Origin of the sequence: Aerococcus sanguinicola, assembly GCF_008726925.1 — a bacterium.
GTDB lineage: Bacteria > Bacillota > Bacilli > Lactobacillales > Aerococcaceae > Aerococcus.
This window is the reverse complement of the sequence record NZ_VYWO01000001.1, coordinates 171970-287312: the sequence shown is the minus strand read 5'-3', so window position 1 is coordinate 287312 and position 115343 is coordinate 171970. Positions and strand designations below refer to the sequence as shown.

Annotated in this window: 110 protein-coding genes and 2 other RNA genes (1 of these 112 running past the window's edge); 18 read left to right on the top strand and 94 right to left on the bottom strand. The window is 48.5% G+C overall.

What is annotated here, in order from left to right:
- Positions 1-611 precede the first annotated feature (611 nt).
- Entirely contained in the window at positions 612-1505 is an 894-nt protein-coding gene (locus F6I03_RS01465; RefSeq protein ID WP_070430779.1) for a fructose bisphosphate aldolase, read from the top strand.
- 57 nt (positions 1506-1562) lie between these two features.
- Here F6I03_RS01465 and F6I03_RS01460 read toward each other — a convergent pair whose 3' ends face one another.
- The 6 genes from F6I03_RS01460 to parE form a co-directional block, all read right to left on the bottom strand.
- Positions 1563-3014, bottom strand: coding sequence for a TrkH family potassium uptake protein (locus tag F6I03_RS01460; RefSeq protein ID WP_070430780.1), 1452 nt, complete (start codon positions 3012-3014; stop codon positions 1563-1565).
- A 2-nt stretch (positions 3015-3016) separates the two neighbouring features.
- Positions 3017-4399: a Trk system potassium transporter TrkA gene (gene trkA / locus F6I03_RS01455; protein ID WP_083290548.1), complete on the bottom strand. Its 1383-nt coding sequence runs from the start codon at positions 4397-4399 to the stop codon at positions 3017-3019.
- Positions 4400-4470: 71 nt separating this feature from the next.
- Entirely contained in the window at positions 4471-5409 is a 939-nt protein-coding gene (locus tag F6I03_RS01450) for a manganese-dependent inorganic pyrophosphatase (protein ID WP_070430781.1), read from the bottom strand.
- Positions 5410-5470: 61 nt separating this feature from the next.
- A complete protein-coding gene (locus F6I03_RS01445) occupies positions 5471-6322 on the bottom strand; it encodes an aldo/keto reductase (protein WP_070430782.1) in 852 nt (283 codons plus the stop codon).
- 87 nt (positions 6323-6409) lie between these two features.
- Positions 6410-8875 (bottom strand): DNA topoisomerase IV subunit A, encoded by a 2466-nt coding sequence (gene parC, locus F6I03_RS01440; RefSeq protein ID WP_070430783.1) that lies wholly within the window; start codon positions 8873-8875, stop codon positions 6410-6412.
- 3 nt (positions 8876-8878) lie between these two features.
- Positions 8879-10933, bottom strand: coding sequence for a DNA topoisomerase IV subunit B (parE, locus tag F6I03_RS01435; RefSeq protein ID WP_070430784.1), 2055 nt, complete (start codon positions 10931-10933; stop codon positions 8879-8881).
- A gap of 192 nt (positions 10934-11125) precedes the next feature.
- Here parE and plsY point away from each other — a divergent pair, with 192 nt between their 5' ends.
- Complete coding sequence (plsY, locus tag F6I03_RS01430) at positions 11126-11731, top strand: glycerol-3-phosphate 1-O-acyltransferase PlsY (RefSeq protein WP_070430785.1); 606 nt, start codon at positions 11126-11128, stop codon at positions 11729-11731.
- A gap of 187 nt (positions 11732-11918) precedes the next feature.
- Here the strand turns inward: plsY and F6I03_RS01425 are convergent, their stop codons facing one another.
- From F6I03_RS01425 to F6I03_RS01325, 21 genes are all read right to left on the bottom strand, one after another.
- Entirely contained in the window at positions 11919-12737 is an 819-nt protein-coding gene (locus F6I03_RS01425) for a hypothetical protein (protein ID WP_070430786.1), read from the bottom strand.
- Positions 12738-12741: 4 nt separating this feature from the next.
- Positions 12742-13683, bottom strand: a complete 942-nt coding sequence (gene xerC, locus F6I03_RS01420; protein ID WP_070431004.1) for a tyrosine recombinase XerC — start codon at positions 13681-13683, stop codon at positions 12742-12744.
- A 150-nt stretch (positions 13684-13833) separates the two neighbouring features.
- Entirely contained in the window at positions 13834-15903 is a 2070-nt protein-coding gene (topA, locus tag F6I03_RS01415) for a type I DNA topoisomerase (protein ID WP_070430787.1), read from the bottom strand.
- 182 nt (positions 15904-16085) lie between these two features.
- On the bottom strand, positions 16086-16931 hold the full coding sequence (gene dprA, locus F6I03_RS01410) for a DNA-processing protein DprA (protein ID WP_070430788.1): 846 nt from the start codon (positions 16929-16931) through the stop codon (positions 16086-16088).
- A 60-nt stretch (positions 16932-16991) separates the two neighbouring features.
- Entirely contained in the window at positions 16992-17771 is a 780-nt protein-coding gene (locus F6I03_RS01405) for a ribonuclease HII (RefSeq protein ID WP_070430789.1), read from the bottom strand.
- Complete coding sequence (gene ylqF / locus F6I03_RS01400) at positions 17764-18642, bottom strand: ribosome biogenesis GTPase YlqF (RefSeq protein ID WP_070430790.1); 879 nt, start codon at positions 18640-18642, stop codon at positions 17764-17766. The genes F6I03_RS01405 and ylqF overlap by 8 nt, the downstream gene beginning before the upstream one ends.
- A gap of 224 nt (positions 18643-18866) precedes the next feature.
- Complete coding sequence (gene lepB / locus F6I03_RS01395; protein WP_070430791.1) at positions 18867-19415, bottom strand: signal peptidase I; 549 nt, start codon at positions 19413-19415, stop codon at positions 18867-18869.
- Positions 19416-19430: 15 nt separating this feature from the next.
- Complete coding sequence (locus F6I03_RS01390) at positions 19431-20927, bottom strand: S41 family peptidase (protein WP_070430792.1); 1497 nt, start codon at positions 20925-20927, stop codon at positions 19431-19433.
- Positions 20928-20940: 13 nt separating this feature from the next.
- Positions 20941-21168 (bottom strand): YozE family protein, encoded by a 228-nt coding sequence (locus F6I03_RS01385; protein WP_070430793.1) that lies wholly within the window; start codon positions 21166-21168, stop codon positions 20941-20943.
- Positions 21169-21179: 11 nt separating this feature from the next.
- Positions 21180-21800 carry a DUF2140 family protein gene (locus F6I03_RS01380; protein ID WP_070430794.1) on the bottom strand — a complete coding sequence of 207 codons (621 nt, stop codon included), beginning with the start codon at positions 21798-21800 and terminating at the stop codon, positions 21180-21182.
- 3 nt (positions 21801-21803) lie between these two features.
- The gene (locus F6I03_RS01375; protein WP_070430795.1) at positions 21804-22298 is read right to left on the bottom strand and encodes a dihydrofolate reductase; all 495 of its coding nucleotides are present in this window, start codon (positions 22296-22298) and stop codon (positions 21804-21806) included.
- A gap of 31 nt (positions 22299-22329) precedes the next feature.
- Positions 22330-23274 (bottom strand): thymidylate synthase, encoded by a 945-nt coding sequence (locus F6I03_RS01370; RefSeq protein ID WP_070430796.1) that lies wholly within the window; start codon positions 23272-23274, stop codon positions 22330-22332.
- An 11-nt stretch (positions 23275-23285) separates the two neighbouring features.
- Positions 23286-25193 carry a ribosomal protection-like ABC-F family protein gene (abc-f, locus tag F6I03_RS01365; protein ID WP_150983042.1) on the bottom strand — a complete coding sequence of 636 codons (1908 nt, stop codon included), beginning with the start codon at positions 25191-25193 and terminating at the stop codon, positions 23286-23288.
- 223 nt (positions 25194-25416) lie between these two features.
- The gene (gene nrdF / locus F6I03_RS01360) at positions 25417-26463 is read right to left on the bottom strand and encodes a class 1b ribonucleoside-diphosphate reductase subunit beta (RefSeq protein WP_191622019.1); all 1047 of its coding nucleotides are present in this window, start codon (positions 26461-26463) and stop codon (positions 25417-25419) included.
- Between the two features lie 110 nt (positions 26464-26573).
- Positions 26574-28751: a class 1b ribonucleoside-diphosphate reductase subunit alpha gene (gene nrdE, locus F6I03_RS01355; RefSeq protein WP_070430798.1), complete on the bottom strand. Its 2178-nt coding sequence runs from the start codon at positions 28749-28751 to the stop codon at positions 26574-26576.
- Positions 28717-29109: a class Ib ribonucleoside-diphosphate reductase assembly flavoprotein NrdI gene (gene nrdI, locus F6I03_RS01350; RefSeq protein ID WP_070430799.1), complete on the bottom strand. Its 393-nt coding sequence runs from the start codon at positions 29107-29109 to the stop codon at positions 28717-28719. Before nrdI ends, nrdE begins: the two co-directional genes overlap by 35 nt.
- A gap of 191 nt (positions 29110-29300) precedes the next feature.
- Positions 29301-29600, bottom strand: coding sequence for an ArsR/SmtB family transcription factor (locus tag F6I03_RS01345; protein WP_070430800.1), 300 nt, complete (start codon positions 29598-29600; stop codon positions 29301-29303).
- 76 nt (positions 29601-29676) lie between these two features.
- Entirely contained in the window at positions 29677-30543 is an 867-nt protein-coding gene (locus F6I03_RS01340) for an SIR2 family NAD-dependent protein deacylase (RefSeq protein WP_070430801.1), read from the bottom strand.
- Entirely contained in the window at positions 30536-31309 is a 774-nt protein-coding gene (locus F6I03_RS01335) for a protein-ADP-ribose hydrolase (protein WP_150983041.1), read from the bottom strand. Before F6I03_RS01335 ends, F6I03_RS01340 begins: the two co-directional genes overlap by 8 nt.
- Before the next feature lie 151 nt (positions 31310-31460).
- Positions 31461-31793, bottom strand: coding sequence for a glycine cleavage system protein H (locus F6I03_RS01330; protein WP_070430803.1), 333 nt, complete (start codon positions 31791-31793; stop codon positions 31461-31463).
- Positions 31794-31867: 74 nt separating this feature from the next.
- Positions 31868-32878 carry an LLM class flavin-dependent oxidoreductase gene (locus tag F6I03_RS01325; RefSeq protein WP_070430804.1) on the bottom strand — a complete coding sequence of 337 codons (1011 nt, stop codon included), beginning with the start codon at positions 32876-32878 and terminating at the stop codon, positions 31868-31870.
- Positions 32879-33101: 223 nt separating this feature from the next.
- Between F6I03_RS01325 and nth the strand changes: the two genes are divergently transcribed.
- Positions 33102-33740: an endonuclease III gene (nth, locus tag F6I03_RS01320; protein ID WP_070430805.1), complete on the top strand. Its 639-nt coding sequence runs from the start codon at positions 33102-33104 to the stop codon at positions 33738-33740.
- Between the two features lie 67 nt (positions 33741-33807).
- On the opposite strand, the gene F6I03_RS01315 is transcribed toward nth, so the two are convergent.
- Together F6I03_RS01315 and F6I03_RS01310 are read right to left on the bottom strand one after the other, a co-directional pair.
- Positions 33808-34296 (bottom strand): ComE operon protein 2, encoded by a 489-nt coding sequence (locus tag F6I03_RS01315; protein WP_070430806.1) that lies wholly within the window; start codon positions 34294-34296, stop codon positions 33808-33810.
- A gap of 25 nt (positions 34297-34321) precedes the next feature.
- Positions 34322-34606 carry a DUF503 domain-containing protein gene (locus F6I03_RS01310; protein ID WP_168160468.1) on the bottom strand — a complete coding sequence of 95 codons (285 nt, stop codon included), beginning with the start codon at positions 34604-34606 and terminating at the stop codon, positions 34322-34324.
- Positions 34607-34642: 36 nt separating this feature from the next.
- Here F6I03_RS01310 and F6I03_RS01305 point away from each other — a divergent pair, with 36 nt between their 5' ends.
- On the top strand, positions 34643-35206 hold the full coding sequence (locus F6I03_RS01305; RefSeq protein ID WP_070430808.1) for a 5-formyltetrahydrofolate cyclo-ligase: 564 nt from the start codon (positions 34643-34645) through the stop codon (positions 35204-35206).
- Here F6I03_RS01305 and F6I03_RS01300 read toward each other — a convergent pair.
- From F6I03_RS01300 to F6I03_RS01290, 3 genes are read right to left on the bottom strand one after another with little or no spacing between them, the layout of a single operon-like run.
- Positions 35203-35667, bottom strand: a complete 465-nt coding sequence (locus tag F6I03_RS01300) for an NUDIX hydrolase (protein WP_083290550.1) — start codon at positions 35665-35667, stop codon at positions 35203-35205. The genes F6I03_RS01305 and F6I03_RS01300 overlap by 4 nt on opposite strands.
- A 13-nt stretch (positions 35668-35680) precedes the next feature.
- Positions 35681-36169 (bottom strand): Cys-tRNA(Pro) deacylase, encoded by a 489-nt coding sequence (gene ybaK, locus F6I03_RS01295; RefSeq protein ID WP_070430809.1) that lies wholly within the window; start codon positions 36167-36169, stop codon positions 35681-35683.
- Entirely contained in the window at positions 36170-37036 is an 867-nt protein-coding gene (locus F6I03_RS01290; protein ID WP_070430810.1) for an NAD(P)H-hydrate dehydratase, read from the bottom strand.
- Between the two features lie 110 nt (positions 37037-37146).
- On the opposite strand from F6I03_RS01290, the gene nrdH reads away from it, so the two are divergent.
- Entirely contained in the window at positions 37147-37368 is a 222-nt protein-coding gene (gene nrdH / locus F6I03_RS01285) for a glutaredoxin-like protein NrdH (RefSeq protein ID WP_070430811.1), read from the top strand.
- An 88-nt stretch (positions 37369-37456) separates the two neighbouring features.
- On the opposite strand, the gene F6I03_RS01280 is transcribed toward nrdH, so the two are convergent.
- From F6I03_RS01280 to trpX, 3 genes are read right to left on the bottom strand one after another with little or no spacing between them, the layout of a single operon-like run.
- Positions 37457-38227, bottom strand: coding sequence for an ABC transporter ATP-binding protein (locus F6I03_RS01280; RefSeq protein WP_070430812.1), 771 nt, complete (start codon positions 38225-38227; stop codon positions 37457-37459).
- Positions 38228-38231: 4 nt separating this feature from the next.
- Positions 38232-39119, bottom strand: coding sequence for an ABC transporter permease (locus F6I03_RS01275; RefSeq protein WP_070430813.1), 888 nt, complete (start codon positions 39117-39119; stop codon positions 38232-38234).
- 2 nt (positions 39120-39121) lie between these two features.
- Positions 39122-40177, bottom strand: a complete 1056-nt coding sequence (gene trpX / locus F6I03_RS01270) for a tryptophan ABC transporter substrate-binding protein (protein ID WP_070430814.1) — start codon at positions 40175-40177, stop codon at positions 39122-39124.
- 409 nt (positions 40178-40586) lie between these two features.
- Here trpX and F6I03_RS01265 point away from each other — a divergent pair, with 409 nt between their 5' ends.
- Both F6I03_RS01265 and lexA read left to right on the top strand, forming a co-directional pair.
- Positions 40587-42260 carry an NFACT family protein gene (locus F6I03_RS01265; RefSeq protein ID WP_070430815.1) on the top strand — a complete coding sequence of 558 codons (1674 nt, stop codon included), beginning with the start codon at positions 40587-40589 and terminating at the stop codon, positions 42258-42260.
- 73 nt (positions 42261-42333) lie between these two features.
- The gene (gene lexA, locus F6I03_RS01260; RefSeq protein ID WP_070430816.1) at positions 42334-42945 is read left to right on the top strand and encodes a transcriptional repressor LexA; all 612 of its coding nucleotides are present in this window, start codon (positions 42334-42336) and stop codon (positions 42943-42945) included.
- A gap of 750 nt (positions 42946-43695) precedes the next feature.
- Here the strand turns inward: lexA and F6I03_RS01255 are convergent.
- From F6I03_RS01255 to rpsU, 13 genes are all read right to left on the bottom strand, one after another.
- Entirely contained in the window at positions 43696-44208 is a 513-nt protein-coding gene (locus F6I03_RS01255; RefSeq protein WP_070430836.1) for an adenine phosphoribosyltransferase, read from the bottom strand.
- A gap of 28 nt (positions 44209-44236) precedes the next feature.
- Positions 44237-46546, bottom strand: a complete 2310-nt coding sequence (gene recJ, locus F6I03_RS01250; protein ID WP_150983040.1) for a single-stranded-DNA-specific exonuclease RecJ — start codon at positions 46544-46546, stop codon at positions 44237-44239.
- A 15-nt stretch (positions 46547-46561) separates the two neighbouring features.
- Entirely contained in the window at positions 46562-47488 is a 927-nt protein-coding gene (gene rnz / locus F6I03_RS01245) for a ribonuclease Z (RefSeq protein ID WP_070430838.1), read from the bottom strand.
- Positions 47489-47617: 129 nt separating this feature from the next.
- A complete protein-coding gene (gene obgE / locus F6I03_RS01240; protein ID WP_070430839.1) occupies positions 47618-48955 on the bottom strand; it encodes a GTPase ObgE in 1338 nt (445 codons plus the stop codon).
- A 35-nt stretch (positions 48956-48990) separates the two neighbouring features.
- Positions 48991-51072 (bottom strand): glycine--tRNA ligase subunit beta, encoded by a 2082-nt coding sequence (glyS, locus tag F6I03_RS01235; RefSeq protein ID WP_070430840.1) that lies wholly within the window; start codon positions 51070-51072, stop codon positions 48991-48993.
- Positions 51065-51991 carry a glycine--tRNA ligase subunit alpha gene (gene glyQ, locus F6I03_RS01230; RefSeq protein WP_070430841.1) on the bottom strand — a complete coding sequence of 309 codons (927 nt, stop codon included), beginning with the start codon at positions 51989-51991 and terminating at the stop codon, positions 51065-51067. The genes glyS and glyQ overlap by 8 nt, the downstream gene beginning before the upstream one ends.
- 249 nt (positions 51992-52240) lie before the next feature.
- Positions 52241-53011 carry a DNA repair protein RecO gene (gene recO, locus F6I03_RS01225; protein WP_070430842.1) on the bottom strand — a complete coding sequence of 257 codons (771 nt, stop codon included), beginning with the start codon at positions 53009-53011 and terminating at the stop codon, positions 52241-52243.
- A gap of 17 nt (positions 53012-53028) precedes the next feature.
- The gene (gene era, locus F6I03_RS01220; RefSeq protein ID WP_070430843.1) at positions 53029-53946 is read right to left on the bottom strand and encodes a GTPase Era; all 918 of its coding nucleotides are present in this window, start codon (positions 53944-53946) and stop codon (positions 53029-53031) included.
- A gap of 17 nt (positions 53947-53963) precedes the next feature.
- Positions 53964-54353, bottom strand: coding sequence for a diacylglycerol kinase (locus F6I03_RS01215; protein ID WP_070430844.1), 390 nt, complete (start codon positions 54351-54353; stop codon positions 53964-53966).
- Positions 54331-54810, bottom strand: coding sequence for an rRNA maturation RNase YbeY (ybeY, locus tag F6I03_RS01210; RefSeq protein ID WP_070430845.1), 480 nt, complete (start codon positions 54808-54810; stop codon positions 54331-54333). The genes F6I03_RS01215 and ybeY overlap by 23 nt, the downstream gene beginning before the upstream one ends.
- A 27-nt stretch (positions 54811-54837) precedes the next feature.
- Entirely contained in the window at positions 54838-55785 is a 948-nt protein-coding gene (locus tag F6I03_RS01205) for a PhoH family protein (protein ID WP_070430846.1), read from the bottom strand.
- A gap of 162 nt (positions 55786-55947) precedes the next feature.
- Entirely contained in the window at positions 55948-56391 is a 444-nt protein-coding gene (locus tag F6I03_RS01200; protein ID WP_070430847.1) for a GatB/YqeY domain-containing protein, read from the bottom strand.
- A gap of 30 nt (positions 56392-56421) precedes the next feature.
- On the bottom strand, positions 56422-56595 hold the full coding sequence (gene rpsU, locus F6I03_RS01195) for a 30S ribosomal protein S21 (RefSeq protein WP_150983039.1): 174 nt from the start codon (positions 56593-56595) through the stop codon (positions 56422-56424).
- A gap of 210 nt (positions 56596-56805) precedes the next feature.
- Between rpsU and F6I03_RS01190 the strand changes: the two genes are divergently transcribed.
- Positions 56806-57771, top strand: coding sequence for a 2-keto-3-deoxygluconate permease (locus F6I03_RS01190; protein ID WP_070430848.1), 966 nt, complete (start codon positions 56806-56808; stop codon positions 57769-57771).
- A 66-nt stretch (positions 57772-57837) separates the two neighbouring features.
- Here the strand turns inward: F6I03_RS01190 and F6I03_RS01185 are convergent, their stop codons facing one another.
- The 3 genes from F6I03_RS01185 to F6I03_RS01180 all read right to left on the bottom strand — a co-directional run bounded on the left by F6I03_RS01185 (position 57838) and on the right by F6I03_RS01180 (position 60998).
- Entirely contained in the window at positions 57838-59988 is a 2151-nt protein-coding gene (locus tag F6I03_RS01185) for a beta-glucosidase (RefSeq protein WP_070430849.1), read from the bottom strand.
- A gap of 271 nt (positions 59989-60259) precedes the next feature.
- Positions 60260-60424 carry a hypothetical protein gene (locus F6I03_RS09705; protein ID WP_168160470.1) on the bottom strand — a complete coding sequence of 55 codons (165 nt, stop codon included), beginning with the start codon at positions 60422-60424 and terminating at the stop codon, positions 60260-60262.
- A gap of 139 nt (positions 60425-60563) precedes the next feature.
- Positions 60564-60998 (bottom strand): Fur family transcriptional regulator, encoded by a 435-nt coding sequence (locus F6I03_RS01180; protein WP_070430851.1) that lies wholly within the window; start codon positions 60996-60998, stop codon positions 60564-60566.
- 133 nt (positions 60999-61131) lie between these two features.
- Here F6I03_RS01180 and F6I03_RS01175 point away from each other — a divergent pair, with 133 nt between their 5' ends.
- Positions 61132-61962 carry a pyruvate, water dikinase regulatory protein gene (locus F6I03_RS01175; RefSeq protein WP_070430852.1) on the top strand — a complete coding sequence of 277 codons (831 nt, stop codon included), beginning with the start codon at positions 61132-61134 and terminating at the stop codon, positions 61960-61962.
- 111 nt (positions 61963-62073) lie between these two features.
- Here the strand turns inward: F6I03_RS01175 and F6I03_RS01170 are convergent, their stop codons facing one another.
- Genes F6I03_RS01170 through hisS form a run of 4 tightly spaced genes read right to left on the bottom strand, consistent with a single transcriptional unit; the run spans position 62074 to position 66839 of the window.
- A complete protein-coding gene (locus F6I03_RS01170) occupies positions 62074-62715 on the bottom strand; it encodes an RDD family protein (protein WP_070430853.1) in 642 nt (213 codons plus the stop codon).
- A 2-nt stretch (positions 62716-62717) separates the two neighbouring features.
- Positions 62718-63725 carry a signal peptide peptidase SppA gene (sppA, locus tag F6I03_RS01165; protein WP_070430854.1) on the bottom strand — a complete coding sequence of 336 codons (1008 nt, stop codon included), beginning with the start codon at positions 63723-63725 and terminating at the stop codon, positions 62718-62720.
- 37 nt (positions 63726-63762) lie between these two features.
- Complete coding sequence (gene aspS / locus F6I03_RS01160; RefSeq protein WP_070430855.1) at positions 63763-65532, bottom strand: aspartate--tRNA ligase; 1770 nt, start codon at positions 65530-65532, stop codon at positions 63763-63765.
- Between the two features lie 11 nt (positions 65533-65543).
- Positions 65544-66839, bottom strand: coding sequence for a histidine--tRNA ligase (gene hisS, locus F6I03_RS01155; RefSeq protein WP_070430856.1), 1296 nt, complete (start codon positions 66837-66839; stop codon positions 65544-65546).
- 474 nt (positions 66840-67313) lie between these two features.
- On the opposite strand from hisS, the gene F6I03_RS01150 reads away from it, so the two are divergent.
- Positions 67314-68735: an N-acetylmuramoyl-L-alanine amidase gene (locus F6I03_RS01150; RefSeq protein ID WP_070430857.1), complete on the top strand. Its 1422-nt coding sequence runs from the start codon at positions 67314-67316 to the stop codon at positions 68733-68735.
- A 152-nt stretch (positions 68736-68887) separates the two neighbouring features.
- Here F6I03_RS01150 and F6I03_RS01145 read toward each other — a convergent pair whose 3' ends face one another.
- From F6I03_RS01145 to F6I03_RS01135, 3 genes are all read right to left on the bottom strand, one after another.
- Positions 68888-69346, bottom strand: a complete 459-nt coding sequence (locus F6I03_RS01145) for a hypothetical protein (RefSeq protein WP_070430858.1) — start codon at positions 69344-69346, stop codon at positions 68888-68890.
- 33 nt (positions 69347-69379) lie between these two features.
- Positions 69380-70108: a pseudouridine synthase gene (locus tag F6I03_RS01140; RefSeq protein WP_070430859.1), complete on the bottom strand. Its 729-nt coding sequence runs from the start codon at positions 70106-70108 to the stop codon at positions 69380-69382.
- A 138-nt stretch (positions 70109-70246) separates the two neighbouring features.
- On the bottom strand, positions 70247-71929 hold the full coding sequence (locus F6I03_RS01135) for a formate--tetrahydrofolate ligase (protein ID WP_070430860.1): 1683 nt from the start codon (positions 71927-71929) through the stop codon (positions 70247-70249).
- 268 nt (positions 71930-72197) lie between these two features.
- On the opposite strand from F6I03_RS01135, the gene F6I03_RS01130 reads away from it, so the two are divergent.
- Genes F6I03_RS01130 through F6I03_RS01120 form a run of 3 tightly spaced genes read left to right on the top strand, consistent with a single transcriptional unit; the run spans position 72198 to position 74783 of the window.
- Positions 72198-73175 (top strand): aromatic acid exporter family protein, encoded by a 978-nt coding sequence (locus F6I03_RS01130; RefSeq protein ID WP_070430861.1) that lies wholly within the window; start codon positions 72198-72200, stop codon positions 73173-73175.
- Positions 73176-73190: 15 nt separating this feature from the next.
- The gene (locus F6I03_RS01125) at positions 73191-73742 is read left to right on the top strand and encodes a cysteine hydrolase family protein (RefSeq protein ID WP_070430862.1); all 552 of its coding nucleotides are present in this window, start codon (positions 73191-73193) and stop codon (positions 73740-73742) included.
- A 36-nt stretch (positions 73743-73778) separates the two neighbouring features.
- On the top strand, positions 73779-74783 hold the full coding sequence (locus F6I03_RS01120; RefSeq protein WP_070430863.1) for a biotin--[acetyl-CoA-carboxylase] ligase: 1005 nt from the start codon (positions 73779-73781) through the stop codon (positions 74781-74783).
- A 190-nt stretch (positions 74784-74973) separates the two neighbouring features.
- Here F6I03_RS01120 and F6I03_RS01115 read toward each other — a convergent pair whose 3' ends face one another.
- Complete coding sequence (locus tag F6I03_RS01115) at positions 74974-75795, bottom strand: ADP-ribosylglycohydrolase family protein (RefSeq protein WP_070430864.1); 822 nt, start codon at positions 75793-75795, stop codon at positions 74974-74976.
- A 75-nt stretch (positions 75796-75870) separates the two neighbouring features.
- Here F6I03_RS01115 and F6I03_RS01110 point away from each other — a divergent pair, with 75 nt between their 5' ends.
- Positions 75871-77019, top strand: a complete 1149-nt coding sequence (locus tag F6I03_RS01110) for a M20 family metallopeptidase (protein ID WP_150983038.1) — start codon at positions 75871-75873, stop codon at positions 77017-77019.
- Between the two features lie 114 nt (positions 77020-77133).
- Positions 77134-78093 (top strand): 2-keto-3-deoxygluconate permease, encoded by a 960-nt coding sequence (locus tag F6I03_RS01105; protein WP_070430866.1) that lies wholly within the window; start codon positions 77134-77136, stop codon positions 78091-78093.
- An 87-nt stretch (positions 78094-78180) separates the two neighbouring features.
- On the opposite strand, the gene dtd is transcribed toward F6I03_RS01105, so the two are convergent.
- The 4 genes from dtd to F6I03_RS01085 form a co-directional block, all read right to left on the bottom strand.
- A complete protein-coding gene (dtd, locus tag F6I03_RS01100) occupies positions 78181-78627 on the bottom strand; it encodes a D-aminoacyl-tRNA deacylase (protein ID WP_070626037.1) in 447 nt (148 codons plus the stop codon).
- A gap of 20 nt (positions 78628-78647) precedes the next feature.
- The gene (locus tag F6I03_RS01095) at positions 78648-80876 is read right to left on the bottom strand and encodes a RelA/SpoT family protein (RefSeq protein ID WP_150983037.1); all 2229 of its coding nucleotides are present in this window, start codon (positions 80874-80876) and stop codon (positions 78648-78650) included.
- Between the two features lie 133 nt (positions 80877-81009).
- Entirely contained in the window at positions 81010-81960 is a 951-nt protein-coding gene (prmA, locus tag F6I03_RS01090; protein ID WP_070430869.1) for a 50S ribosomal protein L11 methyltransferase, read from the bottom strand.
- Positions 81960-82454, bottom strand: coding sequence for a hypothetical protein (locus F6I03_RS01085; protein ID WP_070430870.1), 495 nt, complete (start codon positions 82452-82454; stop codon positions 81960-81962). The genes prmA and F6I03_RS01085 overlap by 1 nt, the downstream gene beginning before the upstream one ends.
- A gap of 184 nt (positions 82455-82638) precedes the next feature.
- Here F6I03_RS01085 and gpsB point away from each other — a divergent pair, with 184 nt between their 5' ends.
- The 3 genes from gpsB (at position 82639) to F6I03_RS01070 (ending at position 84710) form a co-directional block, all read left to right on the top strand.
- Complete coding sequence (gpsB, locus tag F6I03_RS01080; protein ID WP_070430871.1) at positions 82639-82998, top strand: cell division regulator GpsB; 360 nt, start codon at positions 82639-82641, stop codon at positions 82996-82998.
- Positions 82999-83039: 41 nt separating this feature from the next.
- Positions 83040-83389: RNase P RNA component class B (rnpB, locus tag F6I03_RS01075), an RNA gene on the top strand.
- A gap of 190 nt (positions 83390-83579) precedes the next feature.
- Positions 83580-84710 carry a THUMP domain-containing class I SAM-dependent RNA methyltransferase gene (locus tag F6I03_RS01070; RefSeq protein WP_070430872.1) on the top strand — a complete coding sequence of 377 codons (1131 nt, stop codon included), beginning with the start codon at positions 83580-83582 and terminating at the stop codon, positions 84708-84710.
- Position 84711: 1 nt separating this feature from the next.
- Here F6I03_RS01070 and F6I03_RS01065 read toward each other — a convergent pair whose 3' ends face one another.
- The 31 genes from F6I03_RS01065 to F6I03_RS00915 form a co-directional block, all read right to left on the bottom strand.
- On the bottom strand, positions 84712-85113 hold the full coding sequence (locus tag F6I03_RS01065) for a ribonuclease HI family protein (protein ID WP_070430873.1): 402 nt from the start codon (positions 85111-85113) through the stop codon (positions 84712-84714).
- Positions 85114-86016, bottom strand: coding sequence for a hypothetical protein (locus tag F6I03_RS01060; protein WP_070430874.1), 903 nt, complete (start codon positions 86014-86016; stop codon positions 85114-85116). It abuts the gene before it with no gap.
- 13 nt (positions 86017-86029) lie between these two features.
- Positions 86030-86842, bottom strand: a complete 813-nt coding sequence (gene accA, locus F6I03_RS01055; RefSeq protein WP_070430875.1) for a carboxyltransferase subunit alpha — start codon at positions 86840-86842, stop codon at positions 86030-86032.
- Between the two features lie 10 nt (positions 86843-86852).
- Positions 86853-87716 carry an acetyl-CoA carboxylase, carboxyltransferase subunit beta gene (accD, locus tag F6I03_RS01050; protein WP_070430876.1) on the bottom strand — a complete coding sequence of 288 codons (864 nt, stop codon included), beginning with the start codon at positions 87714-87716 and terminating at the stop codon, positions 86853-86855.
- A 14-nt stretch (positions 87717-87730) separates the two neighbouring features.
- A complete protein-coding gene (accC, locus tag F6I03_RS01045) occupies positions 87731-89101 on the bottom strand; it encodes an acetyl-CoA carboxylase biotin carboxylase subunit (protein ID WP_070430877.1) in 1371 nt (456 codons plus the stop codon).
- A 20-nt stretch (positions 89102-89121) separates the two neighbouring features.
- Positions 89122-89544, bottom strand: coding sequence for a 3-hydroxyacyl-ACP dehydratase FabZ (fabZ, locus tag F6I03_RS01040; RefSeq protein WP_070431008.1), 423 nt, complete (start codon positions 89542-89544; stop codon positions 89122-89124).
- A 50-nt stretch (positions 89545-89594) separates the two neighbouring features.
- Positions 89595-90074 (bottom strand): acetyl-CoA carboxylase biotin carboxyl carrier protein, encoded by a 480-nt coding sequence (gene accB, locus F6I03_RS01035; RefSeq protein WP_070430878.1) that lies wholly within the window; start codon positions 90072-90074, stop codon positions 89595-89597.
- Positions 90074-91315, bottom strand: a complete 1242-nt coding sequence (fabF, locus tag F6I03_RS01030) for a beta-ketoacyl-ACP synthase II (protein ID WP_070430879.1) — start codon at positions 91313-91315, stop codon at positions 90074-90076. Before fabF ends, accB begins: the two co-directional genes overlap by 1 nt.
- Before the next feature lie 9 nt (positions 91316-91324).
- On the bottom strand, positions 91325-92056 hold the full coding sequence (gene fabG / locus F6I03_RS01025) for a 3-oxoacyl-[acyl-carrier-protein] reductase (RefSeq protein ID WP_070430880.1): 732 nt from the start codon (positions 92054-92056) through the stop codon (positions 91325-91327).
- A 4-nt stretch (positions 92057-92060) separates the two neighbouring features.
- Entirely contained in the window at positions 92061-92996 is a 936-nt protein-coding gene (fabD, locus tag F6I03_RS01020; protein ID WP_070430881.1) for an ACP S-malonyltransferase, read from the bottom strand.
- Positions 92997-93086: 90 nt separating this feature from the next.
- Complete coding sequence (gene fabK, locus F6I03_RS01015) at positions 93087-94040, bottom strand: enoyl-[acyl-carrier-protein] reductase FabK (RefSeq protein ID WP_070430882.1); 954 nt, start codon at positions 94038-94040, stop codon at positions 93087-93089.
- A gap of 27 nt (positions 94041-94067) precedes the next feature.
- A complete protein-coding gene (locus F6I03_RS01010; RefSeq protein WP_070430883.1) occupies positions 94068-94295 on the bottom strand; it encodes an acyl carrier protein in 228 nt (75 codons plus the stop codon).
- Between the two features lie 248 nt (positions 94296-94543).
- The gene (locus F6I03_RS01005; protein WP_070430884.1) at positions 94544-94888 is read right to left on the bottom strand and encodes a DUF2187 family protein; all 345 of its coding nucleotides are present in this window, start codon (positions 94886-94888) and stop codon (positions 94544-94546) included.
- Positions 94889-95057: 169 nt separating this feature from the next.
- Positions 95058-95422: a transfer-messenger RNA gene (gene ssrA, locus F6I03_RS01000) on the bottom strand.
- 182 nt (positions 95423-95604) lie between these two features.
- Entirely contained in the window at positions 95605-96300 is a 696-nt protein-coding gene (locus F6I03_RS00995; RefSeq protein WP_070430885.1) for a histidine phosphatase family protein, read from the bottom strand.
- A gap of 19 nt (positions 96301-96319) precedes the next feature.
- The gene (locus F6I03_RS00990) at positions 96320-98311 is read right to left on the bottom strand and encodes a fructose-bisphosphatase class III (protein WP_070430886.1); all 1992 of its coding nucleotides are present in this window, start codon (positions 98309-98311) and stop codon (positions 96320-96322) included.
- Between the two features lie 213 nt (positions 98312-98524).
- Positions 98525-98989, bottom strand: coding sequence for an SsrA-binding protein SmpB (smpB, locus tag F6I03_RS00985; protein ID WP_070430887.1), 465 nt, complete (start codon positions 98987-98989; stop codon positions 98525-98527).
- A 12-nt stretch (positions 98990-99001) separates the two neighbouring features.
- Positions 99002-101371 carry a ribonuclease R gene (gene rnr / locus F6I03_RS00980; protein WP_150983036.1) on the bottom strand — a complete coding sequence of 790 codons (2370 nt, stop codon included), beginning with the start codon at positions 101369-101371 and terminating at the stop codon, positions 99002-99004.
- Entirely contained in the window at positions 101368-102132 is a 765-nt protein-coding gene (locus F6I03_RS00975; protein WP_168160471.1) for an alpha/beta hydrolase, read from the bottom strand. Before F6I03_RS00975 ends, rnr begins: the two co-directional genes overlap by 4 nt.
- A gap of 223 nt (positions 102133-102355) precedes the next feature.
- A complete protein-coding gene (secG, locus tag F6I03_RS00970) occupies positions 102356-102583 on the bottom strand; it encodes a preprotein translocase subunit SecG (protein ID WP_067976391.1) in 228 nt (75 codons plus the stop codon).
- Between the two features lie 111 nt (positions 102584-102694).
- Positions 102695-103897, bottom strand: a complete 1203-nt coding sequence (locus F6I03_RS00965) for an acetylornithine transaminase (RefSeq protein WP_070430889.1) — start codon at positions 103895-103897, stop codon at positions 102695-102697.
- Between the two features lie 13 nt (positions 103898-103910).
- Entirely contained in the window at positions 103911-105098 is a 1188-nt protein-coding gene (gene argJ, locus F6I03_RS00960) for a bifunctional glutamate N-acetyltransferase/amino-acid acetyltransferase ArgJ (RefSeq protein ID WP_070430890.1), read from the bottom strand.
- Between the two features lie 10 nt (positions 105099-105108).
- Entirely contained in the window at positions 105109-105984 is an 876-nt protein-coding gene (gene argB, locus F6I03_RS00955) for an acetylglutamate kinase (protein ID WP_070430891.1), read from the bottom strand.
- Between the two features lie 12 nt (positions 105985-105996).
- Positions 105997-107034, bottom strand: coding sequence for an N-acetyl-gamma-glutamyl-phosphate reductase (argC, locus tag F6I03_RS00950; protein WP_070430892.1), 1038 nt, complete (start codon positions 107032-107034; stop codon positions 105997-105999).
- The gene (gene argF / locus F6I03_RS00945; RefSeq protein ID WP_070430893.1) at positions 107027-108040 is read right to left on the bottom strand and encodes an ornithine carbamoyltransferase; all 1014 of its coding nucleotides are present in this window, start codon (positions 108038-108040) and stop codon (positions 107027-107029) included. The genes argC and argF overlap by 8 nt, the downstream gene beginning before the upstream one ends.
- Positions 108041-108730: 690 nt before the next feature.
- Positions 108731-110029 (bottom strand): phosphopyruvate hydratase, encoded by a 1299-nt coding sequence (eno, locus tag F6I03_RS00940; protein ID WP_070430894.1) that lies wholly within the window; start codon positions 110027-110029, stop codon positions 108731-108733.
- A gap of 30 nt (positions 110030-110059) precedes the next feature.
- A complete protein-coding gene (locus F6I03_RS00935; RefSeq protein WP_070430895.1) occupies positions 110060-110821 on the bottom strand; it encodes a triose-phosphate isomerase in 762 nt (253 codons plus the stop codon).
- 3 nt (positions 110822-110824) lie between these two features.
- On the bottom strand, positions 110825-112018 hold the full coding sequence (locus F6I03_RS00930; protein WP_070430896.1) for a phosphoglycerate kinase: 1194 nt from the start codon (positions 112016-112018) through the stop codon (positions 110825-110827).
- 82 nt (positions 112019-112100) lie between these two features.
- Positions 112101-113093: a type I glyceraldehyde-3-phosphate dehydrogenase gene (gene gap, locus F6I03_RS00925; protein ID WP_150983035.1), complete on the bottom strand. Its 993-nt coding sequence runs from the start codon at positions 113091-113093 to the stop codon at positions 112101-112103.
- A gap of 51 nt (positions 113094-113144) precedes the next feature.
- Entirely contained in the window at positions 113145-114188 is a 1044-nt protein-coding gene (locus F6I03_RS00920; protein ID WP_070430898.1) for a sugar-binding transcriptional regulator, read from the bottom strand.
- Between the two features lie 234 nt (positions 114189-114422).
- Positions 114423-115343, bottom strand: the 3' portion of a protein-coding gene (locus F6I03_RS00915; protein ID WP_210383785.1) for a Gfo/Idh/MocA family protein. 162 nt of this gene lie beyond the right edge of the window; only the last 921 of its 1083 coding nucleotides appear in the window; its start codon lies beyond the right edge, outside the window; its stop codon occupies positions 114423-114425.

The following is a 115343-nucleotide window of genomic DNA, read 5'->3' as shown; positions in this document are numbered from 1 at the left end:
TAGCACAGAAGGCCTATGAGAGGTCAAGCACTTAGCTCATCTAAGACGAAGGCTTGACCAGCTTGCAAAGCCTCCTAGAAATTGACTGAGCGTGTTATGGTGGCTTTTAGGCTAAGCTTTTAAGAAAAGGCTTGCAATGCCCAACATTTGAGAGAGAGTCAGTGACATGAAGTAAACAATTCAAATTTGAAGGATTTTTGCTTTAAATTCGAAATGACTTTGTGAAATGCTAAAAGAGAATTTTGGACCGACATGACCAGTGTCAGTGACTCAGCCATCGAAGCAGCTGGTCTTAAGGATTAAGGAACACTTGGAACAAGTAGCGCTAAGCTGGCAAAGAAAAAGAGACTGGGGCTATACAAGAGAGCTTAGCTAGAGGACTAAGAGTAATGATGAACAATTATTCATATATATATTCATAAATGAGCTTTTATTAGAAGTGACTCTTTTTCTCATATTTTAGTTAACATAATATATATTATGATAAGCAATGGGTATTTTAAAATAGGCCTTCCCTTTGAAGATAAGTTCATTTTTGTTATAATGATGCTGAGACGATTGGCACTTGTTTTTGTCTCAAATAGAATTTAAGTAAAGGAGTCTTATATACTATGAACCAAGAACAGTTTGACCGTGTAAAATCAGGAGACGGTTTTATCGCTGCTTTAGACCAAAGCGGTGGTTCAACTCCTAAGGCCTTAGCCGCTTATGGTGTTTCTGAGGACCAATACTCCAGTGAAGAAGAAATGTTTGATCTCGTTCATGAGATGCGGACCCGCATTATGACGGATGAAGCCTTTAATTCGGATAAGATTCTCGGTGCTATCCTATTTGAGCAAACGATGGATCGCCAAGTTGAAGGTAAATATACAGCCACTTACTTGGCTGATAAAGGCATTGTCCCCTTCCTTAAGATTGATAAGGGCCTTGCTGAAATTGAAAATGGCGTCCAAGTCATGAAGGATATCCCTAATCTTGACGACTTATTAGCCCGTGCCAATGAACGCGGTATCTTCGGTACCAAGGAACGTTCTAATATTCTAGAATTGAACCCTGAAGGCATTAAAAAGGTAGTCAGCCAACAATTTGACTTAGCTAAGCAAGTAATTGCAGCTGGTCTAGTGCCTATTGTTGAGCCAGAGGTCAATATCCATGCGGAAGATAAGGCTGAGATTGAGGAAGTGCTCAAACAAGAGATTCTCAAAGAACTTGACCAATTAGCGGACGACCAGGTGGTAATGCTTAAATTAACCCTGCCAAGCGTTAACAATGCTTACAAAGAATTAGTTGACCACCCTCAAGTCTTGAGTGTCGTTGCCCTATCCGGTGGCTATGCACTCGACGAAGCCAATGACAAGCTCCGCCAAAATGAAGGTGTGATTGCTAGCTTCTCCCGTGCCTTAACCAATGCCTTGCGCGCTAACCAATCAGACGAAGAATTCCACCAAGAACTCAAGACAGCCATCGATGCGATTTATGATGCATCGGTTAACAAAACCGTTTAAGCAGATAGTAGACTATGAAGAAAAACAGCTCAGGCCAAGGCTTGAGCTGTTTTTCTTTTAATATTTTTTCCATACCCTGGGTGTTAGGGTTAATAGGATCGGGTAGATTTCAAGCCGCCCCATCAGCATGGTCAGGCACATGATAAACTTGGCAAAAGGAGCAAGTTGGGCATAATCTTCCCCTGGCCCTAGTAGATCAAGGCCATAACCAATATTATTCAGGGTAGCAATCACTGCATTGAAGGCCCCACTGAAGCTCTGGGTGTAATGGCTTAGGATAAAGAGAACCAAGCAGAAAACAGCCAGGTAAGTCATTAGGTAGAAGGCAATGGAGCGTTGGGTGTCGTGGTTGACCCGCTTGCCATCGAATTTAATGGGTTGGACCCGGTTGGGCGCGAGGACCCGGCGGATTTCTTGTCGGATGGACTTGAAGAAGATGGCAATACGGACCATTTTCAAACCTGAAGTCGTCGACCCTGACATGGCCCCGGTAAACATAAGGAAGAGCAGCACGATATCTGTCGTTACCGGCCAATTAGCAATCGAAACATTGGTATAGGCTGTGGTTGAATTGACAGACACCACATTAAAGAAGGCATCTTTGAGGGCTTGGATGGGACTCTGGTAGAGGCCGTTAATATTAAGAAAGATAATCAAGCTGGCCAAGGCAATGATAGCCACATACCAGCGCAATTCTTCACTGCGGAGGACTTGCTTCCATTTGCCAACATAGAACAAGTAAAAGAAGTTAAAGCTCATGCCGAAGATGAACATGGCACAAGCCATCACCAAGTCGACATAATCGCTATTATAGTGGGCAATAGAATTGCTGTAGATATTAAAGCCCCCTGTTCCCGAGGCTCCCATGGCTAAGAGCGCCGCTTCAAACCAAGGCACTTGGCCTAGGCGGAGGAGGACCATAACGACGAGGGTCATAACTAAATAAATGCTGTAGAGAATATTTATTGAGCTGGAGACGCGGGACTCAACCTTACCAAAGACGGGGCCTGGTAGTTCAGCCCGCATGACGTAGACTCCCCTAGCCCCAAAATTCGGCAGGATGTATAAGATAAAGACCAACATCCCCATCCCACCAATCAGCAGCGTAAAGCTCCGCCAGAACATTAATGCTTCGGGGAGGATATGGAGGCTGGAACTGAGGACAGAGGCCCCTGTTGTGGTAAAGCCACTGACGGATTCAAAGAAGGCATCGATAAAGTTCCCTACTGACTGGCTCAAGTAAAAAGGTAAGGCGCCAAAGAAAGAATAGAGCAACCAGATTAAGCTGACCAGGGCAAAGCCTTCTCGCTGGTAGAAAATATCTGAATTCGGTTGGCGGTAGGACAAGGCAAAGCCTAAAAGTTCACAGAGGACAATGGTAAGGACAAAGGCCCAGATGACCCGGCCAGGATTCCCATAATAGAGCCCAACTAGAATCGAAGGCACCATCAAGAGCCCTAAGATCATAAGCAAACGACCGATAATGAAACGTAGAAAGGAAGTATTCATGGCTAGCTGCGTCCACCTCCTTCTAGGATATCATCTAAAGTAAAAATATCCCGGCAAGAGCTAAAGATTAAAACATCATCCCCTGCCTGGAGCTGGTCATCCCCAGATGGAATGTGGAGCTGATCCTGGCGCACAATCATACCCAAGAGCACATGGTCTTTGATAGCTAGATCTTTGATGGGCGCTTGGGTGACTCGGTCCCTTGCGCTCACCTGAAATTCCATAGCTTCTGCCATTTCTTTATCGACAGCCAGACGGGCATAGCCCAAGAGCGAGCTATTGTTCTCTGGTATGGCCCGCACATGGCGGATAATAGCATCCGAGACCGAGATGCGAGGAGAAACGATGACATCCAAGTTCTCCGCATTTAAGAGGCGAACGAGCTTGGGCCGGTTGACCTTGGTGATGTTCTTCTTCACCCCTTCTTCATGGGCGAAGAGGGACAGCATGAGGTTTTCTTCATCGGAATCGGTCATCGAAATCACGATATCGTGGCGGTTGAGCCGGTGCTCCCGCAAGAAGCGCTGGTCAGTCCCGTCGCCTAAAATAATCTCTGCTTGGTCGATTTCTTCAGCGAGGAGTTGGGCACGTTGGCGGTCTTTTTCAATTAATTTAATGTGGATACCACGCTTGGCTAATAAGGGGACCAGGTAGCGGTTGATCCGACTTCCGCCGATAATCATGACTGAGCGGTAATGGGTCCGCTCCTTGTGGCCAGCCATATAGGCCGACTGGCTGAGGACCTCATTGGTTGCAATAATGTGAATCTGATCGTCCTGGCGCAAGTAATCATCCCCGTGCGGAATAAAGACATGGTCGCCCCTCTCCACCAGGCAGATGACAATATCCGTTAATTTCTGTCGGACCTGGGCCACGGACCAGTTAAGAATAGGGCTCTGGGCTGTCAGCCGGATCTGTAGGAGCTTGATCCGGTCATAGTAGAATTTCTCCACATGGATAGCAGCCGGATAGTCTAAGACAGTAACAATCTCCTTGGCCGCTTCCTTATCCTGGTTGATGACATAGTTAATGCCCAAGTGCTCGCGGATGAAGTCTTCATGCGCTGTATATTCCCCTGAGCGCGAGCGGACAATCCGGTAGCGAGCGCCAATTTTTTCCGCGAGAACGGCCGAAATAATATTGACCTCATCGAGGTTGGTGACGCTGATAAAGACATCACAGCGGTCGACATTGGCTTCACGCAAGGTTTCCAAATTAGTGGCGCTGCCGCAGATGCCCTGGATATCTAAAACCTCAATGAGCTTATCAATGACCTGCTGGGACTGGTCAATCAGGGTGATCTCATGCCCCTCCTTGTTCAAGAGATAACACAATTCCTGGCCTAGTTCGCCCCCGCCAACTACCACAATTTCCATTTTCTTCATAACATAACCCCTAGTTAAAACGAGGCTGGAGTTTTGCTTCCAACCTCGTTTTTAATTATTCTATTTCTCTCCTAAGCTTCTTCGAAAGCTTCCGTTAATGGAGGTACAATTTGCTTTTTGCGAGAAACTAAGCCTGGCAAGGCAATTTGAGAGTCTGCGATCTTACCGTCAAAGGCCTTTTCAAAGTGTTCAACAAGGTCAACATTCGAAACGAGTAAGCCTTCGGAATCATTGGTCAAGATATTCGTTACCACTAAGAAGAAAGCATCGTAGCCTTTTTCTGCGGTTTCTTTCTGCATAACTTGGAGCATATCTTCCTTACGCTTGAGGACGTCATTGACGTCAACCACATTGACTTGTCCAATGCGAACAGAATGTCCGTTGAGTTCAAAGGACTTAGCGTCACCATCTGCAATTTCAAGGGCAGATTTTTCAGAAACATCAGCCCCTGCCCGTAACATGTCGAGGCCGTAAGCTTCCAGGTCAATTTCAGCGATTTCAGCTAGTTTGCCGGCTAATTGCTTGTCTTCTTCGGTACATGTTGGTGATTTTAAGAGCAAGGTATCTGAAATCAGACCAGAAAGCATTAAGCCTGCAATTTCCTTGGTCACTTCAACGCCATGAACTTGGTAGAGACCATAAATGACGGTTTGGGTACAACCAACAGGACGTGCTGTATAAGCCAAAGGTGCTGCGGTTTCGAAGTTCGCAATCCGGTGGTGGTCCACGACGGAATGAATTTGTACGTCACGGATATCTTCAGCAGATTGCTGGAACTCATTGTGGTCAACTAAGGCAACTAAGTCTGTTTCTCCTGCTACTTTTTTGACCACGCGTGGGGCATCAACAGAGAAGGCTTCTAAAGCAAACTGGGTCTCTGGGTTTAAGTCACCGAGCGCAATGGCTTCAGCTTCCTCCCCTAATTGATTCAACAAATGACTGTAAGTGATAGCGGATGTAATCGCATCTGTGTCTGGATTTTGGTGTCCAAAAACAAGAATTTTACTCACAAAATCTCCTCTTTTCTAAAAAACTTCTGCCTCTATTTTAGCACAAAAGCCTGGTTGGGGCTTAAAATTCTTCATAAACCGCTGGATTTTGTGCCCCTGTTCGTCCATTGGGATGGTCTAAACGAGCGATTTGCGCCATATCGTCAGCATCGAGTTCAAAGTCAAAAACCTTAAAGTTCTCTTCTAAACGGTCGGCATGGCTCGACTTAGGGATGGGCATGGTGCCAATCTGTAAGTGCCAGCGCAGGACGATCTGACCTGGGCTCTTATGGTGTTTCTTAGCGATGGCTTGGATAAGGTCCTGTTCTAAGATCGATTCGGACATCTTCTCAGAGCCCCGGCCAAGCGGACTCCAGGCCTGGGTCAAGATATCATGGTCCTGGTCGTAAGCAATCTGCTTAGCTTGCTGGAAGTAAGGATGGGTTTCTACCTGGTTCATGACGGGCACTTCCTGGGTCTCTTCAATCAAGCGGTCGATGTGGTCAGGCAAGAAATTGCTGACCCCGATAGCCTTAACATAGCCACGCTTCTTAGCTTCAATCAGAGCCTGCCAGGCTTCAACATAATGGCCTTGTTTGGGATTAGGCCAATGGATCAAGTAATAGTCATAGTAGTCCAATTGGGCCCGGTAGAGTGACTCTTCAATAGCTGTTAGGGCCAGGTCATAAGTATGGTAGCGACCCGGCAATTTACTCGCAACTTGAATCTGATCGCGTCCCAGACCGGACTCGCGGATGGCCTGGCCGACCGTGCCTTCGTTTTCATAATTATAAGCCGTATCTAAATAGCGGTAGCCCATTGCTAGTGCGGCCTTAATGCTGTCAACCCCAGCCCGACCTTTGAGCTTATAGGTTCCTAAACCGACTTGGGGAACTTGGTCCCCGTTATGTAAGGTATAGTATGGAATAGTCATTAAGCAACGCCTCCTCTAAAGCTGTTCAGCTTGTCAGTCTTTATAACCAGTATAACAGGCCAAAGTCGTTTTTGGAAAGTGAAAGGCCTAGTCCTTGCCTTCTAATTGGTCGAGGTTAATGAGCGGCGTCACGCGCATAAGTTCCCCTTCCTTCTTTTCATCGAGCAAGGCCTTGCCATTGGAATAGCGGTCCGCAATGGGGACCTCAACAGCGCGTATTTGCTTGAGCTGGCCATTAGCACAGTAGAGTTCAAATAAGTCTTGGGTTGTTTGGACGGCATGAGCTGCTAAGAGCCGATGAGCTTTGGTCTTCAGTTCCTTGAGAACCACCAGACCTCGTTTGGCCCGGCCAAGACTAGCAATTTCTTCCCAGCGTAAGCGTTTCGCATGACCTCTTTGGGTAAATAAGATCACTTGGGCTTGGTCATCCACCTGGTCTTGGTAGACTGCGTTAACCACCCGGTCTTTCTCTTTGAGATTAATCGACTTCACTCCTTTGGCCCGGAGCCCCACCTGGTTAATCTCATCAATACTGTAGCGGAGGCTGAAGCCAAATTCGGTAAAGATAATAATCTGGGCCTGGCTTTGGTCCGTCTGACCAGCAATTTGGTAGACATCCACGAGCTGGTCCCTATCGTCTGTTAGGGTCATAGCAATCGCTGAACGTTTCTTATAGCCGCGGAACTCTTTGAAGTCAGCTAATGGCGTTTGCTTAATCATGCCAGCCTGGCTAATAAGCAAAACATTGTCTTTGCTATCTTTAGAATATGGGAGAACTTTGATAATTTGTTCATCATTCGCAAAGTTAACTCTTTGCGATATATGTTCCCCCAGGTCCTTCCATTTGAGCTCTTGGAGTTCATGGACTGGCTGGAAAATATAATTCCCCTTGTTAGTAATAAAGATCAACTGGTCAAGAGTGGAATGTTCAGCCATGTATTGGACATGGTCCCCTTCTCTTAGACCTAGGTCTTCTAATTCAGAAGACCGGTAAGACCGCAAGCTGGTCTGCTTGACATAGCCGTAATTGCTGATAAGGACCATGACTTGCTCTTCAGGGATAAGGAGTTCCTTTTTAATCTTAATTTCACTGATCTCGTCTTGGATTTCACTCCGCCGCGGATTATTGTAAGCCTTTTTAATGGCTTTAAGTTCATTTTTGATGACCTTGAGCAAGACCTTGGGCTGGCTTAGGATGGTTTGGTAGGAGGCAATGGCTTCGTTTAAGCTCAGTTTTTCCTCTTGGAGGCTAGTGATATCCGTATTGGTTAGCCGGTAGAGTTGGAGGTTAACGATGGCTTCCGCTTGCTTATCGGTGAAGTCGAATTGAGCCATGATGTTTTGCTTAGCGTCTTTCTTGTCCTTGCTCTGACGAATCGTTTGGATGAGCTCATCGAGGATGCTGATGGCTTTAATTAAACCGTCCACGATATGCAAACGTTGGGAGGCCTTGTCTAAGTCGAATTGAGTCCGCCGTGTGACAATTTCTTGGCGGTGGCTGATATAGGCCGATAGGATATCCTTTAGGCCTACCTGTTGGGGACGCAGTTGGTTGATAGCGACCATATTGAAATTATAGTTAATCTGCAGGTTGGTGTTTTTATAGAAATACTGGAGGATGGCATGGGCATTGGCATCCTTCTTCAATTCAATGACGATGCGCAGGCCGTTGCGGTCACTTTCATCGCGGATTTCACTGATTCCCTCGATACTCTTGTTCAAGCGCAATTCATCCATCCGTTTGACCAGGTCGGACTTGTTGACCTCAAAAGGCAATTCATCGATGACAATCTGCTGGCGGCCAGAGCGCAAAGTTTCCATCTGGTGCTTGGACCGGACAACGACCTTGCCCCGCCCTGTCTCGTAGGCCTTACGGATCTCATCCTTACCCTGGATAATCCCTCCCGTTGGAAAATCAGGCCCAGGAAGAAATTCCATGAGCTTGTCCAAGCTGGCTTTGGGATGGTCGATCAAATAATTGGTTGCATCGATCACTTCGCCCAGGTTATGGGTAGGAATCTCAGTGGCATAGCCGGCTGAAATCCCTGCTGCTCCATTGACGAGCAGGTTGGGAAAGCCAGCAGGGAGGACCGTGGGTTCTTCTTCGGTATCATCAAAGTTGAGCATGGTTTCTACCGTCTGCTTGTCCAAGTCGGCCAAGAGTTCGTCGGCAATCTTGGAGAGACGGGCTTCCGTATAACGCATGGCAGCCGCTGGGTCCCCGTCCATGGAGCCGTTATTGCCGTGCATCTCAATGAGCACTTCCCGGTTCTTCCAGTCCTGGCTCATCCGCACCATCGCATCATAAACCGAGATATCGCCATGGGGATGGTAGTTCCCGATAACATTCCCCACAGTTTTGGCAGACTTCCTAAAATTATGACTGGAGGTATTGCCATCGACAAACATGGCATAAAGAATCCGCCGCTGGACGGGTTTCAGGCCATCGCGGATGTCCGGTAAGGCCCGGTCTTGGATAATATACTTGGAATAGCGACCAAAGCGGTCCCCCATTACATCTTCTAGAGATAATTCTTGAATATCAACTGTCATGCATTAAAACTCCTCATCATCAAATAGGCTCGTCTGGTCCGCTTCAAGACCAGAGGATTGGTCAGCCAACTGACTGGCTACTTCTTCTTCCATCTGGGGATCACTCTCTTGGCTAGCCGCCTCTAGGAGCTTGTCCTCTTCATCCATCGTAAAGGAGACATTACCTTCAATCCACTCCCGTCTTGGCGCAACCTTGTTCCCCATTAAGACAGAGACTCGCTTCTCAGCTAGGGATTGGTCATCTAGGGTGACGCGAATCAGGGTACGCGATTCAGGGTTCATCGTCGTTTCCCATAATTGGTCGGCATTCATCTCCCCTAGCCCCTTATAGCGTTGGAGGGTATAGCCCCGCCCCACTTCTTGGGTCACTTGGGAAAGTTCCTCATCCGTCCAAGCATAGCGGATCTTCTCCTTTTTGCCCTTGCCTTTAGACACCTTATAGAGCGGGGGCATGGCGAGGTAGACCTTGCCAGCTTCGATCAAGGGCCGCATGTAGCGATAGAAGAAGGTGAGCAGGAGGACTTGGATATGGGCGCCGTCCGTATCCGCATCCGTCATGATAATCACCTTATCATAATTGGCATCAGCCAGTTCAAATTCTACCCCGACCCCGGCGCCAATGGTATAAATAATGGTGTTTAACTCTTCGTTCTTTAAGATATCCTGCATACTGGCCTTCTCGGTGTTTAAGACCTTGCCGCGGAGGGGAAGGATGGCTTGGAACTTCCGGTCCCGTCCCTGCTTGGCAGAGCCTCCAGCTGAATCCCCTTCGACTAGGAAGAGTTCATTGCGCTTGGCATTCTTCCCTTGGGCTGGGGTCAACTTACCAGACAAGAGGGTATCGCGTTTGCGGCTCTTTTTACCTTTACGGCTCTCTTCCCGAGCCTTCCTAGCAGCATCCCGGGCTTCCCGGGCTTTGAGCGCCTTGCGGACCAAGTGCTGGGCAGATTCTCCATTCTCGAGCAGGTAGATGCCTAACTTCTCATTAACCATGGCTTCTACGCTAGACCGGGCTTGGGGGGTCCCTAACTTACTCTTGGTCTGTCCTTCAAATTGTAAGTATTCTTCCGGCACATGGATGGATAAGACAGCCGTGAAGCCTTCACGCACATCGCTTCCCTCCAGGTTCTTTTCTTTAGGTTTGAGCAGGTTGGTCTTCCGGGCATATTCATTGAAAGCCTTGGTGAGCCCCGTCTTGAGTCCTGACACATGGGTTCCCCCATCTGCTGTCCGTACATTATTGACAAAGGATAGGATGGTTTCCGAATAGCCATCATTGTATTGGAAGGCGAGCTCCATTTCAATCCCGGTTTCTGTCGCTGTATCTTCAAAGTAGACCGTCTCGTGGAGGACATCCTTATCCTCATTGAGGTATTTAACGAAGGCGACAATCCCGTCTTCATAGTGGTAGCTTTCTTCGAAGTCTTCTCTTTCATCTTTGAAATTAATCTTTAGATTTTTCATCAAAAAAGCTGACTCACGCAGGTGTTCTTGTAGGATTTTTCGATCGAATTGGGCCTTACCAAAGATCTTTTCATCGGGTTTAAAGTGAATTTGGGTACCGCTTGCCTTGGATTTGATCGTTTTTAGCTTGGGTTTGCCCGGCTTTCCTCCCTCCTTAAAGCTTTGCTGGTATTCTTTTTGATCACGGCGGACAGTGACTTCTAAAGACGAAGAGAGGGCGTTAACGACAGAAGAGCCAACCCCGTGCAAGCCGCCGGAAGTGGCATAGCCTCCCCCACCGAACTTCCCCCCTGCATGGAGGACGGTGAGGATTACTTCTACGGTGGGCCGGCCCGTCGCATGTTTGCCGATGGGCATGCCCCGGCCATTATCCTTAACCGTTACGGAATTGTCTGGATGGATGCAGACGTCAATTTCATCGCAGTAGCCTGCCAAGGCCTCATCGACAGAATTATCGACAATTTCATAGACCAAGTGGTGGAGGCCCCGGCTATCGGTTGACCCTACATACATCCCAGGACGTTTTCTGACAGCTTCCAAGCCCTCTAAGACCTGGATGGAACTTTCATCATATTGTGTTTGTTTTTTGGTCATCTTACGCATGTCCCCTTTAATCCAATTAATCTTATCGCGTCTCTAAAGACATCTTTTATCATCTTACTTGATTTTGACAAAATGCACAATGCTTCTTTCTTTTGAAGCTTAGCCTGGCCTGTTTTGATTTTTTTAAACCGCAGTGGGCGAATAGTGTTATAATAAAGGCATGTCAAAAAAGCAGGTGAAAAAATGTTATTCAATTTATTCTTTTTAATCTTTGCCTATTTACTCGGCTCCATCCCCTTCGGCCTTGTGATTGGTCGCGTCTTCTATAAGATCGACCTCCGTGATTACGGCTCGGGCAATATTGGGACGACCAATGCCTTTCGCGCTTTTGGCCGAAACGGTGGCCTACTGGTCTTTGTCTGTGATATGCTCAAGGCCGGCCTGGTCGTTTTAGCGGCCCAGGGCTTTGACGCCTTTACCTGGCACCCCCTGGTCTTTGGTATCGCGGTGATCCTTGGCCACAGCTATTCGATCTTCCTCCATTTCAAGGGGGGCAAGGCCGTAGCGTCCAGTTTCGGCATGGGACTCTTCTATGTGCCCTTGATTTCCCTTCTAGGGATTGGGGCTTTCTTTTTAGTCCTGTATTTCTTCCGTATGGTCAGCCTAGCCAGTATTTGCGGTGTCTTAACCGCCCTAATTCTCTCTTTAGTCTTCACTAGCGATCCTTTCCTTCAGCTCATCCTGGTTATTGTTAGTGTCTTAGTTATTATCAGGCATCGGACGAATATCGAACGCATAATGAAGGGTACAGAATCCAAAGTTCCCTTTGGCTTCCGAGCAAAAAAATAAAAAGAGAAGCGCTTTAAGCTTTCTACTAACTCAGGGTGCGAGCAAGAAGACCGACCGATGGAAGATCAGTCAAGGATCGCCCACCGGTCGGAAAAGAATCATTTAGCTGTTTAATCAGAGCCTTTTGGTAAACGACAACTAATTTGAAAAAGGGCTGGGGCTTTTGTCCCAGTCCCTTTTTGCGTGCTTAGCGCTCCTCTTCTTCCAAGGTTTGCTGGATGAGATGGAGGTTTTCTTCCGTATAAAGATCAATGAAGGTCCCCTTCGTTCCTAGAGACTGGGAAGAAAGGATATTAGCAGATTCCATCTTGCGAATCCCGTTGACAATAATGGACCGGGTCAGACCCTCTTTTTCCGCCAAGCGTGAGGCAGTAAAGCGGAAGCTTGGTTCAGTTTTGTCCTTTAATATCGTCCGCATAGCAGCTAATTCGGAGAAACTCAAGGAAGCCACAGCTTTCTTGGCCATCAAACGGTTCTTTTGCTGACGGTCCTCTTGCTGGTGGAGGAGGTTTTCAATTTCAATGGCTAGGATTGTTGCCACGTATTCCCCTAGGATCATATCGCCAGCGTCGAAGGCTTGTTTCTTGCGGGCTAGAATCAGATAACCCAGCCCCCGGCCATGGCCAATAATAGGGATAATCGTTGTCTTACCATTGGGAAAATTAGCGGCATATTCGTTAGCGAAAATGGTCCGCTCATCTTCAACTGGGATATTGGTTAGGGTAACGGTCAGTTCTTGTACCCGCTTCATGTAATTAGGGTCGAGCTGCTTTTCTTCCATCATTTGATGGGTTCGAGCACTGTTAATATCATCAAAAATGGACAAGTAGCCCAGCAATTGCCCCTCATAATTTAATAGGTAGGCATTAACAGCAAGGATTTCTGAAATTTCTTCCACCAAGCGTTGGAAAGGAAAGTCACTTCCCTTGTCTTCTGAAATAATTTCTTCCGTTTGAACGACACGTTTAACCTGGCGAATCTTATCTAATACGTCCTGAATATCCATATTCTTAATCCTCCTGAGATGATTTGTTTGAATTGTGCCCTTGACGCTGGGCTCGCGGATGAAAAGTCATATAATTCTGACGTAGGCTTTCCTTGGAAAGGTGGGTGTAGATTTGGGTAGTGGAGAGACTGGAATGGCCCAATAGTTCCTGGACCGTCCGGATGTCTGCCCCATGGTTCAATAAATGCGTTGCAAAGGAGTGGCGGAGCTTGTGGGGATGAATCGCTAACTGTGAAGCACTGCGCTTGACAATTTGTTTCAGAATATAAGCAATCCCCTCACGGCTCAAGCCCTGGCCTTTGTAGTTAACAAAGACGAGCTGGTGGTCTTCCCCAGCCTTAGCCATGAGTTCTTGGCGTCCCTCGGCCAGATAGCTTTTGAGCGCTTCTTGACAGGGACCTCCGAAAGGCACATACCGGTCCTTGCCTCCCTTACCGTGGAGGAGCACCAGCCGCGCATCCAGGTCGACCTGGTCTAAGCCCAGCTCAGCACATTCGCTGACCCGGGCGCCACTAGCATAGAGGAATTCCAAGAGGGCCCGGTCCCTTTGTTTAAGGGGATCCTGCCCCTGGACCGCTTCGAATAAGGCCAAGAGTTCCTCTTCATAGAAAAAGTCTGGTAGGTGCAAACCTTGCTTGGGCGAGCGGACATACTGGAAGGGATTGTCCTCTAACCAACCAGATTCTTGGAAAAAATTAAAAGCCGACCGCAGGCTACTCAAGCGCCTAGCAACGGATGATTTGGCCAGGTCCTGCTTTTGTAATTGGAATAAATAACGGCGGATATCTTGATAAGTCAAATCTTTTAAATCGTTTACATTTGTCTTAGAAAGAAAGGTCACGAATTCCTCTAGGTCATGTTGGTAGGCCAGGAAGGTTTCCTCACTGTATTGCCTTTCATTTTTAAGATAGCTGAGGAAGGCCTTTCCCTTGGCTGTCAAGTCGATTGCACTCACCTTCTTTTACCTAAACATTATAACATAAAAAAAGAGATAAAATCATCCAAAGTCGGAAATTGACTTTATCTCTTTGAATAAATTTTACAAGCTAGAGGATAGCGCGCTAACTAGTCGCTTAATTTAGCATTTATTGGAAGGCTAATTATCGCCCTTTTGCTCGCTTTCCTGGTAGTCGCATTGGCTACACTTCACTTGCTTGCTGCCTCGTTTCTTCTTCTCAACCAAGTAACTTTGGCAAACGGGACATTGACGGCCAATGGGCTTGTCCCAAGAAGCAAAGTCGCAGTCTGGATAACGGCTGCAGCCATAGAAGATGCGGTTCTTTTTCGATTTTCTTTCAATGACCTGCCCCTCCTGGCACTTAGGACACTCGACGCCAATTTCCTTGACGATGGCCTTGGTATTCCGACAGTCTGGGAAGTTGGAGCAGGCGTAGAATTTACCATAGCGACCGAGCTTAATGACCATAGGATGGCCACACTTTTCGCAATCGAAGCCCGCTGGTTCATCTTTGATGACAATTTTTTCAATCTTTTCTTCGGCGTTTTCTAAGTCCTTAGCAAAGGGTTGGTAGAAACGATCGATCACCTCTACCCACTCTTCCTTCCCCTCTTCAATCTTGTCTAGCTCATTTTCTAAGCCAGCCGTAAAGTTGACGTTGACAATGTCAGGGAAATAGCTAGCGACCAGTTGGTTAACGATTTCACCGAGCTCTGTCGGTTCAAAGCGCCGGGCTTCGATCTTGACATAGTAGCGTTTGATCAGGGTTTCAATGGTTGGTGAATAGGTGGACGGGCGCCCTACCCCATTCTCTTCCAAAGTCTGGATCAGGCTAGCTTCAGTATAGCGGGCTGGTGGTTGGGTGAAGTGTTGCTTAGGATCCAGGCTGACACTTTTCACCGTATCCCCATTGGCCAAGTCTGGCAGAGGATTGTCCTTTTCTTTCTTCTCAGCATAGACCTTTTGGTAACCTTCAAATTTAATTTGCGACCCTGTTGCCCGGAAGCTGACATCGCCTTGGACAATATCACAACCAACCGTGTCATAGATAGCTGGTGCCATTTGGCTAGCCATAAAGCGACACCAAATCAGGCTGTAGAGCTTGTATTGGTCCTTAGTGAGATAGGATTCAATTGATTGTGGGGTCCGGTCAGGGGCTGAGGGACGGATGGCTTCGTGGGCATCCTGGGCATTAGCATTTGTAGTCTTAGCCTGCCCCTTCTTGCCGAGGTATTCCTTGCCATAAGTAGCCGTGATGAAGTCACTGGCCCCTTCCTTAGCCACTTCAGCAATCCGGGTGGAGTCGGTACGCATGTAGGTGATAAGACCGACACTGCCCTTACCGATATTAATCCCTTCATAGAGCTGTTGGGCAATCATCATAGTCTTCCGCGTCCTAAATTTCAGGCGCTTAGAAGCCTCTTGCTGGAGCGAGGAGGTTGTGAAAGGTTTTTGCGGCTTTCTTTGCCGTTCTTTCTTCGTGAGATTAGCAATTGTGAACTCATCCGAGCTGATCTGGGCCATCAATTGGTCCACGTCGGCCTTGTTCTTAAGGTCGAGCTTCTTCCCCTTATACTTAGAGGCATTGGCCTTGAACTTTTCTCGGCCTTTTTTGAATTCACCATCGATCGACCAGTATTCTTCCGGTTTGAAGTTTCTAATTTCTTCTTCTCGCTCGATGATTAAATGAAGGGCTACTGATTGGACGCGGCCCGCTGATAGACCTTTTTTGACCTTGGACCAAAGAATTGGAGAGAGGCTATAGCCCACGAGACGGTCCAAAATGCGCCGGGCTTGTTGGGAATCAACTAGGTCCGTATCGATGGGCCGGGCGTGCTTAAAGGCTTCCTTGACGGCTTCCTTGGTAATCTCATTGTAGGTTACCCGAATCTTATCATTAGGATCCAGACCCAGGATATAGGCCAAGTGCCAGGCAATGGCCTCCCCTTCTCGGTCCGGGTCGGAAGCCAGGTAAATGTTTTCGGCTTTTTTTGCATATTTCTTTAATTCTTTAATAATGGGGCCCTTACCCCGGATTGTAATATAGTAAGGATCGTAATCATTTTCAATATCGATCCCCATCTTACTTTTTGGGAGGTCGCGCAAATGTCCCTTACTAGCGACGACTTTATAATTTCTACCTAAATATTTTTCAATGGTTTTCGCCTTGGTCGGTGATTCCACAATGACAAGGTTCTTATATGCCAAAAGAATAACTCCTTTCGAATTTACCCGACAGGATGAATAAGAAGATGCTGACAAAGATTGAATTGTCGGATAAGCTGTCAAATTGATTCTCATATTATGCCATTCAAGATTTTTTGTCAAATATAAAATGATAGGCAAAGAAAAAAATTGCTTAAATTGTCCTATATTATAGTAGAAATGATTCAAAGGAGGTGGCTGTATTCCTCTAGAATATCCTGGCTGGTCAAAATAAGTTTGGCCCCAGCTTGGATCAGCTCATTGGTCCCCCGCGATAAGGGTTGGGTGATGGGACCAGGTACAGCAAAGACATCCCGGTTAGCCTGCAAGGCATAATTGGCAGTAATCAAAGACCCACTCTTTTGCCCCGCCTCTACCACGAGGCAGGCAGCCGATAGACCGGCAATAATTTCATTCCGGTAAGGGAAGTGCCAGCGCTTAGCCCCTGCATGGTAGGGCAAGGGCGAGACCAGTAAATGGTCGCGTGCTATCTGGCCTTGTAAACTGGCATTCTGGTCAGGATAGACTTGTCCCAGGCCTGTCCCTATAACCGCAATGGTTTTCCCTTGCCTTTCTATTGCAATCTGGTGGGATAAGCAATCAATTCCATTTGCTAATCCGCTGACAATGACCAATTTCTCAACTAGAGGCGGGAGAAGTTTTTTTAAGGCTTCTTGGCCATATGTGGTCATTTTGCGGCTGCCGACGACGGATAGGGACAGCCGCTTAAATAAAGTGATATCCCCCTGGCAGAAAAGAACCAAGGCAGGCTTATGGGTCTCCAAGAGAGCTTTAGGATAAGCAGGGTCCCCCACAACTAGGGGGACAACGCCTTCTTTTTGGTAGACTTCTTGGAAGTAAGTCGGCGGGTACTGGGACAAGAAATCTTGCCACTGAGCATAAGCTTTGGAGGGAATTTTAATTTTTTGTTTTTGCGGGTCAACGAGTAAGCGATAGCGCTCACTATAAGGGACAAGGCCCGATTCGGTCAAATAAATCACTTGCTGGCGACGGCTTAGCTGGTTAAACATTTTATCAACTCCTTCATTCATATATAAACGAAGGCGCGCCAGTTTCATCAAATGATTTATTTATTTAATAAAATCTTTTACCGGGGCAAAGCTTCGGCGGTGGATGGGACATGGCCCATGCTCGGCTAAGGCTTCGAGGTGGGCCTTAGTCCCGTAACCAGCGTTCTGTTCGAAACCGTAGTGGGGATAGCGGGCCGCATAGTCGGCCATGAGCTGGTCCCGGTATTCCTTAGCATAGATCGAAGCCGCTGCGATGGAATAGATCTGTGCATCGCCCTTAATAATGGCCTCTTGAGGCTGGCTAATGCCAGGAATAGTTACCGCATCGACAAGGACATAGGAAGCTTTAACTTGAAGCTGGTTAACACAGGCCGCCATGGCTTCCTTAGTGGCTCGGAGGATGTTGATCGTATCAATGCGTTCAGCTGAGCTGAGGGCTAATTCGCAGGCTAGGGCATACTTGTCGATATCGGCAACTAAAGCCTGGCGCTTCTTATGGGAGAGCTGCTTGGAATCGTTAAAGTAAACGGCAGGCATGTCAGCCGGTAAAATAACCGCACAGGCTACCACTGGTCCTGCCAGGGGCCCCCGCCCTACTTCATCAACCCCAGCGATATAAGGATAGCCCTGGGAACGCAGCTGGCTCTCATAGCGTCTCAGAGCTTGAATAGCCTCCATTTCTTCCTGGGCTTGGTGCAGGCGTTTTTGGTAGGTCTTAAGCAGCTGTTGGACTCCCTTGCGTTCATCCTGGGCATAGGGCGCCAAGTCACTTGCCTGTAAATGGGCGCCCTTAGCTTGGAGGCGGTCCTTGATCATTTGGATGCTTTCGCGCTTAGTCATGGGACGCCCCTTCCTGGGCCAGCTGGTAGTCAGCGAGCCGATCAAGGGTTAGCCGGGTAATCGCTCCGTCTTGGAAGTCCTTGATTATTTTTTCCGATGCACGGTCATAATCCTCTAAGAAGCCCATCTTCTCCGTCAAGGTCATCAAGAGTTCGGGATAAGGCGGATGGACTTGGTCGGCTGCAATCGGATACTTAGCCTCGATGGCGCCAGGATAGTAGTCCATGAGGAAGGCTAGCGCATAGAGGGCGATGTCATCATTGTAGTAATGGGTCTGCTTGATTGCTGTGCAGAGAGCCAGCCGAGTTCCCACCTCGGGATCTTCAAACTTGGGCCATAGAATCCCCGGTGTATCTAATAATTCAAAGTCCTTATCAATGCGAATCCATTGCTGGCCCTTGGTCACACCAGGTTTGTTACCGACTTGCGCTTTTTTCTTCTGGGTGAATTGGTTAATAAAAGTGGATTTACCCACATTGGGAATGCCCACAATCATCAAACGAACTGCTTGATGCTTAACTCCCTTAGCCTGCCATTTTTCGCGCACAGGAGCTGTCCAGTCATACAAATTTTTCTTAAAGCGCTTCATTTCTTTGGGATTCTTACTATTTAGGGCGCAAGCCTGGCTGCCCTCCTCCTGGTTGAGCCAGTCGACCCAGGCCTGGGTTTCGGCTTTATCAGCCAAATCAGCCTTATTGAGCACAATAATCCGGGGCTTATCCTGGATTATCTGGTCAATCAAAGGATTTTTGCTGCTTTCGGGAACCCGGGCATCCCGGAGTTCAATCACATAGTCGACCTGGCTGAGATGGTTTTGAACCTCTTTTTTAGCCTTGGCCATGTGTCCCGGAAACCATTGAATATTTGCCATCTTCTACCACTCCTTTGTAGTTATCATTAAAAATGAGGCTGGGACAAAAGTTCCGGCCTCTTTATAAAATACGAATTATTCTTTAAAAACGTGCTCCAAAATTCAGCCCTGACATCCATAGTTCGCGGACAGTGGCTATAGCTGTTCGAAGCGAAGCGAGTTACAGATATAGTATGCGTTAGCTGATTCAGGGCTAACCGACTTTTGTCACACTCTGTTAAAATTTATTCTTGAATCTTTCCAAAGTCAGACAAGGGCCAGAATCTAAAGTTGGTTGTCCCCTCGACTTGGTCGCTGTGGACAAAGCCAAAGTAGCGACTGTCTTTAGAAACAGGTCGGTTATCCCCGAGGACAAAGTATTCCCCTTCAGGGACAGTGTTTTCATTGGTGAGTTCCTCTAAAGTGAAGTTTTGGGTCACCAATTGGCCAGGGTTAGCAGCCTTTAGGGGTTCCAGGTATTCCTCAGCAACGGCTTCACCATTGACATAAAGCTGGTTGTCCTGGTACTTGATGGTATCCCCTGCCTTACCGATCACCCGTTTGATATATTTTTCATTGGGAGCATCAGGGCCGGGAAAAACCACAATATCCCCGCGGTCTGGTTCCGACAAGCGGTAGGCAATGGCCATATCCCCATTATGAAGGGTCGGTGCCATGGAGTCGCCGGAGATATTAATCGGGAAGGCAACATATTTTTGCACCCCTAGGACTAAGACAACCGCAATGAGAATCGGGAGGATAAAAGAAATTACTTCATTAAAAAATCGTTTCATCAATTTGCCTTCTTTCTAAGCTTGCGCCAAGACGTCAATGGCCTTATCCAACTGGCTATCATTGGCTTTAATTTTCTCTTGCATCTTTTGGGTTAAACGAAGAGCAGTCTCTCCGTCCAGTTCACCTGTTACTTCTAAGCCCGCTTCTTCTTGGACGCTTTTAACGGCTTCAACCGTGTCTTGATCATAACGGCTAGTTACCTGGTCCTCACTTAAAAAGCCGAGGCTGTGGAGGATTTTTTGAATATTGAGGATGGCTTCAGATTGCTGGCCAGCTTTATAGTGCTGGCTCGTATCAATCAGGGTCAGCTTGGCATAGTCTGGTAGGGCTTGCTCAATATCTGGTTGGATGCCCTTTTCATTGATCCAAGTTCCATCTGGGGTCAACCATTTGGCTACAGTAACCTTCATCTTCCCCTCTTGGTCTACCGGAAAGACTGTTTGGACCGAGCCCTTGCCGTAGGAGTTCTGGCCTACAACGGGAACCTGACCGCTCTGTTGGAGGGCCCCGGCTAAGATTTCACTGGCGCTAGCAGAGCCTTCATCAATCAAAACAACAAGAGGGGCTTTAACTTTAAAATCTCCCAAGTCTTGGCTATTAGCTTTAAAGACTTGCTCTTCCCCCTGGTTATCTTCCACCCTTAAGATAGTTTGCCCATCTTCAAGGAAAATATTAGCAACTTTCAGAACTGAAGGTAAGAGGCCGCCGGGATTCCCCCGGACGTCTAAAACAAATTTTTTTGCTCCCTCTTGCTGCAAGTTTTTGAGGCTAGTGACCAATTCATCATAGGTCGTTTCAGAGAACTCAGAGATCTGGATATGACCGATATCGGGGGCTTGGTCCATCCGCTCAGCATGAACGGTTTCAATTGGGATTTCATCCCGTTTCACTTTGACTGTCTGTTCTTGGTCGCCTCGCTTAATTTTTAGTTCGACCTCTGTCCCCTTCTCGCCACGGATTAGCTTGACAGCTTCTTCCGTAGACAGGCCCTTGGTTGATTTGCCATCTACTTCTAAGATGATATCATTGGCTTGTAGGCCGGCTTTTTCAGCTGGAGAATCCTTGATCGGACTGATAATCGTCAACCAACCATTCTCTGTCGTGACCTGGGCCCCAATCCCTTCGAAACTGCCCTTGATGGTCTCATCTAAACTTTCAGCAGCATCTCCCGTTAGATAGGAGGTATAGGGATCATCAACGGCCTCTGCCATGCCCGCCATAGCGCCATTAAGGAGCTCAGCTTTTTTTACATCACCAATATATTGGTCGCTCAAAATTTGATAGCCGTATTGGAGCTTGCGCAGGTCTTTAGCCGACAATGCCCCTTCTGAAGACAGGAGGTCCCAGGGCAAGCGCCCTGTTGTATAGGCATTCGTTCCTAAGATGCCTAGGGCTAAGCCAAGAGACAGGCAGAGAGCAGCCTGCCCGACTCTTTTGGGGGCCGGCTTGACCTTCTTTTGGGGGCTTAGTTTTTCCTGCTTACTATCTTTTTTTTGTGTATCTTCTTGCATATAAGCCTACTTTCTAACCTTGTTCATAGTCATAGGCTTGCCATAAGTCATCAAAGGATGAAATATAGTCGGCATAGGCACTATGGCCTTCAATATAAGAGCTAATCTCATCGAATTCCTTACTGTCGCGCGGAAAGTCTAGGTCGCGGTAAACGAGTTCAGCAAAGGCCTCTCGCGGGTCAGCTTCCAACCGGCCCCGGCCTCTGAAGCGTTCGATATAACGATAAAATGAAAGTGACATGTTCCCCTCCTCTACTGGCCTTGGCGATAAGCTTCTATTTGTTCTAAAGCATAAGGCAAAGGCATGGAAAAGGCAAGTTTGATCTCATTATTAGGCAGGTCAATACTTTGGGCAGCAATCGCAAGCTGGCTATCTGCGGAGACCTTGTCGAGGCGGACAATCAGGGCCTCCTGGGACCGATCCACACTGAGTGGCACATGGTCTGGTACAAGCCGGCTAAAGAGCGCTAAACTTGTCCCGATCGGTAGGTCGAGTCCTTGGACTTCAATCGCCTCAACAGTTAAACCAATATTGCCATCGTCAAGTGCCTGGGCCTGTCCGCGAATCTCATAGGCAAGCTCTTGGCCTAGCACTTGGAAGTGTCCCAACAAGTGGACCTTGTCATCTAAGTGGAGGCGGTAAGGAGCTTGGTCGCCAGCTAGGAGGGCCTGCATCAGGGCATTGAAAGCTTCTGGGCTGACTTGAGCTTCGGCTTGGATAACTTCTTCACTTCGCACCTCTTGCCCCTGGTCAACCGGTTGATAGCTGGGACGGATGCTCGAGAGAACCAGCCATGCTCCAAGCCCTAGGACCAGGATTAGGCCTAATAGAATAAAGAAGGCTCGGCGCCAAATATTTGCTTCTTTCTTCATCAATTAGCCCTCCCGCCGGTAGCAAACAAAGCGATGCGGATAAGGGTTCTTATCGTCAACGGCCCCCTTGATTTCGGCATAAGAATGGAAATCAGAGAGATCGGGAGCCATGACGGTATCGCCCTCTACGTCGTGGTCGATATAGGTCACCCGCAATTCGTCTAAATAAGGCCAAAAAGTCTGGTAGATCTGCTTGCCACCAATAATATAAATGTCTTCTTTTTGTGCAAGTTCTAGGATAGGGTCGACCGCATGGACGAGCTTAACGGCCTCCTTATCGCCATTAATAGGAATCGAAGAGGACCGGGTTAGAATATAGGTCTGACGGTCGGCCAGGGGCTTAGAGCCCATCCCCTCAAAAGTCTTGCGGCCGAGGACAATTTTATGGTACATGGTCTGCGAACGAAAGAATTGGAAATCATTAGGGAGGTGCCAGGGCATTTTCTGATCTTTCCCGATGACACCATGTCGGGCCTGGGCCCAAACGGCGATTAACATCTTATCTCTCCTTCTGTATTAAATGCTTGTATTAAACGGCAACAGGCGCCTTGATGGCGGGGTAAGGGTCATAGCCTTGGACATAAATATCTTCACTAGCCATCTCATCCATTGGCGCATCGCCACTGATTACGAGTTCGGGCAAGGGACGGGGTTGGCGCGTCAATTGCTCTTTTACTTGGTCCAGGTGGTTCTTATAAATATGGACATCACCGAAGCTATGGATAAATTCTCCCACACCAAGTCCAACTTCCCGAGCTAAAAGATGGGTCAATAAGGCATAGGAAGCAATATTAAAGGGGACGCCCAGGAAGACATCCGCACTCCGCTGGTAGAGCTGGCAGCTTAATTTGCCATCTTGAACGTAGAACTGGCTTAAAGTATGGCAAGGTGGCAGGGCCATGTCTGGCACATCTTCTGGGTTCCAGGCACTGAGGATCATGCGGCGGGAATCGGGCGTGTTCCTTAATTGGTCGAGGAGGATGGCAATCTGATCGATTTCTCCCCCATCCCGCGTTTCCCAGTGGCGCCATTGCTTACCGTAGACTGCACCAAGATTGCCGTATTTGCCAGCAAAATCATCGTCTTCCAGCATCAAGTGGCGGAATTCCGCCATTTCTTCCTGGTAAACTTGGGCAAAGTCCGGGTCGCTTTCAGCCCTCAGACCAAAATCCGTCATGTCTGGTCCTTGGTAGCCGGGACTCTCTACCCAATTCTTGAAGGCCCACTCGTCCCAGATATGGTTATTGTGTTCGAGCAGGAAGCGGATATTGGTATCTCCCCTTAGAAACCAGAGCAACTCGCTCTTAATCAGACCAAAAGCAACCTTTTTGGTGGTTAAGAGTGGGAAGCCCTCGTTCAGGTCAAAGCGCATCTGGTAGCCAAAAGTTGACAGGGTTCCGACCCCTGTCCGATCATCTTTAAAGCTCCCGTTGTCAAGAATATGTTGCAGTAAGTCTAAGTATTGTGTGGCCATTGTGTCACTCCCTAATAAGTTTTTTCGCTGAGATAGTCCCAGTAGGTCATCTGTTCCAAAAGTTCCGCCTCAGTCGCTTCTTTTTCTTTCTGTAAGTCAGCGAGTTTGCCGTAGTCTGCCCCATTGGCTAGCATGTCCTCGTCAATCTTTTGGATCTTATCTTCGAGTTGGCTGATGACAGTTTCAATCTGTTCCCAGTCCTTCTTCTCCTTGTAGGTCATCCGGGCTTTGGGGCTCGACGCGCTCGGAGCCGGCTTCTTCGCTGGGCTCTTGGTAGCTTGGCTAGTCTTGGCTGCCGCCCTATCCTTGTCTGTGCGCTTGGCCTGTACCTGGAAGTCGCTATAAGAGCCGAAGAAGATCTCTACTTGGTGCTGGTCATCGATGGCTAAGAGCTTGTCGACCACCTTATCGAGGAAGTAGCGGTCGTGGCTTACGGTGAGGACAGCCCCAGGGAAGTCTTCGAGATAGTCTTCGAGGATAGTTAGGGTCTGGATATCTAGGTCATTGGTCGGCTCATCCAAGAATAGGACATTGGGCCGGGCCATTAGTATACGCAAGAGGTAGAGCCGCTTCTTCTCGCCGCCAGATAGAGAAGAAATCTTCACCCCATGCATGGACCGGTCAAAGAGGAAGGTCTCCAACATTTGAGACGCGCTGAGCGTCTTCCCATCCCGGTAGACATAGTCTTCAGCCTCTTCCTGGATATAAGAAATCACCCGCTTGTCTTCTGGCAAGTCAACGGGGACTTGTTGGAAGTAACCGATTTTGACGGTTTCTCCAATCACGACCTGGCCAGACAAGGGGGGTAAGAGGCCAGCAATCGTGTTCATCAAGCTGGTCTTCCCTGCCCCATTCTCGCCAATAATTCCAATCCGGTCGCGGTTTTGTACTAGGAGATTAAGGGCCTTCACTAAGGGGGCCTGAGGGTCATAACCCACTGTTAAATCCTGGCACTCGATGACCTTTTTACCCAGTCGTTCTTGGTCGAAGTCGATGCTGAGTTTTTGGTCAGGGCCCCGCTGCCCCTTGACCTGGCCTTCCAGGTCTTCAAAACGGTTGATCCGTGCCTGTTGCTTGGTCGTCCGAGCCTTGGCTCCAGTCCGCATCCAGGCGAGTTCCTTTTTATAGAGCTGCTTTTGCTTGCGGGCAATCTCGCGCTCCTGTTCATCTTCAAGGGCCTTTTTTTCGAGGTAGGCTTGGTAATTCCCCTCGTACTCGCGCAAGCTCCCATGGTCCAAGGCGAAGATCCGCCCGGCCACCCGATCGAGGAAGTAGCGGTCGTGGGTAATTAAGAGGACGGATCCCTTATAATGCGCTAAGTACTTCTCTAGCCAGGCCACCATCTCAAAGTCCAAGTGGTTGGTCGGCTCATCGAGGAGGAGGAGGTCAGGCTCTTCAATCAAGGCCTTAGCGAGACCAATCCGTTTCCTTTGCCCCCCGCTCAATTGACGGATAGGCAAAGAAGAATCTGTAAAGCCCAGCTGGTTGAGGACGGTATGGATGGTCGTATCTAATTGCCAACCATCCTCGGCATTCATGGCCTCCTCTGCCTGGCTAAAGGCAGCTTGGAGGTCTTCGTCCTGGGGCGACTGGGCCAGACGCTGGGCAGCTTCTTGATAGCGAGCCACGACTTGGACCAAGTGACTCTCTGAATCATAGACAGCTTCAAAGATTGTGAGTGTTTCATCGAAGTCTTCCTCTTGGCTGACCATGGTGACCTTGAAGTCCTTAGGGTGTTCCATCTCCCCACTGTCCAGGCTGTCTACCCCTGCCAAAATACGCATTAAAGTACTTTTTCCTGAGCCGTTCGTTCCAATCAAGCCCACGTGGTCTCCACCCCTGATCAGGAAGGAGACATCTGTTAAAAGGGGCTTTGCCCCATATGTTTTATACCAATTCAAGGCCTTGAAATCTTTCATTTATTTCATCGACTCCTTTAAAGTTACTTTCATCCTTATAGTTTATCATAAGTTTAGGCAGAGCAAGGTAAATTTTTATAAAGTCTAGCCCAAGAACAATCCTTTGAATAGCTTCTTATCAGCTTCATCTGGCTACAGCTTTTTGTTTTATTTTTGGACGATTGTGCCTATATACGAAAAGAGATCGTGGTTTGATCTTAACCACGATCTCCTCTAGTGTCAATTATTTGCTTTCATCGTTTTCTTGGGCCTTTTGGCGAGCAGCCTTTTTAGCCTTGCGATAAGCCATACGTTGCTCACGGCGGGCGCTAGTCGACCACTTGGAATAGTCTTCATCTTCCATGGCTTGGACTTCACCCAATAAGTAGCCATTGCCGACTTGGGAGAAGAAGTCATGGTTTGAAGTTCCTGTTGAAATGCCGTTCATCACAATAGGGTTCACGTCTTCTGCGGTATCTGGGAAGAGCGGGTCAAAGCCCAGGTTTTGCAGGGCCTTATTGGCATTATAACGGACAAAGGTATTCACATCTTCTGTCCAACCAATCTGGTCGTAGACCGCCGAGGTGTATTTCATCTCATTCTCATAGAGGTCATAGAGGAGCTCGAAGGTCCAGTTCTTGAGTTCTTCCTGTTCTTCTTCAGACAGTTGGTTGTAGCCCAGTTGGAACTTGTAACCGATATAGGTGCCGTGAACGGATTCATCACGCAAGATCAGCTTGATAATTTCAGCCACATTTGGCAGCTTACTATTGCCCAAGTACCAGAGCGGAGCGTAGAAGCCTGAATAGAAGAGGAAGGATTCCAACAAGACGCTGGCCGCCTTCTTCTGGAGGCCTGTCCCCGTTCGGTAGACCTGGTTGATTTTTTTAGCCTTGTATTGAATCAATTCATTCTCATTCGTCCAGTCAAAAATTTTATCGATTTCAGATGTTGTATTGAGAGTGATAAAGATGGTGGAATAAGATTTAGCGTGGACGGATTCCATGAAGTGGATATTGGAGAAGACCGCCCGTTCTTGTTGGGTGCGGGCGTCTGGTAAGAGGACCAGAGCTCCCTCTTCTGACTGGAGGGTATCCAAGAGGGTCAAGCCGCCAAAGACCTTGTCAATGACATCTTGTTCGGCAGCTGATAGGCGACGCCAATCATCTAAATCGTTAGAGACGGGGATCCGGGTGTCTAGCCAGAATTGTTCGGTTAGCTTCTCCCAGGTGAGCTTGTCGACCATGTCTTCAATGCTATCCCAGTTGATGGCCTTGTAGTATTGGCCCAGGTCAGGGTCCGCTTGGTCAGACCCGTCCCATAAGTTCTTTTGCCAGTTATCTTTTGAATTTATATAGAGATTATTATCAATTTGTCCCATTTTGACCTCCTTGACTGTTCTTAAATGGAGCAGGATTCACAGTAGTTACTGCCGATTTCATCACCATCATCGGTAAAGGTCCGGATATAGTAGATGGACTTGATGCCTTGGTTCCAAGCATAGTTACGCAGAATATTTAGGTCCCGCGTGGTTAGCTTGTGGTCATCCGGGGCCTTCCAAGGGTAAAGACCGGAAGGAATTTCTGAACGCATGAAGAGGGTCATTGACATCCCTTGGTCCACATGTTGTTGGGCAGCTGCGTAGACATCGATGACTTTGCGCATATCCAGGTCATAGGCTGACTCATAGTACTGGATATTGTCATTAGAGAGTTGAGGGGCTGGGTAATAGGTCTTCCCTGTCTTCTTCTCTTGGCGTTCTTCAATCAGGCGGATAATCGGCTGCAAGCTAGCGCTCGTTTCATTGACATAGGAAATGGAACCCGTTGGCGCCACAGCTAACCGGTAAGCATGGTAGAGGCCATCCTTCATGACATCATCGCGCAAGGCTTGCCAGTCTTCCTTACTTGGCAAGGGTACCTTGGCCATAATTTGAGCAACCTTGTCTGACTGATAGTGGAAGTCTTCCTCGAGATAAGCGTCAAAGTAAGACCCATCCGCATAGGCTGACTTTTCAAAGTTAGCAAAACGTTGGCCCCGCTCCTTGGCAATCTTGTGACTAGCCTTGAGCGACCAGTAATTGAGGGCATAGAAATAGGCCTCAGTAAGCTCTAGGGACTCATCTGATCCATAATAAATATGGTTAATCGCAAAGAGGGTGTGGAGGCCCATTGCCCCTAAGCCGATGGTATGGTACATCTGGTTCCCGTTCTGGATAGAAGGCACTGCTTCAATGTCCGTACTATCGGTGACGAAGGTGAGGCCCCGGACAGCTGTTTCCACCGATTGGGCAAAGTCGTCAGAGTCAACCATATTGACCATATTAGTAGAACCTAGGTTGCAGGAAATGTCGGTGCCCAGGTGTTCATAAAGTTGCTCATCCGTAATCTTAGAAGGTTCTTGGATCTGCAAGATTTCGGAGCAGAGGTTAGACATGACAATTGTCCCATCAATCGGGTTGGCTTCATTAGCGGTATCAATATTGACGATATAAGGATAGCCGGATTCTTGTTGGAGCTTGGAAATTTCATTTTCTAATTCCCGGGCCCGGATCCGGTACTTGCAAACTTCTGGGTTATGGACGAGACGGTCGTATTCCTCTGTAATATTAATATAAGAGAAGGGTTTGCCATAGATTCTTTCCACATCATAAGGGCTAAAGAGATACATGTCATCATCCGCAGCCACCAGTTCGTAGAATTTGTCCGGTACCGTAACGCCTAGAGACAGGGTCTTGACCCGGATTTTTTCATCCGCATTTTCCTTTTTAGTGGAGAGGAAGCGGACGATATCTGGGTGGAAGACATTCAAGTAAACCACGCCGGCCCCATTTCTTTGGCCTAATTGGTTGGCGTAGCTAAAGCAGTCTTCAAATAGTTTCATGACAGGAACAACTCCGGAAGCTGCATTTTCAATCTTTTTAATGGGTGCCCCTTCTTCTCGAAGGTTGCTGAGGTTAATCCCTACCCCGCCCCCACGCTTGGATAATTGGAGGGCCGAATTGATGCCCCGACCGATCGCATTCATGTCGTCGGTCAATTGGATCAAGAAGCAAGAGACCATTTCCCCCCGGCGTTTACGTCCGGCATTGAGGAAGGTTGGCGTTGCAGGTTGGAAGCGCTGGGAGAGAATTTCATCACAGAGCTTGCGCGCCAGGTCTTCATCCCCATCTGCCAGGTAGAGGGCATTGTAGACAACCCGGTCTTCGTAACGCTCCAAATAGCGGTCTCCATCATCTGTCTTCATGGCATACTGGGTATAGAACTTATAGGCCCCCATGAAGGATTGGAAGCGAAACTTGCGATCATAAGCTTCCTGCATGAGCTGGTAGATAAAGTCCCGGTCATACTTGTTGATGAAGCTTTCGTCCAGGTAGTCATGTTCAATCAGGTAGCGGATTTTTTCTTCGAAGGTGTAGAAGAAGACCGTATTGGGATTCACATGTTCCAAGAAAAAAGCCCGGACAGCTTCTTTGTCTTTTTCGAGCGGGATCTTGTTATCAATTGGAATATTCAATTCATTATTCAGTTTGTAGTAGGTAATTTCACTTGGTTCGTTGGATACTTGCGGATTCTTCAATTTCTTTCGCCAACTCCTTTACTTTTTCAACATCGTGGGCGTTGCCCATAAATTCAAAGGTGTGTAAGAGGGGCAGGTCATAGTCCATGGCCAGGTCTTTAGCGGTAAAGCAGAAGAGGTCATTAAAGTTCAAATTCCCCCCACCAATAACGCCTTGGCAGTAGGACAGGTTATCCCCTGTTTCGATAAAATCATTCATGATGTCAGTTACTTCTATTTCATAAGTGGGTACAATCATGAGATAGGGTTGGTCCACTGTCGTAAAAGCATTGTGGTCTGTGATTTCTAGCGCAGGCAAACCGAGCTTTTCAACGAAGCGACGGGTGTTGCCTACCAGAGACATATAGACGATTAACATCAAATCCCTCCTTTTCAATAGCCCTATCATACGTCATAGCCTATCCCAAATTCAAGTTTATCCGCTCAATATATAGAATTCTAATCTTATTCTCACACAAGATATAGTAGGATAAGGGCATTTATCCCCAAAAATAAAAATAAGGGTCAAAAGAAAAAAACACAGATCTTGTATCTCTTGCCCCTTATTCTTTAGTCTTCACACATATGTTCAATGGCCTGGCTAATAATTTCATAGACATGGTCATCCGCCTGGCTATAATAGACGGACCGCTTATCCCGTCTAGATTTCAACAGCTTGCTTTCTCTTAGGACCTGCAATTGATGAGAAATAGCGGATTGCTCCATATCAAGTGCTTGGGCTATTTCCGTCACATTCAATTCCCGCCCCTTCAATAGGTAAAGGATAGAAAAGCGGGTTTGATCCCCAATGACCTTAAAAAACTTGGTCACCTGCTGTTTGACTTCAGGACTTAATTCAGATTTTTCCATAGCACCGCCTCCTTAAATCGTAATCATTCTTATTTTATACGATAAAAGCCATGGATACAAGGCCCAATTCCCACTTTTACATCTTGGCGAAAGTCTGGGCCAAGTCATCGGTCAGGCGCAGGCTCTGGTCAGCCAGTTCGGAGGGAATATGATAGGGTTTCTGGTTCATCATCACATAGAGGGCTTGCGGATTATCCAGGGTTTCTTCTTGGAAGGGTTCGCGGATCAATTCGGGGGTTGTATGGCCAATCCCAATCTCTAAGTAGAGCACTTTTTTGCCCTCGTTAGCAGCTAAGAAGTCCAAGTAGGCTCTTTCTTGGTCATGCCAGTGGGCGTCTTCTACCATGCCACGGACTGTATCCCGTTTATTAATTTCTAAGGGTGCCCCACAATTTGGGCAATAAGGGATCAGCTGGCTTGGCACTTTCATATCTTCCTGGCGCTCCACCATTTCTCGAATCATCTCATCATCACGATAGGTGACCTCCTGGCATTGTTTAGAGCATTGGAAGAGCACATACTTGCCCTGGTAGTAGAAAACCTTGTCCAGGTCAAAATTCGCTGCTTCAAAAGCGTTATCGGCATTGGAGGTAATGATGTGGTAGTTCTTGTCTTTAAGGAGCGCTCTAAGTTTAAGATAAGAGTCTCCGGCTTCTTGGTCCAAGCCATTGAGCTTCACAAAGCGGCTCTGGAAGGCCCAATATTCTTCTAAGGATTCAAAATCATTTAGAAAGGCTTGGAGCATGTCAAAGAGCCCATACTTAGCGATAAAGTCAGGAAAATTCTCCTTAAAACGAGGGCCCACATAGGTAAAACCATCCGCAGCGGACATCCCAGCTCCAATCCCAATAACCAGAGCTTCAGCCTCATCAAAGAGCTCAGCCAGTAATTCGGATTCAGTCTTTTCTTCTGCGCCTTGGAGCGCTTTCCAAATCTTATTCATTCGTTTCCTCCCCTAATAATTGACGGTAGATGCGGTCATCTTCATCCGTAAAGACATTGAAGATGATCTTGAGTTCAGACGCTTGCTCGCTAAGATAGGTCGACACAGTATCCACTGCAATCCGGGCAGCCTCTTCTTTGGGGAAGGCAAACTGACCCGTAGCAATGCAAGGAAAGGCTAGACAAGTTAAGCCTTCCTGGTCGGCTAAGTCTAGGCAAGACCGGTAGCACTGGGCCAGAAGTTGCCGGCGAATCGGCGTCACCCGCCCGTCCTGGACCACTGGCCCCACAGTATGTAGGATATAGCGACTAGGTAAGTGGTGGGCTGAAGTCAGCTTGGCCTTGCCTGCCGCTTCTAAACGCCCTTGCCTAGCCATCAGCTCTTGGCATTCCAAGCGTAGGGCCGTTCCCGCATAGCTATGGATGATATTATCGATACAAGCATGCAAAGGAATAAAACAGCCCAGGAGTTGGGAATTAGCCGCATTCACAATCCCATCTACAGCTAATTGGCAGATGTTACCCTGCCAGAGAGCGATTTGCCCCCATCTTTCTGTCATCTGCGACCAGTCATAGTGGGGCAGGTCCTGGTTAATGGCTTCAAGGGCCTGGCCTTCAGCTGCCAGATAAGCTGGACTTGCAGGCTGGGCCGGCCGGGTATTGACCAGGCTGCGGTATTGGTCAAAGGCCGATAAGCTCGTGTCCAAGTCGACACCAGGACGTTCTGCCTTTAAATAGTCAATTAAAGCTGGCAAACTGGCTTCCATAAGATCCCCCCTCTTTTGACTGCCAAGTAAAAAAGTGGCTGGCACGAATGGTCCAACCTCTTTTTTACTAGACATTATTTAAAATCACGACGGCTAGAAAGCAGTCTCAATGCACTGTTTAGCTTAAGAGACGCTTGTCCTAAGACCTCGATTAGGCATCTTCTAAGCCAGCAAAGGCTTCTTCATCTACATCCGTTAATTTAATTAACCAGTTTTCTTCTGCTTTAGCTGAATTCAAGAGTTCCGCCTGGTCTTCTGCAGCGGTATTCTTTTCAACAACTGTGCCAGCTAGTGGACTTTGGATTTCCATAACGGTCTTTGAGGCTTCAATATTGGCGATCGCGTCGTCTTTATCTAAGTGGTCTTCGCTGGTGAATTCAACAAAGCCCACTGTTCCTACATCATCCTGTAATTCTGGGGTCATGGAAATGACATAGTTAGCCCCGTCTTTTTCGATAAAAAGGAAATTTGCACGTTTTTTCATTCTATTACCTCCAAGTTAAAACTTACTCTATCATCATAACATATTTTCTTAAATAATGGGACCCATTGCCTGGATCAGTCGATCAGGGCGTCCGCTAAGATTTCCAGGCTGATCTGTCTGTTATCAAAGCCCGGTACCAGAGGAATTAAAAGGGCCTCGTCGGCTGCTAAGCGGCGGTTCCAATCCTTAATTTCAGCGCTTACTTTGTCAATATCGCCCGTAATCATGCGCTTACGGTTCTCCTTCATGGCCTGGCTCTGTTCAGGAGTCGCGACAAAAGATTGGCTGGAAGCAATCGAAGGGAAACGGTCATAATAGCGGAAATTATCTTGACCGAGTAGCCACCAATCGAGAGCCCGTGCCAAGTCTTCCGCATGGTCAGCTTGCTCGGCCACAGCGACAAAGGCGGCATACATGACCCGGGGTGCTGGCGTTGCTTGGGAAGGCTTAAAGCTGGCCCGGTAAGCAGCTACAGCTTCTTCTGCAATCTCTAAGACATTATCCCGGGCAAAAGGAAAGATCCCAAAGCAATAGGCTAGGCCCAAGCGGCCGGCGAGTTGGGCATTGGCTACACTGGAAGAGAGGATCCACATCTCCAAGGCCTCCTCGATGCTGGGATTGGCCTTGAGTGTGTTGAAGCGGTGGTCGGCCTGATCCTCGTCTGTCATATACTTGTAGAGGTCTTTTATGGCTTGTTCATAAGACAGTTCACCTGCTTGGTACTCATTCATGACCTTTGCGATTTGAGGGACACTCTTATTATTACCAAAGCCTAGGTCAATCCGCCCCGGATGGTAGGCTGCTAAGACCTTAAAGTTCTCTGCAACCTTGTAAGGGCTGTAGTGAGGAAGCATCACGCCCCCCGACCCGATATGGATGCTTTGCGTCTGGTCAGCCAAGCGCATCATAATCACTTCCGGGCTAGAAGAGGCAAAGGCAGGGATATTGTGGTGTTCGGCCACCCAGAAGCGCTTATAGCCCCGCTTTTCAGCCAGCTGAGCCAATTCCTCCGTATGGGCTAGTGCTTCAACCGCACGCTCCCCTTCATCCATTACGGCGTAGTCCAAGATACTATATTCCGTCATGTTGGAACTCCTTTCCTTTTGCAGCAAGTCTCCCCTATAATTTATGACGAAAGCGCATACCTGTCAATTTTATTGGGCGTATTTTAAATAAAATGCTGGGTCCTAGCTCCCAGAAGCCTTATTTTATACGATTATTGTATATAAAAAAGTACAAAGATTGAATAGTAACCGTTTACGCTGAACTTATGATAAAATGACAATAGCAAAGATAAGGAGGTGTTCTATGTTAACTGACCAATGTGCCCGGCAAGTCCTGCGTGAAATCATCGCCCTCTACCCTGACGTTGAGACGGCCCTTGACTACCGCAATCCTTTTGAATTATTAGTGGCCGTAATTTTGAGTGCACAAACGACCGATGTGCAAGTCAATAAGGTCACGCCTGCCCTCTTTGCGGCCTATCCTGACCCAGAAAGCCTGAGCCAGGCCAAGGAAGAAGACGTGGCGGACTACATCAACCGCATCGGCCTCTACCGTAATAAGTCCAAGTACCTTGTGGCCTGTGCCCAGATGCTGGTTAAGGATTTCAACGGTCAAGTCCCCAAAAATCGAAAAGACTTGGAGAAATTACCAGGGGTGGGACGCAAAACAGCCAATGTGGTTTTAAGCATTGCCTTTGATATCCCTGCCTTCGCAGTCGATACCCATGTGACCCGGGTCTGCAAGCACCACGGCATCGTCGCCCAAGATGCGACAGTTAGAGAAATTGAGGACCGGGTAACCAACCTCTTAGAGCCCAGTGAATGGACCCAGGCCCACCAAGCCCTCATCTATTTTGGGCGGAATATTTGCCATCCTAAGCACCCGACCTGCAAGGATTATCCGCAACTCTACCAATGCCTCGACGAAAAAAATGACGCCTAAGTTTCAGTTTGGCCTATCTCATAAATGATAAAGTGAAGGGTCGAAGCCAATAAAAAACAGACAGGCCTTAGTCTGTCTGCTTGAGGTTATTTTGGTGCTGCTGGCCTAGCTCCTTAAAGAAGCTGTCAGCGAGCTGGACTTTTTGGTAGGCTATGCCCGCCTGATCGAGCAGTTGGAGGGCATAGGGATGGTTGTGGTAGTTGTAGAGGTAATAAATCTTAGAAATGCCAGCTTGGATGATGGCCTTGCTGCACTGGAGGCAGGGAAAGTGGGAAACATAAATTTCCGCCCCAGCTGTTGGGGCACCAAATTTGGCACACTGGAGTAAGGCATTCATCTCGGCGTGAATGGTGCGCACGCAGTGGCCATCTTCCATGTAGCAGCCCTCGTCTATGCAGTGAACTTCACCTGAGACGGAGCCATTGTAGCCACCGGAAATAATCCGTTTGTCACGAACAATAACGGCTCCAACCATTAAACGTTGGCAGGTTGACCGCATAGAGAGCATGAGGCTCTGGGCAAGAAAGTATTGGTCCCAAGGGATGCGGTTGGACATTTTATCTTCTCCTTCTCTTTTGGGGTCAGACCCCTTCATACCAGTCACAGGCAACCAGCTGGATAGGATAGGTCAATTCGACTTCTTCTTTAAGCTGGAGGAGGCGGTTGCGACTTTTACTATAACTATTGGAGACTAGGGCGAAACCTAGGCTCATGAACTGGTGGTCATCTAAATAGGCAATCTCAGCTGCCGAAACGCCATACTTTCGCTGGCAGCGCTGGCATATACTCTTCACCAAGCGCCGCTTCTCCTTGAGCGAGTGGATGCCTGATAGCCGGCAGGTCAATTCAAAAGCTAATACGTACATTGTCATCCTTTCTAGAGATTAACAGGAGGTTATCCCATGTTAAGTAAAAAAGAACTACGCCAAAGAATCAAAGCCAAACGTCAAGAATTAAGTCCTGATTATTACCAGTCAGCCAGTCAAAGCATCACGGAACGCTTACTTAAAACAGAAGCCTACCACGATGCCCAGTGCATCTTTACCTTCCTGACCATGCCCAGGGAATTTGATACCGAGGGGCTCATTCGTCAGGCTTGGCAGGACGGGAAGACCATTGTTGTTCCCCGGGTTGAGCGCATGGGCGAGATGAGTCTGCGTCGCTATGACCAAGGAGATGCCCTCATCTTATCTTCCCTAAATATTGAAGAACCCAGTCCCGAGGCAGAGATTGTGCCCATAGAAGCCATTGACTGGGTCACCCTCCCCTGCATGACCTGTAATCCTAAGGGCGAACGTTTGGGCTATGGGGGCGGCTTCTACGACCGTTTCTTGGCCCAATACCAAGGCAAGGTGACCCTGCCCTACTTTGAAAAATTAATGGTAGACGAGATCCCCATGGCCCCCCATGACCACCTGGTACCTCATATTGTCACGGAAGCGGCAGAGTATTTCCCAGGCCGCTAGTCTCCATAGGCATCAAAATCAACTTCAACGTAGGTCTGACCAGTCTCCAGGGCCTCCAGGGCGAGTTTGCGGTCTTTAACAAGAGGACTGGGGAGGTCATCAAGAGGGAACCAGTCTAAAGCATCGTGTTTCTCGGGTTCGAGGATCCGAGGATCCCCTTGGAAACGCTGGCTTGTAAAGAAAATATTATAATAAGTGCTGTCTTGGCTAATGCGATTATGGCTGAGGAGGACGAAGTCGAGGTCGTCGACGTCAAGGGAGATGCCGATTTCTTCTTTGGCCTCCCGCACAATGGCTTGGCGGACAGTCTCAGCTGCTTCAACGTGACCACTAATCAGGTCCCACTGTTGAGGCAGCATTTTTGTATTGGCCCGGTGCTGGAGGAGGACCTCGGTCCGCCCGCCGTTTTGCCGGGTTAGGATGAGAATCCCAGCACTAGGTGATTGGTAGTGTTCTGACATAAGCTCCTTCTTTCTATTCTGACCGACTCAGATCATGGAATTCAGCTTGGACCAGGTCAGCCAAGTCTCTTGGCGCAAGGCCAAGCTGGAAGCCCCGTTTGCCGGCACTTACATAAATCATAGCATAAGCCAAGCTAGCTTGGTCAATATAAGTTGGCAGCGCCTGCTTCATTCCCACAGGTGAACAGCCGCCCCGAACATAACCGGTCACTTTGAGCAGGTCCTTTAGCGGTAAGAGTTCTAACTTCTTAACCCCGGCGATCCGGGCACGCTGCTTAAGGTTCAATTCTTCCAGGATCGGTAAGACAAAGACATAATAGTCCCTCGGCTTAGCCTGGCAGACGATGGTCTTAAACATTTGTTCAGCCGGTAGGTCGGAATGCTTGGCGGCATCTCGTCCGGACAGGTGGTCTTCATCATAGTCATATTCATGGTGTTCATAGGCGATGCCAGCTTCTTCAACTATTCGCATGGCATTGGTTTTCTTGTGTTTCTTAGCCATTTAAACTCCCTTCTTCAGGCTCAATTGACGCATAAAAGCTGCTAGATGACGGGCAATGACGCTGGGCCGAACCACATAGTGATCCTGGTAGATTTGGTCAGCCAAGGCACTGTGGCAGTAGACCGCGCTCAGGAGGGCGCCAGCCAAGTCTTCTTGGCTCTGTCCGATAAAGGCAGCGATCATTCCAGCCAGGGTATCCCCTGATCCGCCAACCGCCATGCCCGGATTGCCACAGGTATTTTGATAGTAGGTGTCTTGCCCCGGCAGGTAAAGCTGTGTGGCTTCGCTCTTCTTGACGAGGTAGACCTGGTAGTGGTCACACCAAGCTTGGACCTTGCCAGGATCTGACATCCCCGGCTGACTGCCATAGAGCCGGGCCCATTCCCCGGGATGGGGGGTCAAAATCACTTGGTCAAAGTCTTCAAGCCGGCAAATTCCATCCTGGATATCTGCTGCCAGCATGGTCAAGGCATCCCCATCAATAATCAGGGGCTTGGTCCTTGCTTCCTGGTAGACGGCTTGGCTCAGTTGACGCCAACGGTTGAGCGACCTTCCCATACCTGGGCCTAGAAGGATGATCTCGCTGCTTTGTAGGCACGCCTGGACCTGCTTAACATCTGACCAGTCCACTAGCATCACTTCAGGAAGACTGGCATGGATAGCGGGAAAGTTCACAGGATCTGTGGCTATGGTGATCAGACCCGCCCCTCCTGCTAAAGCGGCCTGGCCAGCCATCTGGATAGCCCCTCCCATATTCTGATTGCCCCCAATTAAGAGCAAACGCCCATAAGTCCCCTTATAAGACGCTTGCTTCCGCTGGGGCAGCCAGTTGACGACCTGGTCTTCGGTTATTTTTAAGGCTTGCATGTCCTTTAGCACTCCTTTATATTTTTCAAAAGCTATATCTTGTATCTCTTATGATTCTATGATACTATATCTAGGCGAAAAGAAAAAGATGGATCGAAAGGATGAAAGAAATGGTCAAAGTATATTCTAAACCTAATTGCATGCAATGTAAATTTACTAAGAAATTTTTAGATGAACATGGGGTGGCCTTCGAAATGATCGATGTGACGGAATCAGAGGCGGCCCTTGAAGAAGTCAAGGCGCTCGGCTTCCAAGCCCTACCTGTTATCGTCGCTGATGGCGAAGAACCCTTCTACGGCTTCCGCCCCGACATGCTTGCAAAATTTGCCTAATCGCAGCTTAAAGCCCCCTGATCGCTTTGGTCAGGGGGCTATTTTTGACTGCTGAAAGAGCGATTAAGCTATCTCTAGGCTTAATTGACTATTGGTTGATCTCTTCCATCAGGCTGTAGAGTTGGGTGGGATTGAGGGCCTCTTTCTCTGCTTGACTGAAGTCTCGGATGATATGGCCCCGGTCCATCAAGATCATCCGATTGCCGTAAGTCAAGGCGTCTTGCAGGTTGTGGGTAATCATGAGGGCAGTCAAATTCTCCTGGGAGACTTGTTGGGCTGTAATCTCTAGGATGCGACGGGAGGTCTTAGGATCTAGAGCAGCAGTATGTTCATCCAGTAAGAGGAGTTTCGGTTTGACAATGGTTGCCATCAATAAGGCGACCGACTGGCGTTGCCCCCCTGAAAGCAGGCCAATCTCTGCTTCCAAGCGTTCGTCGAGTCCCAAGCCCAATTGCTTGAGGATTTGCTTGTACTTGGCGCGTTTGTCTTGGTCTAAGGCCAATTGCAAGCCGCGGGTCTGCCCTCGTTTCTCGGCTAGGGCCAGGTTCTCTTCCACGGTCATCCGAGGAGCTGTGCCCATCTTAGGGTCCTGGAAGACCCGGGAGATGTAAGCGGCTCGCTCGATGTCGTTAGTTTCCGTGATGTCTTCGCCTTCTAGCAAAATCTTCCCAGCATCGAGGTCGAAGCTCCCGGCAATGGCATTGAGGAGGGTGGACTTGCCTGCCCCGTTCCCCCCAATAATCGTAATGAAGTCCCCTGCTTCAATGCTTAGGTTCAAATCATCCAAAGCATAAAATTCATCAGGTGTATGGGGATTGAAACGTTTGTCTACGTTTTTAAGCTCGAGTAAGTGCGTCATTAGTCTACCCCTTTCTTCTTTGACGGCTGCTACGGTTAAAGGAACGGCGAAGTGTTGGTATGGCTAGGCAGAGGCCAACGATAATAGCAGAGAAGAGCTTGAAGTCATCGGCATTGAAGTTGAGCATAAGCACCAGGCTTAAGAGTAAACGGTAGATAATAGAGCCCGCTACAATGGTAATAAAACGAGTGGTCAAGCTCACATTCTTAAAGATCACTTCGCCAATGATGATCGAAGCAAGGCCAATAACGACCGTCCCAATCCCCATGGAGATATCGGCATAACCGTTATCCGTTGCGACCAAAAGACCGGACGCGGCGATTAAACCGTTAGCTAACATATAGCCCAGCATGGTCATTTCATTGCTGTCAATACCGACGGCCCGGGCCATGTGGACATTGTCCCCGGTTGCAATTAGAGCTTGGCCGAGGTCAGTCTTAAAGAAGTAGGCCATCAGAGCAATGACAATGGCGACCACCACTGCCCCAATGAGAATAGTATCCACATTTCGCGGTAAATTCAGGCCGCTCAGCATGGTCTTAAAGGTCTCTTGGCCGCTCAGACTGAGATTGGCCTGGCCCATCATCTTCAGGTTGATGGAATAAAGTCCCGTCATGGTAATAATCCCTGATAGGAGCGGATTGATGTTCAGCTTGGTAACTAAGAGGGCGGTAATCGCGCCCGCCGCCATACCGGCTAAGAAGCCAATTAATAAGGCGATCACAGGATTTAGGCCGAAATGAATCATTTGGACGCCAATCGCTGCGCCTAAGGTAAAGGAACCTTCTGTTGTCATATCGGGAGCATTGAGGATGCGGAAACTAATATAGATGCCAAGCCCCATGACGGCCCAAATCACACCCTGTGATAAGGCAGAAATTATCATATCCATGCTTAGTGCCCTCCTTCATTAACATCTTGTGCTTTTTTGAGGACCGAGTCAGGCAGCTTAATGCCTAATTGGTCCGCTTTTTCCTTGTTGATATAGGTGTCGGTCTTATCGGTAAAGACAATGGGATGATCAGCCGGACTCTGGCCATCCATGAGGTCAGCCGTTACATTGGCTGTGTCGACTCCTAATTGGTACTGGTTGATCCCCACTGTGGCGAGGCCCCCATCCTTAACCATGGTATCGACAACTGGGAAGACAGGAATGCCCTTGCTGTCGGTGGCCGCAATCAAAGTCGGCATAGATGAAGCAATCGAGTTATCATTAGGGACCCAAATAGCATCCACATCATTGGCGAGCTGTTCAGCAACTTGGGCCAGGTCATTGGTTGAATTAATGGTCGCTTCTTTAATTTCATAGCCCATGTCAGCGGCGACTTCCTTGGCCAGGGCCACATTGGCGTGGGAGTTCGTTTCCGATGAATTGTAAATAATACCAATCGTTTTTGCTTCGGGAAGAATTTCTTTAATCAGGCTGAATTGCTCTTTAACCGGTGGGATATCTGAGACCCCGGTAATGTTAGCCCCTGGTTTCTCATAGTTTTCGACTAAGCCGGCTGACTTGGGATTAGCGACAGCCCCCATCACCACAGGAACATTGCCTTCTGCAGCATTAGCTAGGGCTTGAGCAGCCGGTGTGGCAATCCCTACCAGGTAGTCGGCATCATCTGCAATAAACTTGTCGGAAATCATTTTTAAGTTGTTTTGGTCCCCTTGGCCGTTCTGGTAGTCAATATGGATATTTTCCCCATCCACATAACCCCGCTCGGCCAGTTGGTCATAGAAGCCTTGGCGGATTTGGTCCAGGGCAGGATGGTCCATCAGTTGGAGCAGGCCCACCTTCAAGTCTTCATCCAAATCTTTAGCCGTCACGGCCTGGTTACCCGAATTAGTCTTGGGCGCTTGGGCTGCCTTGTTCTTCTCGATGAGCGTCGGCATCGCTAGGAATAATACCATCAAGGCAGCAATCAAGAAACTGCCTAATGCTGTGAATCGTTTCATTTCTTCCTTCCTCCTTGTAACAAAATAAAAAACCTCCAACTAAAGCAGAAGCTGCAGGTTCAAAAAAACCCGCACAGTCATAAAGTCACTCTTTATGCGTCTATGCGGGTACTCGAAATTGTCTTGTTATCACACCGCACAGATACAGCCTCAGTTGTCTGAAGTTGTATCTATTGCCTCAACAGTAATAAATACAACTAAGCCGTGCGGATTTGCCAAGCTCTAAGTTTTGTATCTAATACTGACATGTGATAACCTCCTTTGATTTGTTAAATCTAGAATAGCAGATTCCAAGTGACTTTGCAATAACTTTATTAAGATTTTATCATAATAAGAAGGATAAAATCCCCCTAGCTTTGATATTATAGGCTTTTTTGCTATAATTAGTGATTGGAAAGAAGGTGTTTGAATGTCATTTGATGGAATGTTTACACACAGCATGACAAGCGAACTCAAAGAGACACTGACACAAGGTAAAATTAACAAGATCCAACAACCTTCTGATTATGAAGTGCTCATCACCGTACGCAAGCAGGGGCAAAACCATAAGCTCCTCCTCTCTGCCCATCCAGACTTTGCCCGCGCCCAGCTCAGCCAGGTGGACTATCCCATGCCTGATAGCCCGGCCAATTTCTGTATGGTCCTCCGTAAGTACCTCAAGGGGGCCTTGGTCCTTGGCATCAAGCAGTATGAAAATGACCGCTTAATTCGTTTTGACCTTCTGCGGACCGATGAGATTGGCGACCAGCAGAAAGTCAGTCTAATTGTGGAAATCATGGGCCGACACTCTAATATTATCCTGGTCGACCACCAGGGCCAAATCTTAGATGTTATTAAACGGATTCCCGTCTATCAGAACCGCTACCGAACCTTGCTTCCGGGAGCGAGCTACCAATTACCCCCCTATCAAAATAAGGCTAACCCCTTCAAGATAGGCCCCGATTGGCAGCCAACCAGTCAACAGCCCTTATCCCGCCAAGTCCTCCAGAGTGAACTCATGGGACTGGGACGGGAATCGGCCGATGAAATCCTCTACCGGGCCCAGGCGGATCCGGACCAGCCACTGGGGCAGATTATCCATGACTTCTGCCAGTCTTTTGACCAAGCCCAGCCCTGCCTAACTTTTTCGGATAAAAAATTAGAGTATACAGCCTTCCCCTATCTTAGCCTTAGGGGAGAAAGAGAGACCTATCCAAGTCTAGGTCAGCTCCTGGATGTCTACTATGCTCGCCATACGGAGCGCCAACAGGTTCAAGAAATCGGCCAGCAGATTGACCAGGTCACCCAGCGGGAGCTCAAACACCAAAGAAAGAAACAGAAAAACCTGAGAAAGGACCTGGAAAAGAGCCAAAAAGCTGACCACTACCAGCTCTTCGGTGAGTTGCTTACCTCCAACCTCTACCAGCTCAAGGATAAGCAAGAGAGCGTCGACTTGCCCAATTACTATGACGACAACCGCCTGGTCCATATCCCGCTTAAGGTCGAGCTCTCACCTGCTGAAAATGCCCAAGCATATTACCAAAAATACAATAAATTAACAAACTCTCGCTCCCATATCCAAGAGCAGCTAGCTAAGAGCCAGGAAGAAATCGACTACCTTGAATCCATCCAGGCTCAGATTGAATGGTCTAATCCTAAAGAATTGGAGCTCATCCGTGAAGAACTCAAGGAAGAAGGTTATATCAAGGACCGTAAGAAGAAGACGCATAAGCGGATTAAACCGCTTAAACCCCGACAATTTACCAGTCCGTCTGGCTATGCGATTAAAGTGGGGCGCAATAACAAGCAAAATGACCAACTGACCATGCGCCAGGCCAATAAAAACCATTACTGGTTCCACGTCAAGGATATACCTGGCAGCCACGTTATTTTGGAAAGCGACCAAGCTGAGGAGGAGGACATCCGAGCTGCAGCCAGTATCGCCGCCCATTATTCCAAAGCGCGTCACTCCAACAATGTACCCGTGGACTATACCCTGGTCAAGGATGTTAAGAAGCCAAACGGTGCTAAGCCTGGCTTTGTCAACTACTTCAATCAAAAAACCGTCTTTGTCACGCCTGCCCAGATTGCTAACGAGGAATAAAGGAGAACGTTTGTTTGTATCTCTGAGCCTTCTATGCTATAATAAAAGCAAATTAATCGAGGAGGACACAGAGATGAGAGAACGGCAACTGCAAATCTTACGCTATATCTTTGATTGTGTTGACGATAAGGGCTATCCCCCGACTGTCCGCGAAATTTGCGATGCAGTTGGTCTGGCCTCAACGTCCACAGTCCATGGTCACTTAAACCGCTTGGAAGAAGGCGGCTATCTCTTTAAGGATTCAACCAAACCGAGGGCCTTGGAAATCACCCAAAAAGGCCTGGATAAGTTAGGTATCAATACCCGAGGCATCCCCATGCTAGGGACTGTTACAGCAGGTCAACCGATCACGGCCTACGAAGATATTGAGGGCTATTTTCCTAAGCCCCCTCATCTAGCTGAGAGCGAAGAGGACCTCTTCATGCTGAAGATTCGTGGGGATTCGATGATTGAAGCCGGCATCCTCAACGGCGACTATGTCCTGGTGCGCCAGCAGCAGAGTGCAGAAAACGGTGAGATTGTCATTGCCATGACTGAAGCCGATGAAGCCACCTGCAAACGCTTCTTCAAAGAAGACGGTCATATCCGCCTGCAACCTGAAAACCATGAAATGGCCCCAATTATCTTGGATAACTGTACCATCCTAGGTAAGGTCATCTCCCTCTTTAGGGAACATACTTTTTAAATCAAAAAGGAAACTGGCTGTGTCGACCAGTTTCCTTTTTTCGTTTATTTTTTTAGTTGATGATCTCTAGTCGGGTTCGACTTGGCAGGCTTGGAGTGCTTTCACAAGTCTGAAACGAGCGACAAGTTCGCTCTTATTCTGACTTGCTCCAAGCATCCAAGCCTAAGCGCCAAGTCTCACACCCTGTGTAGTCGAGTTCGGTCGCGCAGAAGTGGCTCCTCTTCACAAGAGTCCACTTCTAAACGCACGCCCTCTCACCCTGATCTAGTCGGGTTCACAGAGGCAGAAGCTTCTCCACTTCACACGATCGAAACGTGCAAGCTGGGCTTGCCCTTTTTCGTTCGTGCTCCAGTGGTAAGCTTCTAACCGCCTCTGCTCTCACCCTTTAGTCGGGTTCGCAAGAGCAGCTTTGGAGAGCTTTCGCAAGTTGGAAACGTGCAAGCATGGCTTGCCCTTATTCCAACTTACTCCAAGCTTCCAAAGCTAACCGCCTCTGCTCTCACCCTTGTTTAGTCGGGTTCGCAGAGGCAGAAAGGGAGTGACTTCAGCAAAGTGGAACGATCGGCTTACAGCCGCTCTTATCCGCTTTGCCTCCAGTCATCCCTTTCTAACCACCTCTGCTCTCACCCTTTAGTCGGGTTCGGGCTAGCAGAAATAGTTCCTCTTCACAAAGCTCCGCCGAAGACTTTCTGTCTTCTCTGGATCTTTGCTCCAGAGGTCTATTTCTCCCGCTAGCCTTCTCACCCTTGTTTAATAAGTTAGGATTTTGAATATGTCGAGGTTTGGGATTTTTTCCCGGCCCTTGAGTGCTTCGAGTTCAATGATGAAGGCAGCACCGACTACTTCGCCTCCTAGTTTTTCAACTAATTGGGTCGTGGCTTGGATTGTTCCTCCAGTTGCCAGAAGATCATCCACGATGAGTACTCGTTGGCCTGCTTTGACTGCGTCTTGGTGGAGTTGGAGGGTATTTTCCCCGTATTCTAAGCCATAATCGACGCTAATAATCTCACGCGGGAGTTTTCCCTTCTTCCGAGCAGGGGCAAAGCCAATGCCGAGTTGGTAGGCCACAGGACAGCCTACAATAAAGCCCCGTGCTTCCGGCCCCACAATCATATCGACTTCCTTATCCTTAGCGAACTGGACAATCTGGTCAATGGCCGCATGGAAGGCTTCCCCATCAGCCATCAGCGGAGTAATATCGCGGAAGGTAACTCCCTCTTCCGGATAGTTCTCGATACTCGCAATATAATCTTCAAAATTCATGTTTTCCTCCTTATCTTGCGCTGTTTGTCTAAGACGCAAAAAAGTAGTTCCTAATTGACTCAATATCATTATAAAGCAAAACTTGCTCACTGTTTAATACTTGCTCATACTTAGTTAAATAGGCTTTTAAGTCTACCTTGCCTTGGACGGGCAAGATATGGAGCATATCCCCTTGCCAGGCAACCAGCCCCGCTTCTTCTAGGATATCCGTCATCAAGACCAGCTGGCCTTCAGCTAGTTTAAGATAGCTTGCTAGGACGCCTGCTTGTCCCTTGAGTGGCAATTGGGGGTGGCCTAAGAGGTAGCGATAGTAACGCTCAAAGTCTTCGCGCTGAGGCAGGCCATTGAGGTAGACCTGCTTAGGCGAATAGGCAAATAAATAGAGGTTCTTAATTCCTCGCTCTTGGACAAAGCGACGGATTGCTTCTAAGTCCTGGGGGCAGTCAAAAAGAACTGCCTGCTGGTAGCCCTCCCCTAAGTCCTGGTCCAGTTCGTCCACTAAGATCCCCCGGCTCGAGCTTGGAATTTGATCTTGGTAGGCGGCCAAGTATTTGGCCTCTTGGAAGAGGTAGTAGGCCTCCTCCACAGCAAAGACTTCTTCTCGTGCCCGGGCCTGGCGGAGATCAATCACACTTGCTTCATCCACTCGCATATCGAGCAGAAAAGCCTGGGGCGACCGCTTACCCTGCCACTCATTGATTGAAAGTCCGACCGCTGCTTCTAAGGGGTTGCCTAGACTCAGTTGCTGGGCAAATTTGCCCATACGAAAGCCAATCAGACTAAGGTCAGCTGCTTCGGCTAGGCCTAATTTAAGGGTTTGCTTATCCCGTCCAAGCTGCTGGATCCGACTGATAGGGCCGGCTTCGAGCAAGAAGCGAGGTTTGGGGTTATCTGTCCCAAAAGGTTTCAAGCCCTGTAAGGCCTCCAGACTCACCAAGTTAACGGCTGCAGGCTGGAGCCGGCCATCTAGGTCTAAGGGGGCGGGTCTTTGAACAATTTCATGGATGGATTCACCGAGCTCCTGTAAACCAGACTGCCAGTCGGCGAACTTAGCTTCCCCAATCGTCAAGCCGGCTGCCATGGCATGGCCTCCAAAGGCTAGCATCTGGTCATCAAGCTGGCTCAGTAAATCAAAGAGGTTGACCCCTTGAACCGACCGGCCGGATCCCTTGTAGAGTGCCTGGTCTGTCTTGTGGGTTAAGACCAGGCAAGGGCGTTGGTAACGTTCCACCAGGCGGCTGGCCACAATTCCCAGGACCCCCTCGTGCCAGTCATCCTGCCAGCAGACCAAGATATCGTCCAAGTGGTCGCGCTGGTCGACTTCTGCCCGGGCTTCTGCTTCAATTTGGTCGACTAAGGCCCGCCGCTCGTCATTAATGGCTTCCATCTCTTGGAGGCCTTCATCGACCTCGTCTGGGTCAAAACTCATCAAGAGTTGGAGGCCGAGATTGGCATCAGATAGGCGACCCAAAGCGTTGAGCCGAGGAGCAATCTTGAAGCCGATCGTCTCTTCATCAATTTGCGAGGGGCTGATTTCAAGTTTCTCAAAAAGCCGGATAAAGGCCAAGCGCTGGGTTTGCTTGAGTTGCTGGAGGCCTAATTTAACTAGCGAACGGTTTTCGTCTGTCAGGCTGACAAGGTCTGCTACCGTCCCAATGGCACAGAGGTCCAAGAGATCTATGGGGAGCGCTCCGGTTAGCGCTTGGACCACTTTCAAAGCCACCCCAGCCCCACTTAAATCATCGAAGGGATAGGCCTGGTCCGGGTGGCGGGGATGGACAATGGCATAGGCGTCTGGAAGGCTGTCTGCCATTTCATGGTGGTCTGTGACGATAACATCCACGCCTTGGGCTTGGGCATGGGCAATCGCTTCATGCCCCTTGACCCCATTGTCACAGGTCAGGATGACTTGGATGCCCTGCTTAATATAATAATTATAGACATCCTTGTTGGGCCCATAACCATCAACAAAGCGGTCTGGCAAATAGCTATGAACATTAGCGCCCATGTTTTCTAAGCCTTCAACCAAGATGGTGGCGGCCGTAATCCCATCGGCATCGTAGTCCCCATAAACCAAGATGGCTTGCCCGGCTTCAATGGCGGCCATCAAGCGGTCCACTGCCCGGTCCATATCGGATAAGAGGAAGGGATCGTGGATGATAGGCTCTTCGTCTAGGAAGTGATTGATGGCCTCTTCATCTTGGAAACCTCTTTGGTAGAGCAAGTCAACCAGCAAGTCAGGAAGGTCCAAGACTTCCTTAAGCTGGGCGATATTTTCCTGGTCCAGGTCTGTTAATTGGTCAGAGCTTACTTTCCAGTCATAGTTTGCTTTAAGCAAGTATCTCCCTACTTTCTACTTGATTTGAAATTGGTCAAAATCTTTAACAACGAGGCTTTGCGGATGAATTTTTTGAGCACCTTGGACCAATTGTTTGATCTGGGGTGCTGTAACATAGCGGGAAGAGATATGCGTTAAATAAAGCTGCTTGACGCCCGCTTTTTTAGCCAATTGGGCGGCTTGGGCAGCTGTCGAATGAAAGTGACGGTGGGCCATCTTCTCTTCTCCCGCTTCATAGGTTGCTTCATGGACTAAGACATCGGCATCTTGAGCCAGGCTTAAGGCTTGGTCACAAGGCCGGGTATCCCCAAAGATCGTCACGACCTTGCCCGCTTGCTTGTCAGCAACAAAGTCATTGCCATCGAGCACCCGGCCATCTTCTAACTTAACCTGTTCTCGTTGTTTGAGCTTGCCTAAGAGCGGGCCATTTGGAACCCCAGCCTCGCGGGCCTTATCGATGAGGAGTTCCCCTTCTTGATCAGCTTGTTCTACCCGATAACCCAAACATTCTACTGCGTGGTCGAGCGGACCATAGCTTACCTTGAAGGCCGCATCTTCAAAAGCCAGGCCCTCCCCTTCCAGTTCAACAATCTTCAAAGGATAGTTGAGCTTACTCTGAGAGACCTTTAAAGCCGTCCAAATATACTGTTTTAAACCTTTCGGGCCGTATACCGTTAATGGGCGCTGGGCCCCGCCTTGGAAGGACCTTGAACTCAAAAAGCCCGGTAGGCCATAGAGGTGGTCCCCATGAAGGTGGGTAATAAAGACCTTGGTAACCTTACCTGGTTTGAGCGTTGTTTGTAAAATCTGTTGCTGGGTCGCTTCACCACAATCAAAGAGCCACATCTCATTAATCTCATCCAACAACTTCAACATCAGAGCGGACACATTGCGTTGACGACTCGGCACACCAGCTCCTGTTCCTAAAAAATGTAATTCCAATTCAAAAACCTTTCTAAATGCCTCTTGGCACAGCCTAGGACTAGGATAAAAGAGGGGTAGGTTCTGGGACCGAACTGCTTTCAAAGCACCAAGTCTCATCGCCCTACCCCACTATTTATCAGATCTTATTTAATCAAAAAATTCAAACTCATAATCTCGAATACGGACAATATCGCCAGCCTTGGCTCCTGCTTCAACTAAAGCTTGGTCGACCCCATGGTGCTTGAGTTTGCGTGCAAAACGCAAGGCACTCTCGTCGTATTCAAGGTTGGCCATCAGGAAGTCTTTCTCAATCCGGTCGCCTGATAAGACAAACATTTTGTCTGCTTGGTCATAGGACAAATTGAAATAAGGCTCTTCGGTTTCGATTTGGTAGACCTTATGCGCTTCTTCTGGCTCTTTGGCCTTTTCCGCTTCGATCTGAGCTTGGCGGACTTCTTCAGCTTGGATCAAGCGATAGGTCTCCTCCATCAAGTCTTTTAGGCCAGATTGGCTAATAGCTGAAATTGGGAAAATCTCAGGCAGGTCGCGATTAGGGAAGTGGTCGCTAAAGTAAGCTGCTAATTTTTCCCGGAATTCCTCAATGTAGAGTTCTGCTTCAGGAATATCCATTTTATTGGCGACAATAATGGTGGGCCGGTCTAAGATGCTTTCATCATAGGTCTTCAATTCCTCATTGATTGCCACATAGTCCTCGAAAGGGTCACGGTTCTCAAAACCTCCCATATCCACAACATGGAGGATCACCTTGGTCCTTTGCACATGGCGCAAGAATTGGAAGCCAAGTCCAATTCCTTCTGCCGCCCCTTCAATTAGACCTGGTAAGTCGGCCAGGACAAAGGAGCGCTGGTCGGATAAGTCCACCACGCCCAGGTTAGGCGACAGGGTTGTAAAGTGGTAGTCGCCGATTTTTGGTTTAGCAGCACTGACAATGGAGAGGATGGTTGACTTGCCCACTGACGGGAAGCCTACCAGTCCAGCGTCTGCTAAGACCCGGAGTTCTAATTGCAGGGTCCTTTCCTGACCGGGCTCACCGTTTTCAGCAATTTCTGGTGCAGGATTATTGTGGGTGGCAAATTTGATATTGCCCCGGCCACCGCGACCGCCCTTGGCAACAATGGCTTCCTGGCCGTCATCGACCAAATCCGCTAGCACTTCACCCGTTTCAAAGTCTTTGACGATGGTGCCTGGGGGAACGCCAACAATGAGGTCTTCTGCCCCTCGGCCATAGCGGCCCTTGGTCATCCCATTTTGCCCAGGCTTAGCCTTAAAGTGGCGGTTATAGCGGAAGTCGAGCAGGGTCCGCAGTCCCTCATCCACGCGGAAAATAATGTCGCCGCCCCGGCCGCCATCGCCTCCAGCTGGGCCTCCATCTGGACGGTATTTTTCACGCAGGAAGGCGACAAGGCCATCGCCACCCTTGCCTGCTTTGACCCAAATTTTGGCATAATCATAAAAAGTTGACATCTTTTGCCTCCTTTCTCTATTTTTACTTTCTTCTTTTATTTTATTAGGAGTTCCTTGGTATTGGCAAGTACTTTGACTGGCTGGCCAATTTTAGCTAAGAGGACTAGGCGGTTATTGCGCACCGCTTCGTCATCAGTAAAGACCATGTTGTCTTCGAAGAATTGCTCAATAAGTGGCGCTAGTTCAGCCAAAGCTTGGTAGTAGTCAGCCGGTGTATCGCCCAAGTGTAGGCTGTCCACGGCCTGGTAGAGGGCCTCTTCACTTGGCGTCTCTAGGAGATCTGCTGATAAGCTCACTTGGTCGATGTCAAATTCTTCCATCTTGCCTTTGAGGTTTAAGATTCGATTCCAAGACTCAATAATGGACTTAAAGTCTTCATCACTGTGGTGGTCAGCCAGAACCTTGGCAGCTGCGAGTTTTTGGTTGATGTCCTGGCAGCTAGAGCCTAGGACTGCCTGGCTAATATCTCTAGTATAGCCTTCTGATTCAAGCACGTTCTTCAAGCGTTCCAGCATGAAGGCATAGACCTGATCCGCTAAGTCAGCTTGGCCAGCTTCAGACGGATAGACCGCTTCTAAAATGGCTTCAAGGTCTTCCCCCCAATCGAAGGGTAGCTCTTCAGCGGCAAGCAGACGGACAATCCCGATCATCTGCCGGCGCAGCGCGAAGGGGTCATTGGAGCCTGAAGGGATGCGGTCAATCTTAAAGAAGCTGATAATGGTATCCAGCTTGTCGGCTATGGCAAAGAGAATTCCCAAGGCAGACTGGCCGAGTGCTGCATCGGAAGCAATTGGCATGTAGTGTTCGCGGATGGCTACAGCCACTTCTTCCGCTTCCCCTGCTTCTCTGGCATAATATTCCCCCATAATCCCTTGGAGTTCGGAGAATTCGTTGACAATATTTGTTTCCAAGTCGAATTTATAAATGTCGCCAGTCCGTTCGATCAAGGGTTCAAAATCACTGGATAAGTAGTCTGCAAAGAGGTTTTCCATGGTCCAATGGTTGTACAAGAACTTCGCAATTTGCTTCACCCGGTTCATTTTTTCCTTCATGCTACCGATTTCGGCGTGGAAGGTCACATGGCTAAGCCGCTTAGCAAAGTCATCAATCGATTGCTTCTTGTCTTCCTCGACGAAGAACAGACCATCTTCTAGGCGGGCCACCAGGACTTTTTCATTACCGTGGCGGACATTCTCCAAGCCTTCTTCATTCCCATTGCGAACGGCCACAAATTTAGGCAGTAAGTTTCCTTCATGGTCGGACACATAGAAGTAACGTTGGTGTTCAGCCATTGATGTAATGAGGACAGGATCTGGCAGAGCCAGGTACTTGTCATCGAAGCTGCCGATGAAGGCTGTCGGATACTCGACAATCTGAGTGACTTCTTCTAGCAATGCCTCATCTTGGCTCACTTGAACGCCTTCAGCTTCCGCTAGGTCTTTAATTTGTTGGACAATGACTTCTTTACGCTTATCCTGGTCAGCGATCACATAGTCTCGCTCGAGAAGTTTCTCATAGTTAGAAGCCTTGTCGATGGCTAGCTGGTCATGACCCAAAAAGCGATGTCCGCGCGTATAGCGATCTGCTTGAATCCCTAAGAGTTCAAAGGGCAGGACCTGGTCATCTAAGAGGGAGAGGAACCAGTGGATGGGACGGATATACTTAAAATTCTGGTGGGTCGACCAGTACATAGAGACAGGGAAGGTCATCTGCGTGATGCACTGGCTGATTTGAGGCAGGATCTCTTGGCTAGGCTTGCCGGCTTCTTTAATCTCCGCATAGATATAGCCGTCTTCGACATAGAGATCATCTGTTGACAGGCCCTTACCCCGGGCAAAACCTTGGGCAGCCTTGGTCCATTCGCCTTGGTCATCCTTAGCAATCTTTTCAGAGGGCCCCTTAGCGGTCTCCACAAAGTCAGTCTGTTGGTCAGCCAGGCCATCCACTAAGACTGCGAAGCGACGAGGAGTCGCAAAGGCTTTGATGGCATCATAGGTCAAACGGTGGTCGGTTAAGAAGCTAGCGACCCGGTCTTGGAATTGTTGGCTGATTTGACGCACATACTTGGCGGGCATCTCTTCTAGACCAACTTCTAATAAATATTGTTGCTTACTCATTAGCTGCGTCCTCCTCTAATAGTTTTTCCGCTTCTTCCCGGCTCAATAAAGGATAAGCCAGAGCTTTGCGGTTAGCGACAAATTGTTTGGCCACTTGCCGGGCCATGTTGCGGATACGGCTCAGATAGGCCTGACGGTCAGTTGTCGAGATCACCCCGCGCGCATCCAAGAGGTTAAAGGTATGGGAACATTTCAGGATATAGTCATAGGCTGGATGGACCAACTTATTGTCGATTTGTTTAAGGGCTTCTTCTTCATAGAAGTTAAACATCTTAAAGAGTTCCTCATAATTTGATTCTTCGAAGGTATACTTAGAATGTTCGTATTCGGGTTGTTTAAAGATTTCACCATAACGAACGCCCCCGCCCCATTCCAAGTCATAGACATTATCTACGCCTTGAATATAGGAGGCCAAACGTTCGAGCCCATAAGTAATCTCACAAGTCGTTGGGTGGCAGTCCAAGCCCCCAACTTGTTGGAAATAAGTGAATTGGGTAATTTCCATCCCATCAATCCATACTTCCCAGCCTAGACCGGCACAGCCCATGGAAGGGTTCTCCCAGTTATCTTCAACGAAGCGGATATCATGGTCCTTAGCATTAAGGCCCAAGCGTTCCAGACTTTGGATATAGAGCTCTTGGATATTGTCGGGATGAGGTTTCATCACCACTTGGTATTGGTGGTGTTGGTAGAGGCGGTTGGGGTTCTCCCCGTAGCGCCCATCATCTGGCCGACGGGAAGGTTCCACATAGCTGGCATTCCATGGTTCAGGTCCGATGGCTCGCAGAATGGTATAAGGACTCATGGTCCCTGCTCCCTTCTCCGTATCATAAGCATTCAGAATGAGGCAGCCTTGCTCTGACCAGAACTGGTGCAAGGTTAAAATCATCCCTTGTAAGGTATTGGCTGCTTGGTTCATCTTGTTTTCTCCTCTTTTCTTTAATTTATCATAACAAACAAAAAAGCCCCATACACTAAAAAATAGTGCATAGGGACGATTCAATCGCGGTTCCACCCTACTTCCGGCAGCTTGCCGGCACTCTTTAACCTGGCATGCTCTAACCTGCCTTAGAATTCTTTTGCCTACTTTCACTATCTAGGCTCGCTTAAGGGGAATTCCTTATTCGGTTATCTTGGCATGCAATATATACGTTTACTATACTCGATTTTACTTGTTACCGTCAAGGGGATTTATCATTTTTTCCAGTTGGTCAATGAAGGACCGGCTCTTCAGATGGATGCCCACATATTCCTCATAGAGCTCATCAATCGCTGCGCGCAAGGCCTGCTTATTGGCGGGCTTGAGCTGGACCGATCCCAGACGGCTGAGGTCGACTTGGCTGAGATGCTGGATGAGATAAGCGGTCCGCGGACTCCAATGTAAGCGGCGGGGATCCTTATCAAAGTGGCGCTGACACAAAAAGCCCGCATACTTCATGGAATAGTCCAAGGCCGTATCCGCCTGACCGCAGAAGACACAGGCCTTGAGATTGGGCATAACGCCAAATTGGGGCAGGAGCTGGAGTTCAAAGATATTCGCTACGACAGCTGGATCCTTGCCCGCTTCAACTTGGCTCAAGGCTTGCCAGAGTAAGTCAAAGAGGATGGGATTAAGCTCACCATCCTCCAAGGCAGCATCCAAGAGGCCCGTCATGTAGCTGGCATAGGCGTTCACGCTGATATCCTCCGTCGTCAAGCGGGGAAAGTGACTGTCCTGTACATCGTTTAGGAAGCTCAGGCCCGACGCATTAATCTGGCCAATAAAGTGGCCGCGAACAAAAGCGAAGGCAGCGGCTCTCAAAGGATTTTTTGGCCTTTGGATATTACGCAGGAAAAACATCCGCTTACCATATTCCCGGGTGAAGATCTTGACCAACATGTCCTTCTCCCGGTGCTTGCGTGTAAATAAAATAATGCCTGCAAATCTTTCCGCCTGCACAAAATCCCCTCTAGTTTCTAATAATCGTGTTTGGTATTATAGCCAAATTCCTTGAGCAGGGACTTCTTGTCCCGCCACTTCTTCTCCACCTTGACCCAGAGCTCTAAGAAAACTTTAGAGCCTAGCAAGTTTTCAATTTCCTTACGGGCACCTGTCCCGATCGACTTAATCATCTTGCCCCCCTTGCCGATGATAATCCCTTTTTGGGACTTTCTTTCGACAATAATATTGGCATAGACATGGACCCGGTCCAGTTCATCTTTTTGCATCTTGTCGACAGTAACCGCTACGGAATGAGGAATTTCTTCCCGGGTCTTAAGTAAGATCTGCTCCCGGATCAATTCGCTGACGACGAAGTATTCCGGATGGTCCGTCAACTGGTCTGCTGGATAGTATTGGGGCCCTTCCGGCAAGAGGTCTTCCAGCTTGGCAATGAGCCCTTCCACCTCGCCTGAATCCAGGGCTGACAGAGGGATAATTTGATCAAAGGCTTGCGGGTTGGGAATGTCTGCCATATAAGCCGCTAGCTCTTCTCCAGAGACCTTGTCCGTCTTGTTGACAATGAGGAAAGCCGGACTTTCCCGGTCCTTAATCTTATCCATAATGAAGCGGTCGCCGGGGCCAATCTTCTCATCGGCACTGACCAGCATCAAAATGGCTTCGACTTCATCCAAGGCCTGGTAGGCACTCTGGAGCATGTAATCGTCCAATTCATTCTTAGGCTTGTGGATGCCCGGCGTATCAATAAAGATCATCTGGCTATGTGGGCTCGTATAGATGGCCTGGATCTTATTGCGGGTAGTCTGAGCCTTGTCACTCATAATCGCTACTTTCTGTCCGACAATCTGATTCATAAGAGTCGACTTGCCGACATTGGGTCGCCCGACAATGGCAATAAAGCCTGATTTAAATGTATCGTGTGTGTTTTCCTTCAAAATTTTTCCTCACTTTATTAAAGAATATAGGAACCAAAAATAACAAATCCAACAAAAATAGCCACTAGGGTCATCAAAAGAACGGTCCCAGCTGCCACATCCTTGATGGTCTTGACCAGGGGGTGGAAATGGTCCCCGACAACGAGGTCACAGAGCCACTCCATACTGGTATTAAAGAGTTCAGCTAGGAGGACCAAACCACATGCCAAGGCAAGCAGGGCCCACTCGCTCGGCCTCAAGCCGAGATAGAGACCAACCGCCCCGAGCAAGGGCACCATGGTCAATTGGAAGCGGAAATTCCGCTCATTTTTGAGTGCGAAGCGCAAACCGTCATGGGCATGGCCCAGGGCACCAAGAAAATGCCGGTTTTTGCCGACTTGTTCCTTATTCTGATCGTTTGAGTCCATAATTATCTAGAATCTCTCTTTGTAAAGCAAACATTTCCTTCTCGTCATCATCCGTCATGTGGTCATAGCCGTTGAGGTGGAGGAAGCCGTGAACCGTCAGGAAGCCAAGCTCGCGTTCAAAGCTATGGCCGTATTCCTCAGCCTGGGCTTTGACCCGGTCTAATGAAATAAAGAGGTCCCCGAGTTCATAGGGCATGCCTTCAGGAAGCTCTAAAATTTCAAATTCATCCGCCACCTCATCATTAATGGCAAAGCTAATGACATCGGTTGGTCGGTCCACTCCCCGGTAGGTCTTGTTGATCTCGTGGATCTCCTCATCGTCTACGATAGTTACCGACATTTCAGTTTGCTCGCCTAAATTGAGGTAGTCACTGGCATAGGCCAGGAGTTCTTGGACCATTTGGGCATGTTCGGGCTTAAGGGCCTGGGTTTTATCCGTAAATTCAATTGTTAACATGGCGTCACCTGCTTCTTTGACTTAATCTTAATTTTCATAGGCTTGAATAATGGCAGCCACAACTGGGTGGCGGACCACATCCGAGGTATCGAAGGAGACGAAGGCAATATCGGACAAGTCTTTGAGCTTGTTTTGGGCATCGATCAGCCCAGACTTGACGCCGCGTGGCAGGTCGATTTGTGTCCGGTCCCCGTTGACAATCATCTTAGAACCAAAGCCTAAACGAGTCAGGAACATCTTCATCTGGGCGATGGTCGTGTTCTGGGCCTCATCCAGGATAACAAAGGCATCATCCAGGGTCCGCCCCCGCATATAGGCTAAGGGGGCAATTTCAATCACACCCCGCTCGATCAACCGCTCGGTCTGCTCTAAGCCATAGATTGCATAGAGGGCGTCATAGATCGGCCGCAGATAGGGGTCAACCTTCTCTTTCAAGTCACCGGGTAAGAAGCCCAGACTCTCCCCTGCTTCCACGGCCGGACGGGTTAGAACAAGACGTTTGACTTCCCCTTTTCTCAGGGCAGAAACAGCCAGGACCACAGCCAGATAGGTCTTTCCAGTCCCGGCTGGTCCAATCCCGAAAGTTACCGGATGCTTCTTCACCGCATCGACATAGCGTTTCTGACCGGCAGACTTGGCTCGAATCTCCTTACCGTCGTAAGTTTTCCCGATGGCTTCATCGTAGAGGTTGACGAAGTAAGAGAGGGTCCCCTTCTTCGCCATCTTGATGGCGGTCACGATATCAGCTTCTTCCAGCACCTGGCCCTTGAGCAGTAAGGCTTCTAAGGTCTTGATTAAATCAATAATCTGTGGGCCTTCCGCCCCCTTGACCACCACCTCATTTCCGCGGGCAAAGACTTCCGCCTCAAAGCTCCGCTCCAAGAAATCTAAATGACGGTCCTGGCTGCCAAAAATTTGCTGGGCAATTTCTGGATGATCAATCTGGTAAGTATATGTCGCATCTGCTGCTGTCAAATGTGCACGGCCTCCTTCTTCTATTTACTTCAAAGTATACCAAATATCTGGATAAAATACGAATGAAATTGGACCAAGCGGCCTGACTTAACCGGCTTAAAAAGAAAAAAGCCGGAACCCCAGGCTCCAGCTTGATTCTTGGCAGTTAACCTGCCTTGGGAATTATTTTAATAATTCTTTGACGACTTGTTGAATCTCGGATCCAGCAGCTTGCCCTTTCATACGAGCAACAGCCTGACCCATTACCTTACCAAAATCAGCCTTGGATTGGGCATTGGTATCTTGGATAAGATCCTTAACCACTGCTTCAATCTCATCGCGACTTAATTGTTTAGGTAAGTACTTCTCAACATAGTCGAGTTCAGCTTCAGTCTTCTCAGCCAAGTCTTCGCGACCGGCTGCTCGAAATTCCGAAATCGAATCCTTGCGTTGCTTCAACTCACGAGAAAGCACGGTCATTTCCTGGTCCTCAGTTAAAGTTCCGCCTTCCTTGATTTCTTCATTCTGAACTGAACCCTTAAGCATTCTCAAGACAGATAAAGCTGTCTTATCTTTAGCTTTCATGGCTTGTTTGATATCTTGATTTAACGCATCAATAAGTGCCATGAATTCGCCTCCTATCAGCTCATAGATAAATTAGTATTTACGTTTACGAGCAGCTTCCGATTTTTTCTTACGACGAACTGATGATTTTTCGTAATATTCACGTTTGCGTGCTTCTTGTAAAGTACCTGACTTAGAAACCGTGCGTTTGAAGCGACGAAGAGCATCATCAAGAGATTCGTTTTTACGAACTACAGTTTTTGACATGAACAATACCTCCCCTCGTTTCAACCTGTCATTTTCCCTATGAAAATGTACATCGTTCATTATAGCTTTTTTCTTCCGTGCCGTCAATTTTTACTTGAAGTTTTTTTCAAAACGGCATTCTTCCCATACTTGCAAGAAGTTTGAGGGCTATTTTAAGGGCAATGTGCTATAATATAATTAAAATATCGTGATAGAAATGAGAGATGAATCATGTTTAAATTAATGAAAAAGGTGCCGGGCGGCTTACTTCTCGTCCCGATGCTGATCAGCGCTCTTTTTTATACTTTCTTCCCGGGACTTTTTGAAATTGGTGGGGCAACCGAGGCCCTCTTCACCTCTAAAGGCTTGGACTATATTATCGGTTTTGCCTGCTTGTGCTCGGGTACCACACTTAAGCTCAATACCATCCGCGTGGTCCTCAAGAAGGAAGGGATTTTGATCCTTTGTAAGATTATTCTTAATGTTTTACTTGGCTTCCTCTTCTTCAAGTTCTTCGGTTTAGCTGGGATCTTCGGCATTTCCGCGATTGCTTATATCACGACCATCGCCTCAACTAACCCTTCCCTCTTCTTAGCCTTAGAAGAAGAGTACGGGGCAGAGAGTGATTCCGCTGCTTTTGGCTTGTTGGCCGTCCTCTGTACGCCAGCCTATCCCATGTTAGTCTTCAGCGTGTCCCAGGCAACACCAATCAACTGGATGCCGATTATTTCAACCCTAATTCCAGTGGTCTTGGGGATTATTATTGGGAACACCGACCAAAAACTGGCGGACTTCCTAAAGCCTGGTGCTGCCCTCTCCCTCCCCTTCATGGGCTGGGCTTTCGGTGCGAATATTAACCTGGTGAATGCCCTCAAGGCAGGAGGGCAAGGCATCCTCCTCACCCTCCTCTTCTATATCCCGATGGTGGTTATCTTAGTCCTAGTCGAACGTTACCTCTTAAAAGACGACGGGGTGACCTCGCTGGCTATGTCAACGATCGCAGGCATGTCGGTTTCGGTTCCCGCTCTTATCGGCGCAACCAATCCAGCCTACCAGCCCTATGTTGATGCTGCGACCGCCCAAATTGCCTTTGGTGTGGTGATTTCTTCGATTCTCACCCCTATCATTGCCAAGTGGCTCTTCGGTCATCCGGGACAGGCCCAACATCACCAAACACAAGCTAGCAAAAATCTTTAAGCGAGCAAGTTAAAAAGGCTCCTAGTCAAAGCATTGACTGGGAGCCTTTTCTTATGCACGGTATCTTTAGTCTTCAATGGTAAAGTTAAAGCTGGCTGCATTATCTTCGCTAGATGTGCCGACATAGAGGGTGAATTCGCCCTCAGGGATTACAAAGTCGCCTTGGCCCCGGTCCCATACCGATAGGGGATGGTGGGTGGCTTTCGGATCGATTGTTATCGAAATCGCCTTGGAACGGCCAGCTTCTAAGTGAACCTTCTGGAAAGCGATTAAACGCTTAGGAGGTTGTTGGTCTTCTGGAATACCGAGATAGACTTGAACCACTTCTGCCCCATCGCGGTCTCCCGTATTGCTGACAACAGCTGTGACTTCAAAAGCCTCCTCTTTGCCTTGGTCTTCAGAACGTTTTAAGGCCAGGTCAGAGAGTTCAAAGTCCGTATAGGATAAGCCGTAGCCGAAGGGGAAGAGGGGCTCGATGTCATTGGCTTGGAACCAGCGATAGCCCATTTCTAGACCTTCCGAATAGCGGATAACCGGATAGCCATCGCCTTCATCGACACCAGGGTGGCGTTCAGGGTGGTCATAGTAAAGGAGGTCTTCTTCTTTCTTGGCATAGCTGGTTGGGACCTTACCCGATGGATTGGCTAAGCCAAAGATCAGGTCGGCTGCCACGTGGCCATCTTCTGTCCCTTGGTTCCAAGTTTCTAAAACAGTATGAGCTTGGTCAATCCAAGGCATAAGAACCGGCGTGGAGTCCTTTAAGACTAAGACCGTTTGAGGGTTAACCGCCAATACTTGTTCAACCATAATATCTTGTTGGTTTGGCAGGCTAGGTTTGGCTAAGTCGAAGCCTTCTGAAGCGACGATACCGGCCATCATAATAACCAAATCAGCTTCCTTAGCCTTAGCAAGGCCTTCTTCAATATTCGATAAATTATCTGCAACAATAAAGGTCTCAACTTCTGACTTGGCACCCAGCTCGCTGAGCTCATCCCTCAGGCCTTCTTCGGGTTTAACCGTGTAGATTGGTTCAACCTTGGAAGACCCCCCGCCCCCATTGCAGGCTTGACCAGCGAATTTCTCTTGGCCTAAGAGGAGGATGTGGTCATAGTCAGCAGGATCAACAGGCAGGAGTTTGTGGTCGTTCTTCAATAAGACAGCTGAAGCTTGACCGATCTGACGTGCCCGCTCACCGTGCGCCTTGGCGTCAATTTCACCAGGATTGTATTCCCAATCGAACTGGTTGAAGCGGAACATCTGGGTAAAGCGGCGGATGAGGGCCCGGTCGATGGTCTTCTCTTCTAGACTCTGGTCTTCAAGGGCGGCCTTGATATTGTCTTCATTGAACCACTTGGCATCAGGCATCTCCAGGTCGAGCCCGGCATTCAGCGAAGGCGCGGCGGACCGGGTGGACCAGAAGTCTGATTGCACATAACCCTCGAAGCCCCATTCGTGGCGGAGGATTTCGGTTAGGGTCTCCCGGTATTCGGTCCCATAAACCCCACGGATCCGGTTATAGGAACTCATGATAGCGGAGATCTTACCGTCTTTGACTAACATTTCAAAGGGTAATAAGTAAAGTTCCCGCATGACTTGGTCAGAAGCTTCCACACTGTGGCGGAAACGTTCATCTTCTTGGTCGTTGAGGACAAAGTGTTTACCCATGGCAATCACATCATGGCTCTGGATGGCCTTGGTTACTTCTACCCCCATGCGTCCACTGAGATAAGGATCTTCTGAGAAGTATTCGAAGTTCCGGCCTGAAATGGGCAGGCGGTGGAGGCAAACAGCTGGGCCTTCGAGCACATGCTGACCCAGAGTCCGGGTTTCGCTCCCAATAATATCCCCGTATTCATAGGCTAGTTGGGGGTCAAAGGAGGCCGCAACTCCAATCGTCATAGGCAAGGCCGTCGCCTTAGGACTAGGATAGCCGTCCCCCATTCCGACTCCTACAGGGCCATTGGTTACCCGCATACGCGGAATGGCGTAGTCTTCATTTTCTTTAACATGGCGTTCAACCCGCAGCTGGGTCATCTGTTCTTCGTACTCTTCTTCAGATAAATTCTGGATGGCTTCCATATCAATATTATAGATATTGATGGTCTTCATCCCACCGTGCAATTGGCCAATCTTATCTTCTAAAGACATGGCAGCGACCAAGGCCTCTGCGCGTTCCTTAGGGGATTTGGAGTAGTCTAACCAAACGTGTTCTGTCATTTTCGCATCTCCTTTTCCATTTATGCTAGCTTTATTATAACACTCAAGGACCATAAAATAATAAAGAAAGCCATTTCCTGATAGAATTTGAAGCTGATAAAAAAGTTTAAAGCCTTTTCTATTAAGAAGGCGCCTAGGTTAAGAATTTGGTCCCTGTTGAAAGCAAAGATACTAGGCAAAATGAAAAAAGACCCAACCAATTCCTTCATCGGTCAGGCTTTTAATTGCTTAAAAATATTAATTTTTTTACTTTGGATTACAACTAATTGTTCTACTTTCGGCTATCTTTTTCTGCTAGGATCATCAAGCCTCCGCTCACTAATAGGACAAGTATACCAAAGATAAAATTGACGATTTTATCTTGAAAGAAGGGTGACCCGAAAATCAAAAGACCAAGTACAAGCACCAGCATAAAAGCATGGTATTTATTTTTCATATTTCCACCTATTAAACCCATCTATCTATTAATATATTGGCTCTACTAAATACAAGTTCATTTTATCAAAAAAACAAACGCTTTCAAGAGATGATACTAGCTTTTAATTATAATTTTTACTGTTCCTATACTATATATCCTATTTTTTTTGCTTACTACACTCTGCACACAGGCCCATAATCTTGAAGTCATGGCTGTGGATTTCTGCGCCTGGGACTTGGTTGGAGAAAAAGTCCAAGGGGCACATCTCCAGTGGGAAGGCCCGGCCACAGTTCTCGCAGATAAAGTGGTGGTGGTGGCCGATTTCAGGGTCACAGTGCTTGCGGAATAACATTTCCCCGTTGACATCTGTCTCTTCTAAGAAATGAAAGTCGCTAAAAAGCTTCAAATTGCGGTAGATGGTATCGAAACTCATGCCGGGATACTTGTCTTCCATGGCCTGTTGGACTTCTTTAGCCGTCAGGTACTGCCCCTCTGCCTGGTCGAAGGCCGCTAAGAGGTCAGCCCGTCTTTGCGTATACTTATAGCCCGCTTCTTTGAGTTCATCCATAGACTCTGTCACAAAATTCGTCATCGAAAAGCCCCCCTTTGCTGACCTGATTATAACACAGACCAAGCTCAAATGACTAATAATTCATCTATCTACCTACTGGGCCCCACTCAGGCCCTATGTTATAATAAGGCCACTAACAATGGAGGGTAAGCTAATGAGTGAAGACCAAATTAAAATGTTTTATGTGCTGTCGGACGCCGTGGGAACGATCGCCAAGGATGCCTTGAATAATGCCTTTGTCCAATTTCCAGACATTGACTATAAGGTGCGTATCTTCCCCTTTGTCCAATATCCAGACTATCTCAAGCGTATTCTAAAATCAGCCAAGGACTGCCAGGCCAGTATTGTTTCAACCTTTATCAAGGAAGACCTGGAAAACCTGGCCCAAGACTATTGTGAGGCGAATGACCTCTTCTATTACAACCTAATCGATCCCCTGGTCCAGCATATTGCCAAGGAGGCCGACCAAGCGCCGCGCCAGAAGCCGGGCAATAAAAAGGCTTTGGATAAAGACTACTACCGGCGGATCGAAGCCATCGAATTTGCGGTTAAGAATGATGATGGCAAGCACCCTGCTGACTTCAAGGAGGCTGACATTGTCCTCTTGGGGATCTCTCGGACATCCAAGACCCCGCTCAGCCTCTTTCTAGCCAACCAGGGCTACAAGGTCACCAACCTGCCCTTGGTGCCTGAAGCCCACCTACCGGAAGAACTCTATGAAGTCGATCCCAATAGAATCATTGGACTGACCAACGATGTCAATGTCCTCAACAAGTTTCGGCGAGAACGCCTACGCTCCTATGGTATCCAGGAGGTGGGCCGTTATAGTGACGACCGCCGCATCCAAAAGGAATTAGACTATGCGGATAAGATTTACGCTGAGCTCGGTTGTCCCGTAATTAATGTTGCCGACCGCAGCATCGAAGAAACGGCCACCCTCATCCTCATGTTCCTCAATTTCCAAGAATCTGACCCTGAAGACTAAGACAAAAAGGCCTCCAAACTGCTCTTTAATGACGGTTTGGAGGCCTTTTTGACTGTTTGATTAACTTTTAGCTTTGAAGCGACAATTTCTAATCTTAGAAGTTGCGCGTGGTTAAATCCGATTTTCTTCGTAAAGGAAGCGGAATTGGTCTAAGGCAACCACATTGGTATCGGTAAAGAAATCCATGAAATTCTGCCGCTTGGGGCTAACAACCACCAAGAGGCCAAGAATAGGCAAGTTACTTAGGATCAATTTACCCAGCCCCTCGCGGACAAAACAAGTGGAAAATTTGAGCCGGTACTGGTCAGCCTTAACGACTTGAAGGCGGAAGAGGGCCTTGCCCAAGGTCTGGCCGTTCAAGAGATAGGAAGCCAGACTAAAATAGACTAACAAGACGCCCTGGCCGACTAAATAAGTCACTAGCGGCCAGTGGACCAGGTAGCTATCAGGCAAGAAGGTCAGAAGGCAAGCCATGAGAATTGCTTGGCAGGCCCCCACAAAGATCAAGTCTAGGAGATAAGCCCAGAGCCGGATCCAGAAGCCGCCATAGAGCTTGCGGCTGAAGCCATTGACCATGTTGCGGTCAACATGGCGGCGGTAGGACAAGAGCAAGTCCTGGCCGGATAATTTTTGAGCCTTCTTTTGCCTGTTCTGGCGAGCCGCTTCAGCCTCCCCTTCTAAGCGCCCATGATAGAGCTCATCATTGAGTTGGGGCAATGGCCCTTGGCGCTTATCTTCGGTTTCCTTGGCCATAGCTAAACACCTCCATAGAGATAGTAAGCTTGAGGGGTGTTTTGGTGGAGGGCCTGGCCTTGGAGACTGTCCCAATTAGGAATTAAAGTCTTCAATTCCAAAGATTTGGAGAAGAGGCCGAAAATAGAGTCCATCTCAGAAGGCTGAGGGGTCACATCGACCACTTCGGCTTCTTCTAAGGACTGGTCTTTTTTGAGGGCTGCCAAGGCATCCGCTTGGTAGCCCATTTCATCCACTAAGCCCTGGTCCTTGGCTTGCTTACCGGAATAAACGCGGCCATCCGCTAATTTGCGGACTTGGTCCTCGTCCATGCCCCGCCCTTCAGCGACAATCCGGACAAATTCATCATAGGATTCCTTGATCAGCTCGTCAAAGATCTTCTTCTCTTCATCTGAAGCCTCTTTAAAGGGGCTGCCCATATCTTTCTGGTCGCCAGACTTGTAGACGTCCATCTTGAAACCATGTTCATCCATGAAGTCCTTAACATTGAGAGAGGACATAATCACGCCGATGGATCCGGTCGTGGTGTTGTTATCCGCATAGACCTTATCCCCAGCCATGGAGATCATGTAGCCTCCACTAGCCGCCATCGATCCCATGCTGACATAGATAGGCATGTCCCGGCTCTCTTTTAAATCTTTTAAGGCCCGGTAGAGTTCCTGGCTGTGGTAGGTCGTTCCCCCTGGCGAATCGACCGCAAGGAGCAAGGCCTTGACGCTATCATCATCCTTGAGGTCAGCAATTTGGTCTAAGACCTCCTGGTGGCGGTAGCCTGCCCCTTGGAAGCGACCGCCTTCTCCGGTGTCTGCGATGGTTCCTTCAACCTTGAGAACAGCAATCCGTTGCTGAGGATTTCCCTTCTCAAGCACTTTCCCTTGGCCTGCAAAAGGCTGGGTCACTTCTTCCCAGTTGATTTCTTTGAGCCGTTCTCGGTTTTGCCGGTGGCTAGCGACTCCAAGAATCAGGAGCAGGGCTGCCACAATGACCAAAATCCATGATTTGGCTTTCATTTACAAGCTCTCCTTCCTTTGTCCTTTGCCTAATGAACTAGTCGACATCAATCCGGGTAACTTCAAGACTCAAGTCATTAAGTTGGTCTTGTGAGACTTCGCTAGGTGCATTTGTCAATGGGTCGAAGGCCCGGCCATTCTTAGGGAAGGCCATAACTTCACGGATATTATCTTCACCGGCTAGAAGCATGACTAAGCGGTCCAAACCAATGGCCAAGCCGCCGTGTGGTGGGAAGCCATATTCCAAGGCATCCAGTAAGAAACCAAATTGCTCACTAGCTGATTCTTCTGTGAAACCTAGCGCTTCAAGCATTTGCAATTGGATATCTTTTTGGTGGATACGGATAGACCCGCCCCCAATTTCATAGCCATTGAGCACGATGTCATAGGCTTGGGCATAAACTTCTTCCGGTTGGCTGCTTAATTTATCTAGGTCTTCTTTATTAGGCATGGTGAAAGGATGGTGCATGGCGTTATAACGGCCATCTTGTTCATCATACTCAAGCAATGGCCAATTTACGACCCAGAGGAAGTTGAATTGGTTCTTATCCATGAGGCCCAGTTCACGAGCGAATTTCAGGCGGATTTCAGACAGGGATTGGTGAACCACACTGGCCTTGTCCGCTAAGAAGAGGAGGATATCCCCGGCTTCAGCTTCTAGGCGGTCAACGAGAGGTTCTGGATTTTCTTTAAAGAACTTACCGATTGGTCCCGTCAAGCCGTCTTCACTGACCTTAATCCAAGCTACACCCTTGGCGCCGTAGGTAGAGGCAAAATCAGTCAGACCGTCAAGATCCTTACGGGAGTATTGGTCAGCTGCGCCCTTCACATTGATGGCTTTAACCATCCCACCATTTTCAATGGCTTGGTTGAAGACCTTCAATTCATACTGGCTAACTACGTCGGAAACATCCACTAATTTCATACCGAAACGGGTATCTGGTTTATCCGTTCCATAGTAGTTCATGGCGTCATCATAGGAAATAATTGGGAAATCTTCGGTAATTTCAATCCCACGTGTTTCTTTCATGATATCTTTAAGCATGGCTTCGACAATGTCACGAATTTCTTCCTGGCTCAGGAAGCTGGTTTCCAAGTCCACTTGGGTAAATTCAGGTTGGCGGTCGCCCCGTAAGTCTTCATCACGGAAGCAGCGAACGATTTGATAATAGCGGTCCATGCCTGAAGCCATTAAGAGTTGTTTAAAGAGCTGAGGCGATTGGGGTAAAGCATAGAATTCCCCGGGATGGACACGGGAAGGCACCAAGTAGTCGCGGGCCCCTTCTGGTGTTGACTTGGTCAAGTAAGGGGTTTCGATATCCAAGAAGCCTTGGCCTTCTAGGAAGCGACGGATGGCTTGGGTCACTTTCGCCCGGAGGACAATATTAGCATTCATTTCAGGGCGACGAAGGTCGACATAACGGTATTTCAACCGGATATCATCATTAACATCAATCCCGTCTTCGACCATGAAAGGAGGCGTCTTGGCCTTGTTTAGGATGGTCAAATCCTTCACCATCACTTCGATGTCCCCGTTCTTAATCTTAGGGTTGACCATGTCAGCATCCCGGTTGATCACCTCACCCGTCACCTCAATGACATACTCAGACCGCAATTTTTCCGCTTGGTCGAAGTGGTCACCGAGGTTTTCCACATTGAAGACCACTTGGACAAAGCCTTCCCGGTCTCTCAAGTCAACGAAGATCACGCCACCCAAGTCCCGGCGCTTTTGCACCCAGCCTTTGAGGGTCACCGTTTGACCAACTAAATCTTTCGATACATTCCCACAATATGTTGTACGTTTCATCGTATTCCTCCTTATGCTTCTGCATTAAAACTGGCAATAACTTCTGAAAATTGCTCTTTTATCTGATTGAGGAGGAATTTTTTCTCCTCACCTGAGGCCATGTCTTTAACATTGAGGGCCCCCTCCTCTAACTCACTCTCTCCCAGGGTAAGCACAAACTTAGCCCCTAACTTGTCCGCATCCCGGAATTGCTTGCCAGGCTTGCGCTGGCTATAGTCCAGCTGGCAGGAATAGCCCTGCTTACGGATTGCTTCGACCAAGGGAAGGCTTGTTTCGACCTGGATACCGGGAATAGTGACCAGGTAAAGGTCTAATGGATCGGTATCGGGCAGAGCGACTTCCTGAGCTTCCAAGAGAAGCATGAGCCGCTCCAAACCGATCGCAAAGCCAAAGCCTGGCACATCCTGCTTCCCTTCGGAGAGCTCCTTCACCAAGCCGGAATAGGAGCCCCCACCGCAGATAGTGGTTTCAGCCCCAAAGACTTCATTCTTAGTCATAATCTCAAAGATGGTGTCTTGGTAATAATCCAAGCCCCTTACCATATTGGCATCGATCCGGTAGGGAATCCCTAATTGGTCGAGCAGGCTTTGGACTAGGGCAAAGCGCTCTTTTGAGGCTTCCGATAAGAAGTCCAAAATGCTAGGGGCATCTTTGACAATGGCCTTGTCCTTGGGATCCTTACTATCCAGCACACGGAGCGGATTCTTGTGGAGCCGGGTCTTGGAGTCTTCACTCAATTGGTCTTCAAAGGGCTCCAAGTAATCAATCAAGGCCTGGCGATAAGTCAAACGTGAGTCTGCATCCCCCAGTGAATTGATCACTAATTCGAGGTCCGTAACCCCCAGAGCGGTCAGGATTTCCCAAGCCAGGGCGATGGTTTCCACATCGATTAGGGCTTGAGAATCCCCAAAGACTTCCACTCCTAACTGGTTGAACTGGCGTTGCCGCCCACCTTGAGGTCGCTCATAGCGGAACATTGGGCTCAGATAGTAGACCTTATAGGGGTGGCGGTGGTCAGGGCCATAGAGTTTGTTTTCGATATAGGCCCGGACAACAGGCGCCGTCCCTTCCGGCTTGAGGGCAATATGGCGGTCCCCCTTATCTTTAAAGTCATACATTTCCTTAGACACGACGTCCGAGGTCTCCCCCACCCCCCGTGCAAAGAGTTCATAGTGTTCAAACATCGGTGTTCGAATTTCACGGAAGCGGTAGCGGCTCAGGATCTCCCTGGCCTTATCTTCCACATAATGCCACTTGGCAATTTCTTCAGGTAAAATATCAACCGTTCCTTTTGGTCGCTGAATCATTCACATCCCCCTTAATCATTCCATAAAAAAATCCCTATCCCGAAAAACAGGATAAGGACGAAAGTTTCGTGGTACCACCTTAATTATTCTAGTGCTATCATCACTAGAAATCTCTAGCGCGTAACGTGCGCAACGGAGTCTTCACCCACCTCCAGAGTGTCCAACTTCAGTCGAAAATCAATGCTTGCACCTACCGCATTTTCTCTAGGCATTCTCTTCTCAAGTCATTCTCTTTCATCGGTTTTATCAGTAACTAGCTTAACCAATCTCAAGGCAAAAGTCAATTCAAAATTCCCCGGGCTCCTGTTTTTCTTAGACGAACCAGCAGGAATCGTTCCTCGGTCACACGCCATAGGAAAAAGATCCGGAACTAAGCGCTCCTTTAGCCAGTCAGATTATTTAGTCTTTTGAATTGCGCTCCCTTTAATTAAAGGGTAAACTTATAGAAAGAAGACATGAGAAAGGAGGTTGGCAATGAACTGGAAAGACCACTGGCAGGCCAGGCGCAGCCATTATTTTATCTATAGCATCTTGCTTGTCCTAGTCTTGCTGGGGGCTTTTTTGACGATTTTTCGCTTAAGCCAAAACCAGCAGCAGAAGACCCAAGCGGACCTGATCAACTTCCGCCAAGGCCCTGGCATTACCTATGATATAACAGAACAGATTAAGAAGGGAACGGCTTACCAAGTCATGGCGGAGGCGAATGACTGGCTCTATGTTCGCCTGGCCAATGGTCATACGGGTTGGCTGCCCAGCTGGCTCATGCCCCAGGGCCAAGATGATAAGGAGCGCGGCTTTATTGCCACTGTAATTGACGACCAGGTGCCCATCCTCTCGCAGGCCAAGGACGGGGACAAGCTTGGAGACGCTAAGAAGGGGGATAAATTCACCATTCTCTACCAAGACAAGGGCTGGATCCAGGTCCAGTTTCAAAATGAAACGGCCTGGATCGACCAGAGTGCCATCGACATCACGCCTGGGACCATCGCCAACGAATATATCGCTAGCTTGTCTGAGGATGAACAGGCAGCTGTCGATGCCCTGCTCAAGGATTACCCAGCCAAGGTTGTCGCCACAGCCGCTGGGGTCAATATTCGAGAGGCACCGACGAACGAATCCGATATTGTTTACAAGGGCAAGATGAACGAAGGCTTCGCCTACTTGGGCCAAGAAGACGTCTACTATAAGGTTAAGACCAAGGACGGGCAAGAAGGCTACCTGGCCAACTGGCTAGCTAAATCTGATGCCACAGAAATGGCCAAGAAGGCTCAGCAAGCGGAAGCAACCACTAGCCTCAACCAGAAGACCATTGTGCTCGACCCTGGTCATGGGGGCAAGGATCCAGGAGCTATTTCAGATGATGAAAAAATCTATGAAAAAGATGTCGCCCTGACCTCGGCCCTTATTCTTAAGGACAAACTGGAAGCAGCGGGCGCCAAAGTCATCATGACCCGGGAGGATGATACATTCGTCGAACTGGCTGACCGGGGCCGGCTTTACAATGAAGTCAATGGTGACCTCTTCTTAAGCCTCCATTATGACTCAGCAGCTGAAGCCACGGTTAGCGGCAATACCATCTACTACTACGATGAAGCTTCCATCCCCGTTGCCCAAGAACTCCAAGCCCAGCTCATTGAACAGATGAATGTTCCGAATAACGGGATTGAATTTGGAAACTTCCAGGTTATCCGGGACTCCCACCCCCCTGCTCTGCTCCTAGAGCTCGGTTACATGTCCAACCCTAACGATGTGCAGAAATTTAGCCAAAAAGACTACCATGAGCGGGTGGCCCAGGCAGTCTACAATGGCCTGGTCTGCTACTTCCAAGAAAGTGGAAGTCAAAGCGGCCAAAGTGCTCCTAACGCCGGCTCAGAGCCTAGCCCTTCAGCAAACTAATCTCAGAGCGCTGACAACTGGCTGAAAGCAGTCGTGTTCAGCGCTCCTTTTTTATGTCAGATAACTTGTCAAAAGACAATGCCCCCAAGACCTGGTCATTCGATCCAAGTCTTGGGGGCATTAGAATTTGAAGCTATTTTTCTGCTTAAGAGCTAGACTTGGCCTGGGCGTTGGTCCAAGTTACGGATGAGCCGGCCGCGCTGGTCATAGACATGGTTGCGGGCTTTCTGGCTGCTAGCCATGCTTAAGATAAGCCGGTCACGGTAGGGTTCAGCCAATTCATCGAAAAGAAATTCTTCATCGTGGAGGTTGTATTTCTTCCGGTTGGCTTCATTCTCACCGGCTGAACGCAGCTTGTATTGGCGGCTAGGCAGGTCTTTATCGCTTTCTTCCTCTTCTACACGGTAGACATAATTGGCATCGTCGTAAGTAATTTCAAGAGCGCCTGTATTGGTGCGTTCATAGTTGACATTGTTATACTTATCCTTCTGCAATTCCCACCAAGCCTTGATGCCCTCAATAGCTTCTTCTTCACTCGCATAAGAGCCGTGTTGTTTGCGGACGCCGTCGCGTTTGTTTTCCCAATAAACGGTATATATCGTCTGTGTCATAGTTAGTCTTCCTTTCTTTTTCTGGCAAGGGTCTCAGTCTTCTAACTGGAGTAAAGCGAGAAGGCTCGCCTTATCAATTTCGAGGTAGTCCCCCCGGTCAAGGTCTGGATCTAAGCTTAAGCCCCCCATTCGGATGCGCTTGAGATAGGTCACTTCCTTGCCGACCGCTTGGAACATCCGCTTGACTTGGTGGAACTTACCTTCATGGAGGATGAGACGGATCTGGGACCTGCCCTGGTCTGGATCAACCCAGTCGATGAAGAGTTCAGCTGGTAGGCAGGTCTCCCCCTGGTCAATGGCTAGGCCAGAAGCAAAAGCGGCTTGGTCCTCAGCTGTCACAATCCCCTCAATTTCAGCATAGTATTCCTTATCCACCTTCTTGCGAGGAGACAAGAGGTCGTGGCTGAGCTGGCCATCATTGGTCAGCAAGAGGAGGCCCTCCGTGTCCTTGTCCAAGCGACCTACCGGGAAGGGATCATAGATGTGAACCAGGTCTTCTGGCAAGAGCTCTGTCACGATAGCGGTCTGCCCGTCCTTAGTGGTAGACAGGTAGCCGGCTGGCTTATGCAAGATAAAGTAAATGAAGGGCTGGTAGCGAATAAGCTCGCCGTCCAAGCTGACTTTGTCGGTGTCTGGGACTATTTTATATTCGCCCTTTCTTACCGTCTCACCGTTAACCTGGACTCGGCCCTTTTTAATCGCCTGTTTAGCCTCCTTGCGGCTCAGTAAACTGTAATTCGCAATCAATTTATCCAGACGCATTCTCTGTCCTCCCTTCGCCATTGGTTTTGCTCTTATTCTATTTTAACATAATTTAGAGTAAAAAGCCTGTTTCCTGCCAGTTAAAAAGGAGACAGGACCAAAGCTGTCTCCTCAATCTATCTTCATGGGCTATTCGAATTAGAAGAGGCCTTCGATAGTGCCGTCTTCTTTAATATCCATCTTCATCGCAGCTGGTTCTTTTGGTAGACCTGGCATGGTCATCACGTCACCAGTCAAGGCAACGATAAAGCCGGCCCCAATCTTAGGCACGAATTCACGGATATGGATGTCGAAGTCAGTTGGACGCGCCACCTTGCTTGGGTCGTCTGTGAGAGAGTACTGGGTCTTCGCCATACAGATTGGCAAGTGGCCCCAGCCATTCTTTTCAAAGTCAGCGATTTGTTTTTCGGCCTTGGATTCATAAACCACACCGCGTCCGCCGTAAACCTTGGTGACGATAGCATCAAGTTTTTCTTTGATCGTGGTGTTTTCAGCGTCGTATAATGGTTTGAATTCAGGGTTGCCAGCTTGGTCGATTAATTCAACGACTTCCTTGGCGAGGTCCACCCCACCTTCGCCGCCATTTTCCCATACAGAAGCCTTAACGAATGGCACCTTGAGTTGGTCACAGGCTGATTCAACAGCTGCAATCTCTGCGTCGGTATCAGATACGAATTCGTTTAAAGCCACAACTACTGGCACATTGTAGCCTTGTATGGTCTCGATATGTTTTTCCAAGTTGACCACGCCAGCTTTCACGGCATCAACATCTTCACCCGCATCCTTCAATTCTTTCTTCGGAATGCCCCCGTGCATCTTCATGGAACGGATGGTGGTGACAATGACCACAGCATCAGGTGTCTTGCCTAGGTTAGGCGTCACGATATCCATGAATTTTTCACCGCCGAGGTCTGCACCGAAACCAGCTTCTGTTACAGCATAGTCCGCTAATTTCAAGGCAGCCTTGGTGGCAATAATGGAGTTACAGCCGTGGGCAATATTAGCGAATGGGCCACCGTGGACTAAGGCAGGGGTATGTTCTAAGGTTTGAACCAGGTTAGGTTCGATGGCATCCTTCATAATCAGGGTCATGGCACCCGCACAGCCTAATTGTTCAACGGTCACAGGTTCCTTGTCACGTGTTTCCCCGATTACGATCCGGTTGAAGCGATCTCTTAGGTCACTCAGGTCTGTCGCCAAGCAGAGAGCCGCCATCACTTCAGAAGCTACCGTAATGTCAAAGCCGTCCTCACGTGGATAGCCGTTGCCTGGGCCACCGAGCCCAACGACTACATGGCGCAGGTTCCGGTCATTCATATCAACCACACGTTTCCAGGTAATTCGGCGGTTATCGATATTCAAAGCATTGCCTTGGTGGATATGGTTGTCAATCACTGCTGACAATAAGTTGTTAGCCGTCGTAATGGCATGCATGTCACCTGTAAAGTGCATATTAATGTCTTCCATCGGTACGACTTGGGCATAGCCACCACCTGCAGCCCCACCTTTTAAGCCAAATGTTGGGCCAAAGGAAGGTTCGCGCAGCGCCACCATCGATTTCTTACCAATTTTTTGGAGAGCATCCCCCAATCCTACTGTAATGGTTGTCTTTCCTTCACCAGCCGCCGTTGGGTTGATGGCTGTCACGAGGATTAACTTCCCATCTTCCCGATCTTGGATTTGATCGAGGGTTCTTTGAGGAATTTTAGCCTTATAGAGACCGTATTGATCTAAGTCACTTTCTTTAAAGCCCAGTCCTTCAGCAATCTCAGTAATTCGCTTGGGTTCATTTTGTTGCGCAATTTGAATATCGGTTAACATATAATGACTCCTCCTTTAAAATTAACTACACACATTATATCATTTTTAAGCGCTTACACAAGTAGCTTGCTTGTTTTTTTAAGCACAGAATGTTTAGGAGAAAACATCTTAGCTATTGGACAAGAAGGATTATTATATAAGTTGACCATCTTCAAGTTTTTATATTTATACATTTATTGTATTTTTCGCTAAGTCACAAGATACGTCTTTTCTTATCAATTTTTGTTATAATGGTATTATTAGATTTAAAAGGAGGGCTTATCAAACGATGACCTTGCACCTGATTAAAGCAATAAAATATGCTGTGGCCACTTTTTTTGCGATCTTCCTCGCCCAGTGGCTCAAGCTCGACTATGCGGTATCTGCAGGTATCATAGCTATTTTAACCCTAGCGGATACCAACCAACAAACTGTTCACTATATCGGAAATATTAGCCTGGCCATGGTCCTAAGTTTGACCGTTGCTAGCCTGCTTTTTTATTACTTTGGCTTTGCGGTTTGGGTCTTTGCCCTCTATCTCTTAATTACCTATCCCTTGGCTGCTTGGATGAAGTCGGGCAATGCCATTGCCCCTTGTGCCGTCTCGGTCTCCCACCTGCTCTTGGACCAGACTGTCGCCTTTCCCGACTTGATGAATGAATTCTTACTCCTCCTCATCGGAACAGGCGTGGCCCTCCTCGTCAACTTCCTCCAACCCTCCCACCAAAAGGAAATGGCCCAGCTGAAGGAAGATATCGAAGATCGAATGCGGACAGTCCTCTGCTCCTATGCTGACCAGCTAGACCAGGCCAGTTTCTTCGGGCAAGATCGTTTCGTCATTACGCTCCATGAGCTCAGCCAACTCATCCAGGATGGCCAACACCTGGCTTCACGGGAGAATGCCAATCGGATGAACCAGGATACCCTCTACTACAAGCAGTACTTCAACATGCGCCAAGCCCAAACCAATGTCCTCTACCAGATAGCGGAGAGCTTACAGCGGCTGGACCAGAAAACTTCCCAGCACCAGGACCTTGCCCAATTCCTCATCCATGTTTCGGAACAGCTCAATGAGCGCAACCCTGCCCTGGGCCTAAGCGCTGAACTGGACCAACTGATCCATGCCTACCGGGCAAGTGAATTGCCCAAGACCCGCAAGGAATTTGAACTCCGCGCCACCCTCTTTGCCATCTTGACAGACTGCCAAAAATTCTTAAAATTAAAGAAAAACTTCTATTATGAAAGCAATTTTATCTATTCGCATTAAAAGGAGAGATTCGACATGAAAGAAGCCCTAATCAATATTGACTACACCAACGACTTTGTTGCAAGTGACGGCAGCTTGACCTGTGGCGAACCTGGCCAAGCCATTGAAGACAAGATCTGCGACTTAACCCAAAGCTTTATCCAGAAGCAAGAATTCGTTGTCTTCGCGATTGACAGCCACCAGACCGATGACCCTTATCATCCCGAGAGCCGACTCTTCCCTAGCCATAATATCCAAGGCAGCCAGGGGCAGAAACTATATGGACGTCTGGCTAGTATCTACCAAGAAGCCAAGGACAAGGCCAATGTTTACTACATGGAGAAGACCCGCTATTCAGCCTTTGCCGGAACCAATCTCGATATGAAGCTGCGGGAACGGCATATCCAAACCCTCCACTTAGTTGGTGTCTGTACCGATATTTGTATCCTCCACACGGCTGTTGATGCCTATAATCTCGGTTACCAACTCGTTATCCACCCCCAAGCTGTAGCGAGCTTTAACCAAGCAGGCCATGACTGGGCCCTGACCCACTTTGAGACTTGCTTAGACGCTAAGATTGTCGACTAGATCAACAGACTAAGATTGATAAGAAGGAGTCTTATTATGAATTCACGGCAAGAAGTCCTTGACTACCTCCTAGAAGCGGAGGGAGCCTACCTATCCGGACAAAAACTGGCAGAGCAACTGGGCGTTTCCCGCAATGCCATTTGGAAGGCTATCCAAACCCTCAAAGACCAGGGTTATCAAATCTCTTCCACCCCCAATAAGGGCTACCGGCTGGAAAAATTGAGCCAGGACTTGGATCCCCAACAGATTGACCACTTCCTCCAAGAGGCACTTGGCCCTGTCGACATCACATATGATGTTCGCCCCAGCATGAGCTCAACCAATGACCTCATGAAGGAAGCCCTCGCTCAGCCCCACTCGGACTATCTCTTATACGCCACCCAGCAGCAGACCAAGGGGCGAGGCCGCCGGGGCAAGGCCTATTTCTGCGACTTGGCGGAGGGGCTTTACTTTACCCTGGCCCTCCATCCGCAAAAGATCAAACTCCAAGATGTGCCCATGTACACCATCCTAGCCGCGACGGCCGTGGTCGAAACGATTGAAAGTTATGTCGATGACCAGTGCGAGATTAAGTGGGTCAACGATATCTTCTACCACAAGCGCAAGGTTACAGGCATCCTGAGCGAGATGATCACCTCCATTGAAGCTGCCGATACCTCTGCCATTATGATTGGCATTGGCCTCAACCTAGCCGGATCCTTCGCTAATAGTGACCCCGCCGTCCAAGAGGTAGCTGGAACGATCTTTGGACCCAAAACGCCGGATAATTTTAATATCAACCAATTTCTCGCCCAGCTGGTCAGTCGTATCCTAAGCTACCATGCCCACTTCGACGACAAGGCCTTCTTCCCCCTCTACAAGGACCGGCTCATGGGCGTGGGCAAAGAAGTTTCTTACCAATACAATGGCGACTGGCAGTCCGGTATTATCGTTGGGGTCAACCCAGAAGGCCAGCTGATCATCGCCAAGCCCAACGGCAAAAAAGAAATCCTCTACGGCCAAGACATCCACTTCTCCAGCCAACAATTCCGTAATTTATAAAAGGGTGTGAGAGGATGCGGGAGAAAGGGAGCTCTGGAGTAAAAGGGTGTGAGGGCTGGCGAGAGAAATAGCCTTCATATTTACCAATAAAAATCAAAGAAGCTGGCTTCCAAAACAAAAGCCAGCTTCTTTGCCTATTATTATCAAGTCTCAAGACAGAGCCCAAAAGTCTTTTTGCACTCGAAAGGCTCTACTCAGCCTGGCAAAATGCTTGCCAAGCTTGATAGAGGGCAGTCTGGTCCTCATCAAGGTAGGTGAGGGCCTGGTCTTCAATCCTTTGCGGGATAGGATAGAGGTAGCTAGCCAGGGCACCAGCCATAGAAGCGATTGTGTCGCTGTCCCCCCCTAAGGAAACCGCTAAACGCAGACAGTCCTCGAAATCTTCGCCATCTCGAACAGCTACCAAGGCTTGGGGGATGGAGTCCGCGCAATTGGCATGGAAAGTGTAATGGGGTCGCAGGCTGTCGATGGTAAAATTGAGGTCATAAGCTTGGTCCGCCACTTCTTTGAAAATAGCCTGGGCTTCAACCCCTATCTTAGCCTGGTAGATGGCTTGAGCTAGGGTCCGAGCTCCTAAGAAGGCCTCTTCACTATCATGGCTGACCCCAGTCACGACCCTCCCCCAGGCCAGAACTTCCTCTTCACTGCGAGCCAGGTCGGCCACGGGACTGATCCGCATGCCTGCCCCATTACCAATACTCTGATAAGGTTGGGGCGTTCGGCTATAGATCCAGCGGAAGAAGTTTTTACCGTAACCTGCCGTTGGGTACTTCCGCCCCCAAGTCTGCATGGACTGGATAACTTCTTCCTCGAGAAGCGCCAGGAAACTTGCTTCTTTACTCAAGCCCCCAGCACGTTGAGCTGCCTGCATCAAAGCCTGGCCGACAGCCAGGGTCATTATGGAATCGTCCGTCAGATGGCAGTCGGGATGAAAGAGCTCGAAGTCTTTTCCCCGGTAATTATTCAATTCAAAGCGTGAGCCTACGATATCTCCTATGATTGCGCCTAGCATATCTTTCCCCTCTCTAAAACTTTTCAATTTGTAACTTACTAATTTTAAGTGCATAATATAGTGGAGGTGATCTTAATGAATAATGAACAAGCACTCCAATTGCTTCAAGATGTCCTAAAAGTGAATTCAACTAATGGCAACGAAAGCGCCGTTGCTGACCTTATAGAGCCTATTTTACAGGAAGCTGGCCTAGAAACCAAACGCTATTCCTATAAGGGCGACCGCAGTCAGCTTATCGCGACCCTGGATAGTGGCGTCGAAGGGCCTGTGCTGGGCCTGACGGGGCATATGGATGTCGTGCCAGTCGGTGATAACCCTTGGGAGCACGACCCTTTCGCTGCAGAAATTGAAGATGGCATCCTCTACGGCCGGGGCGCCTGCGACATGAAGGGCGGGCTCATTGCTTTAGTCGCTGCGGCACTCCGCCTCAAAGAAGAAAACTTACCTAAAAAAGGTAAAATCATCTTAGTCTTTACCGCGGATGAGGAGATGGGCGGCAAGGGGGCCAAGGACCTGGTCGACCAAGACCTCCTGCCCTATGTCGATGCCTTGATTTGCGCAGAGCCTACCAACCTCCAAGTCGCCCGGGCCCACAAAGGCGTCTTCTGGTTAGCCCTAGAAACCCAAGGACGGACTGCCCATGGATCGACCCCCAAAAAGGGCATCAATGCTGTCGAAAAGATGATCAAGTGGTTGGACCGGATTGCCGAGGCCTACCATGCTGACGACCATGAAGATGATCTCTTAGGCAAGTCAACCATGTCCTTTAACCAAATTTCTGGTGGCAGTGTTGTTAATGTGGTCCCAGACCGAGCCAAGGCTCAAGTGGACATCCGAACGGTTCCTGGCCAAGACCATCCAGCCCTCTACGCTGCCTTCGAACAAATCATCACAGACCTAGAGGCAGAAGACGCAGACTTCCATGGACAAATGGACCTCTTCACTAACCTCTATCCCCTGCGGACAGCGGACCAAGACCCCCTTGTCCAAATTGCGCTGGAAAGTTCAAAAGACATTCTCGACCAGCCAGCTAGCCTTGCTGCCTTCAGTGGCGGAACGGACTGCGCCGAATTTATCCGCCACCAAGCAGATATTCCTACGATTATTATTGGGCCAGGCCAGAGCCTGCACGAACCTGATGAACACATCAAGGTCGGTGACTTCTACCAAAGCATCGCCTGGTACCAAAGTATTATCCAGCAATGGTTTGAAGAACAAGCCTAGAAGAAAAGCGAAGCAGTTGCCCTTGCGTAGCTGCTTCTTTTTATTGGCTTGACTTTATAAGCGGCTTTCATTTAAACTTATAGACTAATCCATTACGATAGAAAAGAGGTTCTTATGTTAAAGAAAATCAACCAATTACCAGCGGGCATGTTCCTGGTGCCTATGGTCGTTAGCATGCTTTTGATTTCTATTTTCCCTAATATGTACGACCGTTTCGGCGGCACCAGCCAGGCGAGCTTCCAGATGGGGACCCCTGTTGTCATTGGCCTCCTCGTCTTTGCGGCAGGGACCAGTCTCGACCTTAAGCAGATTGTTCCCCTGCTCAAACGCCACCTGCCCATGATTTTATTTAAGTTATTCTGGTCCAGCTTGCTGATCTATTTTTACTATATGCTTTTTGGGACCCAAGGTATATTCGGCATTTCGCTATTGAGCTTTGCCTGCGTGATTTACTCCCTCAACCCAGCCGTTGCTCTTGCGATCCATTCTTCTTATGGGGACCAGCATTTCGGCGCCGTTTATGGTATTTTTGGTATCCTGGGCATGTCCTTTACCCCCCTCATCCTCTTGAGCTTGCTTACCGCTGATGGCGGTGCTGGAGGTATTGACTGGGCACCCATTATTTCCATTTTTATCCCACTTCTAGTCGGTATGGCCTTGGGCAACCTAGACCCTGACTTTGCAGACTTCTTCACCCCTATGATCGGTCGCCTCTTGCCCTTCCTAGGCTGGAACCTCGGGGCGGGTATGCGCCTCCAAGATGCCCTAGCTTCCGGTGGATCAGGTCTTTTGATGACGGGTCTCTTCTTCATCCTCATGCTGCCGCTCATCTTCTTTGACCGCTATATCACCAAGCAGAACGCAGGGATTGATGGGGCTGCTATCTGGAATGTTGCTGGCATGTCTGTTGCCAACCCTGCTTTAATTGGTTTGACCCTACCTGAAATTTTCGGGGATGACGTCGTGGCAGCGACAGCTATCGTGATGATGGTCTGCATCGCTAGCTCCCTACTCTCCCCCATCGTCGCCCAAAAACTCTACCAAAGCAAAACCGACCCCAATAAGGCCGGCTAAAGCTAAAAAAAGAAGCTGGAAAAAACTCCAGCTTCTTTTTTTTTGACTAATTTTTTACTGGCCGACTAAGTGGTCAGCAATTGATTCTTATTCGTCAGAATCTAGGATAATCGTCACTGGGCCATCATTGATGAGGCTCACCTGCATGTCCGCTCCAAACTGGCCTTCCTCAACATCTAGGCTGTAGTCCTCACGCAATTTCTGGTTGAGAGCCAGGTAGATTTGCTCACCATGGTCAGGTTGGGCAGCATCAACAAAGGATGGCCGGTTGCCCTTGCGCGTCCGCGCATAGAGAGTGAACTGGGAGATGGAGAGGATCTTGCCCCCCACCTGGTTGATATCCAGGTTGAGCTTGCCCTCTTCATCGGCGAAAATCCGCATCTTAGCAATCTTTCGTGCCATGTAGTCCACAGTCTCTTCTGTATCATCATCATGGACGCCCACCAAGAGCATAAAGCCCTCTTGGATTTGTCCTAGGGTCTGGTCATCGACACTGACGGCTGCCTGACTCACTCGTTGTATAATAACTCGCACAATCACTCATCCTTTCTTTTTTACTGGGTGGAGGCACGCTCCACCACATAGATATCTGGAATATCCTTCACCTTATCAATAATCTTATCCAACTGGTCGATGTTCTGGATGGCTAAGCGGATACGGATCTTAGCCATATTGGTCTTATGGTCCACATTCCCGTTAATATTAGAAATAGACTTGGTCAAGGGGCTAACCACCTGGATAATTTCATTCAAGAGCCCGCTCCGTTCAAAGGCTTCGATCACTAATTCCACTTCGAAACTAATATCCGCATCAGGCTGGGTGTTCTCCCATTCGACTTCAATTAGTCGATCTGACAGCTCGTCATCGAGGTCGACATTCTTACAGTCGCGGCGATGGACAGAGATTCCCCGGCCCTTAGTGATGTAGCCTACAATATCATCTCCCGGCACAGGTGTACAGCAATGGGCCAGGCGGAAGAGGAGGTTATCGGCCCCTTCCACGAAGACGCCATCATTATGGCGAACGGTCATGGCGGGCTTACGTTCCTTCTCTTCTTCGTCGTGGATGACTTCTTCCAAGTTCTTCTTGTGCAGCTCTTCCCGGCGCTTAGCCCGGGCCTTCTCCGTCAAGCGATTAGCTACGGCCGAAGCCGACAATTCGCCAAAACCGACAGCTGCAAAGAGGTCATCGAGAGAAGAGAAATTGAAGCGCTCCAAGAGGTCGGCCTGCTTGGTCTTAGTATAGAGTTCCTTGAAAGCAAAGCCGCTCTCATTCACGGCATCCTCCACAGCTTGGCGGCCCTTCTCCAGGTTTTCCTCCCGGTCCAGGAGCTTGAAGAAACGCTTGATCTTATTTTTAGCCCGGTTGGTCGCCACAAGCTTGACCCAGTCCCGGCTAGGGCCAGCAGAATTCTTCGAGGTCAGAATTTCGACAATATCCCCGTTTTCGAGCTGGTAGTTGAGGGGGACAATCTTGGAATTGACCTTGGCTCCTATGGTTTTATTCCCTACTTCGGTATGGATTTGATAGGCGAAGTCTAGGGGACCCGCTCCAGAAGGGAGTTCCTGGACATCACCTTGCGGGGTGAAGACATAGACCTTGTCTTTGAAGATATCTTCCTTGACACTTTCAACAAAGTTTTCCGCATCAACTGAATCATCTTGCAGGTCTTGAATCTGCTTAAACCAGGCAATTTGGTCGTCCAGCTCATCCTTTTCGACTTCACCCGTTACCCCCTTCTTATAGGCCCAGTGCGCGGCAACCCCGTATTCAGCGACCTCATGCATCTGATAGGTCCGAATCTGAATCTCAACCGGGACCCCCTTGTCACCGAGGACCGTGGTATGGAGGGACTGGTACATGTTGGCCTTGGGCATGGCGATATAGTCCTTGAAGCGGTTAGGTAGGGGTTTCCAATTGGTGTGGACGACCCCGAGCACGGCATAGCAATCCTTAACGGTATCGACGAGGACACGGATAGCCAACAGGTCGTAAATTTCTGAAAAATCTTTCTTTTGTTTTTTCATCTTCCGGTAGATGGAATAGATATGCTTGGGCCGCCCATAAATTTCAAAAGGTTCGGCAATGACCCCTTCCATCTGGCCTTGGAGTTTAGCAATGGTTTCATTGATATAATTCTCCCGCTCATCCCGCTTGGTATTCATCAGGTGAACGATTTGATAGTAGGCCTCCGGATTAATATAGCGCAGGCAGGTATCTTCCAATTCCCACTTGATCTGGCTCATCCCCAAGCGGTCAGCTAAGGGGACATAGATTTCCAGGGTTTCTCTCGAGATAGACACCTGCTTTTCAGACTTATGCCACTTAAGGGTTCGCATGTTATGGAGACGGTCAGCCAATTTCACCATAATCACGCGGAGGTCATTGGCCATGGCCAGGAGCATTTTTTGGTGGTTCTCGGCTTGTTGTTGCTCTTGGGACCGGTACTTGAGCTTGCCTAACTTGGTCACACCGTCCACCAGGGTGGCCACGGTATCAGAGAAGAAATAGGCAATATCATCTAAGGAAATCCCTGTATCTTCTACCACATCGTGAAGAAAACCTGTCGCAACAGTATCCGGATCCATGTGGAGTTCCGCTAAGATCGAAGCGACCTGGGTGGGATGGGTGAAATAAGGTTCCCCTGACTTACGAACTTGGTCACGGTGGGCCCGTTCAGCAAAATCGGCCGCCTTAGCGACAAAGGCAAGCTTATCCTCTGGCATATAGGACTTACACAAGTCCAATACTTCTTCTTTTGTATAATTTTGTTTTTCAGACATCAAACTTACCCCTTTCTAATTACATCTCAATACCGCGGACAGACTTGGCTAAGCTATGGCAGTTTAGATGTCTTTTGATGAATGTTTTACCTATTATTTTACCATATCTAAGAGGATTATGAGAAGTTTTCTCTTAAATGGAATCCTTGCTCGCCTCCGCCCGTCCCTTGACCGCATAGATACCGAACCAATCCCCCCGGCGGACGATCTCTTCGATACGGAAGTCAGCTTGAATGAGACTAGCCTTAACGGACTCAAATTCCTTATAGTAAATACCTGAGAGGATAAACTTCCCCTGGTCTTCCAGGCAGTCATAAGCTTGGGGGATAAGAGGGATGAGGATATCCGCCAAAATATTAGCTGTGATCAGGTCCACCGGTCCCTCAATGCCTGTCAATTTGTCGTTGGCCTGGGCACTGCACCGGTCGGCAACCTGGTTGACTTCAAAATTCTTCTGGGCAATCGGAATCACTTGGGCATCGTAGTCAAAGGCCTGGACCGACTGAGCGCCGAGCTTAGCTGCGGCGATTGCTAGGATGCCCGACCCTGTCCCGACGTCATAAACCCGGTCTTCTGGACGCAAATAAGTTTCCAAGAGCTGGAGGGAGAGCTGGGTGGTGGCATGGTCCCCAGTCCCAAAGGCCATCTCAGGATCCATGTAGATAGGAACCAAGGCTTGACTCTCTTCTTTTTGCCAAGAGGGAATGATATGGATGAAGCGGCTGATAATGATCGGTTGATAGTAGCGCTTCCACTCCTCTTCCCAATTACTTTCAGCTAATGGAGCAATTTGAATTTCCTCCAAGCTGTAGGCTGGATCGAGCTCAGCAAGGGCAGATACTAGGGCCTGGCCCAAGTCCCCCTCTGTCCAAGCTGTATCCGAGAAATAGCCCACTACTTGGGGGAAAGCAGGATAGGCTTGGCGCTTAGCCTCTAATTTAATGACTGATCCCTCTTCCGCTAAGTTATCAAAATCCTTGACATCTTGGATCAAGGCCCCCTGTGACCCGAGTGCTAGTAAACAGTCCGAAACCAGGTCGGAGTTCCCGTATTTGACTTCGACAGTCACTTCATAGAATCCCATTAATATACCTCCAATGAATAACGTTCTTTATTTCCATAACGGTTGACAGCCCGGCGTTTGGCAATGTCTTCTTTGACAGCCGCTTCCGGCCAGGTCAAGTCTAAGCCTACCCGGTCAGCTTGGCCCAGGTCGCGCAGCTGTTGTTCAGCTTGACGCAGGGTATAGCGGATCCACTTGAGCAAGACTTGGACATAGTCGCCAGAATAAGTTCCATTGTCCAAATTAGGGGCTAGGATGAAAATGCCAGGTTGCAAACTAATATCTTTGCTATAATAACCGAAACGGAAACTTAGACTAAGATAAGCAAATTGATCGCTTTGCTGATTTAGACCATCGCGCAAATGACTAGTCTGAGCCACTTCCTGCGGGACGGGTAAGTGGACCTGGAGGATGATGCCTGTGCTCCTCTCATCATAGGTCAATTGCCAGGGAAACTGACAGCGTAGGTCCCGCCACTCCTGGTATAGGTATTCAAATAAGCTCTTGTCGGCCATCTGCCCACACTCCTTCTTAGTTTATTTCTTGCCCAAAATTTGGCTTTTACTTCTCTTTATTATAGCCCATCCTTTAGCCTTCTGCTAATTTATTAAAACTTCTCTAAAGCCCCCTTTTCACTGACTTTGAAGGAAGAAGATATGCTATACTATTGAAAGACAGTGATAAAAATGGGGTGTAAGGATGTCCGAACGTAATCTGACAACAAAAGATATTTTACAAAAAGAATTTAAACCAGCCATCCGTGGCTTTAACATGCAAGAAGTTGATGAATTCCTAGACATCATCATGCGGGACTATGAGTCCTATGAGAAAGAAATCGCCTATCTCCAAGCCGAACTTGAAAAAGCTAAGCGGCAAACAGGCGAAGATAAGAACCGGCAGAGCCGGTCCAAGACTGCAGCCTCTAGCAAAACAGGCGCAGCAACCACTAATTATGATATCCTCCGCCGCCTATCCAAATTAGAAAAGGCGGTCTTTGGCTCCCAGAGCTATGATGAAGAGGACCACATGGACGATACCATTATTCGCCAAAATTATTAGCATTTTGAGCTAAAGTGCGTTATAATAAAGTATCATATGTAAATTTCGGGTAATCGCGGGTACTTGTACCTGAGGAAAGTCCATGCTCACACTGACTGAGAGGTCGGTAGTGTTCGTGCTTAGCGAAAGCATAAGCTAAGGCAAAGACGGCGGGAAAAACGGCTAAGGCCCTTGGGCTAGGCCCTAGTATCCCTGAAAAGTGCCACAGTGACGAAGTTAGCTGGGAAACTAGCTAAGTGGAACGAGGTAAACCCCTCGAGTGAGCAACCCAAATTCGGTAGGGGCACTTGGCAAGCAGAAATGAATGTGAGCCGAGGCAGCAATGCAGATAGATGATTACCGAACTTGCAAACAACCTGGGAAGCAAGGGAACAGAACATGGCTTATAGAAATTTACATCAGGTTTGTCAAGAATCCAAGCTTGTGTGGTTGATCCCCTGGCTTGGATTTTTTTTATCGCCTTATACACTTTACAAGAAATCAGTGACAATAAATAAGCTCTCAAACAAAGCCTCTGGGTCAAGCCAGCTTTAGGCATGATTGAGAGGCTTAGAGAGCAGCAAATTTTTAAGGAGGATGTTATGAAGACCTATCAATTAATGGCCAGCTGTGCTAGCGGGATCGAATCTTTAGTGAAGAATGAGTTAAAAGCCCTAGGTTATGACTGCCAGGTCGAAAACGGCCGCGTCCGCTTTGCAGGCGGGCCCCAGGATATCGCACGGACCAATATCCAATTACGGACCGCTGACCGGGTCAAAATCATTATCGGTGAATTTGAAGCTAAAACTTTTGAAGCGCTGTTTGACCAGGTCAAAGCGCTCAATTGGTCAGATATCCTGCCCTTCGATGCGAACTTCCCTGTTTCAGGCAAGTCCGTCAAGTCCCAGCTCCATTCAGTTCCTACCTGCCAAAAAATGGTTAAAAAAGCAATTGTTGACCACTTAAAGGAAGCTTATTTTAGACGGGGCCAACTCCCTGAAACAGGCGCCCGCTATCCCATTGAAGTCAGCATCCACAAAGACCAGGCCCTGCTGACCCTTGATACGACGGGCGATAGCCTGTTTAAAAGAGGCTACCGCCAAGCTAAGGGCGGCGCGCCCCTCAAGGAAAACTTCGCGGCTTCCCTCGTCAAGCTGACCACCTGGTTCCCGGACCGGCCCTTGGTCGATCCCACCTGTGGCTCTGGTACGATTGCCATCGAAGCGGCAATGATTGGTATGAATATTGCCCCTGGTATGCGCCGCCACTTTGTCTCTGAAGACTGGGATATCTTCCGTAAGCAAGAGTTCGACAAGGAACGGGCTGCTGCCAAGGCTGCCATTGACCACGACATCCAATTAGACATCCAGGCCTCAGATATTGACCACCGCATGGTTGAAATCGCCAAAGCCAACGCCCAGGCTGCCGGGGTTGCCCAGCAAATTCACTTTAAGCAGATGCAGCTGGCAGACTTCACAACGGACAAGGACTTTGGCATCATGATCAGCAACCCACCCTACGGCGAGCGGCTCAACGACGAGGACAGTGTCCACAAGCTTTATGAAGAAATGGGCGAGGTCTTCCGTCCCTTGGAAACCTGGAGTAAGTATATCCTGACTTCAGACCTGGCCTTTGAGGACTATTACGGTGAGAAGGCAACCAAGAAACGCAAGCTTTATAATGGTGCCCTGCGGACCGACTTCTTCCAATTCTGGGGCAAGAAGAAGAAATAAGCTAGCGCGGGGCCTGGCGCATGGCCTGCTTGGCTAACTGGTCAGCCCCACGATTGTCTGCTTCTGGTACCCAATTCAAATGAAAATTAGGAAATTTAGCAAGAGCAAGCAAGATAGCCTGGATGGCCTGGCTATAGGGACTGTTCTTGCTTTTTTTCTTGTTTATGGCGTCATAGACCGCCCGGCTGTCGGTCTGGCAGAGGATCCAGTCCTGAGTCCTTCCCTGGTCTTCTAACAGCTCTAGGGCGATTTTAAGGGCAGAGAATTCAGCTAAATGGTTGTCCATCTTTTGGGGCAGGGAGAATTTAAGAGGATACTGCTTGCCCCCTTCTAGCCAGAGGATGCCCACTCCCACTCGGCCATCCTTAACATTGACTGATGCATCGATTGCGAGACGAATCACCTAGATCACTCCCTTCAAGAGCTGGCTGATAGTCTGGTAGCAGGCATCTTCTGGGTCGGCTGCTGCTAGGATGGTCACCAGGTCAGCTGGATCTTTCCCTAAATCATCCTCGAATGGATAGAGGAGACCATTCAAAAGCAGCCACTCTTCTTCTAGGTAGACCTTGGTTAGAAGCTCCTTAAAGTAGACATCCTCGATAAAGGCTTGGCCAGCCTGGTAGAAAGACCGGTCTGGGGGCAAGTTGAGCTCTGCCAGGTCTAGCTGGTGTTCTAGCCCCTGAGGCCCTTCTAAGATGAGTCGGTCCTGACTCCCCTGGCTTAGCAGTCGGATGAGAAAATCAGTCCGAACCAAGCTAGGCTCGGGATGCTTAGCCAGATAAGCCCGGATGAAGTCATGGACCTGGCTAGGTTTTAGGTCCTGCAATATTCGATAACAGGCCTTGGCCTGACCAGGATCTTGGGCCAGGTCGGTCGCCAGGTAAGTCTTTAATTGGGCTTGATTGCTAGCAGCATAGTCAGCAGTTAGACGGTCTGGATGAAAAACAAAGTCGATCCATTCCCGGTCTAAAGAAGCTCCCTGACGCACAAAAAGCCCCGGCTCTGAAAACTCTTTCAAAGCACTAGGGGCAGTCTGGGCCAAAAAGGACATGGCTCTTTCATATAAGCTGAGGGCTTCAACTTGGTCAGCTTCTTCTAGAACTTGCTGGGTCAGGGCCAAGGCTAAGTCGACCTGGTCCTGGTCCACTAAGACCTGGATCAATGCCAGGAAAAAATTAGAAAAATCCCCCGCCAGTTTCTGAGCTTGGCGGATACTCGCCAGTCCCTGGTTGAGGGCACCAGCTGCTTTAGCAGCTAAAGCCTGGTCGACCAAAGAATGGCAATCTCTTTTTCTTTCCTCAAACATTTATAAGCCTCCCTTAAAATTGGCGAAAACGCGCTTCGCGGTCTAAACGGATGGCTTCAGCTGACTTGCCATCCCAATCCTTCAATTCTTTGATTAGCATGGTTTTGATATTGTCTGCTAATTTCTCCTTGGTGATGGCTTCACCGCGTTGGCGGACAGGGATAATCTCATCCACCACACCGAGTTCATAGAGGTCTTTAGCGGTAAATTTCATCAATTCAGCCGCCTCATCCGCCCGGCTGATATCTTTCCACAGAATGGTCGCAAAACCTTCTGGTGACAGGATAGAATACATAGCATCTTCCAAGATCCATACCCGGTTGGTTACAGCAAGGGCCAGGGCGCCCCCACTCCCACCTTCCCCAATCAAGAGGGAAATATTGGGAGCTGATAAGCGTCCAAAAGCCTGCATGGACCGGGCGATGGCTTCCCCCACTCCCCGGTCTTCAGCTTCCACATCGCAGAAAGCTCCAGATGTGTTGATGAAACTGATGACCGGCCGTTTAAATTTATCAGCTTGTTCGACTAGACGGATGGCCTTGCGATAACCTTCCGCATGGGGAGAGCCGAAATTACGCGCTACATTTTCCTTGGTCGTGTGCCCCTTCTCCGTTCCGATGATCGTGACAGGGCGGCCGTCAAGGAGACCGACCCCACCAAAAATGGCGGCGTCATCCCCATAGGCACGGTCCCCGTGGAGTTCATAGAAGTCCTCGCAGATATAACGGGCCAGTTCTGAAGTCGTCAGACGCTGGGTATCGCGCGCCGCCTGGACAACCTCACTGGGATGGAGGGAGGGGCGCTTTTTTGAATGACTTTCTAGCATAATACACTCCTTAAGCTTGGCAATGGATGGTTAGTAGGCCAGACAATTCCTCTCTTAACTGCTGGCGGGGGATGATTCGGTCAACGAAACCATGGGCCAGCTGGTGCTCGGCACTCTGGAAGCTCTCCGGCACAGCTGCGTGGATGGTCTGCTCAATGACCCGTTTCCCGGCAAATCCAATCAGGGCTCCAGGCTCAGCGCAGATAATATCCGCCTGCATGGCGAAGCTGGCCGTCACCCCGCCCGTCGTAGGATCCGTCAGAACAGCTAGGTAGAAGAGACCAGCCTCGCTATGGCGTTCAACGGCTAAGGAAATTTTAGCCATCTGCATAAGCGAAATAATCCCCTCCTGCATCCGGGCCCCCCCGCTGGCTGTAAAAACAAGCACTGGCAGGCTTTCCTTAAGGGCATGCTCAAAAAGAGCCGTCAATTTCTCCCCAACCCGAGCTCCCATGGATCCCATCATGAAGAAGGGATTCATGCAGGCAAAGGCAATTTTTTGTCCTTTGATCCGGCCCAGCCCCGTCGTAATGGCTTCATCGGTCTGGGTGCGCTCCTGAGCCTTGGCCCGCTTCTCCGCATAACCTGGGAAGTCCAAGGGGTTGAGCGCTTCGCCATCCTCAAAGAGGGGAACAAAGGAATCCTGGTCTAGAATCAGACGAATACGCTCCTGGGGCGAAATCCGAAAGTGGTAGTCGCAATTGGTGCAGACATAGGCGGGTTTCATATCCTGGGTCAGGATGGTTTGCTGGCACTGGGGACACTTTTGCCACATGCCATCAGGGATATAGGGCTTGTGGTTGGGATCAATGGCCTCCTTCTGACTGGCTTGGGGCACATGGATATAGGATTTCTTTTTACGCATGAAAGCCATCAGTTTATCTCCCTTCACTTGGATTCTTGGGCGAGCCAGGCAGGTAAAAGGCTGGCCTCCAGGTAATCATTACTGTAATCGCCTGACAGGAAGCCCTCGTCTGCTAGAATCGCTTGGAGCAGGGCCTGGTTGGAGGCAATCCCTTCGATACGCAATTCAGCCAGTGCCCGCTTCATTCGTTGCACAGCCTCTTCTCGGTCTGCGCCATAAGCGATCAGCTTTGCAAACATATTATCATAATATGGCGGCATTTGGTAGCCATTATAGACAGCTGATTCCAGTCTCAAGCCCAGATTCCCCGCAGGAAAATGAACAAAGTCAAAGGAACCGGTTGAAGGATAGAAGTGGTTCTCTGGTCGCTCTGCATTCAAGCGCACTTCAATGGCATGCCCCTTAAAGGAAATATCTTCCTGGTCTAAGTCCAGGGCTTGGCCGGCTGCAATTTCAATCTGCTTCTTGACCAAGTCAACCCCCGTGACCATTTCGGTAATGGGGTGTTCCACTTGGATCCGGGTATTCATCTCCATGAAGTAGAAATTCTGCTCGCTATCAACCAAGAATTCAATGGTTCCAGCCCCTGTATAATGGACTTCTTTCCCTGCTTGGACAGCCGCTGCACAGATTTTCTCACGGATTTCTGGACGGATAAAGGGGCTTGGACTCTCTTCCAAGACTTTTTGGTGGTTGCGCTGGAGCGAGCATTCCCTTTCTCCTAAGTGGATGACCTTTCCATAGTTATCGCCTAGGATTTGGACTTCGATATGGTGGGCGGGATGGATAACCTTCTCTAAATAAAGCTGGTCATTGTGGAAGTTCTGTTGGGCTTCCAGCCGGGCTTCATCGAAGGCAGCCTGCAATTGCCCTTCATCCTTAACTAGGCGCATGCCTTTGCCCCCACCGCCGGCTGTTGCCTTGAAGAGGACAGGATAGCCCACTTCTTCTGCAATGGCTAGGGCCTCTTCAGCACTATGGACAAAGTCTTCGCTCCCAGGAATAACAGGGACCTGGGCAGCTTTCATGGTCTCCCGTGCGTGCTGTTTATCCCCCATCTGGTCAATCACGTCCGCATCTGGACCTATGAAGATAATATTCATCTCCCGGCAGAGGCGGGCAAATTTACTGTTCTCTGATAAAAAGCCAAAACCAGGATGGATGGCCTGGGCCCCAGTAACGACTGCCGCACTAAGGATGGAAGGCATGTTTAAATAGGAGTCCCCAGCAGGTGCTTTCCCAATACAGACTGCCTCATCAGCTAAAGAGACATGCATCGCATCTGCATCCGCTTCGGAGTATACAGCCACTGTTTGGATGCCCATCTCCTTGCACGTCCGAATAATTCGAACAGCGATTTCGCCACGGTTGGCAATAAGTATTTTCTTAAACATTTGACCACTTTCTTTACTGCTTAAACATCTCGTTCAACATCTGATACGGCGAAGGTCATCTGACATTCACTGCATAATACCCCATCTTCTCGGTGGATACTTGCCTTAGCTAGACCAATATTTCGTTTAATCTTAAGGATATCAACGGTTACGGTAAGCACATCACCTGGGACAACTTTTTGGCGGAATTTCACCTTGTCTACCCCTGCCAAATAACCCGTACGCTTGGTTAAACCATCCGTCATCAGGAGTGGGATAGACCCAGCTTGGGCCATGGTTTCAATCTGAAGCACGCCTGGCATCACAGGTTCTCCTGGGAAGTGACCCACAAAATAAGGTTCATTAATGGTCACATTCTTACGGGCCACTACACGTTTACCGACTTCTAATTCCGTTACCCGGTCAATAAAGCAAATAGGATAGCGGTTAGGGATGATGTCCATAATGGCTTGGGCATCTAAAATAGTTTCATTCTTTTCCACACGATCTCTCCTTAACTAATTTCAAACAGGGGCTGGCCGTATTCAACCACTTCCCCATCCTTAACCAGGATCTGGCTAATGGTCCCAGAGTATTCCGCTGGGATTTCATTCATAATCTTCATGGCTTCGACGATACAAACGGTCTCGCCCGCCTGGATGGTCTGGCCTAGGCTCACATAAGGGTCGCGGTCAGGGCCTGGCGCAAGATAAACCACACCCACAATCGGGCTTGTGACCACTTGGCCCGCAAAGCTCTCTTCTTCCTCACTGGCTTCCTCGGCCTGTGAAGCAGCTGGAGCAGTCGCTTGGCTCTTGCTTTCTAGGGCTAGGTCTTCGACTGAAGCCACTGCCTGGTCGGAGGCCTGGCCATGGAGGGCGTCGGAGTCTAGCTTGGACATAACAATCTCTAAGTCTTCATTCTTGAAGGCAAATTGCTGGAGGCTGGAGGCATCGACAGCCTGGATGAGTGCTTTAATTTCTTTAGTTTCCATTAGTCTTCGCTCACCTTCTTAAAGCAAATTACCGTATTATGGCCACCAAAGCCGAGGGCATTTGAAACGAGGGCATCAATCTGACGCTTTTCCCCTTGGCCGATTACAAGGTGGAGGTCACAGTCTTCATCGGGCACTTGATAGCCCACCATAGCAGGGATATAGCTCTCTTCCATGGCTTTCAAACTGGCGATCGCTTCCACTGCCCCAGCCGCCCCTAAGAGGTGGCCGACTGCAGCCTTGGTTGAAGTCACCGCAATCTCTTGGCTGTAAGAGCCAAAAGCCGATTGGATAACATGACTTTCAACCCGGTCATTGGTAGGGGTAGAAGTCCCATGGGCATTGACATATTGGATATCCCCTTGACCCAGGCCGGCTTCTTCTAAGGCCAATTCAATCGCCTTAACGGCTTCTTGACCTTCTTCATGAGGAGCAGTCAGGTGGTAGGCATCGGACGTTGCCCCATAGCCAACAACTTCAGCATAAATCTTAGCGCCGCGAGCTTGGGCAGATTCTAGGCTCTCAAGAAGCAAGATGCCAGCGCCCTCACCCATAATAAAGCCAGCCCGTTCCTTATCAAAAGGAATCGATGCGCGATCAGGGTCATCTGTGGTATTCATAGCGGTCAAGTTTTCAAAACCGGCCATGGCAATCTCGCAGATGGATGATTCGCCCCCACCGGCTAACATGTAATCCGCATAGCCATGCTTGATATAGCGGAAGGCCTCACCAATCGCATTATTGGCTGAAGCACAAGCGGTCGATACGGTTTGGGCTGGACCATGGATACCAAAGTGCATGGAAATATTGGCGCCCCCCATATTGGAAATGGCCATTGGAACGAATAAAGGATTCACCCGTTTAGGTCCTTTAGCAATCATCTTACGGATACCAGATTCCATTTCTTGGACCCCGCCAATACCGGTTCCAAAATAAATTCCGACCCGGTCGCGGTCTACTTGGTCCAAGTCTAAGCCCGCATCTTTCAAGGCTTCCCCAGCCGCTGCAATCCCATATTGGGCATAGGGTTCCATCCGCTTGGCGGATTTGCGGTCCATATAATCCTTAGGCTCGAAATCCTTGACCTCAGCTGCTAACTGGGTATCTAGGCCGCTAGCATCGAACTTGGTTATCGGGCCAATCCCATGCTTTTGCGCCTTTAAATTGGCCCAAAATTCGTCTACTGAATTTCCTAAGGGAGTTACAGCCCCTAGACCTGTCACTACAACTCTTCTCGTCATAAGAACCTCCTAGTTCATATTGAGTCCACCGTTAATTTCAAGGGTGGTGCCTGTAATATACTGATTAGTTGCTAGGAATAAGATCGCTTCTGCCACTTCTTCTTGCTCACCGAAGCGCTTGAGCGGAATTTCTTCTAGCATGGCTTCTTTCGTTTTGTCGGATAACTGATCGGTCATATCACTGGAGATAAAACCTGGTGCTACGGCATTCACTGTAATGTGACGGCTGGCTAGCTCGCGCGCTGCCGACCGGGTCAGACCAATCAAACCTGCTTTAGAAGCCGAATAGTTAGCCTGGCCAATATTTCCAATAATGCCGGATAAGCTCGATACATTTATGATAGCACCTCTACGCTGTTTTAGCATTATTTTTGACACATGGCGGATCAAATTAAAACTTCCCTTAAGATTCACATCAATGACTTGGTCGAAAGCTTCTTCAGACATCCGAATCAAGAGACTATCCTTGGTAATTCCCGCATTATTGACTAAGACATCCACCCGGCCAAAGTCCTTGTGAATAGCTTTCACTACTTGGCTGGTCAGGTCAAAGTCTGAGACATCTGCCAGGTATTCTCTCACCTCTACCCCGCAATCGCGGATCGTCTCTAGGAGGCTTTCATCCGCCTGGGACCGGTTGACCATGGCAATCTGGTAGCCTGCCTTGGCAAAGGCAAGTGCCGTAGACGCACCAATCCCACGGTTAGCGCCTGTAATAATAAGGGTTTCTTCTTTAGACATATGCTCATTCTCCTGCTAATTCATTAATGGTTTTCTCTAAGTTTTCAAGGTCGCCTACCCGGTAGCACGCCACCGACCGATCAATCTGCTTCATAAAGGAAGACAAGGTCTTACCGGGGCCAATCTCAATGAAGGTGTCTACCCCTTGATCTAAGAGATAGCGAATCGAGTCTTCCCAGCGGACCGGGGAGTACATTTGCTTGGCCAGATTCTCTTTTAAATGCGCCATATCATGGGGCCGGGCGGTCGTATTGGAAATGACGGGATAAGCGGGGGGATTAAAATCGACAAGCTCGAGGGCTCGCTTGAAGTTCTCACTAGCGGGCTTCATCAGCTCGGTGTGGAAGGGCCCTGAAACTTTAAGGGGGATTAATTTCTTACTCCCTGCTTCCTTGAGCTTCTCACAGGCCAGGTCGACAGCTTCTTCATAGCCCCCGATTACCACTTGCTTGCCTGTATTGTAGTTGGCTGGTGCCACATAAGCCCCGGCCTCAGACCGGGCCTCTTGGCAAGCAGCTTCAATCTGTTCACGTGGGGTATTCATAACTGCCACCATTTTACCCAAACCAGATGGAACCGCTTCAGCCATGATCTTGCCGCGTTGACGGATGAGGTCCATGCAGGTCGCATAGGATAGGGCCCCGGCATTCATAAGGGCCGCATACTCCCCTAGACTCAGTCCCAGACTATAATCAGCCTGGATACCAGCTTCATGGAGGCACTGGCTCAACATGGCTTCAATGGTAATCAGCGCGGGTTGCGTATATTCCGTCTCATGGATCTTCTCATCGTCCTCAAAGCAGATGGCTTTCATATCATAGGAAGTAATCGCACTGGCTTCCTCGAAAAACGTGTCCAAATGCGGGTAGCGGGCTAAGATATCCTGCCCCATCCCCTTGAACTGGGCCCCCTGACCACTGTACATGAAGGCAATTGACATGGAATCCCTCTTTCTTTAATCATTGTTTATTATTTATAGTTAAAATAAAAACAGTGAAAGCAATAAAAAATTTAGCCCTCACTGTCCGTCTTAATTCATACTGGCATGCTGTTGAATCAGCTCGCGACATTCTTGCATGTAGGACTGAATAATTTCTTCACAGGTCTCTTCTTGGTGAATAAGTCCGGCAATCTGACCGGCCATTAATGAACTATTATCCACATCCCCATCAACAACAGCTCGTTTTAAGGCCCCTTTGGCTAGGTCTTCAAACTTGGTCCAATCGGGCTGGTCTTTAGCGGCCTCTTCATGCTCCACCTTCAGATATTTCTTGGTTAATTTATTGCGCAAGACACGGACCGGATGGCCAGTCGATTCGCCTGTAATCACGGTATCGATATCCTTGGCTTTAATAATTTTTTCCTTGAAATTAGGATGGGCATTTGATTCTTTGGCAACGACAAAACGGGTCCCTACTTGGATTCCTGACGCACCGAGCATGAGGGCTGCAGCCATTCCCCGGCCATCTCCGATCCCACCAGCTGCAATCACTGGAATATCAACCGCATCAACCACTTGAGGAACCAGGGCCATGGTTGTCAACTTACCAATATGGCCACCAGACTCCATGCCCTCTACAATCAGAGCATCGACCCCTTCACGGGCCATGCGTTTAGCCAAGGCCACAGAAGCAACCACTGGAATAACTTTAATGCCAGCTGCTTTGAAACGTTTCATATACTTGGCTGGTGAGCCAGCACCCGTTGTGACAATCTTAACCCCGGATTGGCAGAGGTAATCAACCAGCTCATCCACATGGGCATTGAGTAACATCACATTCACTGCAAAAGGCTTGTCCGTTAGGGCCTGCATTTTTTCGACTTTTTGCTGTACGATTTCAACAGAATCGTGTCCCGTTCCAATAACACCTAAAGCTCCGGCATTAGAAACAGCAGATGCAAGGTCTGCATCTGCCACCCATGCCATGGCGCCTTGGACAATTGGGTAAGTCACACCCATTTCTTCCCATAGCTTAGTTTTCATTAAGCGCCTACTCTCTTAGCTATTCAATTATTGGTTGTTGTCTACAAAGTCAACTAAGTCTTGAACAGTTGCGATGTTGCTTTCATCTTCATCAATCGTTACATCGAATTCATCTTCGATTTCATTAATGATTTGGAAGATGTCTAAGCTATCTGCATCTAAACCATCTTGGATGTTAGTATCAGCTTTTACTTCTTCAGCCTCAACGTCTAATTGGTCAACGATAATTTCTTGGATTTTTTCAAATGTTGTCATTGTTCATTCTCCTTTGTTTTTATAAGAAATTTTTTTCCATTTATCGAATGGATCGATTAGAGTTATCTTAAACTAAGTCCTAGCACTTGTCAATTTAAGTCCGCTAGACTTAAAGAATTTTTTAAAGCAAACTAGCCCTAGTCAATTCTCAACAAAAAGTATCATAACTTATTGTTTTTTAATTTGTCAAATTATAATATACTTTATTTTGAAAATTAAAAAGGGCTAAAAAAGCCCCTTTTCTGTATTTATTTTTGATAAATCGTAACAAATTCATCAATATCTTTGAAGTTAACAATGGTTCGCTCCTCGCAGATATCTAGCATTTTCTCATTGGAATAGTCCCAGTAAATTCGGACAACAGCTGAATTGGTGAGCAGCTTCTCGATGATTCCGGTCATATCGCAGTCTCTAAATTGAAATTTTATTTCATCTCCAACATCAGGACGAACCGATTTCTTCACCTGATCGATGACAGCGCAGGCTTCTTCATAGGAAAGGTCAATCAAATTCGCAATCCGAGATTTGCTTGTTCCCCTTCTTAGTTCCGTTTCAACCAACGCTTGAACTTCAGGAGTCAGCTTAATTTTCATACTTACGCCTCTTTCTTTGGAAACAAATAATAGCTACTGGTATTATTTTAACATCATTTTAATGATTTTGCTAATATTTGCATTTTCGCCCGCTCTAGCCCTTGCTTAACAAGCAAAAAGGCCCCCATTCACTGGGAGCCTTGTGGCGACTTTATAGGGTAAAACCCTTCAATGGAGATGAGGGGAGTCGAACCCCTGTCCAGACATTCCGATTATATAACGTTTACACTCATAGTCATAAGCTTTGTTTTAGCGCCCCAGGGGTCTTATGACAAACCGATCTGGTTAGCGAACCTGGTCAATCTCTTCTCCAACTTCCAGGTGGAAAGTTGGAGCGTATCCCACTTCAATAGGACCCGGAACTAATACATGGGCGATACTAGGCGGATCTTAGCATGCTGCTAGGCAGCGAATGCTAAAGTTTGATTTTCTTGTTTGTCAGTTATATTTAAACTGTTTGACGTTTTTACGAAGTCGTCGCTTCGGAATGTAGTCATACATCGGGCCATGCCTGTCGAATTCCGGAACATCCCCGAATATGATGCAATCATTATTATAGCAAAAAGTCAGCCCTCCTGCAAGTTTCAAGCCCCTGGACCGGCAAAAAAGAGGCTAGACTAAACGTCCAACCTCTTCTTATAGCTATCGTATGTTATGGACCCTGGTCCAACTTTACTTGCCGCAATCGATTTGGCCCTGGCAAGGCCCGATATAAACTAAGCCTCTTCAGCCAGTTCGGCAAAGTGCTTGGTCTGGTTATAAGCTTCTAAATGATAGAAACCATCCTGGTAGCGGAGGATACTCACGCTGGCATTGTCCAGCATCTGATCGATTTGGAAATCAGGAATGAGTTCATGGATCATGTTACGAATGGTGATCCCGTGAGAGACGATCAAGATATTCTGGTCGGTCTCCCGGTGCTTGGTGATGACATCGATTAAGCCGAGTTCCACCCGCAGCCAGAAGGTCATAAAGTCTTCCGCATCGTGGCTGGGGTCCAATTCATGGAAGGCATCCATCTCGACCTTGACCGCATCGGGAGAAGTCAACCCGGCATAGCCCTGGCTCAAATCTTGGTGGACATGCTGGCTGACGCCATCCCAGATCTCCTTGGCATCCAGGCCTTCGAAGCTGCCAAAGAATTGTTCACGGAATTCGGGACGTTTTTCAATTTCTAGGCCCTGGCCCTGCTTGTTCTGGTCTAAGACTAATTCGGCAGTCTTGACCGTCCGTTGCAGGTCACTCGTATATACCGCAGAGAATTCCACCTCTGCTAGGCCTCGGCCGCTGCGGATAGCATCACGGATCCCCTGGTCAGTCAAGGGGGCATCACACCAACCTTGCATGCGGTTGTACTTGTTCAAATAAGTTTGGCCGTGGCGCATAAAGTAAATGCTGACACCTTTGGACATCGCTTCAATCTCTCCCTTATTAATTGTTAACTTCCTTCTCTGCTATCTTACCAGAACGGAAGGCACAAAGTAAATCTTTAAGGTCTTGGACATTGGCCTTGAGAGCCTGGCCCACATCCGTCTGCCCCACTGTCTTACGTTCCAGTTCCTTGTCGACTACACGCCGGGTGGAGATAATATCCGTCCCATTCAGCACCACATCTTCAACCCCCTTGAAGGCCTGGTGGCAGACCAATTGCATGCCAAAGGAGTTAAAGAGCAAAGTGTAGCCTGCCAGTCCCGTGGTTGACTGGTAGGCCTTGGAGAAGCCCCCGTCAATCACAAGGAGCTTGCCATTGGCCTTGATCGGATCCTCCCCTTTGATCTCTTTGACGGGGGTATGGCCATTAATAATATGACCACAGGCTACGGGCAGGTCAAATTCTTTGAGGATCGTATCTACACAATCCTCTTCCTCCCGCCAGCTGTAATAAGGATTTTTGTATTCCTCATGGGTGTCTTTATCCTTAACATAATAGCGTTCAAAGGTTCTCATCTGCTTCTTACCGAAGAGCGAAGAGGCTTCACCTTGCCAGAGATACCAGCAATAGTCCAAATAAGGATTCTTGCTTTCATCGGCCTGGCGGAAGCTATACATCAGGCGCATCTGTTGGTCAAACTTGTCCATGAGCTCGCGGCCCCCGTAAGAATGGCCGTCGATTTCCAATTCTTTAAAGCTGTGGTCTTCATTAAAGGGAATGCAGCCGTGGAAGAGCAAGTTATCGTTGTAGCACTTGTAGATGCCACCTTTTTGGTAGAGGAAGGCGATGTGCTGGTGGAGGCGGTCGCAATTGAGGAAGGCTTCCTGGAGCCGGTCCATAATCATTTCCTCATCTTCCGTCAAGCGGTAAGGGTCATCTGGATCGACTGTGGGGAAGTAGCTATTGAGCAAGCGGTGCCACTTGCCATCAACGAAGACCTGGCCCTTGTCAAAGTCAATCTTATCCAAAAGTAGGCGGTTGTCGCAATTGAATTCGGGGTGGCGCTTAATGATGGCTGCTTCCAACTTGAATTGGATAATGGCCATAGCCTGCTGCATCTTGGCAATTTGCACAATTTCAGCCGGGAAGTGGTCAATTTCTGGGTCCAATTTGGGCATGAAAACCCCTAAGTCTTCGCTAGAATAGGTGGCATCAACAAAGCTAACTAATTGGCGAAGTGAAATCCCATAAGCATCTTCGATAATATTCAGGTTATCATAGCGGGCACAGATCCGAATGACATTAGCGATGAGGACACGAGAGCCACTAGCGGCCCCCATCCAGATCACATCGTGGTTCCCCCACTGGATATCCAGCGACTTCTTCTCCATCAAGAGGTCAATAATCTTATCTGGACTATCCCCCCGGTCATAAATATCCCCGAGAATATGGAGGTGGTCCACGACTAATTCCCGGATCAGTTCCGATAGGCGGACAACTAGGAGGTCCGCTTCGTTCAATTCAATAATATTCTCCACAATATTATGGTAGTAGTATTCCTTATTGGTTACAATCGAATCCTTAAAGATCAACTCTTCCATGATATAGGCCATATCCTTGGCCATAGCCTTGCGGACTTTGGACCGGGTATACTTGGATACCACAAATTGGGCCAGCTTAACGAGGCGGGCAATCACCGTATAGAAGAAATCAACCACTTCTCGCTCGGTCGTACACTGGCTGAGCAGGTGGGCGAGTTTCTCTTCTGGATAATAAATAATCGTGGCCAGTTCATTGCGCTGCTCTTGGCTGAGCAATGAACCAAAAACTTCAGAAATTTTTTCTTTAATATTACCTGAACCGTTACGTAAGACATGGTTGAAGGCATTGAATTCCCCATGGAGGTCACTCATGAAATGCTCTGTCCCCTTGGGCAGCTCCATAATCGCTTCCAGGTTGATGATTTCAGTGGTTGCAGCGGCCTGGTTAGGAAATTTTTGGGCCAATAATTGCAAGTAACGGTCATGTACATAGGAGGCTTTGTTATCCATACGCTTATTTCCCTTCAATCATATTTTTGAGAAAACACTTACATCTTCTATTCATTATAGCATGCTTTCTTCATTCTGGCGGAGACTTTCGGCAAAAAATACAGAATCTCTGCCAAAAGAAAAAGCCGGGCCAGGCCCAGCTTAATATGACAAGCTGATAGGGACTCAGCACGCTAGCAAAGGGCTCACTCCTCAACCCCTCGCTCGCTTGCCTTATCTTGCCTTGAGTGCCCGCTGGATATCGCGTTTCATATCGCGTTCCTTGAGGCTCTGGCGCTTGTCATAGCGTTTCTTCCCTTTGGCAGTTCCAATCAGCACCTTGGCAAAGCCCCGCTTGATGTACATCTTGAGGGCAACCAAGGTATAACCGTCCCTTTCCGTCGCCTTTTCCAGTTTAGCAATTTCCCGCTTCTTCAAGAGCAGTTTGCGCCGGCGCATGGGGTCGGGATTGTAGCGGTTTCCCTGTTCATAGGGGCTGATATGGCATTGGTAGAGCCAGACCTCGCCTCGTTCAATCCGGGCAAAGGCGTCCTTTAAGTTGACCTTGGACTGGCGGACCGACTTGATTTCCGTGCCGGTTAACACAATGCCGCATTCGATGGTCTCTTCAATCGTGAAATCGTGGTTGGCCTTGCGGTTGCGGGCCACCACATGACTGTTATCTTTTGCTTTAGCCATTTGATAGCTCCTTTACTGGTGTCGTTTACGGATCTTAAAATTTCCCTGGCCTTTGTGCTTAGCTTGGGAAGATCTCTTCTTTTTCTTGCCTTTGCCATGTTTCTTCTTAGGCTGGCCTTTCTTGTCCTTCTTGCTGGACTTGAAGTCCTTGGGCTTGGCCTTATGGGACTTGCCCTTCTTCTTAGGCTTCTTTCGGTCGCTTGGCTGGCCGTTCGCTTCTTCAACGTCAGCCTCTTCTTCCACCAAGCGGAAGTCCAATTGCCTAGAATCCACATCGGCATTGATTAACTTAACTTGGATGGGATCCCCAATCTTGAAGCTTCTCCCCGTCCGTTCGCCAATCAAGACCAAGTGACTCTCAATAAAGTTATAATAGTCATCTTTGAGGCTGGACACATGGATCATGCCTTCGATGGTATTTTCCAATTGGACAAAGAGACCGAAGTTTGTCACTGAACTGATAATGGCTGGGAAAGTTTCCCCCACCTTATCCAACATGAACTCCGTCTTCTTCAGGCTGTCGACTTCCCGCTCAGCATCCACACTGCGCCGTTCCCGCTTGGAGGATTGTTCGGCGATCTCGCCCAGATTATTCTGGGTGCTTGTATTATGTTCATGGTTAGCATACTGGCGGATCAGTCGGTGGACAATCAAGTCCGGATAACGCCGGATGGGCGAGGTGAAGTGGGTATAGTCCTCAGCGGCCAAGCCAAAGTGGCCCAGGGCTTCGGTATCATAGTGGGCCTGCTGCATGGAACGGAGCATCATCATCTTCACAACGGGTTCATACGACTCACCCTCAATCTTCTTGAGGATCTCCTGCAATTCCTTGGGGGCGATATCAGAAGAAGTCCCCTTGACCTTGACCCCCATCGCCGTGACGAATTGAAGAAAGTTCTGCATCCGGTCCATGTCTGGTTGCTCGTGAACCCGGTAGATGAAGGCCTTCTTCGCTTGGGTGTAATGTCTAGCCACCGTCTCATTGGCTGCCAGCATGAAGGACTCAATCATCCGCTCACCCAGGCCGCGCTCACGCAGCTGGATATCCACTGGGAAGCCTGTTTCGTCAACAATAATTTTTGCTTCTGAGGTGTCAAAGTCAATAGCCCCCCGGTGCTTACGCTGGCCTTCTAAGATATGGTGGAGGTCGGCCATCCCCTCTAGCATGGCCAAGATATCCTGGTATTGGTCGCGCAGGATTTGGTCCTGGCCGGCTAAGATGGCGTTCACATCCGAATAGGTCATGCGGTGGTCGGATTGGATGACACTAGGACCAATCTGATAGTCTGTTACCTTGCCCTGAGGCGACAAGGTCATCAAGCAGGACATCGCAAGACGGTCCACCCCTTCTTGGAGGGAGCAGATCCCGTTAGATAGGCGTTGGGGCAGCATAGGCACTACCCGGTCGGTTAAGTAGACAGAGGTCCCCCGGTCAAAAGCTTCTTGATCAATGGCCGAACCTTCCTTCACATAATAGGAAACATCCGCAATATGGACCCCTAATTCATAGCCCCCCTTATCCAAAGGCTTCAAGGAAATGGCATCGTCCAAGTCCTTAGCGTCCGCCCCATCAATGGTAATGGTCAGCTGGTCTCTCAGGTCCATCCGTCTGGCTAAGTCGTCTGGGCTGATGGTCTCTGAGACAGCTTCTGCTTCCGCCACCACCTCTTGGGGGAATTCATGGGGGATGTCGAACATGGCTAGGACAGCCAGGATATCCGTACCAGGCGCATCCTTGTGGCCCACCGTTTCTTTGACGAGAACCCGGCAGGTCATCGCTAATTTAGCGGTCGGATAGTCGACGATTTCAGCCCGGACAATTTCACCTTCGACGGGCTTGAGGCCCTGGTCCGTGACGAGGCAGGTCATCTGCCCCAAAGAATGGTTGAGAGGCTTGATGTAACCAATGGCCTGGTATTTCTCCTGGTCGTCGTCCGAGAAGGGGTAGAATTCCCCGACCACTTGTTGGTTGGCCCGGTCCAGGATTTGGCTAATTTTGCCCTCAGCGGACTTATCTTCCCATTCCTTGGCTTCTTGGGTAATTTCTACTTGGACGGTATCCCCGTTCATTCCCCCATTAAGGTCTTTGGCTGGGATGAAGATATCGCGTTCAAGATTCTCTACACTCACAAAGCCGAAGCCCTTCTTGTTGACGGAGAGTCGGCCTGTCAATTGGTCATAGTCCTGGGCCAGGTCCAAGGCCCCGTCTTCCAGGATGACAATTTCATGCTGGCGTTCCAACTCTGCGATCAAGTTGACAAAGTCTGTAAAATCTTTTGCTGAATCGTAAGCTAAGAGACGGCTGTAATCTGAAGCCGTTTGTCTCTGGTCACTCGCCTTGATGGCTTGTAAAAGTTGGTCTTTTACCTGTTCTTTATTCATGCCTTATCTTTCCAATCTAGTCCTTCTAAGAATTTGAGGACATCATCTTCTAAGTATTTGTGGTTGCTGCCTACGGTGAGAACATGGCCGGCTTCTGGATAGGAAACAAAATCAACGTGCTTGCCCAAGTCTTCTAAATAAGCCTTGAGCTGGCTACCGGCAGTCCCATCAATCAATTCATCCTTCTCCCCTTGGGCAATGAAATAGGGCTTATCCAAGCCCGCCAGATCCTGGCAAATCTGGCCATTCATCTGGTCCATATCTTCCAAGCGCCGGTCTAACTTAGGCTGGATGGCTTGGACCTTAGCTGCAATCTCTTCGGGGCTCTTGCCCAATAGCTGCCCGACCTTCTTCACATACTCGATAAAGGCTTGGGGCACCTGACTATCCCTAATGGAATCTAGCATCAAAGGAGAGCTAAAGACACCGCCTCCTAAGAGCGCGTCATCATCCAAGAGCAAGCGGCTAGCAATGCTACTGCCTAGGGACAAACCGAAGACAGCAATCTCCTCATAGCCATCTGCACGCAATTGGGCCAGGGCCTGCCGTCCATCTTCAATCCATTGGGCAGTCGGAGTCTCCACTAATTGGTCGACATCAGTTGTTGCGTGCCCGGTAAAATTAGGGCCTAGCACCGTATAATTCTCCCGGTTTAGGCGGCGGCCGAGCATCCGTTGGTCATTGGCTGTCCCTGTATAGGCGTGCAGTAAGAGAACGGCACGGGGGCCAGCTTTAAAATAGAATGGTCCAGGTAATTTCACAATACCCCTCCTCAAGATCTTTCACTTACTTTCATTTTACCGAAGACGGCCTAGGGAAGACAACCCATACCCTTCAGAAAAAACAAGCTTGTCCATTTATTAATTGTTCAGACAGTGAATGCTTTGCCTTAGCTCTAGGCCTTAACTAAAAGTGAGGCGTTCTTAGCAAGACATTATATCCGAAGCAAAAGAAAAACCAGGTTGAACCTGGCTCTTGTCAATCTTATGATGAAATTTTAGCAATTAATAATGCAATTACCATAAAAACAAAACCAAGTACGACGGTAAAACGGTTCATGGCCGCTTCAAAGCCACGAGCCTTCTTGCGTTTACCGACAGAGGCATCAGAACTCGTTAGATTGCTCGGATTATTCTTTGATGGTTGCACAATAACGACTAATATTAATAGAATTGCAATGACAATCATTGCCGTTAGTAAAATATCGTACAATACATCCCCTCATCTCATAAATAAAATTATACAGTCCCTATTCTATCACAAGTTGCTTGAGCAAACAATGCTTTTGGCTCAGATCCCTGGGGCTTGTTAGAAGCAAAAACATTAGGAAGTCTGTAGCTCGTCTAAGACTTGGGCAAAAATATGCAAAGCCTGGTCGCATTCCTCTTCTGTAACATTGAGAGCGGGCAGGAAGCGGATCACATTCCCCTTGGCAGTCACTAAGAGAAGCCCCGCGTCATAGCAGGCCTGGCAAAGTTCGCCAACCGGCACGCTCACTTCGATGCCGAGCAATAAGCCCTGGCCGCGGACCTCAACGATGCCCCCAAGTTCTTGGCTAATCGCCGCAAGCCCTTCCTGTAATTGCTGGGAGCGCGCCTTGACATTGGCTAAGAGCTGGTCCTGGTCGATCACATCGAGGACCGTATGAGCTAGGGCACAGGCTAAGGGATTGCCCCCGAAGGTACTGCCATGGTCCCCTGGCTGGACAATTTCCTGAATCTTAGGCCCCGCCAGCAAGGCAGCGATGGGGAAACCGCCCGCTAGGCCCTTGGCTAGGGTCAGCATGTCGGCCTCCAAGCCATAAGAGGGACTAGCTAGGAAGTGACCGGTCCGTCCAACGCCCGTTTGCACTTCATCCATAATCAGTAAAATATTGGCTTCGGCCTGGAGCTCTTTTAAAGTTTGAGCAAAGGCCTGGCTCATGGGATGGACACCCCCCTCACCTTGGATGGGCTCGACCATGATGGCACAGGTTTCTTGATTAACTACTTGCTTGAGCGCCTGGCAGTCATTATAAGGCACATAGGAGAAACCTGCTAACATGGGGGCAAAGGGAGCCTGTAAGGTAGCCTGGCCAGTGGCAGCTAGCGCTCCCATGGTCCGACCGTGGAAGGATTGCTGGCAGCTAATGATTTGAATCGCTTCTTCTCCCTTGTTTTCCCGGCCCCACTTACGGGCTAACTTGATCGCTGCCTCATTGGCTTCCGTTCCGGAATTGCAGAAGAAGGCCTGGCCTAAGCCGGTCTTTTGGCTGAGCTTTTCAGCTAGTTCAATAGCTGGCGTATTCCAATAATAATTTGAGAAATGCATGCCTTGCTTGGCTTGGGCAGTGAGCGTTTCCAATAAAGCGGGATGGGCGTGACCTAAGGCGTTAACGGCAATCCCTGACATGAAGTCCAGATAGGCCTTGCCCTCCGTGTCATAGAGATAGGCCCCTTCCCCCTTAGCCATTACCCGGTCAGCCCGGTTAAATAAGTTCAATAAGGCAGCCTGCCCGCGCTGGCTCCATTCTTTTTGACTTGTCATCTAAGCATCCTTTCTAAGAGCGGTATTCCGCATTAATCTTAATGTAATCGTGGGAGAAGTCACAGGTCCAGACATCAACCTGGGCCTGGCCAAGGCCGAGATTCAGCTGGATGAGGACTTCATCTTCATGGAGGATTCGCTTGGCTAGGTCTTCGTCCATAACCTGGGCCTGACCATCCTGGTAGGGCGTTATCGCACCGGCCAGCGACTGGAAGCTAATGCTCATCCGGTCGGGATCAACCGGCAGGCCTTCTGCATAGCCAGCCGCCGCTAAGACCCGTCCCCAATTAGCATCCTCACCATAGAGGGCCGTCTTAACCAGGTTGGAAGTAGCGACCGATTTGGCGACAGCCAGGGCCTGGGCTTCATCTTGGGCTGATTCAACCCTTACCGTGACGAACTTCGTCGCCCCTTCCCCATCACGCACGATCATTTGAGCCAATTCCCGCATCACCACTTCCAGGTCTTGGGCGAATTGGTCCAAATCAACTGGGCCAGCCTGACCCGTTGCGGCTAAGAAGGCCGAATCATTGGTCGAGCTGTCCCCATCCACCGTAATCCGGTTAAAGGTCTTCTGGGTCACCTGGTAGAGTAGCTTCCCGAGCTGGGCCTGGTTCAAATCAGCATCCGTTGCGATAAAGGCTAACATGGTCCCCATATTGGGATGGATCATCCCAGATCCCTTGGCCACTCCCGCAATCCGGTAGCCATCGAACTGGTAGGCCAGCTGCTTGGTACAGGTGTCAGTCGTTAGAATGGCTTGGGCAAAATCATCTGAAGAAGTTCTTCCTAACTGGTCACATAAGCTTTGACACTTAGCAAGTAAGGGGCTCACATCGAAGCTCTCCCCGATAACCCCGGTTGAAGCCATCAAAAATTCTTCTGCCTTCACCTCAAGGCAATCACACAAGCAAGCCTGGCAAGTCTTCAAAGCTTGCCAACCATCTGGCCCATTGCAGGCATTGGCATTGCCACTATTGACCGCAATCACTTTGAAGCGGCTAGCTGCCTCCAGCTGGGCCTGGCAGAATTTCACTGGATGGGCCTGGACAAGGTTTTGGGTAAAGACACCTGCCACTTCAGCCCCGTCAGGGAAGTAAATGAGTCCCATGTCTTTCTTCTTATACTTAAAGCCAAGGTGGGCGCCACAGCTTTCTAAACCTGGAATACTCGCTAGTCCTTGGTCTAATACATCTTTCATCTAAGTCCTCCTATTCAATCATCGTGCCGATCCCCGCATCAAAAAATAATTCCTCTAACAGGGCATGGGGTTCGCTACCAGAGATCAAGTGGACCCGGTCAACGCCAGCTTGGATAGCCGCTAAGGCCGCCTCAATCTTAGGCAGCATGCCCCCAGTAAGTATCCCCTCTTCCTTGAGCTGAACAAATTCATCGACAGTCAAAGTTGAGATAAGGGTCTGGGGATCAGCCGGGTCCCGGTAGACCCCTTTAACATCCGTTAAGAGGACAACCTTGACAGCTCCTAAAGCTTGGGCCAACTGGCTGGCAACCGTGTCTGCATTAATATTGTAGACTTGACCATCCGCGCCCACTCCAACTGAGGAGATTACTGGCACATAGCCCGCTTGAATAACATCCAGCACCAGGTCTTTCTGAATACCTTGGACCTGGCCCACATAACCGAGATCAATGGGCTCAGCTTTAGAGTTAGACAGGACCAGGGGCTTGGCTTGGATGAGTTGACCATCCTTACCCGATAAGCCGAGGGCACGTCCCCCCATCTGGTTGATGCGCTTGACCACGTCCCCATTGACCTGGCCATCGAGAACCATTTCAACCACTTCCAAGGTCTCCTTATCGGTCACCCGGAGCCCCTGTTCGAAGCGGGACTGGATACCCATGCGTTCGAGAATTTTCCCGATAAAAGGTCCACCCCCGTGAACAACCACTGGTAGGATCCCTACAGCCTGCATTAAAACAATATCTTGGGCAAAGGCCATCTTAGCTGCTTCATCCACCATGGCATGGCCACCGAATTTGACCAAAACAATTTTTTGGTGGAACTGGTGAACATAGGGCAAAGCCTCTAGTAGAACTTGCACCCGTGCGTCGCATTCATTTGTCATCGTTTTCCTCCTTTAAGGCCAAAGCGTCAACTGGTCCAAAGCCAAGTTAGCAGGCCAACCGAATAAGAGATTCATGTTCTGCACAGCTTGGCCGCTTGCCCCCTTCATCAAATTATCAAGGGCGGAAAAAATGATCAGGCGCCCAGTTTGGGGATCTTGAGCTAGACCAATCTGGCAACGATTCGTCCCCCGCACTTGCTTGACTTGGGGCAGAGTCCCCAAGGGCAGTACTTGAACAAAGGGGGAATCCTGGTAGCTGTCTTGGTAGTGCTGATGGATAGTCTCCAAGTCGATAGCTGCCTTCAACCGGGTAAAGATGGTCGATTGGATCCCTCTGGCAATAGGCAAGAGATGGGGGACAAATTCCACCTTGACTTCTTCCTTGGCGAAACGTCCGAGTTCCGCTTCCATTTCCGGTACATGGCGGTGGGTCAAGGGCTTATAGGCCTTGAAGTTCTCTGTCATTTCTGCATAGAGATTATCCAGGGATTCATTCCGTCCGGCACCAGAGATTCCGGAAGCGGAGCTGATCATAATCTCTTGAGATTCGATAAAGCCTGACTCAAGCGCAGGATAGAGTCCCAACAAAACCGACGTCACAAAGCAACCTGGATTAGCCACCAGGCGGGCCTCTTGAATGACTTCAGGGTAAATATCGGCTAAGCCATAGACCGCTTCATCCAGCAGGCTGCTAGGTGGTGCCACTTGTTGGTAGTAGCTTTCATAACTTGCTGGGTCTTTTAAGCGGAAGTCCGCCCCCAAGTCAATGACCCGGGTGTGTTCGAGGTCAATCTGGCCGACAATCGTCATGGCATGGCCATGGGGCAGGCAAAGGAAAGCCAAGTCAGCTGCTTGAACTTTATCAAGGTCCAAGTTTTCAAAAGCTAGGTCCCCGAGGTCAACCAGCTGGGGAAAGGCCTGGCCAATGACCTGACCAGCATAGGACCTCGAAGTCACATGGGCGATGTCAACATAGGGGTGTTTGGCTAAGAGGCGCAGGAGTTCGAGTCCGGTATAGCCATTACCCCCAATTACCGCTACCTTAATCATGGTCAGTGCCTCCTTTCTTCAACTGGGGCACGAAGAGGTGGCCGTTGGTCGCAGCCATAATCGCCTTAATCGAATGCATCCGGTTCTCCGCTTGTTGGAATTGGTAGGCGGCTTGGCTCTTAAAGACCTCGTCCGTCACTTCCAATTCCCCCAGGCCTCTTTCCTGGGCAAAGCTCGTCTCGCCATCATGGAAGGCAGGCAGGCAGTGGAGGAAGATACAGGAAGGATCGGCTTGGTCCATCAAGTCTTGGGTCACTTGGTAGCCTTGGAGGTCAGCCAGGCGTTGGTCCGCTTCAGCTTCATCCCCCATCGAGATCCAAACATCGGTGTAGATCACTTTGGCCCCTTGGACCGCCTGCTTGATATCTGCCGTTACTTCAATTTGAGCCCCAGATGCCTGGGCCCGGTCCTTCACCTCTGCTAAAATACTTGGGTCAGGTTGGTAGCCTGCGGGCGCTGCAACCGTCACATCTACCCCCAGGATAGCCCCAGCCATTAAGAGGCTATTAGCCATGTTATTCGCTCCATCACCACAGTAGACCAGTTTAATCCCATCAAGCTGACCAAAGACCTCTTTAATCGTCATAAAGTCCGCAATCATCTGCGTTGGATGGGAGACATCGCTTAGGCCATTCCATACGGGTGCCGGAGAAGCAGCAGCCAAACTTTCCACGACCTCTTGGCTATAGCCCCGGTATTCAATGCCATCGAAGATTCGTCCGAGGACCTGACCGGTATCAGCAACGGATTCTTTCTTCCCTAACTGGATATCCTGGGCCCCTAAGAATTCAACACTTGCTCCCAGGTCCGCCCCCGCTACCGTAAAGGCTGCCCGAGTCCGAGTTGAGGTCTTCTCAAATAAGAGACAAATATTCTGACCTTCCATGTATTTATGGGGAATCCCCGCTGCCTTCAAGCCCTTCAAATGTAGGGCAAGGTCAATTAAATACGTTAATTCGTCCTGTGTAAAATCTTTAATCTTTAAAAAATCTTTTCCTTGTAACATCAGATGTCCTCCTTAAATGTCAAGCTCTCGCCTAAATAAAAAACACCACCTCCTGTCATCCGACAGTAGAGGCGGTGTAACCACGGTACCACTCTACTGGTAGTTGGCATCCAACTACCTAGAAACCCGCCCAAGACAGTCGTCCCTTATAAAAAAGCCCCCTATCGTCCCAGACGATAAGAGGCGGAAAATTCCACGGTACCACTCTAATTCTTAGCTTGTCAGCTTCACTTAGTTAATGTTAACGCAATTTCTGCGGGTCCGATTACTCCCTTCACCGGCCATCTCAACAAGACGTTTCACAGTCAGTTTCTCGCAGCCCTTCCACCACCAGCTGCTCGCTTAAGAGAATCCCACCTGTTACTCTTTGTTTCTAAGATTTTGATTAGTATTATTTAATCATTTTTTCATTTTATAGTCAAGGGCTTTTTTATATTTTTTTAAAAAAAGCTATATCAGGAGGTGGGAATTTAAGTTCGAACCCTTTAGAGACCAAGCTCACAAAAGAAGCCGAGGCCTATAGCTTTTATCATTTAACGATCAAATTCAATAGCGCAACGCATGCTCAATCGCACAGTATATTAAAAGACAAAAAAGCCAGACCCAAAAGAGTCTGGCGCTATCCCGCTCGCTATAAGGCCAACAAGAATAGTGGATGATCATAATTTTTTATTAAGGAAATTTTAGACCTTATTTTTTAAGGTTGTAGAAAGCTTTAAGACCTTGGTATTCAGCTAATTCGCCTAATTCATCTTCGATACGGAGTAATTGGTTGTATTTCGCAATACGGTCAGTCCGTGATAATGAACCAGTCTTAATTTGGCCAGCATTGAAGGCAACTGCGATGTCAGCAATTGAAGCATCTTCAGTTTCACCTGAACGGTGGGAAACCACGTTCGTATAGCCAGCGCGTTTAGCCATTTCCATAGCGTTGAAGGTTTCTGTTAAAGTACCGATTTGGTTAACCTTAATCAAGATAGAGTTAGAAATACCTTCTTCAATCCCGCGGCTTAAGCGTTCAGTATTCGTTACGAAGAGGTCATCCCCAACTAATTGAATCTTGTCGCCTAAACGTTCAGTTAAGAGTTTCCAACCTTCCCAGTCATCTTCATCCATACCATCTTCAATGGTGATGATTGGGTATTTAGAAACTAATTCTTCTAAGTATTCTACTTGTTCAGCAGCAGAACGAACAGCAGCGCCTTCACCTTCGAAGGTTGTGTAGTCATACTTGCCATCATTGTAGAATTCAGAGGCTGCACAGTCGAAACCGATGAAGACATCTTTACCTGGTTCTAAGTGAACAGCTTTAATGGCTTCGATGATAGTTTCAACAGCGTCTTCTGTCCCTTTGAAGTGAGGAGCAAAACCACCTTCGTCACCAACAGAAGTTTCTAAGCCACGGCCTTTAAGAATATCTTTAAGGGCATGGAATACTTCAGTCCCCCAGCGTAAAGCTTCCTTGAATGAAGGTGCCCCAGCAGGAACAATCATGAATTCTTGGAAAGCGATTGGTGCGTCAGAGTGAGACCCACCGTTTACGATGTTCATCATTGGTGTTGGAAGAACTTTAGCGTTGAATCCACCTAAGTAGTTGTATAGAGAAACGCCTAATTCATCAGCAGCAGCGCGTGCAGCAGCTAAAGAAACCGCTAAGATAGCGTTAGCCCCTAATTTAGCCTTGTTTGGCGTACCATCTAATTGGATCATGGTGTTGTCGATACCAATTTGGTCTTGAACGTCTAAGCCAAGGATTGCTTCAGCAATTGAAGTGTTTACATTTTCAACTGCTTTGGTAACCCCTTTACCGAGGTAACGGTCTTTGTCACCATCGCGAAGTTCAACGGCTTCATATTCCCCGGTTGATGCACCAGAAGGTACCATACCGCGGCCAAAGCCACCTAATTCAGTGTAGAGTTCAACTTCGATTGTAGGGTTACCACGTGAATCTAAGATTTCGCGTGCGTAAACATCAGTAATTAATGACATGCTTTAATTGCTCCTTTTTTTAAATTAAATTTATTTTACCATAAGATAATCAGCTTGCAAGCTTTTGATGACAGCTAACCAGTCCTCGTCTGACAACATTCGGTCATTAGAAAAGATTCCATTAAAGTTTCCATCTTTCAGCAGGTCGAGCTGGAGCTCTTCTTTACGATTGACCAGGTAGACCAAGTCTAGAGACTGGGCAATGGCTTCGCCTGCAATCTCAAAGACTGTGTCGCGGATCAATTGGGCCAAGTCTGCTAAGACTTTTGGCGAGTCTTGGCCCGCTTCTGATCCTTCAAAAAGAATCATAACTTGGGCTTGTTCTTCAGCTGTCAAGTTCGAATAGATCTGCCAAATCTGCTGGGCTAGCCAGACACTCTGCATGTTCCACTCCCGACTCATTCGAGGCAGGGACAGGCAGAGGACGGGACGGATACCAAGAGCCAGGCAGTTCTTAATCTTCATAGAGACCTCTGTATCGCTCTCCATAAAGGCCTTGCGGCGGCTAGCGCTCCCTACTAGGCAGTAACTTACCCCTGCCTGGTAGACTTGGTAGGCTGTACACTCGCCCAGCTCCGCATAGTCGTTTTGGGCCGAGCAGTTTTGGCTGCCAAACGCGCATGCCTGAAACGCGCTCGGACTAAATTGACTGATAAATAGAGTAGGAAGGAAATGGATATGCTGGATGCCTTCTGTTGCAGCGATAACTTGATCAACGCCGCGAATGGCTTGGTCAAGCTGGCGTTCAGAACTGGCCGCTTGGCAAATCCTTCCTAATATCAGCTCAGGCAAGGTTTACTTGTCGTCTAAAGCGGCAACAGCTGGAAGTTCAGCACCTTCCAAGAATTTCATGGATGCGCCCCCACCAGTTGAGATGTGTGAGAACTTATCGCCAAAGCCAGATTTTTGAGCAGCTGAAGCAGAGTCCCCGCCACCAACGATAGTGGTTGCACCATCTAGATGAGCAATGGCTTCGCAGACAGCATTGGTTCCTTTAGCGAAGGCAGGCATTTCAAATACACCCATTGGTCCATTCCATACAACTGTTTTCGCATCTTTAAGCACTTCTTTGAAGGCTTCAATGGTCTTAGGTCCGCAGTCTAAACCTTCCCAACCTGCAGGGATTTCATCAGCAGCCACTGTCTTAGTGTTGGCATCATTGGAGAAATCATCTGCAATGGTCACGTCAACTGGTAACACTAAACGGTCACCAGCGCGTTCCATTAAGTCTTTGGCAAGGTCTACTTTATCTTCTTCAAGTAAAGAGTTCCCTACTTCATAACCTTTAGCTTTAAGGAAGGTGTAGGCCATACCACCACCGATTAAGACCTTGTCAGCTTTTTCCAGCAAGGTTTCGATCACTTGGATCTTATCGGAAACTTTAGCCCCACCGAGGATAGCAACGAAAGGACGCTTAGGATTTTCAACCGCATCGCCTAAGAATTTTAATTCTTTTTCCATGAGGTAGCCAGCAACAGCGGTATCAATGTTAGAGGAAATCCCTACATTGGAAGCGTGGGCACGGTGGGCTGTACCGAAGGCATCGTTAACGAAAACGTCACCTAAAGATGCCCAGTATTTACCTAATTCTGGGTCATTGCCACTTTCTTTCTTGCCGTCAATATCTTCGAAACGGGTGTTTTCAAAGAGAAGCACTTCGCCTTCTGCTAAGTTATTGATGGCATCCTCTAATTCCTTACCCCGGGTTGTAGGAACGAAGGTCACTTTTTGACCTAATAATTCTTCGAGGTGTTCGGCTACAGGACGAAGGGTCTTCGACGCTTTGTCTTCTTCGGTCTTAACCTTACCTAAGTGGGAGAAGAGAATTAACTTGCCTTGGTTTTCCAAGACGTATTTAATACTTGGGAGGGCTTGGACCATCCGGTTATCATCGGTAATGGTTGACCCATCCATTGGCACGTTGAAGTCCACACGCATTAATACTTTTTTGCCTTTTACATCGATATCTTCAATTGTTTTTTTAGCCATGCTAAACCCCTTTTCTATCTTTGCCTAATTACTTTTAAAAAAACGGGAAGCGCGAAGCTCCCCGCTAGTTTAAAGATTTCTCTTATAGGTTAGCAAAGTGTTCTAAAGTAGAGATCATGTTGCTGGTGAAACCATATTCGTTATCATACCAAGCAACAGTCTTAACTAATTGGCCACCGTCTGCATCCATGATCTTAGTTTGGCTTGCATCGAATACAGAACCATATGGGTAACCAATGATGTCAGCTGAAACAATTTCGTCTTCAGTGTAGTCGAAGGCTGAGCTTGAAGCAGCTTTCATAGCAGCGTTGATTTCTTCAGCAGTTACTTCTTTTTCAAGAACTGAGTAAAGTTCAACTTCTGAACCAGTGATTACAGGTACACGTTGAGCAGTCCCGTCGATCTTACCGTCTAATTCAGGGATTACTTTACCAACTGCTTTAGCAGCACCAGTTGAAGCTGGGATGATGTTAGCTGCGCCAGCACGGTTCTTACGGCCACCTGGAGCATCTTGTGTTTTTTGAGTTGCAGTGTAAGCGTGGATAGTAGACATTAAAGCACGTTTCACACCGAATTCTTTGTTTAATACATTAACCATTGGAGCTAAGCAGTTAGTTGTACATGAAGCTGCTGATACAATGTTGTCTTCTGTCGTTAAGATATCGTGGTTAACACCGTAAACGATGGTCTTAAGGTCGCCTTTAGCAGGAGCTGAAATTAAAACTTTCTTAGCACCAGCGTCGATGTGAGCTTGTGCTTTGTCAACTGATGTGTAGAAACCAGTACATTCAAGTACGAAGTCAATTCCTAATTCACCCCAAGGTAATTTAGAAGCATCTGCTTCTTCATAGGATTTGATTTCTTTACCATCAACAATTAAGGCATCTGCTTTAGCTTCAACACTGTAAGGGAAACGTCCTTGAGCAGTATCATATTTTAATAGGTAAGCTAAGTCTTCGTTATCAGTTAAGTCGTTGATTGCAACTACTTCTAAGTCTGAACCCTTTTCTAAAATACGACGTAAAGCTAAACGACCAATACGGCCAAAACCGTTAATTGCTAATTTCTTTGCCATAGTGTAAATTCCTCCTTGTAAGATCTACAACAGTTATACAACAATTTTATATCAATAGAGCTTGGCTCCATTTAATACCATATGACTTGCTCCTTCATCCGTAATCAAAACTAATTGCGGAGGAGCGATTTTGGCGAAGGCAGTAATGACATCTGCTTTAACTTCACCGCCGGCCACGAGAATCGGCCACTTAATTTGATGGACATCTTCAATCTGAATGCCAATCCGTGGTACCCGGTAGACAATCTTACCTTCCTTATCAAAGAAGCATCCAAAAGCTTCGCCGATGGCTGCCTTGGACTTGATAAAGTCACAAGCCTTAGCATCCAAATCGCGTCGCTTGGCCATGATATCCGCATTCCCTACGCTAAAGAGTAAGACATTGGCTTCCTTTAAGCGCTGCAGGGTTTTGTTTATCTGTGGCTCTTTGAGCAACATTTGATAAGTTGCTGTGTTCAAACTTTCGGGGGCGTAGAGCGATATGCTCTGCCCACCCAGGAGTTGCGCCAGTCTTTCACTAATCGTGTTGGGCTGGTTTGCCGCTTCATCTCCCATACCTCCTCGTGCTGAAACAACGGTAAAGGTCCGATGATCACTTAAGAGACGGCTAGAAAGATGAGGCACGACAGCTTGGACCGTTGATCCCCCGGTCACAGCAATCACTTGCTGGCCCTTGTCCAGATGGTCTGCCAAGAAAGAAGACAAGGCTTGTGCCATCTTAGCTGATGTTTCGTCATCCATGCCTAAGACCCCATCAACAATTAGGGCCGCTTGGATGCCGAGTAAGTCAGCGAGTTGGCGTTCAAGGACATGGATATCGGTTTCGAGTCTAAATAAGCGGTGGGCAATTGTAATTGCCTCTTCGCCCTTAGAAGTCAGGACCATGCCTGAGGCCAATTTCTCTAAAAGCCCCTGCTTGTCCAAGACATCTGTCTCAGCTCGCACCCGCCTCTCAGTGAGGTCTAAGCGCAAGGCCATGGTCTTACGACCCATGGGCCCTTCAGCTGAAAGCAGACTCAATATCCGAATCCGCAAGCGGTAAGTTGCGTGTAGCTCTGGGACCACATCTTCAATTAAACTTAAAGATAGATCCATAAGCTCCCTCATTTCGCTGGCCAGTTATTGTCCAGGTAGACAATTTCTGACCAAGTGTCTGTAAAAAAATTTGTCTCAAATCTCTTTACACCGTTAGTATAGCAAGCTTCCGTCTAAAGTGCAAGCTATCAGCTTAAAAACTTGGCAGTTTTTTGTAAAAAGAATGTAAATCCCCTATTATTATGGGGGTCAAAAATAATATAAGCTGGACATAATCAGTCCAGCTTATTAGTTTTAAAGTTTACTTTGGATGACTTGAGCTTGGTCTTGGGCAATCAAGCAGAGCTCTTGGGCTTTGAAGATATGCTCTTGGGTCATCGCTTCTTCTGTACCATTCAAGCAGTCTAAGATCATTTGCCCGAAGAAGGGGAAGCCAATTTCGCCAGTAACTTGGCGGTGTTCCACGCCTTCTTCAGTGACTAAGTAAACATGGTCTAGGCTGTCTTCACGCCCCACATCTAAATACTTGCGGAGTTCAATGGTGCCCTTGGTTCCTGTAATAAAGGTCCGACCGTCGCCCCAAGTTGGGAGTCCGTCTGGTGTGAACCAATCCACCTTGAAGAAGAAAGTGGCCCCATTATCCCCTACTAGGGTGGCATCACCATAATCTTCTAATTCTGGCACATCGGGGTTGGCATAGTTAGCAACCTTAGAAGCAAGCACCTTGGCATCTTCATTCCCTGTGTAATAAAGGAATTGCTCGATTTGGTGCGAACCAATGTCAGCCAGGATTCCCCCATATTCTTCTTTATTGAAGAACCAATCGGGGCGTTTTTCCTTGTCTAGACGGTGGGGACCAAAACCTGTCACCTGGATGACCTTGCCAATCCGACCTTCTTCAATGAGCTGGCCAGCCAAAACAGCGGCCTCAACGTGCAGGCGTTCAGAGAAGTAAACAAAGTAACGGCGACCTGTTTCCTTCTGTACGCGGCGGGTTTCTGCTAATTGGTCTAAGCTGGTAAAGCCTGTCTTGTCCGTGAAGTAGTCTTTACCCGCCTTCATCACCCGATTCCCTAAGGCACTTCTCAGGTTAGGAACGGCTGCAGCTGCGACCATCTTGATCTCAGGATCTTCCAGGATCTGTTCAAGAGAGTCAGCTACTTCTACATCGGGGAAAGTTTCCCGGTATTCAGCTACTTTATCAGGGTCGGGATC

What these genes read in the sequence shown, in the direction of transcription:
- F6I03_RS01390 (WP_070430792.1), bottom strand. Translation starts at nt 20,927, where the DNA reads ATGCAAGAAGATACACAAAAAAAAGATAGTAAGCAGGAAAAACTAAGC.
- F6I03_RS01125 (WP_070430862.1), top strand. Translation starts at nt 73,191, where the DNA reads ATGAAAGAAGCCCTAATCAATATTGACTACACCAACGACTTTGTTGCA.
- argB (WP_070430891.1), bottom strand. Translation starts at nt 105,984, where the DNA reads ATGACAAATGAATGCGACGCACGGGTGCAAGTTCTACTAGAGGCTTTG.
- F6I03_RS01275 (WP_070430813.1), bottom strand. Translation starts at nt 39,119, where the DNA reads ATGGATATGATAATTTCTGCCTTATCACAGGGTGTGATTTGGGCCGTC.
- hisS (WP_070430856.1), bottom strand. Translation starts at nt 66,839, where the DNA reads ATGATTCAGCGACCAAAAGGAACGGTTGATATTTTACCTGAAGAAATT.
- fabG (WP_070430880.1), bottom strand. Translation starts at nt 92,056, where the DNA reads ATGTCTAAAGAAGAAACCCTTATTATTACAGGCGCTAACCGTGGGATT.
- F6I03_RS01185 (WP_070430849.1), bottom strand. Translation starts at nt 59,988, where the DNA reads ATGACAGAACACGTTTGGTTAGACTACTCCAAATCCCCTAAGGAACGC.
- F6I03_RS01345 (WP_070430800.1), bottom strand. Translation starts at nt 29,600, where the DNA reads ATGGAAAAATCTGAATTAAGTCCTGAAGTCAAACAGCAGGTGACCAAG.
- ybeY (WP_070430845.1), bottom strand. Translation starts at nt 54,810, where the DNA reads ATGTTAACAATTGAATTTACGGATAAAACCCAGGCCCTTAAGCCCGAA.
- F6I03_RS01115 (WP_070430864.1), bottom strand. Translation starts at nt 75,795, where the DNA reads ATGCTAGGCGCAATCATAGGAGATATCGTAGGCTCACGCTTTGAATTG.
- fabF (WP_070430879.1), bottom strand. Translation starts at nt 91,315, where the DNA reads ATGACGAGAAGAGTTGTAGTGACAGGTCTAGGGGCTGTAACTCCCTTA.
- F6I03_RS01425 (WP_070430786.1), bottom strand. Translation starts at nt 12,737, where the DNA reads ATGGATATTCAGGACGTATTAGATAAGATTCGCCAGGTTAAACGTGTC.
- rnr (WP_150983036.1), bottom strand. Translation starts at nt 101,371, where the DNA reads ATGAATAAAGAACAGGTAAAAGACCAACTTTTACAAGCCATCAAGGCG.
- trpX (WP_070430814.1), bottom strand. Translation starts at nt 40,177, where the DNA reads ATGAAACGATTCACAGCATTAGGCAGTTTCTTGATTGCTGCCTTGATG.
- F6I03_RS01140 (WP_070430859.1), bottom strand. Translation starts at nt 70,108, where the DNA reads ATGCGTCTGGATAAATTGATTGCGAATTACAGTTTACTGAGCCGCAAG.
- plsY (WP_070430785.1), top strand. Translation starts at nt 11,126, where the DNA reads ATGTTATTCAATTTATTCTTTTTAATCTTTGCCTATTTACTCGGCTCC.
- argJ (WP_070430890.1), bottom strand. Translation starts at nt 105,098, where the DNA reads ATGAAAGATGTATTAGACCAAGGACTAGCGAGTATTCCAGGTTTAGAA.
- F6I03_RS09705 (WP_168160470.1), bottom strand. Translation starts at nt 60,424, where the DNA reads ATGAAAAATAAATACCATGCTTTTATGCTGGTGCTTGTACTTGGTCTT.
- F6I03_RS01265 (WP_070430815.1), top strand. Translation starts at nt 40,587, where the DNA reads ATGTCATTTGATGGAATGTTTACACACAGCATGACAAGCGAACTCAAA.
- accC (WP_070430877.1), bottom strand. Translation starts at nt 89,101, where the DNA reads ATGTTTAAGAAAATACTTATTGCCAACCGTGGCGAAATCGCTGTTCGA.
- F6I03_RS01105 (WP_070430866.1), top strand. Translation starts at nt 77,134, where the DNA reads ATGTTAAAGAAAATCAACCAATTACCAGCGGGCATGTTCCTGGTGCCT.
- nth (WP_070430805.1), top strand. Translation starts at nt 33,102, where the DNA reads ATGTTAACTGACCAATGTGCCCGGCAAGTCCTGCGTGAAATCATCGCC.
- gap (WP_150983035.1), bottom strand. Translation starts at nt 113,093, where the DNA reads ATGGCAAAGAAATTAGCAATTAACGGTTTTGGCCGTATTGGTCGTTTA.
- F6I03_RS01010 (WP_070430883.1), bottom strand. Translation starts at nt 94,295, where the DNA reads ATGACAACATTTGAAAAAATCCAAGAAATTATCGTTGACCAATTAGAC.
- F6I03_RS01005 (WP_070430884.1), bottom strand. Translation starts at nt 94,888, where the DNA reads ATGAAAATTAAGCTGACTCCTGAAGTTCAAGCGTTGGTTGAAACGGAA.
- glyQ (WP_070430841.1), bottom strand. Translation starts at nt 51,991, where the DNA reads ATGAACCAAGCAGCCAATACCTTACAAGGGATGATTTTAACCTTGCAC.
- F6I03_RS01180 (WP_070430851.1), bottom strand. Translation starts at nt 60,998, where the DNA reads ATGACGAATTTTGTGACAGAGTCTATGGATGAACTCAAAGAAGCGGGC.
- sppA (WP_070430854.1), bottom strand. Translation starts at nt 63,725, where the DNA reads ATGAAAGCCAAATCATGGATTTTGGTCATTGTGGCAGCCCTGCTCCTG.
- fabK (WP_070430882.1), bottom strand. Translation starts at nt 94,040, where the DNA reads ATGAAAACTAAGCTATGGGAAGAAATGGGTGTGACTTACCCAATTGTC.
- F6I03_RS01325 (WP_070430804.1), bottom strand. Translation starts at nt 32,878, where the DNA reads ATGACGGAATATAGTATCTTGGACTACGCCGTAATGGATGAAGGGGAG.
- F6I03_RS01120 (WP_070430863.1), top strand. Translation starts at nt 73,779, where the DNA reads ATGAATTCACGGCAAGAAGTCCTTGACTACCTCCTAGAAGCGGAGGGA.
- F6I03_RS00995 (WP_070430885.1), bottom strand. Translation starts at nt 96,300, where the DNA reads ATGTCCAAAGGTGTCAGCATTTACTTTATGCGCCACGGCCAAACTTAT.
- abc-f (WP_150983042.1), bottom strand. Translation starts at nt 25,193, where the DNA reads ATGAAAGATTTCAAGGCCTTGAATTGGTATAAAACATATGGGGCAAAG.
- gpsB (WP_070430871.1), top strand. Translation starts at nt 82,639, where the DNA reads ATGTCCGAACGTAATCTGACAACAAAAGATATTTTACAAAAAGAATTT.
- F6I03_RS01085 (WP_070430870.1), bottom strand. Translation starts at nt 82,454, where the DNA reads ATGGCCGACAAGAGCTTATTTGAATACCTATACCAGGAGTGGCGGGAC.
- trkA (WP_083290548.1), bottom strand. Translation starts at nt 4,399, where the DNA reads ATGAAGAAAATGGAAATTGTGGTAGTTGGCGGGGGCGAACTAGGCCAG.
- nrdH (WP_070430811.1), top strand. Translation starts at nt 37,147, where the DNA reads ATGGTCAAAGTATATTCTAAACCTAATTGCATGCAATGTAAATTTACT.
- F6I03_RS00920 (WP_070430898.1), bottom strand. Translation starts at nt 114,188, where the DNA reads ATGGATCTATCTTTAAGTTTAATTGAAGATGTGGTCCCAGAGCTACAC.
- lexA (WP_070430816.1), top strand. Translation starts at nt 42,334, where the DNA reads ATGAGAGAACGGCAACTGCAAATCTTACGCTATATCTTTGATTGTGTT.
- lepB (WP_070430791.1), bottom strand. Translation starts at nt 19,415, where the DNA reads ATGAAACGATTTTTTAATGAAGTAATTTCTTTTATCCTCCCGATTCTC.
- F6I03_RS01380 (WP_070430794.1), bottom strand. Translation starts at nt 21,800, where the DNA reads ATGAAGAAAGAAGCAAATATTTGGCGCCGAGCCTTCTTTATTCTATTA.
- F6I03_RS01405 (WP_070430789.1), bottom strand. Translation starts at nt 17,771, where the DNA reads ATGACTAAGCGCGAAAGCATCCAAATGATCAAGGACCGCCTCCAAGCT.
- F6I03_RS01145 (WP_070430858.1), bottom strand. Translation starts at nt 69,346, where the DNA reads ATGACACAGACGATATATACCGTTTATTGGGAAAACAAACGCGACGGC.
- dprA (WP_070430788.1), bottom strand. Translation starts at nt 16,931, where the DNA reads ATGTTTAACCAGCTAAGCCGTCGCCAGCAAGTGATTTATTTGACCGAA.
- smpB (WP_070430887.1), bottom strand. Translation starts at nt 98,989, where the DNA reads ATGGCTAAAGCAAAAGATAACAGTCATGTGGTGGCCCGCAACCGCAAG.
- F6I03_RS00930 (WP_070430896.1), bottom strand. Translation starts at nt 112,018, where the DNA reads ATGGCTAAAAAAACAATTGAAGATATCGATGTAAAAGGCAAAAAAGTA.
- F6I03_RS01110 (WP_150983038.1), top strand. Translation starts at nt 75,871, where the DNA reads ATGAATAATGAACAAGCACTCCAATTGCTTCAAGATGTCCTAAAAGTG.
- F6I03_RS01170 (WP_070430853.1), bottom strand. Translation starts at nt 62,715, where the DNA reads ATGGCCAAGGAAACCGAAGATAAGCGCCAAGGGCCATTGCCCCAACTC.
- F6I03_RS01175 (WP_070430852.1), top strand. Translation starts at nt 61,132, where the DNA reads ATGAGTGAAGACCAAATTAAAATGTTTTATGTGCTGTCGGACGCCGTG.
- F6I03_RS00965 (WP_070430889.1), bottom strand. Translation starts at nt 103,897, where the DNA reads ATGACAAGTCAAAAAGAATGGAGCCAGCGCGGGCAGGCTGCCTTATTG.
- argF (WP_070430893.1), bottom strand. Translation starts at nt 108,040, where the DNA reads ATGTTACAAGGAAAAGATTTTTTAAAGATTAAAGATTTTACACAGGAC.
- F6I03_RS01255 (WP_070430836.1), bottom strand. Translation starts at nt 44,208, where the DNA reads ATGAATTTTGAAGATTATATTGCGAGTATCGAGAACTATCCGGAAGAG.
- F6I03_RS01135 (WP_070430860.1), bottom strand. Translation starts at nt 71,929, where the DNA reads ATGTTAACCGATATTCAAATTGCGCAACAAAATGAACCCAAGCGAATT.
- F6I03_RS01200 (WP_070430847.1), bottom strand. Translation starts at nt 56,391, where the DNA reads ATGGCACTTATTGATGCGTTAAATCAAGATATCAAACAAGCCATGAAA.
- F6I03_RS01190 (WP_070430848.1), top strand. Translation starts at nt 56,806, where the DNA reads ATGTTTAAATTAATGAAAAAGGTGCCGGGCGGCTTACTTCTCGTCCCG.
- F6I03_RS01460 (WP_070430780.1), bottom strand. Translation starts at nt 3,014, where the DNA reads ATGAATACTTCCTTTCTACGTTTCATTATCGGTCGTTTGCTTATGATC.
- F6I03_RS01290 (WP_070430810.1), bottom strand. Translation starts at nt 37,036, where the DNA reads ATGCAAGCCTTAAAAATAACCGAAGACCAGGTCGTCAACTGGCTGCCC.
- F6I03_RS01060 (WP_070430874.1), bottom strand. Translation starts at nt 86,016, where the DNA reads ATGTTTGAGGAAAGAAAAAGAGATTGCCATTCTTTGGTCGACCAGGCT.
- aspS (WP_070430855.1), bottom strand. Translation starts at nt 65,532, where the DNA reads ATGAAACGTACAACATATTGTGGGAATGTATCGAAAGATTTAGTTGGT.
- fabZ (WP_070431008.1), bottom strand. Translation starts at nt 89,544, where the DNA reads ATGGACATCATCCCTAACCGCTATCCTATTTGCTTTATTGACCGGGTA.
- parE (WP_070430784.1), bottom strand. Translation starts at nt 10,933, where the DNA reads ATGACCAAAAAACAAACACAATATGATGAAAGTTCCATCCAGGTCTTA.
- rpsU (WP_150983039.1), bottom strand. Translation starts at nt 56,595, where the DNA reads ATGTCAAAAACTGTAGTTCGTAAAAACGAATCTCTTGATGATGCTCTT.
- nrdI (WP_070430799.1), bottom strand. Translation starts at nt 29,109, where the DNA reads ATGTTAATCGTCTATATGTCTCTGGTAGGCAACACCCGTCGCTTCGTT.
- glyS (WP_070430840.1), bottom strand. Translation starts at nt 51,072, where the DNA reads ATGAGTAAGCAACAATATTTATTAGAAGTTGGTCTAGAAGAGATGCCC.
- accA (WP_070430875.1), bottom strand. Translation starts at nt 86,842, where the DNA reads ATGCTAGAAAGTCATTCAAAAAAGCGCCCCTCCCTCCATCCCAGTGAG.
- F6I03_RS01070 (WP_070430872.1), top strand. Translation starts at nt 83,580, where the DNA reads ATGAAGACCTATCAATTAATGGCCAGCTGTGCTAGCGGGATCGAATCT.
- F6I03_RS01150 (WP_070430857.1), top strand. Translation starts at nt 67,314, where the DNA reads ATGAACTGGAAAGACCACTGGCAGGCCAGGCGCAGCCATTATTTTATC.
- F6I03_RS01215 (WP_070430844.1), bottom strand. Translation starts at nt 54,353, where the DNA reads ATGGACTCAAACGATCAGAATAAGGAACAAGTCGGCAAAAACCGGCAT.
- argC (WP_070430892.1), bottom strand. Translation starts at nt 107,034, where the DNA reads ATGATTAAGGTAGCGGTAATTGGGGGTAATGGCTATACCGGACTCGAA.
- F6I03_RS01330 (WP_070430803.1), bottom strand. Translation starts at nt 31,793, where the DNA reads ATGAAAAAACGTGCAAATTTCCTTTTTATCGAAAAAGACGGGGCTAAC.
- F6I03_RS01335 (WP_150983041.1), bottom strand. Translation starts at nt 31,309, where the DNA reads ATGGAAGCCAGTTTGCCAGCTTTAATTGACTATTTAAAGGCAGAACGT.
- F6I03_RS01370 (WP_070430796.1), bottom strand. Translation starts at nt 23,274, where the DNA reads ATGGCCACACAATACTTAGACTTACTGCAACATATTCTTGACAACGGG.
- obgE (WP_070430839.1), bottom strand. Translation starts at nt 48,955, where the DNA reads ATGTCAACTTTTTATGATTATGCCAAAATTTGGGTCAAAGCAGGCAAG.
- F6I03_RS01095 (WP_150983037.1), bottom strand. Translation starts at nt 80,876, where the DNA reads ATGTCTGAAAAACAAAATTATACAAAAGAAGAAGTATTGGACTTGTGT.
- F6I03_RS01375 (WP_070430795.1), bottom strand. Translation starts at nt 22,298, where the DNA reads ATGTTAATCGCCGTTTGGGCCCAGGCCCGACATGGTGTCATCGGGAAA.
- F6I03_RS01300 (WP_083290550.1), bottom strand. Translation starts at nt 35,667, where the DNA reads ATGTCAGAACACTACCAATCACCTAGTGCTGGGATTCTCATCCTAACC.
- F6I03_RS01340 (WP_070430801.1), bottom strand. Translation starts at nt 30,543, where the DNA reads ATGAATAAGATTTGGAAAGCGCTCCAAGGCGCAGAAGAAAAGACTGAA.
- F6I03_RS01315 (WP_070430806.1), bottom strand. Translation starts at nt 34,296, where the DNA reads ATGTCCAACCGCATCCCTTGGGACCAATACTTTCTTGCCCAGAGCCTC.
- F6I03_RS00990 (WP_070430886.1), bottom strand. Translation starts at nt 98,311, where the DNA reads ATGGATAACAAAGCCTCCTATGTACATGACCGTTACTTGCAATTATTG.
- F6I03_RS01130 (WP_070430861.1), top strand. Translation starts at nt 72,198, where the DNA reads ATGACCTTGCACCTGATTAAAGCAATAAAATATGCTGTGGCCACTTTT.
- prmA (WP_070430869.1), bottom strand. Translation starts at nt 81,960, where the DNA reads ATGGGATTCTATGAAGTGACTGTCGAAGTCAAATACGGGAACTCCGAC.
- F6I03_RS01305 (WP_070430808.1), top strand. Translation starts at nt 34,643, where the DNA reads ATGTTAAGTAAAAAAGAACTACGCCAAAGAATCAAAGCCAAACGTCAA.
- fabD (WP_070430881.1), bottom strand. Translation starts at nt 92,996, where the DNA reads ATGTCAATTGCCTTCATGTACAGTGGTCAGGGGGCCCAGTTCAAGGGG.
- accB (WP_070430878.1), bottom strand. Translation starts at nt 90,074, where the DNA reads ATGGAAACTAAAGAAATTAAAGCACTCATCCAGGCTGTCGATGCCTCC.
- F6I03_RS01385 (WP_070430793.1), bottom strand. Translation starts at nt 21,168, where the DNA reads ATGTCACTTTCATTTTATCGTTATATCGAACGCTTCAGAGGCCGGGGC.
- F6I03_RS01310 (WP_168160468.1), bottom strand. Translation starts at nt 34,606, where the DNA reads ATGTACGTATTAGCTTTTGAATTGACCTGCCGGCTATCAGGCATCCAC.
- F6I03_RS01280 (WP_070430812.1), bottom strand. Translation starts at nt 38,227, where the DNA reads ATGACGCACTTACTCGAGCTTAAAAACGTAGACAAACGTTTCAATCCC.
- parC (WP_070430783.1), bottom strand. Translation starts at nt 8,875, where the DNA reads ATGACAGTTGATATTCAAGAATTATCTCTAGAAGATGTAATGGGGGAC.
- accD (WP_070430876.1), bottom strand. Translation starts at nt 87,716, where the DNA reads ATGGCTTTCATGCGTAAAAAGAAATCCTATATCCATGTGCCCCAAGCC.
- ylqF (WP_070430790.1), bottom strand. Translation starts at nt 18,642, where the DNA reads ATGGCAAATATTCAATGGTTTCCGGGACACATGGCCAAGGCTAAAAAA.
- F6I03_RS01445 (WP_070430782.1), bottom strand. Translation starts at nt 6,322, where the DNA reads ATGACTATTCCATACTATACCTTACATAACGGGGACCAAGTTCCCCAA.
- F6I03_RS01465 (WP_070430779.1), top strand. Translation starts at nt 612, where the DNA reads ATGAACCAAGAACAGTTTGACCGTGTAAAATCAGGAGACGGTTTTATC.
- ybaK (WP_070430809.1), bottom strand. Translation starts at nt 36,169, where the DNA reads ATGGCTAAGAAACACAAGAAAACCAATGCCATGCGAATAGTTGAAGAA.
- eno (WP_070430894.1), bottom strand. Translation starts at nt 110,029, where the DNA reads ATGTCATTAATTACTGATGTTTACGCACGCGAAATCTTAGATTCACGT.